128 protein-coding genes, 5 tRNA genes, 2 riboswitches and 2 other annotated features (2 of these 137 only partly in view) are annotated in these 114,464 nt (G+C 44.5%); of the genes, 122 read left to right on the top strand and 11 right to left on the bottom strand.

The features are described 5' to 3' along the window. From radA to SporoP37_RS08000, 93 genes are all read left to right on the top strand, one after another. Positions 1–703 carry the 3' portion of a DNA repair protein RadA gene (gene radA / locus SporoP37_RS08465; protein ID WP_081243234.1) on the top strand. It extends 668 nt beyond the left edge of the window, so only the last 703 of its 1,371 coding nucleotides appear in the window; its start codon lies off the left edge, out of view; its stop codon occupies positions 701–703. 167 nt (positions 704–870) lie between these two features. Next, positions 871–1,959 carry a PIN/TRAM domain-containing protein gene (locus tag SporoP37_RS08460; RefSeq protein WP_081243233.1) on the top strand — a complete coding sequence of 363 codons (1,089 nt, stop codon included), beginning with the start codon at positions 871–873 and terminating at the stop codon, positions 1,957–1,959. A gap of 21 nt (positions 1,960–1,980) precedes the next feature. Next, the gene (ispD, locus tag SporoP37_RS08455) at positions 1,981–2,661 is read left to right on the top strand and encodes a 2-C-methyl-D-erythritol 4-phosphate cytidylyltransferase (protein WP_081243232.1); all 681 of its coding nucleotides are present in this window, start codon (positions 1,981–1,983) and stop codon (positions 2,659–2,661) included. 13 nt (positions 2,662–2,674) lie between these two features. Then, a complete protein-coding gene (gene ispF, locus SporoP37_RS08450) occupies positions 2,675–3,154 on the top strand; it encodes a 2-C-methyl-D-erythritol 2,4-cyclodiphosphate synthase (RefSeq protein ID WP_081243231.1) in 480 nt (159 codons plus the stop codon). An 83-nt stretch (positions 3,155–3,237) separates the two neighbouring features. Next, complete coding sequence (gene gltX / locus SporoP37_RS08445) at positions 3,238–4,698, top strand: glutamate--tRNA ligase (protein WP_085430720.1); 1,461 nt, start codon at positions 3,238–3,240, stop codon at positions 4,696–4,698. A 56-nt stretch (positions 4,699–4,754) separates the two neighbouring features. Beyond that, positions 4,755–4,970 (top strand) — a binding site (T-box leader). A 59-nt stretch (positions 4,971–5,029) separates the two neighbouring features. Then, positions 5,030–5,704: a serine O-acetyltransferase gene (gene cysE, locus SporoP37_RS08440; protein ID WP_081243229.1), complete on the top strand. Its 675-nt coding sequence runs from the start codon at positions 5,030–5,032 to the stop codon at positions 5,702–5,704. After that, complete coding sequence (cysS, locus tag SporoP37_RS08435; RefSeq protein WP_081243228.1) at positions 5,685–7,085, top strand: cysteine--tRNA ligase; 1,401 nt, start codon at positions 5,685–5,687, stop codon at positions 7,083–7,085. The genes cysE and cysS overlap by 20 nt, the downstream gene beginning before the upstream one ends. Before the next feature lie 4 nt (positions 7,086–7,089). Further along, on the top strand, positions 7,090–7,509 hold the full coding sequence (locus SporoP37_RS08430; protein ID WP_269466704.1) for a Mini-ribonuclease 3: 420 nt from the start codon (positions 7,090–7,092) through the stop codon (positions 7,507–7,509). After that, a complete protein-coding gene (rlmB, locus tag SporoP37_RS08425) occupies positions 7,506–8,264 on the top strand; it encodes a 23S rRNA (guanosine(2251)-2'-O)-methyltransferase RlmB (protein WP_081243227.1) in 759 nt (252 codons plus the stop codon). Before SporoP37_RS08430 ends, rlmB begins: the two co-directional genes overlap by 4 nt. After that, positions 8,261–8,776, top strand: coding sequence for an NYN domain-containing protein (locus SporoP37_RS08420; protein WP_081243226.1), 516 nt, complete (start codon positions 8,261–8,263; stop codon positions 8,774–8,776). The genes rlmB and SporoP37_RS08420 overlap by 4 nt, the downstream gene beginning before the upstream one ends. An 82-nt stretch (positions 8,777–8,858) precedes the next feature. Then, entirely contained in the window at positions 8,859–9,497 is a 639-nt protein-coding gene (gene sigH, locus SporoP37_RS08415; protein WP_081243225.1) for an RNA polymerase sporulation sigma factor SigH, read from the top strand. A 79-nt stretch (positions 9,498–9,576) separates the two neighbouring features. Next, a complete protein-coding gene (gene rpmG, locus SporoP37_RS08410) occupies positions 9,577–9,726 on the top strand; it encodes a 50S ribosomal protein L33 (protein ID WP_081243224.1) in 150 nt (49 codons plus the stop codon). 56 nt (positions 9,727–9,782) lie between these two features. After that, positions 9,783–9,968: a preprotein translocase subunit SecE gene (gene secE, locus SporoP37_RS08405; protein WP_081243223.1), complete on the top strand. Its 186-nt coding sequence runs from the start codon at positions 9,783–9,785 to the stop codon at positions 9,966–9,968. 107 nt (positions 9,969–10,075) lie between these two features. Next, positions 10,076–10,612, top strand: coding sequence for a transcription termination/antitermination protein NusG (gene nusG, locus SporoP37_RS08400; RefSeq protein WP_081244801.1), 537 nt, complete (start codon positions 10,076–10,078; stop codon positions 10,610–10,612). Between the two features lie 168 nt (positions 10,613–10,780). Then, positions 10,781–11,206, top strand: coding sequence for a 50S ribosomal protein L11 (rplK, locus tag SporoP37_RS08395; protein ID WP_029053289.1), 426 nt, complete (start codon positions 10,781–10,783; stop codon positions 11,204–11,206). A gap of 121 nt (positions 11,207–11,327) precedes the next feature. Beyond that, positions 11,328–12,026 carry a 50S ribosomal protein L1 gene (gene rplA, locus SporoP37_RS08390; protein ID WP_081243222.1) on the top strand — a complete coding sequence of 233 codons (699 nt, stop codon included), beginning with the start codon at positions 11,328–11,330 and terminating at the stop codon, positions 12,024–12,026. Between the two features lie 44 nt (positions 12,027–12,070). Next, positions 12,071–12,210, top strand: a sequence feature (ribosomal protein L10 leader region). Between the two features lie 30 nt (positions 12,211–12,240). Continuing rightward, the gene (gene rplJ, locus SporoP37_RS08385; protein WP_085430719.1) at positions 12,241–12,741 is read left to right on the top strand and encodes a 50S ribosomal protein L10; all 501 of its coding nucleotides are present in this window, start codon (positions 12,241–12,243) and stop codon (positions 12,739–12,741) included. 67 nt (positions 12,742–12,808) lie between these two features. Then, entirely contained in the window at positions 12,809–13,168 is a 360-nt protein-coding gene (rplL, locus tag SporoP37_RS08380) for a 50S ribosomal protein L7/L12 (RefSeq protein WP_085430718.1), read from the top strand. Positions 13,169–13,255: 87 nt separating this feature from the next. Then, positions 13,256–13,858, top strand: a complete 603-nt coding sequence (locus SporoP37_RS08375; protein WP_085430717.1) for a class I SAM-dependent methyltransferase — start codon at positions 13,256–13,258, stop codon at positions 13,856–13,858. Between the two features lie 220 nt (positions 13,859–14,078). Beyond that, positions 14,079–17,624: a DNA-directed RNA polymerase subunit beta gene (rpoB, locus tag SporoP37_RS08370; RefSeq protein ID WP_196796895.1), complete on the top strand. Its 3,546-nt coding sequence runs from the start codon at positions 14,079–14,081 to the stop codon at positions 17,622–17,624. Between the two features lie 312 nt (positions 17,625–17,936). Further along, positions 17,937–21,533, top strand: coding sequence for a DNA-directed RNA polymerase subunit beta' (gene rpoC, locus SporoP37_RS08365; RefSeq protein ID WP_081243217.1), 3,597 nt, complete (start codon positions 17,937–17,939; stop codon positions 21,531–21,533). Positions 21,534–21,830: 297 nt separating this feature from the next. Next, positions 21,831–22,250, top strand: a complete 420-nt coding sequence (gene rpsL / locus SporoP37_RS08360) for a 30S ribosomal protein S12 (RefSeq protein ID WP_081243216.1) — start codon at positions 21,831–21,833, stop codon at positions 22,248–22,250. Between the two features lie 34 nt (positions 22,251–22,284). Continuing rightward, positions 22,285–22,755 (top strand): 30S ribosomal protein S7, encoded by a 471-nt coding sequence (gene rpsG / locus SporoP37_RS08355; protein WP_081243215.1) that lies wholly within the window; start codon positions 22,285–22,287, stop codon positions 22,753–22,755. Positions 22,756–22,802: 47 nt separating this feature from the next. Continuing rightward, positions 22,803–24,881, top strand: coding sequence for an elongation factor G (fusA, locus tag SporoP37_RS08350; protein WP_081243214.1), 2,079 nt, complete (start codon positions 22,803–22,805; stop codon positions 24,879–24,881). 124 nt (positions 24,882–25,005) lie between these two features. Further along, the gene (gene tuf, locus SporoP37_RS08345; RefSeq protein WP_081243213.1) at positions 25,006–26,193 is read left to right on the top strand and encodes an elongation factor Tu; all 1,188 of its coding nucleotides are present in this window, start codon (positions 25,006–25,008) and stop codon (positions 26,191–26,193) included. A 350-nt stretch (positions 26,194–26,543) separates the two neighbouring features. Further along, the gene (gene rpsJ, locus SporoP37_RS08335) at positions 26,544–26,852 is read left to right on the top strand and encodes a 30S ribosomal protein S10 (RefSeq protein ID WP_029053278.1); all 309 of its coding nucleotides are present in this window, start codon (positions 26,544–26,546) and stop codon (positions 26,850–26,852) included. 36 nt (positions 26,853–26,888) lie between these two features. Further along, a complete protein-coding gene (rplC, locus tag SporoP37_RS08330; RefSeq protein WP_081243212.1) occupies positions 26,889–27,518 on the top strand; it encodes a 50S ribosomal protein L3 in 630 nt (209 codons plus the stop codon). A gap of 25 nt (positions 27,519–27,543) precedes the next feature. Continuing rightward, complete coding sequence (gene rplD, locus SporoP37_RS08325) at positions 27,544–28,167, top strand: 50S ribosomal protein L4 (RefSeq protein ID WP_081243211.1); 624 nt, start codon at positions 27,544–27,546, stop codon at positions 28,165–28,167. Continuing rightward, on the top strand, positions 28,167–28,454 hold the full coding sequence (rplW, locus tag SporoP37_RS08320) for a 50S ribosomal protein L23 (protein WP_081243210.1): 288 nt from the start codon (positions 28,167–28,169) through the stop codon (positions 28,452–28,454). The genes rplD and rplW overlap by 1 nt, the downstream gene beginning before the upstream one ends. A gap of 33 nt (positions 28,455–28,487) precedes the next feature. Beyond that, positions 28,488–29,318: a 50S ribosomal protein L2 gene (gene rplB, locus SporoP37_RS08315; RefSeq protein ID WP_085430716.1), complete on the top strand. Its 831-nt coding sequence runs from the start codon at positions 28,488–28,490 to the stop codon at positions 29,316–29,318. A gap of 60 nt (positions 29,319–29,378) precedes the next feature. Next, on the top strand, positions 29,379–29,657 hold the full coding sequence (gene rpsS / locus SporoP37_RS08310; RefSeq protein WP_081243208.1) for a 30S ribosomal protein S19: 279 nt from the start codon (positions 29,379–29,381) through the stop codon (positions 29,655–29,657). Between the two features lie 20 nt (positions 29,658–29,677). Further along, positions 29,678–30,022, top strand: a complete 345-nt coding sequence (gene rplV / locus SporoP37_RS08305) for a 50S ribosomal protein L22 (RefSeq protein ID WP_081243207.1) — start codon at positions 29,678–29,680, stop codon at positions 30,020–30,022. A gap of 3 nt (positions 30,023–30,025) precedes the next feature. Beyond that, complete coding sequence (gene rpsC, locus SporoP37_RS08300) at positions 30,026–30,682, top strand: 30S ribosomal protein S3 (RefSeq protein ID WP_081243206.1); 657 nt, start codon at positions 30,026–30,028, stop codon at positions 30,680–30,682. 1 nt (position 30,683) lies between these two features. Next, positions 30,684–31,118 carry a 50S ribosomal protein L16 gene (gene rplP / locus SporoP37_RS08295; RefSeq protein ID WP_081243205.1) on the top strand — a complete coding sequence of 145 codons (435 nt, stop codon included), beginning with the start codon at positions 30,684–30,686 and terminating at the stop codon, positions 31,116–31,118. Further along, on the top strand, positions 31,108–31,308 hold the full coding sequence (gene rpmC, locus SporoP37_RS08290) for a 50S ribosomal protein L29 (RefSeq protein ID WP_009499049.1): 201 nt from the start codon (positions 31,108–31,110) through the stop codon (positions 31,306–31,308). Before rplP ends, rpmC begins: the two co-directional genes overlap by 11 nt. Before the next feature lie 17 nt (positions 31,309–31,325). Continuing rightward, a complete protein-coding gene (gene rpsQ, locus SporoP37_RS08285) occupies positions 31,326–31,589 on the top strand; it encodes a 30S ribosomal protein S17 (protein WP_081243204.1) in 264 nt (87 codons plus the stop codon). Between the two features lie 38 nt (positions 31,590–31,627). Continuing rightward, the gene (gene rplN, locus SporoP37_RS08280; RefSeq protein WP_081243203.1) at positions 31,628–31,996 is read left to right on the top strand and encodes a 50S ribosomal protein L14; all 369 of its coding nucleotides are present in this window, start codon (positions 31,628–31,630) and stop codon (positions 31,994–31,996) included. Positions 31,997–32,032: 36 nt separating this feature from the next. Continuing rightward, complete coding sequence (rplX, locus tag SporoP37_RS08275; RefSeq protein ID WP_081243202.1) at positions 32,033–32,344, top strand: 50S ribosomal protein L24; 312 nt, start codon at positions 32,033–32,035, stop codon at positions 32,342–32,344. Between the two features lie 26 nt (positions 32,345–32,370). Further along, positions 32,371–32,910 carry a 50S ribosomal protein L5 gene (gene rplE / locus SporoP37_RS08270; protein ID WP_081243201.1) on the top strand — a complete coding sequence of 180 codons (540 nt, stop codon included), beginning with the start codon at positions 32,371–32,373 and terminating at the stop codon, positions 32,908–32,910. A gap of 20 nt (positions 32,911–32,930) precedes the next feature. Continuing rightward, a complete protein-coding gene (locus SporoP37_RS08265) occupies positions 32,931–33,116 on the top strand; it encodes a type Z 30S ribosomal protein S14 (protein WP_008298870.1) in 186 nt (61 codons plus the stop codon). Positions 33,117–33,146: 30 nt separating this feature from the next. After that, positions 33,147–33,545 (top strand): 30S ribosomal protein S8, encoded by a 399-nt coding sequence (gene rpsH, locus SporoP37_RS08260; RefSeq protein WP_029053265.1) that lies wholly within the window; start codon positions 33,147–33,149, stop codon positions 33,543–33,545. A gap of 30 nt (positions 33,546–33,575) precedes the next feature. Beyond that, positions 33,576–34,115: a 50S ribosomal protein L6 gene (rplF, locus tag SporoP37_RS08255; RefSeq protein WP_085430715.1), complete on the top strand. Its 540-nt coding sequence runs from the start codon at positions 33,576–33,578 to the stop codon at positions 34,113–34,115. Between the two features lie 33 nt (positions 34,116–34,148). Next, positions 34,149–34,511, top strand: a complete 363-nt coding sequence (gene rplR / locus SporoP37_RS08250; RefSeq protein ID WP_081243199.1) for a 50S ribosomal protein L18 — start codon at positions 34,149–34,151, stop codon at positions 34,509–34,511. Positions 34,512–34,533: 22 nt separating this feature from the next. After that, positions 34,534–35,034 (top strand): 30S ribosomal protein S5, encoded by a 501-nt coding sequence (gene rpsE, locus SporoP37_RS08245; protein WP_081243198.1) that lies wholly within the window; start codon positions 34,534–34,536, stop codon positions 35,032–35,034. Between the two features lie 13 nt (positions 35,035–35,047). Beyond that, entirely contained in the window at positions 35,048–35,230 is a 183-nt protein-coding gene (gene rpmD / locus SporoP37_RS08240) for a 50S ribosomal protein L30 (protein ID WP_029053261.1), read from the top strand. A gap of 32 nt (positions 35,231–35,262) precedes the next feature. Further along, positions 35,263–35,703: a 50S ribosomal protein L15 gene (gene rplO / locus SporoP37_RS08235; RefSeq protein ID WP_081243197.1), complete on the top strand. Its 441-nt coding sequence runs from the start codon at positions 35,263–35,265 to the stop codon at positions 35,701–35,703. Further along, a complete protein-coding gene (gene secY, locus SporoP37_RS08230; protein ID WP_081243196.1) occupies positions 35,703–36,995 on the top strand; it encodes a preprotein translocase subunit SecY in 1,293 nt (430 codons plus the stop codon). Before rplO ends, secY begins: the two co-directional genes overlap by 1 nt. Positions 36,996–37,043: 48 nt before the next feature. After that, positions 37,044–37,697 (top strand): adenylate kinase, encoded by a 654-nt coding sequence (locus tag SporoP37_RS08225; protein WP_081243195.1) that lies wholly within the window; start codon positions 37,044–37,046, stop codon positions 37,695–37,697. A 342-nt stretch (positions 37,698–38,039) separates the two neighbouring features. Continuing rightward, a complete protein-coding gene (infA, locus tag SporoP37_RS08220; RefSeq protein ID WP_040759924.1) occupies positions 38,040–38,258 on the top strand; it encodes a translation initiation factor IF-1 in 219 nt (72 codons plus the stop codon). 38 nt (positions 38,259–38,296) lie between these two features. Continuing rightward, positions 38,297–38,410, top strand: coding sequence for a 50S ribosomal protein L36 (gene rpmJ, locus SporoP37_RS08215; protein WP_076758849.1), 114 nt, complete (start codon positions 38,297–38,299; stop codon positions 38,408–38,410). Positions 38,411–38,434: 24 nt separating this feature from the next. Then, on the top strand, positions 38,435–38,800 hold the full coding sequence (gene rpsM, locus SporoP37_RS08210; RefSeq protein WP_081243194.1) for a 30S ribosomal protein S13: 366 nt from the start codon (positions 38,435–38,437) through the stop codon (positions 38,798–38,800). A gap of 25 nt (positions 38,801–38,825) precedes the next feature. After that, positions 38,826–39,215 (top strand): 30S ribosomal protein S11, encoded by a 390-nt coding sequence (rpsK, locus tag SporoP37_RS08205; RefSeq protein ID WP_009499031.1) that lies wholly within the window; start codon positions 38,826–38,828, stop codon positions 39,213–39,215. A 123-nt stretch (positions 39,216–39,338) separates the two neighbouring features. Beyond that, positions 39,339–40,283, top strand: coding sequence for a DNA-directed RNA polymerase subunit alpha (locus SporoP37_RS08200; RefSeq protein ID WP_009499030.1), 945 nt, complete (start codon positions 39,339–39,341; stop codon positions 40,281–40,283). A gap of 31 nt (positions 40,284–40,314) precedes the next feature. Then, entirely contained in the window at positions 40,315–40,695 is a 381-nt protein-coding gene (gene rplQ / locus SporoP37_RS08195; RefSeq protein WP_081243193.1) for a 50S ribosomal protein L17, read from the top strand. Positions 40,696–40,968: 273 nt separating this feature from the next. Next, a complete protein-coding gene (locus tag SporoP37_RS08190; RefSeq protein WP_081243192.1) occupies positions 40,969–41,826 on the top strand; it encodes an energy-coupling factor ABC transporter ATP-binding protein in 858 nt (285 codons plus the stop codon). Beyond that, positions 41,802–42,677, top strand: a complete 876-nt coding sequence (locus SporoP37_RS08185; protein WP_085430714.1) for an energy-coupling factor ABC transporter ATP-binding protein — start codon at positions 41,802–41,804, stop codon at positions 42,675–42,677. Before SporoP37_RS08190 ends, SporoP37_RS08185 begins: the two co-directional genes overlap by 25 nt. Then, entirely contained in the window at positions 42,671–43,468 is a 798-nt protein-coding gene (locus SporoP37_RS08180; RefSeq protein ID WP_085430713.1) for an energy-coupling factor transporter transmembrane component T family protein, read from the top strand. Before SporoP37_RS08185 ends, SporoP37_RS08180 begins: the two co-directional genes overlap by 7 nt. A gap of 5 nt (positions 43,469–43,473) precedes the next feature. Next, positions 43,474–44,211, top strand: a complete 738-nt coding sequence (gene truA / locus SporoP37_RS08175; RefSeq protein ID WP_081244800.1) for a tRNA pseudouridine(38-40) synthase TruA — start codon at positions 43,474–43,476, stop codon at positions 44,209–44,211. A gap of 173 nt (positions 44,212–44,384) precedes the next feature. After that, positions 44,385–44,822, top strand: a complete 438-nt coding sequence (gene rplM / locus SporoP37_RS08170) for a 50S ribosomal protein L13 (RefSeq protein WP_081243189.1) — start codon at positions 44,385–44,387, stop codon at positions 44,820–44,822. A gap of 19 nt (positions 44,823–44,841) precedes the next feature. Then, complete coding sequence (gene rpsI / locus SporoP37_RS08165) at positions 44,842–45,234, top strand: 30S ribosomal protein S9 (protein WP_081243188.1); 393 nt, start codon at positions 44,842–44,844, stop codon at positions 45,232–45,234. A gap of 286 nt (positions 45,235–45,520) precedes the next feature. After that, a riboswitch (cobalamin riboswitch) is annotated at positions 45,521–45,697 on the top strand. A gap of 131 nt (positions 45,698–45,828) precedes the next feature. Next, on the top strand, positions 45,829–47,505 hold the full coding sequence (cobJ, locus tag SporoP37_RS08160; RefSeq protein ID WP_081243187.1) for a precorrin-3B C(17)-methyltransferase: 1,677 nt from the start codon (positions 45,829–45,831) through the stop codon (positions 47,503–47,505). 9 nt (positions 47,506–47,514) lie between these two features. Beyond that, positions 47,515–48,297, top strand: a complete 783-nt coding sequence (gene cobK, locus SporoP37_RS08155; RefSeq protein WP_081243186.1) for a precorrin-6A reductase — start codon at positions 47,515–47,517, stop codon at positions 48,295–48,297. Next, the gene (locus tag SporoP37_RS08150) at positions 48,287–48,952 is read left to right on the top strand and encodes a precorrin-8X methylmutase (protein ID WP_081244799.1); all 666 of its coding nucleotides are present in this window, start codon (positions 48,287–48,289) and stop codon (positions 48,950–48,952) included. The genes cobK and SporoP37_RS08150 overlap by 11 nt, the downstream gene beginning before the upstream one ends. Positions 48,953–48,968: 16 nt before the next feature. Beyond that, complete coding sequence (locus SporoP37_RS08145) at positions 48,969–50,063, top strand: cobalt-precorrin-5B (C(1))-methyltransferase (RefSeq protein ID WP_369821972.1); 1,095 nt, start codon at positions 48,969–48,971, stop codon at positions 50,061–50,063. After that, positions 50,038–51,231, top strand: coding sequence for a precorrin-6y C5,15-methyltransferase (decarboxylating) subunit CbiE (cbiE, locus tag SporoP37_RS08140; protein ID WP_085431733.1), 1,194 nt, complete (start codon positions 50,038–50,040; stop codon positions 51,229–51,231). The genes SporoP37_RS08145 and cbiE overlap by 26 nt, the downstream gene beginning before the upstream one ends. Continuing rightward, entirely contained in the window at positions 51,231–51,935 is a 705-nt protein-coding gene (gene cobI, locus SporoP37_RS08135) for a precorrin-2 C(20)-methyltransferase (protein WP_085431730.1), read from the top strand. Before cbiE ends, cobI begins: the two co-directional genes overlap by 1 nt. Next, positions 51,935–52,717: a precorrin-4 C(11)-methyltransferase gene (gene cobM / locus SporoP37_RS08130; protein WP_085431732.1), complete on the top strand. Its 783-nt coding sequence runs from the start codon at positions 51,935–51,937 to the stop codon at positions 52,715–52,717. Before cobI ends, cobM begins: the two co-directional genes overlap by 1 nt. Beyond that, a complete protein-coding gene (locus tag SporoP37_RS08125; protein WP_081243184.1) occupies positions 52,710–53,846 on the top strand; it encodes a cobalt-precorrin 5A hydrolase in 1,137 nt (378 codons plus the stop codon). Before cobM ends, SporoP37_RS08125 begins: the two co-directional genes overlap by 8 nt. Then, positions 53,843–55,201: a cobyrinic acid a,c-diamide synthase CobB gene (locus SporoP37_RS08120; protein ID WP_081243183.1), complete on the top strand. Its 1,359-nt coding sequence runs from the start codon at positions 53,843–53,845 to the stop codon at positions 55,199–55,201. The genes SporoP37_RS08125 and SporoP37_RS08120 overlap by 4 nt, the downstream gene beginning before the upstream one ends. Next, positions 55,198–55,827 carry a precorrin-2 dehydrogenase/sirohydrochlorin ferrochelatase family protein gene (locus SporoP37_RS08115; RefSeq protein ID WP_081243182.1) on the top strand — a complete coding sequence of 210 codons (630 nt, stop codon included), beginning with the start codon at positions 55,198–55,200 and terminating at the stop codon, positions 55,825–55,827. The genes SporoP37_RS08120 and SporoP37_RS08115 overlap by 4 nt, the downstream gene beginning before the upstream one ends. Next, positions 55,794–56,621, top strand: a complete 828-nt coding sequence (cobA, locus tag SporoP37_RS08110) for a uroporphyrinogen-III C-methyltransferase (RefSeq protein WP_196796894.1) — start codon at positions 55,794–55,796, stop codon at positions 56,619–56,621. The genes SporoP37_RS08115 and cobA overlap by 34 nt, the downstream gene beginning before the upstream one ends. Further along, complete coding sequence (locus tag SporoP37_RS08105; RefSeq protein WP_081243180.1) at positions 56,578–57,132, top strand: nitroreductase family protein; 555 nt, start codon at positions 56,578–56,580, stop codon at positions 57,130–57,132. Before cobA ends, SporoP37_RS08105 begins: the two co-directional genes overlap by 44 nt. Before the next feature lie 13 nt (positions 57,133–57,145). Next, positions 57,146–57,685, top strand: a complete 540-nt coding sequence (locus SporoP37_RS08100) for a cob(I)yrinic acid a,c-diamide adenosyltransferase (protein WP_085430712.1) — start codon at positions 57,146–57,148, stop codon at positions 57,683–57,685. Next, a complete protein-coding gene (locus SporoP37_RS08095; RefSeq protein WP_085430711.1) occupies positions 57,685–59,190 on the top strand; it encodes a cobyric acid synthase in 1,506 nt (501 codons plus the stop codon). Before SporoP37_RS08100 ends, SporoP37_RS08095 begins: the two co-directional genes overlap by 1 nt. 15 nt (positions 59,191–59,205) lie before the next feature. Beyond that, positions 59,206–60,042 carry a class I SAM-dependent methyltransferase gene (locus tag SporoP37_RS08090; RefSeq protein ID WP_232329831.1) on the top strand — a complete coding sequence of 279 codons (837 nt, stop codon included), beginning with the start codon at positions 59,206–59,208 and terminating at the stop codon, positions 60,040–60,042. Further along, the gene (locus SporoP37_RS08085; RefSeq protein WP_085430709.1) at positions 60,035–61,075 is read left to right on the top strand and encodes a FecCD family ABC transporter permease; all 1,041 of its coding nucleotides are present in this window, start codon (positions 60,035–60,037) and stop codon (positions 61,073–61,075) included. The genes SporoP37_RS08090 and SporoP37_RS08085 overlap by 8 nt, the downstream gene beginning before the upstream one ends. Positions 61,076–61,077: 2 nt before the next feature. Beyond that, entirely contained in the window at positions 61,078–61,842 is a 765-nt protein-coding gene (locus SporoP37_RS08080) for an ABC transporter ATP-binding protein (RefSeq protein WP_085430708.1), read from the top strand. 15 nt (positions 61,843–61,857) lie between these two features. Continuing rightward, on the top strand, positions 61,858–62,850 hold the full coding sequence (locus tag SporoP37_RS08075; RefSeq protein WP_085430707.1) for an ABC transporter substrate-binding protein: 993 nt from the start codon (positions 61,858–61,860) through the stop codon (positions 62,848–62,850). A gap of 21 nt (positions 62,851–62,871) precedes the next feature. Then, positions 62,872–64,053, top strand: coding sequence for a CbiX/SirB N-terminal domain-containing protein (locus tag SporoP37_RS08070; RefSeq protein WP_085430706.1), 1,182 nt, complete (start codon positions 62,872–62,874; stop codon positions 64,051–64,053). A 724-nt stretch (positions 64,054–64,777) separates the two neighbouring features. After that, positions 64,778–65,080, top strand: coding sequence for an urease subunit gamma (locus SporoP37_RS08065; RefSeq protein WP_081243172.1), 303 nt, complete (start codon positions 64,778–64,780; stop codon positions 65,078–65,080). Between the two features lie 27 nt (positions 65,081–65,107). Then, the gene (locus SporoP37_RS08060) at positions 65,108–65,431 is read left to right on the top strand and encodes an urease subunit beta (protein WP_085430705.1); all 324 of its coding nucleotides are present in this window, start codon (positions 65,108–65,110) and stop codon (positions 65,429–65,431) included. Next, on the top strand, positions 65,428–67,146 hold the full coding sequence (ureC, locus tag SporoP37_RS08055; RefSeq protein ID WP_085430704.1) for an urease subunit alpha: 1,719 nt from the start codon (positions 65,428–65,430) through the stop codon (positions 67,144–67,146). The genes SporoP37_RS08060 and ureC overlap by 4 nt, the downstream gene beginning before the upstream one ends. Positions 67,147–67,156: 10 nt before the next feature. Continuing rightward, positions 67,157–67,612 (top strand): urease accessory protein UreE, encoded by a 456-nt coding sequence (gene ureE, locus SporoP37_RS08050; RefSeq protein WP_081243169.1) that lies wholly within the window; start codon positions 67,157–67,159, stop codon positions 67,610–67,612. Next, positions 67,605–68,291: an urease accessory protein UreF gene (locus tag SporoP37_RS08045; protein ID WP_085430703.1), complete on the top strand. Its 687-nt coding sequence runs from the start codon at positions 67,605–67,607 to the stop codon at positions 68,289–68,291. The genes ureE and SporoP37_RS08045 overlap by 8 nt, the downstream gene beginning before the upstream one ends. Positions 68,292–68,328: 37 nt before the next feature. Beyond that, positions 68,329–68,949: an urease accessory protein UreG gene (gene ureG / locus SporoP37_RS08040; protein WP_081243167.1), complete on the top strand. Its 621-nt coding sequence runs from the start codon at positions 68,329–68,331 to the stop codon at positions 68,947–68,949. After that, positions 68,942–69,766: an urease accessory protein UreD gene (locus tag SporoP37_RS08035; protein WP_085430702.1), complete on the top strand. Its 825-nt coding sequence runs from the start codon at positions 68,942–68,944 to the stop codon at positions 69,764–69,766. The genes ureG and SporoP37_RS08035 overlap by 8 nt, the downstream gene beginning before the upstream one ends. 93 nt (positions 69,767–69,859) lie before the next feature. Further along, complete coding sequence (locus SporoP37_RS08030; protein ID WP_085430701.1) at positions 69,860–71,452, top strand: ABC transporter substrate-binding protein; 1,593 nt, start codon at positions 69,860–69,862, stop codon at positions 71,450–71,452. 62 nt (positions 71,453–71,514) lie between these two features. After that, complete coding sequence (locus tag SporoP37_RS08025) at positions 71,515–72,504, top strand: ABC transporter permease (protein ID WP_085430700.1); 990 nt, start codon at positions 71,515–71,517, stop codon at positions 72,502–72,504. Between the two features lies 1 nt (position 72,505). Continuing rightward, a complete protein-coding gene (locus tag SporoP37_RS08020; protein WP_231293322.1) occupies positions 72,506–73,324 on the top strand; it encodes an ABC transporter permease in 819 nt (272 codons plus the stop codon). A gap of 88 nt (positions 73,325–73,412) precedes the next feature. Beyond that, on the top strand, positions 73,413–74,912 hold the full coding sequence (locus SporoP37_RS17430) for an ABC transporter ATP-binding protein (RefSeq protein WP_085430699.1): 1,500 nt from the start codon (positions 73,413–73,415) through the stop codon (positions 74,910–74,912). A 185-nt stretch (positions 74,913–75,097) separates the two neighbouring features. Then, positions 75,098–75,535 (top strand): HicA family toxin-antitoxin system, encoded by a 438-nt coding sequence (locus SporoP37_RS08010; protein ID WP_231293321.1) that lies wholly within the window; start codon positions 75,098–75,100, stop codon positions 75,533–75,535. Between the two features lie 159 nt (positions 75,536–75,694). Then, positions 75,695–75,797: riboswitch (TPP riboswitch) on the top strand. Between the two features lie 92 nt (positions 75,798–75,889). Beyond that, on the top strand, positions 75,890–76,585 hold the full coding sequence (gene tenA, locus SporoP37_RS08005; RefSeq protein WP_085430698.1) for a thiaminase II: 696 nt from the start codon (positions 75,890–75,892) through the stop codon (positions 76,583–76,585). 110 nt (positions 76,586–76,695) lie between these two features. Beyond that, the gene (locus SporoP37_RS08000; RefSeq protein ID WP_232329830.1) at positions 76,696–77,013 is read left to right on the top strand and encodes a DUF3889 domain-containing protein; all 318 of its coding nucleotides are present in this window, start codon (positions 76,696–76,698) and stop codon (positions 77,011–77,013) included. A 91-nt stretch (positions 77,014–77,104) separates the two neighbouring features. Here SporoP37_RS08000 and hpaB read toward each other — a convergent pair whose 3' ends face one another. Then, the gene (hpaB, locus tag SporoP37_RS07995; RefSeq protein WP_085430696.1) at positions 77,105–78,550 is read right to left on the bottom strand and encodes a 4-hydroxyphenylacetate 3-monooxygenase, oxygenase component; all 1,446 of its coding nucleotides are present in this window, start codon (positions 78,548–78,550) and stop codon (positions 77,105–77,107) included. Between the two features lie 165 nt (positions 78,551–78,715). Between hpaB and SporoP37_RS07990 the strand changes: the two genes are divergently transcribed. The 4 genes from SporoP37_RS07990 to SporoP37_RS07975 all read left to right on the top strand — a co-directional run bounded on the left by SporoP37_RS07990 (position 78,716) and on the right by SporoP37_RS07975 (position 81,819). Then, entirely contained in the window at positions 78,716–79,303 is a 588-nt protein-coding gene (locus tag SporoP37_RS07990; protein WP_085430695.1) for a hypothetical protein, read from the top strand. 81 nt (positions 79,304–79,384) lie between these two features. After that, positions 79,385–79,687, top strand: coding sequence for a rhodanese-like domain-containing protein (locus SporoP37_RS07985; protein WP_081243157.1), 303 nt, complete (start codon positions 79,385–79,387; stop codon positions 79,685–79,687). 283 nt (positions 79,688–79,970) lie between these two features. After that, positions 79,971–80,684 (top strand): N-acetylmuramoyl-L-alanine amidase, encoded by a 714-nt coding sequence (locus SporoP37_RS07980; protein WP_081243156.1) that lies wholly within the window; start codon positions 79,971–79,973, stop codon positions 80,682–80,684. A 76-nt stretch (positions 80,685–80,760) separates the two neighbouring features. Continuing rightward, positions 80,761–81,819 (top strand): Mrp/NBP35 family ATP-binding protein, encoded by a 1,059-nt coding sequence (locus tag SporoP37_RS07975; RefSeq protein WP_081243155.1) that lies wholly within the window; start codon positions 80,761–80,763, stop codon positions 81,817–81,819. A gap of 20 nt (positions 81,820–81,839) precedes the next feature. Here the strand turns inward: SporoP37_RS07975 and gerD are convergent, their stop codons facing one another. Further along, complete coding sequence (gene gerD / locus SporoP37_RS07970; RefSeq protein WP_081243154.1) at positions 81,840–82,427, bottom strand: spore germination lipoprotein GerD; 588 nt, start codon at positions 82,425–82,427, stop codon at positions 81,840–81,842. Between the two features lie 138 nt (positions 82,428–82,565). Here gerD and SporoP37_RS07965 point away from each other — a divergent pair, with 138 nt between their 5' ends. Next, entirely contained in the window at positions 82,566–83,255 is a 690-nt protein-coding gene (locus SporoP37_RS07965; RefSeq protein ID WP_085430694.1) for a KinB-signaling pathway activation protein, read from the top strand. Positions 83,256–83,281: 26 nt separating this feature from the next. Here SporoP37_RS07965 and SporoP37_RS07960 read toward each other — a convergent pair whose 3' ends face one another. Further along, on the bottom strand, positions 83,282–83,947 hold the full coding sequence (locus SporoP37_RS07960) for a polysaccharide deacetylase family protein (RefSeq protein WP_085430693.1): 666 nt from the start codon (positions 83,945–83,947) through the stop codon (positions 83,282–83,284). Positions 83,948–84,125: 178 nt separating this feature from the next. Between SporoP37_RS07960 and SporoP37_RS07955 the strand changes: the two genes are divergently transcribed. From SporoP37_RS07955 to SporoP37_RS07890, 14 genes are all read left to right on the top strand, one after another. Continuing rightward, positions 84,126–84,200: transfer RNA gene (locus SporoP37_RS07955), tRNA-Asn, on the top strand. An 8-nt stretch (positions 84,201–84,208) separates the two neighbouring features. Then, a tRNA-Thr gene (locus tag SporoP37_RS07950) sits at positions 84,209–84,284 on the top strand. A gap of 14 nt (positions 84,285–84,298) precedes the next feature. Further along, a tRNA-Glu gene (locus tag SporoP37_RS07945) sits at positions 84,299–84,373 on the top strand. 174 nt (positions 84,374–84,547) lie between these two features. Then, positions 84,548–84,632, top strand: a tRNA-Tyr gene (locus SporoP37_RS07940). Between the two features lie 40 nt (positions 84,633–84,672). Further along, positions 84,673–84,747, top strand: a tRNA-Gln gene (locus tag SporoP37_RS07935). A gap of 222 nt (positions 84,748–84,969) precedes the next feature. Beyond that, positions 84,970–87,063, top strand: a complete 2,094-nt coding sequence (locus SporoP37_RS07930) for a sensor domain-containing protein (RefSeq protein ID WP_158233553.1) — start codon at positions 84,970–84,972, stop codon at positions 87,061–87,063. Between the two features lie 24 nt (positions 87,064–87,087). Next, positions 87,088–87,993, top strand: a complete 906-nt coding sequence (gene rocF / locus SporoP37_RS07925; RefSeq protein ID WP_085430691.1) for an arginase — start codon at positions 87,088–87,090, stop codon at positions 87,991–87,993. Positions 87,994–88,173: 180 nt separating this feature from the next. Then, complete coding sequence (gene sigW / locus SporoP37_RS07920; RefSeq protein WP_081243149.1) at positions 88,174–88,737, top strand: RNA polymerase sigma factor SigW; 564 nt, start codon at positions 88,174–88,176, stop codon at positions 88,735–88,737. 12 nt (positions 88,738–88,749) lie between these two features. Continuing rightward, positions 88,750–89,385 (top strand): zf-HC2 domain-containing protein, encoded by a 636-nt coding sequence (locus tag SporoP37_RS07915; RefSeq protein WP_085430690.1) that lies wholly within the window; start codon positions 88,750–88,752, stop codon positions 89,383–89,385. A 150-nt stretch (positions 89,386–89,535) separates the two neighbouring features. Next, entirely contained in the window at positions 89,536–90,372 is an 837-nt protein-coding gene (gene cdaA / locus SporoP37_RS07910) for a diadenylate cyclase CdaA (RefSeq protein ID WP_081243147.1), read from the top strand. Next, positions 90,365–91,345, top strand: a complete 981-nt coding sequence (locus tag SporoP37_RS07905) for a CdaR family protein (protein ID WP_085430689.1) — start codon at positions 90,365–90,367, stop codon at positions 91,343–91,345. Before cdaA ends, SporoP37_RS07905 begins: the two co-directional genes overlap by 8 nt. A gap of 54 nt (positions 91,346–91,399) precedes the next feature. Next, on the top strand, positions 91,400–92,749 hold the full coding sequence (gene glmM / locus SporoP37_RS07900; RefSeq protein WP_085430688.1) for a phosphoglucosamine mutase: 1,350 nt from the start codon (positions 91,400–91,402) through the stop codon (positions 92,747–92,749). Positions 92,750–92,873: 124 nt separating this feature from the next. Beyond that, on the top strand, positions 92,874–94,493 hold the full coding sequence (locus tag SporoP37_RS07895; RefSeq protein ID WP_158233552.1) for a diguanylate cyclase: 1,620 nt from the start codon (positions 92,874–92,876) through the stop codon (positions 94,491–94,493). Between the two features lie 15 nt (positions 94,494–94,508). Next, positions 94,509–94,880, top strand: coding sequence for a response regulator transcription factor (locus SporoP37_RS07890; protein ID WP_335698078.1), 372 nt, complete (start codon positions 94,509–94,511; stop codon positions 94,878–94,880). 66 nt (positions 94,881–94,946) lie between these two features. Here SporoP37_RS07890 and SporoP37_RS07885 read toward each other — a convergent pair whose 3' ends face one another. Together SporoP37_RS07885 and SporoP37_RS07880 are read right to left on the bottom strand one after the other, a co-directional pair. After that, a complete protein-coding gene (locus SporoP37_RS07885; RefSeq protein ID WP_085430686.1) occupies positions 94,947–97,778 on the bottom strand; it encodes an ATP-binding protein in 2,832 nt (943 codons plus the stop codon). A gap of 247 nt (positions 97,779–98,025) precedes the next feature. Beyond that, positions 98,026–98,466 (bottom strand): YtoQ family protein, encoded by a 441-nt coding sequence (locus SporoP37_RS07880; RefSeq protein ID WP_081243142.1) that lies wholly within the window; start codon positions 98,464–98,466, stop codon positions 98,026–98,028. A gap of 98 nt (positions 98,467–98,564) precedes the next feature. Between SporoP37_RS07880 and SporoP37_RS07875 the strand changes: the two genes are divergently transcribed. Further along, entirely contained in the window at positions 98,565–98,759 is a 195-nt protein-coding gene (locus SporoP37_RS07875; protein ID WP_081243141.1) for a YwbE family protein, read from the top strand. Between the two features lie 42 nt (positions 98,760–98,801). On the opposite strand, the gene SporoP37_RS07870 is transcribed toward SporoP37_RS07875, so the two are convergent. Beyond that, the gene (locus tag SporoP37_RS07870) at positions 98,802–99,125 is read right to left on the bottom strand and encodes a YbjQ family protein (RefSeq protein ID WP_081243140.1); all 324 of its coding nucleotides are present in this window, start codon (positions 99,123–99,125) and stop codon (positions 98,802–98,804) included. A 255-nt stretch (positions 99,126–99,380) separates the two neighbouring features. On the opposite strand from SporoP37_RS07870, the gene putP reads away from it, so the two are divergent. Next, positions 99,381–100,862 carry a sodium/proline symporter PutP gene (gene putP / locus SporoP37_RS07865; protein ID WP_081243139.1) on the top strand — a complete coding sequence of 494 codons (1,482 nt, stop codon included), beginning with the start codon at positions 99,381–99,383 and terminating at the stop codon, positions 100,860–100,862. A 54-nt stretch (positions 100,863–100,916) separates the two neighbouring features. Here the strand turns inward: putP and SporoP37_RS07860 are convergent, their stop codons facing one another. Both SporoP37_RS07860 and SporoP37_RS07855 read right to left on the bottom strand, forming a co-directional pair. Continuing rightward, complete coding sequence (locus SporoP37_RS07860) at positions 100,917–101,912, bottom strand: NADPH:quinone oxidoreductase family protein (RefSeq protein ID WP_085430685.1); 996 nt, start codon at positions 101,910–101,912, stop codon at positions 100,917–100,919. An 89-nt stretch (positions 101,913–102,001) separates the two neighbouring features. Next, positions 102,002–104,230 carry an S-layer homology domain-containing protein gene (locus tag SporoP37_RS07855; RefSeq protein ID WP_158233551.1) on the bottom strand — a complete coding sequence of 743 codons (2,229 nt, stop codon included), beginning with the start codon at positions 104,228–104,230 and terminating at the stop codon, positions 102,002–102,004. 148 nt (positions 104,231–104,378) lie between these two features. Between SporoP37_RS07855 and SporoP37_RS07850 the strand changes: the two genes are divergently transcribed. Then, complete coding sequence (locus tag SporoP37_RS07850) at positions 104,379–105,563, top strand: MalY/PatB family protein (protein WP_085430683.1); 1,185 nt, start codon at positions 104,379–104,381, stop codon at positions 105,561–105,563. A gap of 61 nt (positions 105,564–105,624) precedes the next feature. Here the strand turns inward: SporoP37_RS07850 and SporoP37_RS07845 are convergent, their stop codons facing one another. The 3 genes from SporoP37_RS07845 to SporoP37_RS07835 all read right to left on the bottom strand — a co-directional run bounded on the left by SporoP37_RS07845 (position 105,625) and on the right by SporoP37_RS07835 (position 108,131). Continuing rightward, complete coding sequence (locus tag SporoP37_RS07845) at positions 105,625–106,815, bottom strand: class I SAM-dependent methyltransferase (protein ID WP_085430682.1); 1,191 nt, start codon at positions 106,813–106,815, stop codon at positions 105,625–105,627. 22 nt (positions 106,816–106,837) lie between these two features. Continuing rightward, positions 106,838–107,569, bottom strand: coding sequence for an oxygen-insensitive NADPH nitroreductase (gene nfsA / locus SporoP37_RS07840; protein WP_081243134.1), 732 nt, complete (start codon positions 107,567–107,569; stop codon positions 106,838–106,840). 94 nt (positions 107,570–107,663) lie between these two features. Beyond that, positions 107,664–108,131 (bottom strand): nucleoside deaminase, encoded by a 468-nt coding sequence (locus SporoP37_RS07835; protein ID WP_099662694.1) that lies wholly within the window; start codon positions 108,129–108,131, stop codon positions 107,664–107,666. Positions 108,132–108,314: 183 nt separating this feature from the next. On the opposite strand from SporoP37_RS07835, the gene SporoP37_RS07830 reads away from it, so the two are divergent. The 7 genes from SporoP37_RS07830 to SporoP37_RS07800 form a co-directional block, all read left to right on the top strand. Continuing rightward, positions 108,315–109,016 (top strand): VOC family protein, encoded by a 702-nt coding sequence (locus SporoP37_RS07830; RefSeq protein ID WP_158233550.1) that lies wholly within the window; start codon positions 108,315–108,317, stop codon positions 109,014–109,016. 54 nt (positions 109,017–109,070) lie between these two features. Next, on the top strand, positions 109,071–110,339 hold the full coding sequence (hflX, locus tag SporoP37_RS07825; protein WP_081243131.1) for a GTPase HflX: 1,269 nt from the start codon (positions 109,071–109,073) through the stop codon (positions 110,337–110,339). Between the two features lie 268 nt (positions 110,340–110,607). Then, on the top strand, positions 110,608–111,468 hold the full coding sequence (locus SporoP37_RS07820) for a DUF6612 family protein (protein ID WP_085430680.1): 861 nt from the start codon (positions 110,608–110,610) through the stop codon (positions 111,466–111,468). Positions 111,469–111,765: 297 nt separating this feature from the next. Beyond that, positions 111,766–112,716 (top strand): ABC transporter permease, encoded by a 951-nt coding sequence (locus SporoP37_RS07815; protein ID WP_081243129.1) that lies wholly within the window; start codon positions 111,766–111,768, stop codon positions 112,714–112,716. Further along, on the top strand, positions 112,709–113,659 hold the full coding sequence (locus SporoP37_RS07810) for an iron chelate uptake ABC transporter family permease subunit (RefSeq protein ID WP_085430679.1): 951 nt from the start codon (positions 112,709–112,711) through the stop codon (positions 113,657–113,659). Before SporoP37_RS07815 ends, SporoP37_RS07810 begins: the two co-directional genes overlap by 8 nt. After that, positions 113,656–114,417, top strand: coding sequence for an iron ABC transporter ATP-binding protein (locus SporoP37_RS07805; RefSeq protein WP_085430678.1), 762 nt, complete (start codon positions 113,656–113,658; stop codon positions 114,415–114,417). Before SporoP37_RS07810 ends, SporoP37_RS07805 begins: the two co-directional genes overlap by 4 nt. A gap of 22 nt (positions 114,418–114,439) precedes the next feature. Continuing rightward, positions 114,440–114,464 carry the beginning of a siderophore ABC transporter substrate-binding protein gene (locus SporoP37_RS07800; RefSeq protein WP_085430677.1) on the top strand. It continues 938 nt past the right edge of the window, so 25 of the gene's 963 nt are visible here — the first part of the coding sequence; it begins with the start codon at positions 114,440–114,442; the stop codon falls past the right edge of the window.

Genomic DNA, 114,464 nt, shown 5'->3' with positions numbered 1-114,464 from the left:
TGCGGGACCGCGGCTGCTCGAGCATATGGTAGACACCGTGCTGTATTTTGAAGGAGAACGCCACCATACTTACCGTATTTTAAGAAGTGTGAAAAACCGTTTTGGATCGACCAATGAAATCGCCATATTCGAGATGCTGCAATCGGGGCTGAAAGAAGTCCTGAATCCGTCCGAGCTGTTCTTGCGGGAACGCTCGCAGGGGGGAGCGGGTTCGACCATTGTAGCGTCGATGGAAGGAACGAGGCCAATATTGGTGGAAATTCAGGCGCTGATGACTCCTTCGAGCTTCAATTACCCGAAACGGATGGCAACGGGGCTGGATCAAAACCGCGTATCTTTATTGATGGCAGTTCTCGAAAAACGTGCCGGGATGCTACTGCAGACCCAAGATGCGTATATTAAGGTGGCCGGCGGCGTAAAACTGGATGAGCCGGCTATTGATTTAGCGGTGTTATTAAGCATTGTATCCAGCTATAAAGATACGGCTGTCGGCGCGAGGGATTGTTTTGTCGGAGAAGTGGGACTGACGGGTGAGGTCAGAAGGGTATCCAGAATAGAGCAGCGCGTGACAGAAGCAGCGAAGCTGGGCTTTGACCGGATAATCATTCCGTCTTCCAATCTTGGCGGCTGGGATATTCCATCCGGTATTGAAGTGGTGGGGGTAGAGACAATTATGGAAGCTTTAGGAGTGGCGTTCAGATAAACCTGACCTTCAGACTGCCGATAAATACCGCTGAAAAGCCCATGAAACTTTACCAGTGTTTATAAGGTCCTAGTAGGCACAGTGAGGAATTTTTAGAAATTCCTCACTAAACCTAAGCGGGCGACGATGATTCGTTGTATACTATTAAGAAAAGGAGGTGGAAGAATATGTTGAAAAGCGTAGTTCAAGTTTCATTCCTGTTAATCGGAGGAACTCTCGGTGTATTATTTTTACCGTACTTATTTGTTATGTTCGAGTTTACGTCTCGCCCTATTATAGAAAATCCCTATGTAGAGGCTATTATAGGTGCTATCATTCTATTTTTATTGAGCATATTTTTAACAGAACCGATTGTGAATTTCGTTAAATGGATTGAAGAACGGCTTCTTAAAGCGCCGATCATGGATTTGTTATTCGGAACAGTGGGGCTGGTCGTCGGGTTAAGTGTTGCATTTTTATTCAGTTTTGGATTAAATGCAATTGACTTTCCGGTCATTTCATCTGTTTTGCCGGTCTTACTGTCCATCCTGCTCGGTTATTTAGGGTTCCAGGTAGGTTTTAAAAAATGGGAAGAGTTCATCAATGCCTTTTCCGCTCTGCGTAATACGTCGGTAAAAAAGAAGGATTCAGCAGAGCCTGTTGCCGCACCGCCGAAAAAAGACGTCTATAAATTGCTGGATACGAGTGTTATTATCGACGGGCGTATTGCCGATATTGTCGCCACGGGATTCCTTCAGGGAATATTGGTGGTGCCGCAGTTTGTGCTGACAGAATTACAGCACATAGCCGATTCTTCTGACACATTGAAACGGACGAAGGGCAGACGCGGGCTGGATATTTTGAAACGTCTGCAAAATGATGAAGGTCCTCAAGTGCTTATTACAGATGAGGACATCCCGAATGTAGCGGAAGTGGATCTGAAGCTGGTGAAGCTGGCGAAGAAAATGGACGGACTTGTAGTGACGAATGATTTTAACTTGAATAAAGTATCCGATTTGCACGGTGTTGCCGTATTGAACATCAATGACCTTGCGAATGCGGTAAAACCGGTCGTCATCCCCGGTGAAGAAATGCACGTTGTCGTAATTAAGGATGGAAAAGAACATAATCAGGGTGTCGCATACTTAGATGACGGTACGATGATTGTAATAGAAGATGGCCGATCCCATATTGGGGATGCGATTGACGTAGTGGTGACAAGTGTCCTTCAGACATCTGCCGGACGAATGATTTTCGCGAAACCAAAAGGGCGGTAAACAGAAAGCAGAGTGACGAATGTGAAGTATACAGTGATGATTCCTGCTGCGGGAAGCGGCAAACGTATGGGTGCCGGACAAAACAAGCTCTTCCTGAAAATCGGAGAGCATCCCATTTTGTATCATACAGCAGGAATATTTCAGGAAGACCCCAATTGTGAAGAAGTGATAATGGCTGTAAAACCGGAAGAGCAGGATACGATTCAAAAAATACTTGGACAGCGGAAACACGCGAAGCCCGTTACGTTTGTGGAAGGCGGCGGTGAACGGCAAAACAGTGTAGCGGCCTGCATTGACGCGTATAAAGGAAATGGCATTGTACTCGTTCATGACGCGGCGAGACCGTTCCTGAATTCATCCGTCATCAGCGAGCTGGTACGCACGGCGAGCGAAAAAGGTGCGGCGATTGCTGCGGTTAAAGCGAAAGACACAATCAAGTATGCAGAAGACGGCACTGTGCGGGAGACGCTGGAACGTGAAAAGCTGTGGCTCGTACAGACGCCGCAGGCTTTTCGCTATGAATTACTGAAAGAGGCCTCTGAGTCTGCTGTTCGTGACGGCTTTCTCGGGACGGATGAATCGATGCTGGTTGAACGGCTGGGCCACAGCGTACAAGTGGTGGAAAGTTCATATGATAATGTCAAGATGACCACCCGGGAAGACCTTGCAATTGGTGAGATCTTGCTGGCTAGAAGAAAATAGGAGGAATTGTTTCATGTTTCGAATTGGACAGGGTTTTGACGTACATGCATTTGCTGAAGACCGGCCGCTGATTATCGGCGGTATTACGATCCCGCATACTAAAGGATTGATTGGCCACTCAGATGCTGATGTATTATTGCATACAGTTACGGATGCTGCGCTTGGCGCAATCGGCAAAGTAGATATCGGCACGCATTTTCCAGACACGGATGAAGCGTTCAAAGACGCGGACTCCGCGGTTTTGTTGGAGAAGGTGTGGGCAATGGTGAAAGAAGAGGGGTATCGCTTAGGCAATATCGATTGTACGATTATTGCACAGCGTCCGAAGATGGCACCGTATATCGGCGATATTCGTGAACGTGTAGCGGAGCTGCTTGAAGCGGATCTCTCACAAGTGAATGTAAAGGCAACGACGACTGAACGGCTTGGTTTTCCGGGACGTGAAGAAGGAATTGCCGCTATGGCAACTATTTTATTGATGAAAAACGGCTGACTGTTAAAATATCCGGTTCAATGATAAAATGAATAGGAAATTATATAAGAACGTAATCGACTCAGAACGGAGAGGTATTCATTATGACACAAGAAGTACGTGTGCGCTACGCACCGAGTCCAACGGGCCAACTGCATATCGGCGGGGCGCGGACTGCATTATTCAACTATTTATTCGCCCGTCATTATAACGGGAAATTCATTATTCGAATTGAAGACACTGATACGGAACGAAATATCGAGAGCGGTGAGCTGTCACAGCTTGAAAATCTTACATGGCTTGGTATCCATCACGACGAATCCATTGACGTAGGCGGGGAGTACGGACCGTATCGTCAAACGGAACGACTGGATCTGTACAAAGACTATGCGGATCAGATGCTGGAAAAAGGGCATGCATACAAATGTTTCTGTACACCTGAAGAATTGGAAGCGAAACGGGACGCACAAAAAGAATCGGGAATCGCTGCGCCGATGTACGACGGGACATGCCGTCATTTGACGGCGGAACAAGTGGCGGAAAAAGAGGCGGCCGGTCAGCCTTATACTATCCGTATGCGTGTGCCTGAAGACACAACCTATACAATCGAAGACCTTGTGCGCGGCACGGTCACCTTCGAATCAAAAGACATCGGTGACTGGGTCATGGTCAAGACTAACGGCATTCCAACGTATAACTTTGCAGTAGTAGTGGATGATCATTTAATGAAAATCACCCACGTTTTCCGCGGAGAAGAGCACTTGACAAACACACCGAAACAGTTGATGGTATTCGACGTATTCGGCTGGGACCACCCGCGTTTTGGTCATATGACGCTCATTGTTAACGAAGAGCGTAAAAAACTGTCCAAACGCGATGAGTCAATCATTCAATTCATCACACAATATAAAGATTTGGGTTATTTGCCGGAAGCGATGTTCAATTTCTTTGCTTTGCTGGGATGGTCGCCGGTTGGAGAAGAAGAGATTTTCTCCCACGACGAACTCGTTCAGCAATTTGATGAATCCCGGCTGTCCAAATCCCCTTCTATGTTCGATACGAATAAATTAACGTGGATGAATAACCAATACATTAAGAAGCTGTCACTTGAAGAAGTTATTGAATTAACATTGCCTCATCTGCAAGCAGCGGAATTAGTTTCTGAAAACATGTCGGCTGAAGAACAGGCGTGGGTGCATGACCTGATCGCGTTATATCATGGGCAGTTAAGCTTTGGCGCTGAAATTGTCGAGCTGTCCGCCCAGTTCTTCCACGATACGGTTGAATATGATGAAGCAGCATCGGAAATTTTGGCAGGTGAACAAGTGCCGGAAGTGATGACTTCACTTAAAAAGCACCTGGAAGAATTAGAAACATTCGACGCACCTTCCATCAAAGCGGCGATTAAAGCAGTTCAAAAAGAAACAGGCCATAAAGGCAAGAACTTATTTATGCCTATACGCGTAGTAGCGACCGGTGAAACTTCCGGACCTGAACTTCCAGACGCAATTGCCTTGATCGGCAAGGAGAAAATTATTAAGCGTGTCGAAAGATTTGCAAAATAATCAATATTGACATTTCGGTGATTTTGTGTAAAATGAACCTAATATGAAGCGTCATATAAAAAGCGTTGAGAAGGAAAGTACGTAGTGGAGACTCTCTAGAGAAGGTCATCTTGGCTGGAAATGACCCGAGCTGTTCACTATCGAAATGCACCTTTGAGCGATGAGCCGAAACTGTTAGTAGGCCATACGTATCGTCTGCGTTAAAGACATTAAGCGGGGAGATTCCATATCTCCCAAGCGGAGTGGAACCACGCAAATCATGCGTCTCTGTCATCATCGGTGACGGGGGCGCTTTTTTTATCTTTATAAAAAGAAAAAAGGGGGAAGTTCATTGTTCAAACGTATGAAAGAAGATATCCGCTGTATTTTTGATCAGGATCCGGCAGCCCGCAGCACAATGGAAGTGGTCTTAACATATTCGGGATTGCATGCTATCTGGATGCACCGTATCGCGCATGTATTTTATAAAAGGAATCTTCGCTTTCTTGCTCGTGTTGTTTCGCAGATCAGCAGGTTTTTTACAGGTATTGAAATTCATCCGGGAGCAGTGATAGGCAGACGTCTTTTTATTGACCACGGAATGGGTGTAGTGATAGGGGAAACTTGTGAAATTGGAGATGACGTAACGTTGTACCAAGGAGTAACGCTTGGCGGAACGGGTAAAGAAGGCGGTAAGCGGCATCCGACACTGCATGATAATGTTCTGGTGGCATCTGGAGCAAAAGTGCTTGGCTCGATTACAATCGGGGAAAATAGTAAAGTCGGTGCCGGTTCAGTTGTCTTGAAAGAAGTCCCGCCGAATTCAACGGTAGTAGGCATACCAGGGAAAATTGTTATATCTAACGGCGTTCGCGTAAATGATAAGCTGGAGCACTCCACATCCGATCCAATTGCGGATGAAATCAAACGTCTGGAACAGCAAATTCAAGAGTTGAACGTGCGGACGCAGCAGTTGGAAACTATGAATGGAGAAAAAGGAGATTTACATGAGCATTCAACTTTATAATACATTAACACGTAAAAAAGAGGCATTCGTTCCGATAGAAGAAGGTAAGGTCAAAATGTATGTCTGCGGCCCTACTGTTTATAATTATATTCATATAGGAAATGCGCGTCCCGTTATTGTATTTGATACAATTCGACGGTACTTGGAATACCGCGGCTATGAGGTGAATTACGTATCGAATTTCACGGACGTGGACGATAAAATTATTAAAGCGGCCAATGAACTGAATGAAGAGGTGGGAGAATTAACCGAGCGTTTTATCGCTGCGTTTCACGAAGATGTCAGTGCACTCGGCTGCGAAGAAGCGACAGCCCATCCGCGGGTGACCGAGCATATTGATGACATTGTGGAGTTCATCCAACTTCTGATGGATAAAGGATTCGCCTATGAATCCGAGGGAGATGTCTATTTCCATACACGTAAATTTGACGGTTACGGGAAACTGTCTCACCAGTCGATTGATGAATTGAAAGTAGGGGCGCGTGTGGAAGAAAACGCGATCAAAACCGATCCGCTTGATTTCGCGCTATGGAAAGCGGCGAAAGAAGGAGAAATTGCGTGGGACAGTCCGTGGGGGAAAGGCCGTCCGGGCTGGCATATTGAATGTTCGGTTATGGCGAAAGAGCTTCTCGGCGACACGATAGATATTCATGCTGGCGGACAGGATCTGACGTTCCCGCACCATGAGAATGAAATCGCCCAATCCGAAGCGGCTACCGGCAAGACATTCGCTAACTACTGGATGCATAACGGTTATATTAATATCGATAACGAGAAGATGTCCAAATCACTCGGAAACTTTATTTTGGTCCATGATATCCGAAAGCAAATCGATCCGAAAGTACTTCGTTTTTTCATGCTATCTGTCCACTATCGACATCCGGTCAACTTTGCACAGGATTTGGTAGAAAGCGCGGCAAACGGATTGGAACGGATCCGAACTGCTTACAGCAATCTGCAGCACCGTCTGACGATTTCAGCGGACTTGGCGGAGGATTCACAGCCGTGGCTTGACCGAATCAGCGAGCAGATTACTTCATTTGAAACGGCAATGGATGACGATTTCAACACTGCAAACGCAATTGCATCTATTTTCGAGCTGTCGAAGCAGGCGAATGTTTATTTACTTGAGAAGAACACGGACCGTCTTGTACTTCAGCAATTCATCGATGCGTTTGATCAGCTGATGGGAGTTCTCGGCCTGCCGTTTGATCGCGCAGAGGAATTAGTGGATGACGAAGTGGATGCATTGATACAGGAACGTCTGGATGCACGAAAAAATTGTGATTTCGCAAGAGCGGATGAAATACGTGATGAATTAAAGGCGAAGGGCATCGTATTGGAAGATACAGCGCAGGGCACGCGCTGGAAAAGAGGGTAACGGCGTGGAGAATTTACGCGATATAGATGTCAAACAGCTTAATGCACTGGCGCTCGCCTATATGGGAGACGCCGTGTATGAACAAGCTGTCAGAGAACACCTGCTGCGGTGTGGCCGTGTGAAACCGCAAGTTTTGCACAAAGAAGCCACGCGTTTTGTTTCGGCGAAAGCGCAGGCCAGAATTATACTGACAATGAAAGAACAGCAATTATTAACGGATGAAGAGCAAGCGGTCATGCGGCGCGGCCGCAATGCAAAAGCCGGCTCTGTCCCTAAAAATACAGATGTCACAACGTACAACTACAGCTCTGCATTCGAAGCAGTCCTCGGGTATGTGTATTTATTGGATCGGCAGGAGCGTCTGGCTGAACTGATAAAGACGGCGATTCGTTTAGTGGAGCAACCTGAGGAGGAAAAGGCATGACAGAGCAAGAAGTTGAACTGATTGGCGGACGGAATCCGGTAGCGGAAGCGCTGCGTTCAGGCCGGCAGCTGAATAAAATTTGGGTGGCAGAAGGCGTTAACAAGAAAAGTATCGGTGAAATTATGAAATTGGCAAAAGAGGCAGGGATTGTCGTACAGACAGCGCCGAAGCAGAAGCTTGACGGCATGACAGATCTAAGTCATCAGGGGATTTTAGCTTCAGTTGCTGCGTATGATTATGCCGAGCTGGAAGATTTATTTGCCGTTGCAAAAAATCGGCAGGAAGATCCTTTCTTCATCATACTGGATGAATTGGAAGACCCGCATAATTTAGGATCTATCTTACGGACTGCGGACGCATCGGGTGTTCACGGTATCATCATTCCGAAAAGGCGTTCAGTCGGGCTTACCGGTGTAGTCGCGAAAGCTTCGACTGGGGCCATTGAGCATATCCCTGTGGTACGGGTGAATAATCTTTCGCAAACGGTGGATGAACTGAAAAAGAATGGTGTTTGGATCGCAGGAACGGATGCATCGAACTCTACAGATTATCGTCATATGGATGCCACGCTGCCGCTTGCTGTTATTATCGGCAGTGAAGGAAAGGGAATGTCCCGAATACTTCGCGAGCGATGCGATTTCCTTTACAGCCTGCCTATGGTAGGTAAAGTTACTTCTCTGAATGCTTCAGTGGCAGCGGCGCTGTTAATGTATGAAGTTTTACGAAAGCGTCAATCCGCCCAGGCTACATCATGAAAAAAGATGTGCTGCTCGTTGATGGATATAATATCATCGGTGCGTGGCCTGAATTACAGCAACTGAAACGGGAAGACTTTCCGCAAGCCCGTGATCGCCTGATTGAACGGATGGCTGAATTTCAGGCGAACAAAGGATGGAAAGTGATTATAGTGTTTGATGCCCATCTGGTGCCAGGCATTGAAAAACGAAAAAAGAAATACCGCGTGGAAGTGGTCTTTACACGAGAGAATGAGACGGCTGATGAGCGGATTGAAAAACTTGTATCTGAACTGAGTAATCGGCTGACGCAGATACATGTGGCCACTTCGGATCTCGTGGAGCAGTGGGTCGTCTTCGCACAAGGGGCGCTTCGGATATCTGCGCGTGAGCTGGAAATCGCGATGAATGAAGTAGATCAGATGATTGCCAAAAAGGTGAAAGACACTCAGGAGCAGCGGCCGCTGTCGAAAATCCCTCTGACGGATGAAGTGGCTGCGGAATTTGAGAAAATGCGGCGCGGTGAAAAATGAGCAGTTGACGTAAAAAAACACCACGTCTATACTGGCTTATAATACCAATTAGAACTCTGGGGTGGAGAGGTTGGTGCGGACCATGGAGAATGTGAAGAACAAAAAAGAGTTTACCGGACTTTCCGATGAAGAGATGATTGAACTGATTCATCTCGGAAACTCAGATGTATTAGAGTATGTTATTACTAAATTCCAGCCGATTGTCAGAATGAAGGCGCGGACATACTTCATTATTGGCGGTGATCGTGAAGATATCGTACAAGAAGGGATGATCGGTCTCTATAAAGCAATCCGCGATTACCGGCCGGATCGCTTGAGCTCGTTTAAGGTATTTGCCGAACTGTGTATAACGCGGCAAATTATTACGGCGATTAAAACGGCTACGCGCCAAAAGCATATTCCGCTTAACACATCGGTATCATTGGACAAGCCGATGTATGACGAGGATCAGGAACGCACGCTGCTTGATATCATCGCCAGTTCCACGCTGGATGATCCTGAAGATTTAATAATCCATAAAGAAAACTTTTCGTTCATGGAAAAAGAAATGAATAAAGTGCTGAGCGGATTGGAAAAAGAAGTGCTGACGCTTTATCTGGAAGGACAATCCTACCGTGAAATTTCAGAAGTTCTGAACCGTCAGGTGAAGTCAATCGATAATGCCCTGCAGCGAATTAAACGCAAATTGGAGCACTCCATGGCGATGGATCTGGTGCGCTGAACATACTAAAGGAAATTGACATGTTGCTGCTAAGGTGGTACTCTTTAGCAAGACTATTGTCTTGAATAGGTGAATCCAAATGGTGAAGAAAATAACTTTAAGCTGTGAGAAATGTGGTTCGCGAAACTATTCTGTACCGGCCGGCAACAGCAGTCAGGCGGGGAGAATGAATATAAAAAAGTTTTGCAGTCATTGCAACGCACATACGTTGCATAAGCAAACCATTTGACCAGTTACATAGAGTTCTGGGCAGAACGCTGTGTCATTCGGAAGGGTTGGAGAAGAATGGGCAAGATTAGCGATTTTTTTAAAAAAGTCGTTTCGGAAATGCGGAAAGTCAGCTGGCCGAAGCGTAAAGAATTGACGAAGTATACTGTAGTTGTTATTTCGACTGTCATTTTTATGGCTGTCTATTTTGGATTAGTAGATTTAGGTATTTCAGGAGTTATGAAATGGTATACTGGTCTATGATAAAGTAAGTATAAATAGCGTGAGAATATCCCGTTTTGATGAATAAACGGGTTTTTTCAGCTTTAATTTAAAGGAGGGACGGACGCGCAGTCCTCAAAGTGATGGAAATGGATAAAAATTGGTATGTGGTTCATACGTACTCAGGATATGAGAACAAAGTAAAAGCCAACCTTGAAAAACGTGTCGAGACAATGGGCATGTCAGATAAAATCTTCCGAGTCGTCATTCCGGAAGAAGAAGAGACGGATATTAAAGACGGCAAAAAGAAAACCGTTATGCGTAAAACGTTCCCGGGGTATGTCTTAGTTGAATTGATCATGACGGATGACTCTTGGTACGTTGTCCGGAATACACCGGGCGTTACAGGATTTATCGGTTCGTCCGGGGGCGGGGCAAAACCTACTCCGCTGCTGCCTGAAGAAGTTGAGTTTATCCTGAAACAGATGGGCATGAAAGAACAGCGCGTAGATATTGACTTCGGCGTCGGTGAAAGTGTAACGGTTCTGGAAGGTCCGTTTGCTCACTTTGAAGGTAAAGTAGAAGAGATTGAAATGGACAAAGGGAAGGTCATCGTTACCGTCGACATGTTTGGACGGGAAACAAAGATGGAGCTTTCATTTGATCAAGTTGAAAAAATGGATTGATGGGTGATGGTTTTTCTTCTTGCAAAATCTGTGTAATGGTGGTATCATTTCAAAGGTCAGACTTAGTCTGGACGGATTAACCAATTCTACCGACATTGTCGGCAGGCACATATTTGAGTGGGAGGGGCAACCCAATTACCACATCACGGACTTAAGGAGGTGTGTCTCGTGGCTAAAAAAGTTACTAAAGTAGTGAAGTTGCAAATTCCAGCTGGTAAAGCAAATCCAGCACCACCGGTAGGACCGGCATTAGGTCAAGCAGGTGTGAACATTATGGGATTCTGTAAAGAATTTAACGCTCGTACAGCTGATCAGGCTGGTTTGATTATTCCGGTTGAAATCTCTGTATTCGAGGACCGTTCATTTACATTCATCACAAAAACTCCGCCGGCAGCAGTATTGCTGAAGGTTGCAGCAAACGTTCAAAAAGGTTCAGGCGAGCCTAATAAGAACAAAGTTGCTACAGTTAAGCGTGATAAAGTTAGAGAAATCGCAGAACAAAAGATGCCGGACTTAAACGCGGCGTCAGTTGAAGCGGCGATGGCAATGGTCGAAGGTACTGCTCGCAGTATGGGATTCAAAATCGAAGACTGATTTTGAGTATTCGCAATTAAGCAATGGTTTGAAGGTGAAGGCTGCGGTCGAAATTGATTCGCAGCCTTCATTAAGTGGGAGGTTTAATCCGTTAAAACCACAAATGAGGAGGAAAATTCTGATGGCTAAAAGAGGTAAAAAATTCGTAGAAGCAGCGAAGCTAGTAGATCGTACAGCTACGTACTCTGCGAAAGAAGCAATTGAACTTGCTAAAAAAACAAGCACAACAAATTTCGATGCAACTGTTGAAGTAGCTTTCCGTCTTGGTATTGATACTCGTAAAAACGACCAGCAAATCCGTGGAGCGGTAGTGCTTCCAAATGGTACTGGTAAAACTCAGCGTGTATTAGTATTTGCAAAAGGCGACAAGCTGAAAGAAGCAGAAGCTGCGGGCGCGGACTACGCTGGCGACGCAGAATACATTGCTAAAATTCAGCAGGGCTGGTTCGATTTCGATGTAATCGTTGCAACACCTGACATGATGGGTGAAGTTGGTAAGATCGGCCGCGTTCTAGGGCCAAAAGGTCTTATGCCAAACCCGAAAACAGGAACAGTAACATTCGACGTGGCAAAAGCTGTTGAAGAAATCAAAGCAGGTAAAGTAGAGTACCGTGCGGACAAAGCGGGAATCATCCACGCGCCAATCGGAAAAGCATCTTTTGATAACGAGAAGCTTGAAGAAAACTTCTTGACAATCTTTGATACAATTCAAAAAGCTAAACCAGCTGCAGCAAAAGGAACATTCATGAAATCAGTAAACGTTACGACAACTATGGGTCCTGCAATTAAAGTAGATCCGTCAAGCGTTTCTGTAAAATAATATATTGACAAGCATATAGTGATCTGTTAAGATTACGCTTGTTAAGATGATAACCATTTGTACCGAAGACAGCAGGTGTGGCTTGCCACTTAATGCTCCTGCCGAGGACAAGACGTTCTTTTTTTAAAGATGACGACTTTTCTGCCCTCATGTCTTAGACATTGAGGGCTTTTTATATCGGTATAAGTGACCCTAATTTTCAGGAGGTGTCAACATGAGCAAAATTTTAGAAGCTAAACAAGCGGTTGTAACAGAAGTCGCTGACAAGTTGAAAGACGCAGCTTCTGTAGTTGTTGTGGATTACCGCGGTCTGACGGTTGCACAAGTTACAGAATTACGTAAACAACTTCGCGATGCGGGCGTAGAGTTCAAGGTTTATAAAAACTCTATGGTACGTCGTGCGACAGTAACAGCAGGTCTGGAAGGATTGAACGAACACCTTACAGGTCCGAACGCTATTGCCTTCTCAACTGAAGACGTAGTGGCGCCGGCGAAAATCTTGAACGATTTCGCTAAAAAGAACGAACAGCTTGAAATTAAAGCGGGTGTGATCGAAGGAAACGTCGCATCAGCTGAAGATGTGAAAGCATTGGCTACTCTACCTTCACGCGAAGGTCTACTATCTATGCTACTCAGCGTTCTTCAAGCACCAGTACGAAACTTTGCACTTGCTACAAAAGCAGTTGCAGAACAAAAAGAAGAGCAAGGTGCTTAATTTCGCATCTTAAACACGACCGGAACCAACGAACCGGTTAAATACAATATTCCAGGAGGAACATAAAATGACTAAAGAGCAAATCCTAGACGCAATCAAAGAAATGACAGTTCTAGAACTAAACGAACTTGTTACAGCAATCGAAGACGAATTTGGCGTAACAGCAGCAGCACCAGTTGCAGCAGCTGGAGCAGTTGCAGAAGCAGCTGAAGAGCAATCAGAATTCGACGTAATCCTTGCAGCAGCAGGCGCAGAAAAGATCAAAGTTATCAAAGCTGTTCGTGAAATCACAGGCCTAGGCTTGAAAGAAGCGAAAGCACTTGTAGACGAAGCTCCTAAAGCTGTTAAAGAAGGCGTAGCTAAAGAAGAAGCTGAAGAATTGAAAGCGAAACTTGAAGAAGTTGGCGCATCTGTAGAAGTTAAGTAATTTCTACTTCCCTGAGAAAAGCCCGTCTATTTGACGGGCTTTTTTCTTCATATACAGATATCGTTACTCTAAGCAGGAGGTGTCTATGTGGGAGAGCATTATTACTCTAAAAATCCTCAAGTTTCAAGCGCGCCGAAGCAATGGAAGGCGGAAATACGAAACAGGGTTCTTTCGTTTACGACGGATGCGGGTGTATTTAGTAAAGGCAGTATAGATGAAGGATCAAAATTGCTTGCTGAAACGTTTAAAGAACCGTCCATTGGGGGAGACTTCTTGGAAATTGGCTGCGGTTATGGCCCTATCGCGCTATCAATCGCGATGGATTTTTCAGATAGAACGGTCCACATGGTAGACGTTAACGAGCGGGCGTTATCTCTTTCTGAGAAAAATGCGCAGCATAACGGCATCCGTAATGTACGGATTTACGAAAGCAGCGGCGTGGACAGCGTGGAGCAAGAGGGTTTTGCTGCGATCATAACGAATCCGCCTATACGAGCGGGAAAGCAGACAGTCTTTTCGTTTTATAAAGGGGCGTACGAAAAACTTGCGCCGGGCGGGGAGTTATGGGTAGTTATTCAAAAGAAACAAGGTGCTCCTTCTACGATGGAATACCTGAAGAAGTTGTTTGGTAATGTAGAAACGGTCGCCAAGAAAAAAGGCTACTTTATTTTGCGGGCCAAAAAAGATTGACAGGAACATCGGGTTGTAGTAGCATTATTAAATGCATAAATATTTATATTGCAGCCGTATGCCCTTTTGCGTGAATTAGAAGAGGAAATGGCATATTAATGTTTGAGTAAAGATTGTGGAATCGAAAATGAGCTCTTGTCGGAACTCGTTTTCTTTTTGTTTTTTCGAAGTCACAGCTGAATTTCTGATTTTGCAAAAACTAATATTGTCTTAATGAGGGGTGAATGAGTTGACAGGTCATTTAGTTCAGTATGGTCAACATCGTCAGCGTAGAAGTTTCGCGCGAATCAACGAAGTGCTCGATCTGCCGAATTTGATTGAAATTCAAACGGCGTCGTACGAGTGGTTCTTGGAAGAAGGATTACGTGAAATGTTCCGGGATATTTCTCCTATCCAGGATTTCACAGGCAACTTATCCTTGGAATTTATCGATTATAAACTGGGTGAACCGAAATATCCAGTAGACGAATCAAAAGAGCGCGATGTGACTTATGCCGCACCACTTCGTGTAAAAGTACGTCTTCATAATCAAGAAACAGGCGATGTGAAGGAACAAGACGTTTTCATGGGAGATTTCCCGCTCATGACAGAAAACGGAACATTCATTATCAATGGAGCGGAGCGTGTTATTGTTTCACAGCTCGTTCGTTCGCCGAGTGTTTACTACAATGATAAGACGGACAAAAACGGTAAACGTGGCTTTGGTGCTACCGTTATTCCGAACCGTGGAGCATGGCTTGAGTATGAAACAGATGCGAAAGATGTAGTACATGTCCGTATCGACCGTACTCGTAAATTGCCAATCACTGTTTTATTGCGTGCATTAGGCTTCTCTACTGATCAAGAAATCATCGATTTAATCGGTGATAATGAATATTTGCGGAATTCATTAGAAAAAGATAATACCGAAACTTCGGAAAAGGCAATGCTTGAAATCTATGAGCGTCTTCGTCCGGGTGAACCACCGACACTTGATAGCGCGAGAAGTCTTTTATATTCACGTTTCTTCGATCCAAAACGCTATGACTTAGCGAATGTTGGACGTTATAAAATGAACAAGAAACTTCATTTGCAAAATCGTCTGTTCAATCAGACGGCTGCCGAAACACTGGTCGATCCTGAAACAGGAGAGATTCTGGTGGAAAAGGATCAGCTGATTGATCGCCGCACTTTAGATAAATTATTGCCGTTTTTATCTCAGGGCATCAACACGGAGTCGATTGAACATGTAGGGTCTGTACTGGATGAGCCAATGGTTATCCAGACGCTGAAGATTTATGCGCCGAAAAGTGAAGAGAAGCAAGTGCTCAATGTCATTTCGAATGCTGAAGTAGACGAGTCTGTTAAACATATTACCCCATCAGATATTGTAGCTTCTATCAGTTATTTCTTTAACTTATTACACGGTGTAGGTCATACAGATGACATTGACCATCTTGGAAATCGCCGTTTGCGCTCTGTTGGTGAATTGCTTCAAAACCAATTCCGTATCGGTCTTTCCCGTATGGAGCGTGTCGTTAAAGAAAGAATGTCGATCAATGACACGCAATCCATTGTGCCGCAGCAATTGATCAATATCCGTCCGGTTATTGCATCGATTAAAGAGTTCTTCGGCAGTTCGCAGCTTTCTCAGTTCATGGACCAAACAAATCCGTTGGCCGAATTGACGCACAAGCGCCGTCTGTCTGCACTGGGGCCTGGTGGTTTGACTCGTGAGCGTGCGGGAATGGAAGTTCGTGACGTTCACTACTCCCACTACGGCCGTATGTGTCCGATTGAAACACCGGAGGGTCCAAACATTGGACTGATCAACTCATTGTCTACGTTTGCGAAAGTGAACCGATTCGGCTTCATTGAAACGCCTTATCGTAAAGTGGATCCGGAAACGGGCCGCGTCACTGAACAAATCGATTATCTGACTGCAGATATTGAGGATAACTACGTAGTGGCACAGGCAAACGCATTGCTGAATGAAGACGGATCCTTTACCAATGAAGGGGTAGTAGGACGTTTCCAAGGGGATAACACGGTATTCCGCCGTGAACAAATGGATTATATGGACGTTTCTCCTAAGCAAGTTGTATCAGCAGCGACTGCATGTATTCCGTTCCTGGAAAACGATGACTCCAACCGTGCATTGATGGGAGCGAACATGCAACGTCAAGCGGTTCCGTTGCTGAATCCTGAAGCACCGTTTGTCGGAACTGGCATGGAACACATTTCTGCGCGTGACTCAGGAGCGGCAGTTGTTTCCAAGGTCCACGGCATCGTTGAACATGTAGAAGCAAAAGAAGTCCGCGTTCGCCGTATCGAAGAAGTGGGCGGTAAAGAAGTCAAGGGCGACCTTGCAATTTATCGTTTATCTAAATTCATCCGGTCAAACCAAGGGACTTGCTATAACCAGCGTCCAATCGTAAAAGTCGGTGACCGTGTGAAGCCGAATGATATTCTTGCGGACGGCCCGTCAATGGAACAGGGAGAACTTGCGCTTGGACGCAACGTTCTGACTGCCTTCATGACATGGGACGGTTATAACTACGAGGATGCGATTATCATGAGTGAGCGTCTCGTAAAAGACGACGTCTTCACATCTGTCCATATTGAAGAATATGAATCAGAAGCCCGTGATACGAAACTCGGGCCGGAAGAGATTACACGTGATATTCCAAACGTCGGAGAAGATGCGCTTCGCAACTTGGACGACAGAGGAATTATCCGTATCGGTGCAGAAGTTCGCGATGGTGATATCCTGGTCGGAAAAGTAACGCCTAAGGGAGTTACAGAATTAACTGCAGAAGAACGTCTATTGCATGCGATCTTCGGAGAAAAAGCACGTGAAGTCCGCGATACTTCGCTTCGTGTTCCTCACGGGGCAGGCGGAATCGTTCTGGACGTTAAAGTCTTCAACCGTGAAGATGGCGACGAGCTGTCTCCAGGAGTTAACCAGCTGGTTCGCGTGTATATCGTGCAAAAGCGTAAAATCTCTGTAGGGGATAAAATGGCAGGGCGCCACGGTAACAAGGGTGTTATCTCCCGAATCTTGCCTGAATCGGAAATGCCGTACCTTCCGGATGGTACGCCAATCGATGTCATGTTGAATCCGCTGGGTGTTCCATCACGTATGAACATCGGACAGGTTCTTGAAATGCACCTTGGGATGGCAGCGCGCAGCCTGGGTCTGCATATGGCCTCACCGGTATTTGACGGAGCGAATGAAGAAGATGTCTGGTCTACTATGGAAGAAGCGGGAATGAACCGCGACGGTAAAACGGTACTGTATGATGGCCGTTCTGGTGAACCATTTGATAACCGAGTATCAGTTGGTGTCATGTACCTGATTAAACTTGCGCACATGGTAGATGATAAACTGCACGCACGTTCTACTGGACCATACTCACTCGTTACACAGCAGCCACTCGGCGGTAAAGCCCAGTTCGGCGGACAGCGTTTCGGGGAAATGGAAGTATGGGCATTGGAAGCATACGGTGCCGCTTATACATTGCAGGAAATCTTAACAGTCAAATCCGATGACGTCGTGGGCCGTGTGAAAACATACGAAGCGATCGTCAAAGGTGACAGCGTTCCACAGCCGGGTGTGCCGGAATCATTTAAAGTATTGATCAAAGAACTTCAAAGTCTTGGGTTAGACGTAAAAATGCTTACGGAAGACCTGGAAGAAATCGAACTTCGCGATCTGGACGATGAAGAAGATCTGCAGCCTACTGACGCACTGAACCTGATGAAAGAAGATCAGCCGATCGGCTAAAGCGAAAAGCGCCGTTTAGCCCCGGCAGGCGTTGGAAGACTGGCAGCGAAAGGCGGTTTTTTCCTTTTGAAGTCAGTCTGAAACGACCCGAGGGGCTGGCGCTTGCAGCTGGATGACGGCTAAAGCGAAAAGCGCCGTTTAGCCCCGGCCGATCTGAAATATAAATAAAACAAACAAAACTGAATAGAAGAGGGCTTCGAGCACCCTCTTCTATTCTATTCAGTAAGAAGAACATCTTACATGAATGCACTACTACAAGTTAAGTTGCCTGATAAGCCATTACGGCGATTAGACTAAAGGGAGGTTGGCTCCTTGATCGATGTTAATAATTTTGAGTATATGAAAATTGGCCTGGCTTCACCGGACAAGATTCGTTCTTGGTCATATGGAGAAGTAAAAAAACCTGAAACTATCAACTACCGTACATTAAAACCGGAGAAAGACGGATTGTTCTGTGAAAGAATATTTGGTCCGACGAAGGACTGGGAGTGTCACTGCGGCAAGTATAAGCGGGTTCGTTACAAAGGCGTCGTCTGTGATCGATGCGGTGTAGAAGTAACGCGTCAAAAAGTGCGCCGTGAACGAATGGGCCACATTGAGCTTGCAGCACCTGTCACACATATTTGGTATTTCAAAGGCATTCCTAGCCGGATGGGATTAATTCTCGACATGACACCGCGTGCGCTGGAAGAGATTATTTACTTCGCATCCTACGTGGTAGTCGAACCGGCAGATACACCGCTTGAGCGGAAGCAGCTGCTTTCTGAAAAAGAGTACCGCCTCTACCGTGAAAAGTACGGTTCTAAGTTCCAGGCTGCAATGGGAGCGGAAGCAATTGAGCAACTGCTTCGCGCGATTGACTTGGATAAAGAAACAGATTCATTGAAAGAAGAGCTGAAAACCGTACAGGGTCAGCGCCGTACACGCGCTATCCGCCGTCTGGAAGTTGTGGAATCATTCCGTAACTCTGGAAACCGTCCGGAGTGGATGGTGCTGGAAGTGCTTCCTGTCATCCCGCCTGAATTGCGCCCTATGGTTCAGCTTGACGGCGGACGATTTGCGACATCCGACTTAAATGATCTGTACCGCCGGGTCATTAACCGGAACAACCGTCTGAAGCGTCTGCTGGATCTTGGTGCACCTGGAATTATCGTGCAAAACGAGAAACGTATGCTTCAAGAAGCAGTAGATGCGCTTGTAGACAACGGCCGCCGCGGACGACCGGTTACCGGTCCTGGTAACCGTCCATTAAAATCTCTTTCTCATATGCTGAAAGGGAAGCAAGGCCGTTTCCGTCAAAACTTACTCGGTAAACGTGTAGACTACTCTGGCCGTTCGGTTATCGTAGTTGGACCGAGTTTGAAAATGTATCAGTGCGGTCTGCCGAAGGAAATGGCAATCGAGCTGTTTAAGCCGTTCGTCATGAAAGAATTGGTGGAGCGTAACCTGGCGCATAATATTAAGAGTGCAAAACGTAAAATTGAACGTCTGCATTCTGAAGTATGGGATGTTTTAGAAGACGTTATCAAGGAGCATCCGGTACTGCTTAACCGTGCACCGACTCTTCACCGTCTTGGAATCCAGGCGTTTGAACCAATGCTGGTTGAAGGACGCGCAATCACGCTGCACCCGCTCGTATGTACAGCTTATAACGCTGACTTCGACGGTGACCAAATGGCTGTTCACGTTCCTCTTTCTGCTGAAGCGCAGGCTGAAGCGCGTTTGCTGATGCTGGCTGCTCAAAACATTTTGAACCCGAAAGACGGAAAGCCAGTTGTTACTCCTTCACAGGATATGGTTCTTGGAAACTACTACCTGACAGTCGAGCGTAAAAACGCAGCTGGAGAAGGTTCTGTGTTCAGTGATCCGAATGAAGCGCTAATTGCGTATCAGACAGGACATGTTCATTTACACTCCCGCATTGCGATTCAAGCCGGCAGTCTTAATAACCCGACGTTTACGGAAGAACAAAACCGCCAGCTGTTGTTAACGACAGTCGGTAAAATTATTTTCAATGAAATTCTGCCGGAGTCGTTCCCTTACATCAACGAACCGACGAATCATAACTTGCAAGTGGAAACACCTGCGAAGTATTTCATCGATGGAACAGTGAATGTAAAAGAACACTTAGAGCAAGCAGAACTGATTACACCGTTTAAGAAAGCAATCCTTGGGGAAATCATCGCGGAAATCTTCCGCCGCTTCCACATTACGGAAACATCCAGAATGCTGGACAGAATGAAAAATCTTGGATTTAAATATTCCACTCGTGCGGGCATCACGATCGGTATTTCCGACATTGTGGTCTTGCCGAATAAAGCGGAAATCCTTCATGATGCACAGGAGAAAGTGGATAAGGTCACTCAGCAGTTCCGACGAGGTCTGATTACCGAAGAAGAGCGTTATGACCGGGTCATCTCCTATTGGAGCCATGCGAAAGATGTTATTCAGGATAAGCTGATGGATTCATTAGATATTGAAAACCCGATATTTATGATGAGTGACTCAGGAGCCCGTGGTAACGCATCGAACTTTACGCAGCTTGCAGGTATGCGCGGACTGATGGCCAACCCGGCTGGGCGGATTATCGAACTTCCGATCAAATCTTCTTTCCGTGAAGGTCTGACTGTACTCGAGTACTTTATTTCTACACACGGTGCGCGTAAAGGTCTTGCCGATACAGCACTGAAGACTGCCGATTCAGGTTATCTGACTCGCCGCCTCGTAGACGTGGCGCAAGACGTTATTGTCCGTGAAGATGATTGCGGAACAGACAGAGGTCTGGCAATCACTGCATTGACAGAAGGAAACGAAATGATTGAAACATTGTTTGAGCGTATCGAAGGCCGCCATACGAAGAAGACCATCAAACATCCGGAAACGGGTGAAGTGATTCTTGAAAAGAACGGCTTAATTACTGCAGATATTGCAAATGCAGTAATTTCAGCAGGTATTGAAGAAGTGACGATCCGTTCTGCGTTCACATGTAATACAAAGCACGGCGTATGTAAAAAATGTTACGGAATCAACCTTGCGACAGGTGAAGCGGTGGAAGTTGGAGAAGCGGTGGGAATCATTGCTGCTCAATCCATCGGTGAGCCGGGAACACAGTTGACGATGCGTACATTCCATACAGGCGGAGTAGCCGGAGACGATATTACACAGGGTCTTCCGCGTATCCAGGAGATTTTCGAATCGCGTAATCCGAAAGGGCAGGCGGTCATCTCTGAAATTACGGGTACTGTCGTCGAAATTGATGAAATCCGAGAAGGGCAAAAAGAAATTACGATTGAAGGCGAAGTAGAAACACGGAAATACCTCGCGCCGTACAATGCGCGCCTGAAAGTTGAAGAAGGCGATGTAATTGAACGCGGTGAAAGTATTACAGAAGGTTCTATCGACCCGAAAGAATTAATCGTAGTCAAAGACGTTTCAACGGTACAGGAGTATCTGTTGAAAGAAGTTCAAAAAGTCTACCGTATGCAAGGGGTAGAAATTGGCGATAAGCACGTTGAGGTAATGGTTCGTCAAATGTTGCGTAAAGTCCGTGTCATTGAAGCAGGAGATACAGATCTTCTGCCAGGTTCTTTACTGGATATCCATCAGTTCTCTGAAGCGAATGGAAAAGTGTTGCTGGCAGGTAAAGTACCGGCAACTTCACGTCCGGTGATTCTCGGTATTACAAAAGCATCCCTTGAAACTGAATCATTCTTATCAGCAGCTTCATTCCAGGAAACAACGAGAGTTCTTACAGATGCGGCCATCAAAGGTAAAACAGATGAGTTGCTGGGTCTGAAAGAAAACGTCATTATCGGGAAATTGGTCCCTGCAGGTACTGGAATGCAGAGATACCGCCAGATTAAAATGCAGCATGAAGAATTAGAAGAAGAAACAATTACAGCAGAATAAAAATAAACGGGACTGAGCTCCCGTTTATTTTCTCAAATTTGTTGACAAGTTATTGCGCAGATGATAATATACAAAAGGTTGATAGTTGTTGGCCGTTACTTATCAGAAAGAACAACCATTCTTTTGTTTAAGTGTTAGGCGAGATGCAATCATCATTATAAAATAACAGTAAGCAGAGATCCCTGGAGTTACTGTCACCCGTTTTTGTGTGTGCACGCACAAGAACTTTGTTTTTACTTAAAAATGAACCACCTGGGTGTGTGGTATTACAAAAAGTTCGGAAGGAGGAACAACCTGATGCCTACAATTAACCAATTAGTCCGTAAGCCTCGTAAATCGAAGTCGGAGAATTCTAAATCACCGGCTCTAGGAAAAAGCTATAACAGCTTTAAAAAGTCAATGACAAACGTGAACTCACCACAAAAAAGAGGTGTTTGTACACGTGTTGGTACTATGACTCCTAAGAAACCGAACTCGGCGCTTCGTAAGTATGCTCGTGTTCGTTTAACTAATACATTGGAAGTAAACGCGTATATTCCAGGTGAAGGCCATAACTTGCAAGAGCACAGTGTGGTACTGATCCGCGGAGGACGTGTAAAAGACTTACCGGGTGTTCGTTACCATATCGTACGTGGAGCGCTTGATACAGCTGGAGTTACTGGCCGTATGCAAAGCCGTTCACAGTATGGTGCTAAAAAGCCTAAAGAAAAGAAGTAATATAAACTAACGATATTGAAAGGAGGAACTAATTATGCCTCGTAAAGGTCCTGTTGCAAAACGCGATGTATTGCCTGATCCGATTTATAATTCCAAGCTTGTAAGCCGCCTTATCAACAAAATGATGGTAGACGGTAAAAAAGGTACTTCCCAAAAGATTCTTTATGGAGCGTTCGAGATTATCAAAGAACGTTCTGGACAAGAGCCGATTGAAGTATTTGAAGCAGCTCTAAATAATGTAATGCCAGTTCTTGAAGTGCGTGCGCGCCGTGTTGGTGGAGCGAACTATCAAGTGCCGGTTGAAGTGCGTCCTGAACGCCGTACAACACTAGGTCTTCGTTACCTTGTCAACTATTCACGTACACGTGGAGAGAAAACAATGGAAGAACGTCTTGCGAACGAAATTCTTGATGCATCAAACAACACAGGTGCTTCTGTTAAACGCCGTGAAGAAATGCATAAAATGGCTGAAGCCAACAGAGCATTCGCTCACTATCGTTGGTAATGCCGGTTAAACAACAGCAGTAATCCGAAACGGAAGGAGATTACAAAATGGCTAGAGAGTTCTCCTTAGAGAATACTCGTAACATTGGTATCATGGCTCACATTGACGCTGGTAAAACAACGACAACTGAGCGGATCCTTTTTTACACAGGTAAAATCCACAAACTTGGTGAAACGCACGAAGGTGCTTCACAAATGGACTGGATGGAGCAAGAACAAGAACGTGGAATCACGATCACTTCAGCTGCTACAACAGCAGCTTGGAAAGGTCACCGCGTAAATATCATCGATACACCAGGACACGTAGACTTCACTGTTGAGGTTGAACGTTCATTGCGCGTATTGGATGGTGCTGTAGCGGTACTTGATGCTCAATCAGGTGTTGAACCACAAACAGAAACAGTTTGGCGCCAGGCGACAAACTACAAAGTACCACGTCTTGTATTCGTAAACAAAATGGATAAAACGGGTGCCGACTTCCTTTATTCAGTAGGAACACTGCGTGAACGCCTGCAAGCGAACGCACATCCAATCCAATTGCCGATCGGTTCTGAAGATACATTCTCCGGAATTATTGACTTAATCGAAATGAAGGCAACAATGTATCCAAACGATCTGGGAACAGATACAACAGTGGAAGAAATTCCTGCTGAGTATCTTGAACAGGCGAATGAATACCGTGAGAAGCTAATCGAAGCTATTGTAGACTTTGATGAAGATCTTATGGAAAAGTATCTCGGCGGTGAGGAACTTTCAATCGAAGAAATCAAAACAGCTATTCGTAAAGCGACACTAGCAGTAGAATTCTATCCGGTTGTATGCGGTACTGCTTTCAAAAACAAAGGTGTCCAGCTAGTGTTGGATGCAGTAGTAGATTACCTTCCATCACCACTTGATGTACCGCCAATGATGGGCTTCAACCCGAATACAGAAGAAGAGGAAGAGCGTCCGTCTACTGATGAAGCTCCATTCTCAGCACTTGCATTTAAAGTTATGACGGATCCTTATGTAGGTAAGCTTACATTCTTCCGAATTTACTCAGGTGTTCTTCAAGCAGGTTCTTATGTAACAAACTCTACTAAAGGCAAGCGCGAGCGCGTAGGACGTATCCTGCAAATGCACGCAAACAGCCGTGAAGAGATTTCTGAAGTGCATGCGGGTGAAATCGCTGCCGCTGTTGGTTTGAAAGATACGACAACTGGTGACACACTTTGTGATGAGAAGGCATTGATCATTCTTGAATCAATGGTATTCCCAGAGCCGGTTATCTCTGTAGCAATCGAACCTAAAACAAAAGCGGACCAGGATAAAATGGGTCAGGCTCTTGGTAAGTTACAAGAAGAGGATCCGACATTCCGTGCGCATACAGATCAAGAGACAGGCGAAGTAATCATCGCGGGTATGGGTGAACTTCACTTGGATATTATCGTCGACCGTCTGCGTCGTGAATTCAAAGTGGAAGCAAACGTGGGCGCGCCACAAGTTTCTTACCGCGAGACATTCCGTCAGTCAGCTGAAGTCGAAGGTAAGTTCGTACGCCAATCAGGCGGACGCGGACAGTTTGGTCACGTATGGATCGAATTTGGTCCAAACGAAGAAGGAAAAGGATTCGAGTTCGTTAATAATATTGTCGGTGGTTCTGTTCCGCGTGAATACATCCCGGCAGTTGAAGCAGGACTTCGCGATTCATTAGATAACGGTATTTTGGCTGGTTATCCATTAATTGATGTTAAAGCACGTCTCTTTGACGGATCTTACCATGACGTTGACTCCAACGAAATGGCGTTTAAGGTTGCTGCGTCAATGGCTCTGAAAAATGCTGCATCAAAATGTAATCCAGTAATTCTTGAACCGACAATGAGAGTAGAAGTTATCATTCCGGAAGAATACATGGGCGATATCATGGGTGATATTACATCACGCCGTGGCCGTGTAGAAGGTATGGAAGCACGCGGTAACGCACAGGTAGTCCGTGCAATGGTGCCGCTGGCTGAAATGTTCGGATATGCAACATCTCTACGTTCAAACACTCAAGGCCGCGGAGTATTCTCCATGGTGTTCGATCACTATGAGGAAGTTCCTAAGTCTATTGCTGAAGAAGTTATCAAGAAAAACAAAGGTGAATAATAAAGCTCATCCTTGTTTCCTATAACAAATAATTGTAAGATGTGGATAGTCGGGAGGACGCTTTCGGCTTCCATACTATAAAAACAAAAAACTAATTTTTTTCAATTAAGGGAGGACCTCTAAAATGGGTAAAGAAAAATTCGACCGCTCCAAGGAGCACGCAAACGTAGGAACAATTGGTCACGTTGACCATGGTAAAACAACTTTGACTGCTGCTATCGCGACAGTTTTGTCTAAAGCTCAAGGTGGAGAAGCAAAGTCATACGCTGACGTTGATAACGCACCTGAAGAAAAAGAGCGTGGAATTACAATCAGTACTTCACACGTTGAGTACGAAACAGATAAGCGTCACTACGCACACGTTGACTGCCCAGGTCACGCTGACTATGTTAAGAACATGATCACTGGTGCTGCACAAATGGACGGCGGAATCCTAGTAGTATCTGCTGCTGACGGCCCAATGCCACAAACACGTGAGCACATCCTTCTTTCTCGTCAAGTAGGTGTTCCTTACCTAGTTGTATTCATGAACAAATGTGACATGGTAGACGACGAAGAACTACTTGAACTAGTAGAAATGGAAATCCGTGAACTTCTTTCTGAGTATGACTTCCCTGGCGATGACATTCCAGTAATCCGCGGATCAGCTCTTAAAGCTCTTGAAGGAGAGCCAGAGTGGGAAGAAAAAATCATCGAACTAATGCAAGCTGTAGATGACTATATCCCAACACCAGCTCGTGATACTGAAAAGCCATTCATGATGCCTGTTGAGGACGTATTCTCAATTACAGGCCGCGGTACAGTAGCAACTGGCCGTGTTGAGCGTGGAGTAGTTAAAGTCGGAGATGTTGTTGACATCATCGGTCTTGCTGACGAACCAAAATCTACTACTGTAACAGGTGTAGAAATGTTCCGTAAGCTTCTTGATTATGCAGAAGCTGGAGACAACATTGGTGCTCTTCTTCGTGGTGTAGCTCGTGAAGATATCGAGCGTGGACAAGTTCTTGCTAAGCCGGGAACAATCACACCACACACTCAGTTCAAATCTGAAGTTTATGTTCTATCAAAAGAAGAAGGCGGACGTCACACTCCATTCTTCTCAAACTACCGCCCACAGTTCTACTTCCGTACAACTGACGTAACTGGCATCATTCAACTTCCTGAAGGCGTAGAAATGGTTATGCCTGGAGATAACGTTGAAATGACAGTTGAACTTATTTCTCCGATCGCGATTGAAGAAGGTACTAAATTCTCAATCCGTGAAGGTGGACGTACAGTTGGAGCTGGCGTTGTAGCAACAATCACAAAATAATTATTTTGAATCCCGCCCTTGTGGCGGGATTTTTTTTGAGTGAAACTAGATTTTTTATAGTCGATTGGCGAAGCAGGGTAACGTATTGCAGATTGAAAAAATTAAAAGCTGTTTGTAAATACGTGCAAATAAGACTCAAACCTGTTAATATAATAAACGGATTAAAAATAAAACTAATTTCCCCAAAAGGGTTGCACAATCCTTTTAAATTATGTATAATGTTGAATGTTGGTCTTTGACTGCGATGAAGCGAGAGGTTGCCGATACACCCGGCCGCTTTGCCATGGCGCGTGTGTGGGAAATTTTCGTGGAGAATTGTCTAGAAAATAGGCGAAAAGGGAGGGAAAGTAATGGCAAAACAAAAGATTCGTATTCGATTGAAAGCTTATGATCACAGAATGATCGATCAGTCAGCTGAGAAGATTGTTGAAACGGCTAAACGTTCTGGAGCCAGCGTTTCAGGTCCAATTCCGTTGCCAACTGAAAGATCAGTTTACACGGTATTGCGTTCAGTTCACGTATACAAAGATTCACGTGAGCAGTTTGAAATGCGTACACACAAACGTTTAATCGACATCGTGAATCCAACGCCACAAACGGTGGATGCACTTATGAAGCTTGATTTACCGTCAGGCGTCGATATCGAAATTAAACTCTAAAAAATAAAACAAACAATATTACAGGAGGTGTGACTAATGACCAAAGGAATCTTAGGAAGAAAAGTCGGAATGACGCAAGTATTTGCTGAAAACGGCGATCTAATCCCAGTGACAGTGATTGAAGCTGCTCCAAACGTTGTTCTTCAAAAGAAGACTGTTGAAACGGACGGCTACGAGTCAATCCAGCTTGGATTTGATGATAAACGTGAAAAGCTTTCAAACAAGCCTGAACAAGGCCACGTGGCAAAAGCTAACACGGCACCTAAGCGCTTCATTCGCGAAGTTCGCGGAGCTGACGTTAGTGCATACGAAGTTGGTCAGGAAGTCAAAGTCGATACATTCGCAGAAGGCGATGTAGTTGATATTACAGGAGTATCAAAAGGTAAAGGGTTCCAAGGTGTTATTAAGCGCCATGGTTACTCACGCGGACCAATGTCTCACGGGTCTCGTTTCCACCGCGCACCAGGTTCACTTGGAGCTGTTGATGGACAACGCGTATTTAAAGGAAAAAAACTGCCTGGACGTACTGGCGGCAAAACAGTAACGATCCAAAACGTTGAAATTGTGCGAGTTGACGCTGAGCGCAACTTGTTGCTTGTAAAAGGTAATGTTCCTGGAGCACGTAAATCACTTGTACAAGTGAGAAGTGCTATCAAAGGGAACTGAGTAAAACAGGAAGGAGGAAACAGGAATGCCTAAAGTATCTGTAGTAAGTCAAACAGGTTCTGCTGTCGGCGACATCGAACTAAACGATGCGATTTTCGGAATCGAGCCGAATGAAGCAGTATTATTCGAAGCAATCGTTCAACAACAAGCTTCTTTACGCCAAGGTAACCACAAGGTTAAATCTCGCGCGGAAGTAGCAGGCGGCGGTCGTAAACCATGGCGCCAAAAGGGTACAGGTCGTGCTCGCCAAGGTTCAATCAGATCACCACAATGGCGCGGAGGCGGTATCGTATTCGGTCCTACACCGCGTAGTTACAGCTATAAAATGCCTAAGAAAGTTCGTCGTTTAGCACTTCTATCCGCTCTTTCTACGAAAGTAGCAGCTGAAGAACTAATCGTTCTGGATAACTTAGCATTTGACGCACCAAAAACAAAAGGCTTTGTAAAAGTGCTTGAAGATCTTTCAATCACTAAGAAAGCATTGTTTGTTACAGCTGACCTAGAAGAATCAGTAGCATTGTCTGCTCGAAACATTCCAGGAATCAGCGTTATTTCAGCAAACGGCATCAATGTTCTAGACTTAGTCGGACATGATCAGCTCGTTATGACGAAAGCAGCAGTAGAAAAAGTTGAGGAGGTGCTTGGTTAATGGAAGCACGTGATATTTTGAAACGTCCGGTCATTACCGAGCGTTCTTCTGAACAAATGGAAGACTTAAGAAAATTCACATTCGAAGTTGATACACGCGCAAACAAAACGCACGTTAAACAAGCTGTCGAAGAAATCTTCGGTGTGAAAGTAGAAAAAGTAAACGTGATGAACTACAAAGGTAAGTTCAAGCGTATGGGGAAACATGCTGGTTATACAAACAAGCGCCGTAAAGCAATTGTTACACTAACAGCTGACTCCAAAGACATCGAACTTTTTGAAATGTAAGCAGTGCACAATAAATGAAGGAGGGAACACAAAATGGCGATTAAGAAGTATAAAGCTACCTCCAACGGACGTCGTAACATGACTTCTTCTGACTTTGCTGAGATTACAACAGACAAGCCGGAAAAATCATTGCTTGCACCAGTCAAGCGTAAAGGCGGACGTAACAACCAAGGTAGAATGACAGTTCGTCACCATGGTGGAGGACACAAGCGCCAATACCGAGTCATCGATTTCCAACGTCGGAAAGATGGCATTCCAGGACGCGTTGCTACGATCGAATACGATCCAAACCGTTCTGCAAACATCGCATTGATTAACTATGCAGATGGAGAAAAGAAATACATCCTTGCTCCAAAAGGATTACAAGTAGGAGCTACAATTATTTCAGGACCAGATGCGGATATCCGCGTAGGTAACGCTCTTCCATTAGAGAACATCCCTATGGGTTCTACAATTCACAACATTGAAATGAAGCCGGGCAAAGGCGGACAGTTAGTTCGTTCAGCAGGAACTTCAGCTCAATTACTCGGACGTGAAGGCAAATATGTCATCATCCGTCTACAATCAGGAGAAGTTCGTATGATTCTTGCTACTTGCCGTGCTACAATCGGTCAAGTTGGTAATGAACAGCACGAATTGATCAACATTGGTAAAGCAGGTCGTTCACGCTGGTTAGGCAAGCGCCCAACAGTTCGTGGATCTGTAATGAACCCTAACGATCACCCGCACGGTGGTGGTGAAGGACGTACGCCAATCGGCCGTCCAAGTCCTGTTACTCCATGGGGTAAACCAACCCTTGGATTCAAGACTCGTACAAAGAACAATAAATCAGATAAACTTATCGTTCGCCGTCGTAAAAAATAATGTGATTGCACTGCGGTTCAGTAGATGGACCGTAGTACAAACTCGGAAGGAGGTTCCAGAATGGGCCGCAGCTTGAAAAAAGGACCTTTTGCAGATGACCACTTATTAAAAAAGGTTGATGCACAAAAAGATTCAGAAAAGAAACAGGTTATTAAAACATGGTCACGCCGTTCAACAATCTTCCCGACTTTCATCGGATTGACGATCGCAGTATATGACGGGCGCAAACATGTTCCTGTTTATGTAACAGAAGATATGGTAGGTCACAAACTAGGTGAATTCGTACCAACGCGCACATATAAAGGCCATGGTGCCGACGATAAGAAAACAAAACGCTAATTTGAGAGGAGGTTATCCTGATGCAACAAGCTAAAGCATCTGTACGCACAGTCCGTATTGCTTCTCGCAAAGTTCGTTTGGTCGTTGATCTTATTCGCGGCAAGAATATAGGTGAAGCTATGGCTATCCTACGACTTACGCCTAAAGCGGCATCTCCGGTCGTAGAAAAACTTTTGAAATCAGCGATTGCAAATGCTGAACACAACTACGAAATGAACACTGAGAACTTAATCGTCAGCGAAGTATTCGTAGATGAAGGACCGACAATGAAACGTTTCCGTCCACGTGCACAAGGTCGTGCAAGTGCGATCAACAAACGTACAAGCCACATCACATTAGTGGTATCTGAAAAGAAGGAGGGGTAATTAGTGGGCCAAAAAGTACATCCTAATGGACTGCGTGTAGGCGTCATCCGTGACTGGGACTCAAAATGGTACGCGGAAAAAGATTATGCGTCCTTACTACATGAAGACTTAAAGATCCGTGAATACATCGAAAAGCGTCTTGTAGATGCATCAGTTTCAAAAGTTGAAATTGAGCGTGCTGCTAAACGTGTTAATATTACAATCCACACTGCTAAGCCAGGTATGGTTATCGGTAAAGGTGGTTCTGAAGTTGAAACACTTCGTAAACAGCTTAACGAAATCACAGGCAAGCGTGTACACATCAATATCGTAGAAATCAAACGTGCTGATTTGGATGCAAGACTTGTTGCTGAATCAATCGCTCGTCAATTAGAAAGCCGTGTATCATTCCGCCGCGCTCAGAAACAAGCGATTCAACGTACAATTCGCTCTGGTGCAAAAGGAATTAAAACACAAGTGTCTGGTCGTCTTGGCGGTGCTGACATCGCTCGTGCTGAACACTATAGTGAAGGAACTGTCCCTCTTCATACATTACGTGCAGATATAGACTATGCACATGCTGAAGCTGATACTACTTATGGTAAGCTTGGCGTAAAGGTATGGATTTATCGTGGTGAAGTCCTTCCAGTAAAGAAGAACTCTGGGGAAGGAGGCAAATAATATGTTAATGCCTAAACGTGTTAAACATCGTCGTGTATTCCGTGGGAAAATGCGTGGTGAAACAAAAGGCGGCGCTACTGTCCAGTTTGGTGAGTTTGGTCTTCAAGCTCTAGACTCAGGTTGGATCACTAACCGTCAGATTGAATCTGCTCGTATTGCCATGACTCGTTATATGAAACGTGGCGGTAAAGTATGGATCAATATTTTCCCGCACAAACCATATACTAAAAAGCCTCTTGAAGTCCGGATGGGTTCCGGTAAAGGAGCTGTAGAAGGCTGGGTTGCAGTTGTGAAACCTGGCAGAGTAATGTTCGAAATTGCAGGTGTTTCAGAAGAGGTTGCTCGTGAGGCGCTTAGACTCGCATCACACAAACTTCCTGTGACAAGCAAGTTTGTAAAACGTGAAGAAATTGGTGGTGAGTCTAATGAAAGCTAAAGAAATTCGTGACTTAACAACTGCAGAGATCGAGCAAAAAGTGAAATCACTTAAAGAAGAGCTTTTCAACCTTCGCTTCCAGTTAGCGACAGGTCAATTAGAAAACACTGCACGCATCCGTGAAGTACGCAAATCGATTGCGCGCATGAAAACTGTAATACGTCAAAGAGAAATCAGTGCAAATAACTGATGAAGGAGGTTGCAGCCATGACTGAGCGTAATCAGCGCAAAGTATACACAGGCCGTGTCGTTTCCGACAAAATGGATAAAACCGTTACGGTAATGGTAGAAACATACAAAAAACATTCTTTATACGGTAAACGTGTAAAGTACTCTAAGAAATTCAAGGCCCATGATGAGCTGAACGAAGCGAAGATCGGCGATGTTGTTCGTATTATGGAAACTCGTCCATTATCAGCAACTAAGCGTTTCCGTCTTCTGGAAGTCGTCGAAAAAGCGGTCATCATCTAATAGGTTTTTAACTCAGATTTTGGAAGGAGGTAACCTCGATGATTCAACAGGAAAGTCGAATGAAAGTTGCTGACAACTCTGGTGCACGTGAAGTACTGACAATTAAAGTGCTAGGCGGATCAGGTCGTAAAGTAGCTAATATCGGTGACGTAGTTGTTGTAACGGTTAAGAAAGCAACACCAGGTGGCGTTGTTAAGAAGGGTGACGTTGTTAAAGCGGTCATCGTTCGTACGAAAAGTGGAGTTCGTCGTAAAGACGGTTCATACATTACATTTGATGAGAATGCTTGCGTTATTATCCGTGATGATAAAGGACCACGTGGAACACGTATTTTCGGACCGGTTGCTCGCGAACTTCGCGATAACAACTTCATGAAGATCATTTCACTTGCTCCAGAAGTTCTTTAATTCTAATGACAGAGCCAGTCAAGGAGGTGCGATAGAATGCACGTTAAAAAAGGCGACAAAGTAATGGTGATCTCTGGGAAAGACAAAGGCAAAACAGGTGTGATCCTAACTGCTTATCCAAAGAAAGACCGTGTGCTAGTTGAAGGTATTAATATCGTCAAGAAACACACAAAGCCGAACCAAGAAAACCCTCAAGGCGGAATTGTAAGCCAGGAAGCTACAATCCATGTCTCAAACGTGATGGTCATCGATCCTAAAACAGGCGAGCCGACTCGTGTAGGTTACAAATTGGAAGACGGTAAAAAGGTACGTATTGCAAAAAAATCCGGTGAAGCACTGGATAAGTAAGAATTGCATGAAAGGAGGTCCGACTGATGAGTCGTTTGAAAGAGAAATTTACTAAAGAAATCACACCTGCTCTAATGAGCAAGTTTGAATATACATCTGTTATGCAGGTTCCTAAAGTAGATAAAATCGTTATCAACATGGGTGTTGGTGATGCAGTTCAAAATACAAAAGCACTTGATGCAGCTGTAGAGGATCTTGCAACTATTTCAGGTCAAAAACCAGTCATTACAAAAGCGAAAAAATCTATCGCAGGTTTCCGTTTGCGTGAAGGTATGCCGATCGGAGCTAAAGTAACGCTTCGCGGTGAGCGCATGTACGAGTTTCTCGATAAATTAGTTTCTATCTCATTACCACGTGTACGTGACTTCCGTGGCGTTTCTAAAAAAGCGTTCGATGGTCGCGGGAACTACACTCTAGGTGTGAAAGAGCAACTTATTTTCCCTGAAATTGACTACGATAAAGTATCAAAAGTACGTGGGATGGACATCGTCATCGTGACGACTGCAAACACTGATGAAGAAGCACGTGAGTTGCTTGCACAGTGTGGCATGCCGTTCCAAAAGTAAAATAATAGGGAGGCGAAAACGTGGCTAAGAAATCTATGATCGCTAAACAGAAACGTACGCCAAAGTACAAAGTACAAGAATATACACGCTGCGAACGTTGTGGGCGTCCACATTCAGTATACCGCAAATTTAAACTTTGCCGTATTTGTTTCCGCGAACTTGCATACAAGGGACAACTTCCTGGCGTCAAAAAAGCCAGCTGGTAAACCCCTAATTAGGGAAGGAGGTTAATTCAAATGACAATGAGTGATCCGATTGCAGATATGCTTACACGCATCCGTAATGCGAACATGGTTCGCCACGAGAAGCTTGAGGTACCTGCTTCAAACGTAAAGAAAGAAATCGCCGAAATCTTAAAACGAGAAGGTTTCGTTCGTGATGTGGAGTACGTGGAAGATAACAAACAAGGCATCATCCGCATTTTCCTAAAATACGGACAGGATAACGAACGCGTTATCAATGGCTTGAAACGTATTTCAAAACCAGGACTTCGTGTGTATGCGAAATCAAATGAAGTTCCTAAAGTGCTTAACGGCTTAGGAGTTGCACTAGTTTCTACATCAAACGGTGTATTAACAGACAAAGAAGCCCGCGCTAAACAAGTCGGCGGAGAAGTCGTCGCGTACGTTTGGTAATTAGCAACAATTGAATGGAGGTGCAATAGAATGTCCCGTATTGGTAATCGTCAGATCGAAGTTCCTGAAAACGTTACTGTAACAATTTCAGCAGACAACTTCGCAACTGTTAAAGGTCCGAAAGGTGAACTTTCGAGACAATTAGATAAAGATATCACGATCAATCAGGAAGGTAACGTTATTACATTGACTCGTCCTTCTGAATCAAAAGATCACCGTTCAATCCACGGTACTACACGCTCTGTACTTAACAACATGGTAGTGGGAGTATCTGCAGGATTTGAACGCACACTTGAATTGGTTGGGGTTGGATACCGTGCTTCTATGCAAGGAAAGAAACTTGTATTGAACGTAGGTTATTCACATCCAGTTGAATTCACACCAGAAGAAGGTGTAGAAGTTGAAGTCCCGGCGAACACAAAAGTTATTGTCCGCGGCTACAACAAAGAACACGTTGGTGCTCTTGCTTCTAACATCCGTCAAGTACGTCCGCCAGAGCCGTATAAAGGCAAAGGTATCCGTTATGAAGGCGAAATCGTTCGTCGTAAAGAAGGTAAAACAGGTAAATAATACCGCCTGAGGTATTTGGAAGGAGTGACCCCGATGATCACGAAACAAGATAAAAACGCTGTCCGTAAAAAGCGTCACGCACGTGTGCGTACGAAAATCAGCGGAACTGCAGAGCGTCCACGTCTAAACGTTTACCGTTCTAACAAGCACATCTATGCGCAATTGATCGATGACTTGAATGGCGTAACAATCGTAAGTGCTTCTACAAGAGATAATGAAGTTGAGGCTGGATCTACTGGAAACACTGAATCAGCAGCTAAAGTCGGCGAGCTTATTGCAAAGAGAGCTGTAGAAAAAGACGTTAAAACGGTTGTATTTGACCGTGGCGGATATCTTTTCCATGGCCGTGTTAAAGCACTTGCTGACGCAGCACGCGAAAATGGACTTGAATTTTAATTAAGAAGGAGGGACATATTTCATGCGTCGTAATGATCAGAACAAAAGTGAGTTCGAAGAACGCGTAGTAACGATCAACCGCGTTGCGAAAGTTGTAAAAGGTGGACGTCGTTTCCGCTTTACTGCACTTGTCGTTGTCGGAGATAAAAACGGTCGTGTCGGTTTTGGTACTGGAAAAGCACAAGAAGTTCCAGATGCAATCCGTAAAGCAATTGAAGATGCGAAGAAAAACTTGATTGAAGTGCCAATGGTTAAAGGTACAACTCCACATGAAGTAATCGGACGTTTTGGTGCAGGACAAATCCTTATCAAACCAGCTGCTCCGGGTACTGGTGTAATTGCAGGTGGACCTGTCCGTGCGGTACTTGAACTTGCAGGCATCACGGATATTCTTTCAAAATCTCTTGGTTCAAGCACACCGATCAACATGGTACGTGCAACAATCGAAGGATTACAGAATTTGAAACGCGCAGAAGAGATCGCTAAATTGCGTGGTAAATCCGTAGAAGAACTGTTAGGTTAAGGGGGGAAATACAATGACGAACAAACTTGAAGTCACCCTTACGAAAAGTGTTATTGGTTCAAAGCCGACACAGCGTAAAACAATTGAAGCATTAGGCCTTCGAAAGTTGAATCAAACAGTTGAGCATCAAAGCAACGATGCTATCCGTGGTATGATTACAAAGGTCAGCCACTTGGTAACAGTTAAAGAAATTTAAGTATTATTCTACAATAAGGAGGTGCCGATAAGATGAAATTACATGAGCTAAAACCAGCTGAGGGATCTCGCCGAAACCGTAAACGTGTTGGACGTGGGATTGGATCTGGAAGTGGTAAAACTTCCGGCAGAGGTCATGACGGACAAAACGCACGTTCAGGCGGCGGTGTACGTCTTGGTTTTGAAGGTGGACAAATTCCTCTTTTCCAACGACTTCCTAAGCGCGGATTCACGAACATCAATCGTAAAGATTATGCCATCGTTAATCTGGACACATTGAATCGTTTTGAAGAAGGCACGGAAGTAACGCCGGAACTGCTAATCGAAACTGGTGTTGTAAGTAACGCAAAATCAGGTATCAAGATTCTTGGAAATGGAACTCTTGAGAAAAAGATTACAGTTAAAGCCAACAAATTTTCCGCTTCTGCAAAAGAAGCTATTGAAAAAGCAGGCGGGCAAACAGAGGTGGTATAATGTTTCAGACAATCTCTAACTTCATGCGTGTGAAAGAGATCCGGTCTAAAATAATTTTCACCCTCCTAGTGCTCATCGTTTTCAGACTAGGAACGTTTGTTCCGGTTCCCAACGTTGATGCAACTGCTTTACAACAATCAGATAACCAGTTTATCGGATTTTTGAACACATTCGGCGGAGGAGCATTATCCAACTTTTCAATCTTTGCAATGGGGATTATGCCGTACATTACGGCGTCCATCATTGTGCAGCTCTTGCAAATGGATGTGGTTCCAAAGTTTACTGAGTGGTCAAAACAAGGAGATGTCGGAAGACGGAAACTTGCACAGTTTACACGATATTTCACAATTGTTCTTGCCTTTATTCAAGCACTTGCCATGTCATTTGGTTTCAACCAGACGTTTGGCGGCACGCTGATTAAAGACAACAGCATTTCTACATATATCGTAATTGCAATTGTGTTGACTGCAGGGACAGCTTTCTTACTGTGGCTAGGTGAACAAATCACTGCAAAAGGTGTTGGAAATGGTATTTCCATCATTATCTTTGCGGGGATTGTTGCCGGCATTCCGAATGCTGTTAATCAGTTGTATGTAACGCAAATCCAAGACGCTGGAGATGCACTATTTATCCGAATTGCAACAATGATTTTACTGCTGATTGTCATTGTAGCTATTGTAGTTGGAGTTATTTACTTCCAAGAAGCACTGCGGAAAATTCCTATTCAATATGCGAAACGAGTTTCAGGAAGAAATCAATCTGTTGCAAGTCAACAAACGCACTTACCTTTGAAGTTAAATGCCGCGGGTGTTATTCCAGTAATCTTTGCGGTGGCATTCTTCATTACGCCACAGCAAATCGCTCCGTTTTTCGGTGAGAACAGTGTAACCAAAACCATTATCCGGATCTTCGATTATACGAATCCAGTTGGTATGATTTTGTATGTCGCACTGATTATCGCGTTTACGTATTTCTATGCATTCATTCAAGTGAATCCAGAGAATATGGCAGACAATCTGAAAAAACAAGGCGCGTATATTCCAGGAATTCGTCCGGGTGCAAACACTCAAAAGTATTTGACAAGCACTCTGTACAGACTGACGTTTGTCGGCTCGATCTTTCTTGCTGTCGTAGCGGTTATGCCTATTTTCTTCATCAATCTGGCGAACCTTCCTCAATCCGCGCAAATCGGCGGAACGAGCTTGCTCATCGTAGTAGGGGTTGCCCTCGAATCAATGAAGCAGTTGGAATCCCAGTTAGTGAAGAGACATTACAGAGGCTTTATGAAATAAAAAGCAATAGCCTGACCTATTGTATAATCAAATGGAGGGCAAGGACGTATGAATATCGTATTAATGGGTCTGCCGGGTGCCGGTAAAGGTACGCAGGCAGATAAAATTGTCGAGAAGTACGGAATCCCTCATATTTCTACAGGCGATATGTTCCGTGCTGCCATCAAAGATGGCACGGAACTTGGAGTTAAAGCTAAATCATTCATGGATCAGGGAGCATTAGTTCCTGATGAAGTTACCATTGGTATCGTACGTGAACGCTTAAGCAAGCCGGACTGCGACAAAGGATTCCTGCTTGATGGTTTTCCTAGAACTGTGCCTCAAGCACAAGCACTTGATGCTTTGCTGAAGGATATGGGGAAGAGCATTGAGTACGTATTAGACATTGAAGTCGATACGGATGAATTGGTTGCAAGATTATCTGGCCGTCGTATTTGTAAAGTGTGCGGCACATCATATCACTTGATCTTCAACCCGCCAAAGGTGGAAGACGTTTGTGATAAAGATGGCGGCGAACTTTACCAGCGCGCAGATGATAATCCGGAAACTGTCATGAATCGTCTGGAAGTAAATATGACTCAGACAGCTCCTTTACTCGACTTTTATGGCGAAAAAGGTGTGCTGACTAAAATTAATGGTCAACAGGACATTAACCTAGTATTTGAGGACCTGGATGCAATTTTGCAACAAGATAAAAAGTAATCAATCCTTTTCGGGCACAGTTACATCACTGTTCGGAAAGTAATGGATGAAAACGAGCTGCAAAAGCTAGAGTGCCCGGTATAGGACAAATGAGAATTGATCATTGATTCTTCAGTAGCTCCGGCATGCATTATATTGCGATTCGCAGTATAATATATATTTGGAAACTGCTGCGGGAACAATAAAGGTCTCATCGCATCCATGCGAAACAGCGAAATGTGGCAGACGTCTTTCGAACATCACTCATGCTAACTGGACATATGTTGAAGGAAGCCTTTTGAAGGCGACTGATGCCGCTCGATGGTGAAAGCCTTTATTGGATATAGAAGGGAGACAGGATTGATGGCGAAGGACGACGTAATTGAGGTAGAAGGAACTGTTCTTGAAACGTTGCCGAATGCGATGTTTAAAGTGGAGTTAGAAAACGGACATACTGTGCTTGCACACGTGTCAGGTAAAATTCGTATGCACTTTATTCGTATTCTGCCAGGCGACAAGGTGACAATGGAACTTTCACCTTATGATTTGACACGTGGTCGTATCACATACCGTTTCAAATAAACTTTTGCACTCCGGAATATTGAAGGAGGTTGGGTAGGATGAAAGTAAGACCATCTGTAAAACCGATCTGCGAAAAATGTAAAGTTATTCGTAGACGCGGCCGAGTAATGGTAATCTGTGAAAATCCAAAACATAAACAAAGACAAGGCTAAAACACAAGGAGGTGCACAACTTATATGGCACGTATTGCTGGTGTAGACGTTCCGCGCGATAAGCGCGTTGTCATTTCATTGACATATATATTCGGTATTGGTAAAACAACTGCAAAGTCTATTTTGAATGCAGCTGATATTTCTGAAGAGACTCGCGTTCGTGATTTAACTGACGCTGAGCTTGATAAGATTCGTGAACAAATTGACGGCTTGAAAGTAGAAGGGGATCTTCGTCGTGAAACTTCTCTTAACATCAAGCGTTTGATGGAAATCGGTAGTAACCGTGGTATCCGTCACCGTCGTGGATTGCCTGTTCGTGGACAGAACACGAAAAACAATGCACGTACGCGTAAAGGTCCTAAACGTACAATGGCAAACAAGAAAAAATAATAGGTAAAGGAGGGCTCTTTCCAACATGGCACGTAAACAACAAACTCGTAAACGTCGTGTAAAAAAGAATATTGAAACCGGTATTGCACATATCCGTTCGACGTTCAATAATACTATCGTAACTATTACTGATAGCCACGGTAATGCACTTTCATGGTCTAGCGCTGGTGCACTTGGCTTTAGAGGTTCCCGTAAATCCACTCCGTTTGCTGCACAAATGGCTGCTGAAACTGCAGCAAAAACAGCAATGGAACATGGTTTGAAATCATTGGAAGTAACAGTTAAAGGTCCTGGTGCTGGTCGTGAAGCGGCTATCCGTTCACTGCAGGCTGCTGGTCTTGAAGTTACTGCAATCAGAGACGTAACTCCGGTTCCGCACAATGGTTGCCGCCCGCCAAAACGTCGTCGCGTATAATCGGTTTGAATCTATTGGATTAAGAAAGACAATTTTTGTTAATACTGTTGAAATAGGTTAACTATTATCAGTGAATTCAATAAGGTTAAACCAATATAGAGACGTTTTGAGGAGGGTAAATAAATGATCGAGATTGAGAAACCAAAGATTGAAACAGTAACGATCGGTGAAGACTCACAGTTTGGTAAATTTATTATCGAACCGTTGGAGCGTGGATATGGAAATACCTTAGGTAATTCTTTGCGCCGCATTCTCTTGTCTTCATTACCAGGAGCTGCTGTGACATCTATTCAAATCGATGGAGTACTTCATGAATTCTCAACAATTGAAGGTGTCGTTGAAGACGTATCGACAGTTATTTTGAATGTGAAGAAACTTGCTCTCAAAATTTACTCAGATGATGAGAAAGTTATTGAGATCGATGTGAAAGGTGAAGGCGTCGTGACGGCTGCAGATATCACGCATGACAGTGATGTCGAAGTATTGAATCCAGATCTCCCGATTGCTACTCTCGGTAAAAACGGACATTTACGTATGCGTATGTATGCTGTACGCGGACGCGGATATGTTCCTTCCGATCAAAACAAACGTGAGGATCTAGCGATTGGCGTAATTCCAATCGACTCGATTTACACTCCCGTATCACGCGTTAACTTCCAAGTTGAGAACACCCGCGTCGGTCAAAGCACCAACTTTGATAAGTTGACACTTGATGTGTGGACAGATGGCAGCATCGGTCCTAAAGAAGCAGTATCACTTGGAGCTAAAATTTTAACTGAGCACTTAAATATATTCGTCGGAATGACGGACGAAGCACAAACTGCAGAAATCATGGTAGAAAAAGAAGAAGACCAAAAAGAAAAGGTTCTTGAGATGACTATTGAAGAACTTGACCTTTCTGTCCGTTCTTATAACTGCCTGAAGCGTGCAGGCATCAATACGGTTTTGGAACTTGCAAACAAGTCTGAAGACGAAATGATGAAAGTGCGAAACTTAGGCCGTAAATCACTTGAAGAAGTGAAGGCTAAATTAGACGAGCTAAACCTTGAGTTACGCTCTGAAGAATAACTGACATATACTTGAAGGAGGGTAACTTCAAATGGGATACAGAAAACTTGGACGCACAAGTTCACAACGTAAAGCAATGCTGCGCGACCTAACGACAGATCTTATCATTCATGAGAGCATCCAGACAACTGAAGCACGTGCAAAAGAATTACGTTCAGTAGTTGAAAAGATGATCACTCTTGGAAAACGCGGAGATCTTCATGCACGTCGTCAAGCGGCTGAATATATTCGTCGTGAAAAGGTAACTGTTGAAAACGGAGAAGGCGAAGAAGCAACAGTGTTTGCACTTCAAAAACTTTTCGATACAGTGGCACCACGTTATGCAGATCGCCAAGGCGGTTATACACGTATAATGAAAATGGGACCTCGCCGCGGCGATGGAGCACCAGTAGTTATTATTGAATTGGTGTAATTCCATACACTTCGAGGGTGTGTCTGTCACGCACAGCACACCCTTTTATTACAGATACAAGATTTATACGACATAAAAGCTGAGTGTTATGATCCGCGAGCAATCGACTGGTCTAGCTCTACGTACCTCATCTGAGATGTCGGCATGAGCACCCGGCATTTTCGTTTTACAGGCGCATTCCTTGGATGAGGTACGCGCTTTTTTTTATACATAAGAATAATTTATTACATAGAAGCAAACTAATTTTTGCAATACATAAGAGGAGGGGTCCGGATGAAGGAAATAGCGTCGATGCATCATGTAACGTTTTCTTATGATACGGAAGAAAATGAATCTTCGCACGTACCGGTGAAAGCGCTGAATGATGTGTCCTTCACTTTGTATGAAGGGGAGTGGCTGGCAGTTGTAGGACATAACGGGTCAGGCAAGTCGACGCTGGCAAAACTTCTGATCGGCTTGCTGTTTCCTTCGTCAGGTGAAATCAATCTCTTTTTGGAACCATTGTCTGAAGAGAACTTGTGGGAAACGCGTTCGCGTATGGGGATAGTTTTTCAAAATCCAGATAACCAATTTGTAGGGTCGACTGTGCAAGATGACGTAGCTTTTGCCCTGGAAAACAACGGTGTTCCCTATGACATGATGGTAAAGCGTGTCCAGGAGGCGCTGGAGCAAGTGAAGATGAGTGACTACATCAATCATGAACCTCATCACTTGTCAGGCGGCCAGAAGCAGCGTGTGGCCATTGCCGGTGCATTGGCTCTGCATCCTGAGCTGTTAATTTTAGATGAAGCGACTTCCATGCTTGATCCGCAGGGGCGGGAGGAAGTGATTGAAATCGTCAAAAAGCTTCGGTCAGAAATTGGATTGACCGTATTGTCGATCACTCATGACTTGGAAGAAGTTTTATTAGCGGACCGTATTCTCGTAATGAATGAAGGACAAGTTCTTATGACGGGAACACCGCAAGAAATATTCCGGCAAGGTGCAGAGCTGGAAACGATCGGACTTGATCTGCCGTTTGCGCTGCGTGTTTCCGAACTATTGAGATCTGCCGGTGTAGAGCTTCAGGGAAATCATATGACAGAAGAAGAGTTGGTGAATGAATTGTGGACATTTCACTTCAGCAAGTAGGCTATTTATATGCAAAAGATTCACCGTTTGAGAAACGGGCGCTGCAGGACGTGTCAGCTACGATTCCTTCAGGCTCTTATACATCAATCATCGGTCATACAGGATCCGGCAAATCTACTTTATTGCTTCATTTGAATGGTCTGTTAAAGCCTTCTGAAGGGGTTGTAAAGATTGGTGATACTGTGATAACAGCTCAGACGAAGGGCAGGGAGATGAAAGAAGTCCGCCATCAGGTCGGTATCGTTTTTCAGTTTCCTGAGCATCAGCTGTTTGAGGAGACTGTGGAAAAAGATATTATGTTTGGCCCGCTGAATTTTGGAGTTCCGAAAGAGATTGCGAAAGAGCGGGCGCATGAACTGGTGAAGCTTCTTGGATTGCCTGAGGACGTATTGCAAAAGTCTCCGTTTGAGCTCTCAGGAGGCCAGATGAGGCGTGTGGCTATTGCAGGCGTACTTGCATTCAAGCCGTCTGTCTTAGTGCTGGATGAACCGACAGCGGGCCTGGACCCGAAAGGCCGTAAGGAGATTATGGACTTGTTTCACCATCTGCATAAAACTGAGAATCTGACAACGATTTTAGTGACGCACAGTATGGAAGACGCGGCACGTTACAGCGATAGGATCGTTGTGATGCATGAAGGCACGTCTGTCATGGAAGGAACACCTGAAGAAATATTCAATCAAGAAGAACGGCTGCATTCATTTCGGCTTAGTGTACCGCGTTCTGTTCGTTTTCAGCGTAAAATGGAATCGATGACCGGGGATACGTTTGACAGAATCGCGCTGACGGAAGCGATGCTGGCGCAAGAGCTTTCCAGGGTCATTGCGAGAAGAGGGGAACGGCCATGTTAGAAAAAATGATTATCGGCCGATTTATTCCCGGCACTTCAGTTGTGCACCGCATGGATCCGCGTTCCAAACTGCTGTTCGTCTTTTTATTCGTAGCGGCAGTGTTTCTTGCGAATAATGCATGGTCTTACGCGGTATTGCTTAGCTTTACCGCATTTGTCATCGCGCTGGCACGCATCAGACCTTACTTTTTGATCAACGGTTTAAAACCGGTTATCTTTTTGATTATCTTTACACTTCTATTACATATTTTCTTCACGCGTGAAGGCCCTATTGTGTTTGAATGGAAGTTTATCAAAATATACGAAGAAGGATTACGCATGGGGATCTTTATTTCCATTCGATTCCTCGTGCTCGTTCTCGTAACTACTGTATTGACGCTGACGACTTCTCCCATCTCCATTACAGACGGTTTGGAGACATTGCTGAATCCGTTTAAGAAGTTTAAATTGCCTGTGCATGAATTGGCGCTGATGATGTCGATTTCTTTGCGGTTCATTCCGACGCTGATGGATGAAACGGATAAGATTTTAAAGGCGCAGCTTGCAAGAGGTTCTGATTTGAGCACCGGCTCGATCAAAGAACGGGTGCAGGCGGTCATTCCGCTGCTCGTTCCGCTGTTTGTCAGTGCATTCAAACGTGCCGAAGATCTGGCCGTCGCAATGGAAGTGCGGGGCTATCGGGGCGGAGAGGGCCGCACAAGATTCCGCCAGCTTTCTTGGCAAATGAGAGATACAGCGGTGCTGATAGCATTTGTGATGTTAGTAGGTGTATTGCTGTGGGTGAGGAAGTGAAGAAATTGAAACGAATGAAAGCCGTTGTTGCGTATGACGGAACGGATTTTGCGGGCTATCAGTCGCAGCCGGGCATGCGCACGGTTCAGTCTGAAATTGATAAAGCACTTGTTAAACTGCATAAAGATCCGACATCTCATGCGGTGGCGAGCGGCCGGACTGATGCCGGTGTACATGCCCTCGGTCAGGTCATTCATTTTGATACACCGCTTGATTTGGGAGACCGCTGGCTGATGGCATTGAACGTGCTGCTGCCGAAAGATGTGCGCATTACAGCCGTTGAACGAGCGGCCGACGATTTTCATGCGCGCTACGGAGCAAAGGGCAAGACATATCGTTATAAATGGTCATATGGTGAACTGCAGAGTCCGTTTGAGCGCAACTTTGCTGTTCACTTAGGCAGATGGAATCCCGATGTGGAACGGATGAAAGAAGGTGCCGCGTATTTAATCGGCACACATGATTTCACCAGTTTCTGTTCCGCGAAAACCGCCACTTCCAATAAAGTTCGGACAATCCGCAAACTGACCCTTGAGCGGCAGCAGGATGAACTGGTGCTTGAAGTGGAAGGAGATGGGTTTCTTTACAACATGGTGCGCACGATTGCAGGTGTTTTGCTGGCGGTGGGAATTGGCTGGGACGAGCCTGAAGATGTCGGTAAAATTCTTGAAGCAAAAGATCGTCAAAGAGCCGGGAAGACTGCGCCGCCGCACGGTTTGTACCTGCTCGAAGTGACCTACTGAGGCCATGGCAACTAATCCTGGCGTATTCATAAAAACGCTTGACTTTATTGGAAATAAAGGTTAACATGATAAATGGTATTTCAATAACCCCACAATAAGCCCCGGAAGTTTATTTGTGTTTAGGGATAGAGAAAACAACGGAACAGATTGATATTTTTAGGAGGATATACAATATGCGCACAACATTCATGGCTAAAGGTCACGAAGTAGAACGTAACTGGCTTGTTGTCGACGCTGAAGGACAGACTCTTGGACGTCTTGCTTCAGAAGTTGCAACACTATTACGCGGTAAACATAAACCAACGTTTACACCACACGTTGACACAGGTGATCACGTAATCATCATCAACGCTGAAAAGATCCAATTAACAGGAAACAAATTGAAAGATAAGATGTATCACCGTCACTCTGGCTACACAGGAAGCCTTAAGTCACGCACTGCGCTTGAAATGCGTACAAACTACCCTGTGAAAATGCTTGAACTTGCGATCAAGGGAATGCTGCCAAACGGTCCTCTAGGTCGTCAGACAATCAAGAAATTACACGTATATGCAGGACCAGAGCACCAGCACGCAGCACAAAAACCAGAAGCATATGAGCTTCGTGGATAATTAAGAGGAGGAAACACACTTGGCACAAGTACAATATATCGGCACTGGCCGTCGTAAAAGTTCAGTAGCTCGTGTACGTCTAGTTCCTGGCGAAGGTAAAATTGTCGTCAACAACCGCGACGTAGAGGACTACGTACCATTCGAAACACTTCGTGAAGTCATCAAACAACCACTGGTTACAACAGAAACACTTGGAAGCTACGATATCCATGTTAACGTAAAAGGTGGAGGTTACACAGGTCAAGCAGGCGCAATCCGTCACGGTGTTGCACGTGCATTACTGACTGTGGACCCTGATTTCCGTGCAGCACTTAAATCAGCAGGATTCCTGACACGTGATCCACGTATGAAGGAACGTAAAAAGTACGGTCTTCGCGGCGCTCGTCGTGCACCACAATTCTCAAAACGTTAATAGTGGTTTATACCAAACATTACAGCCTCTTTCCGATTTTTCGGGAAGGGGTTTTTGGCATGTCAAATTCCTCTCTCAGTGAAATAATAAATAAAACCGAAAAATAGTTCGGGCTGTACTAAGAACTGTTTAATTAATACATAGCGGCCATGAGAAATACTTTTGGCTCTAGAAATATAAATCGCCAGTATCGTTGGTAAAGTAGTGTTCTGCCATAAAGGTTACTGAAATAAATTCAATGTAAGTTTGTAGATTAGAAGATTGTGTGTTATATTTATGAAAATTAAATAAACTAATTTGAATAAGTGCTCACACTGTGAGTTAAAAGGGAAACCAGTGAAAATCTGGTACAGCCCCCGCTACTGTAAAAGCTGATGAAATTACAAAACCACTGAGAAATCGGGAAGGTGTAAGAGTAAAATGAAGCTTGAGTCAGGAAACCTGCTTATTTAAACGACACTTACTTTTCGGTGGGAGAAGTATAGGCGGGACAATGATAATAATTGTTTTTGTTTCAGTATGGTTTCTATCGTACTTTCACGTGCCTACACTCCCCTGAAAAGGAGTGTAGGCATTTTTATTTGGAGGGAAACCATGAAAAAGGGAAAAATTTATGTCGTCGGCTTCGGTCCCGGTGCTACTGAACATATTACGGGGCGGGCGTTGGATGCACTGCAGGCAAGTGATTATATTATTGGCTATAAAACGTATGTAGAGCTGATTAAGCATTTGGTGACGGCGAAGTCCATTGTCAGCACAGGAATGACTGAAGAAGTGTCGCGTGCACAAGATGCGGTTAAGAAAGCGGAGGCAGGCGGTATTGTTTCGGTAATATCCAGCGGTGACTCAGGAGCGTACGGGATGGCCGGATTAGTGTATGAGGTGCTGATTGAAAAGGGCTGGACTGAAGCAGAAGGAATTGATGTAGAAATTGTTCCGGGTATTTCAGCTATTAATTCATGTGCGAGCTTACTTGGAGCACCTGTCATGCATGACTCTTGTACGATCAGTTTAAGTGATCATCTGACACCGTGGACTGTTATCGAAAAACGTATTGAAGCTGCAGGGATGGCGGATTTTGTAATTGCTTTATACAATCCGAAAAGCGGACGCCGGACGCGCCAAATTGTAGAAGCGCAAAATATTTTACTGAAATATCGCGCCCCTGATACCCCTGTAGGGCTGGTGAAAAGTGCGTATCGGGAAAATCAGCATATTGTTCTGACGACATTATCAGAAATGCTTGAGCATGATATCGGGATGCTGACAACTGTCATTATCGGTAACTCTTCCACTTTCTTTTACGATGATAAGATCATTACACCGCGGGGCTATCAGCGTAAATATACATTGGGAGAAGGAAAACAAAGTTTAAAACCGCATCAGCGTTTGAAAAAGGAAGCAGAACCATGGGCGCTTGATCAGGAAACCGGGGAAGCGCAGTCAGGGTATGAGGAACTCATAAGTACGGTAACCGAGCAGGCGCCAGTACAAGAACAAAAGCCAAAGCAAGCGCCGGAACAACAGCAAAAAGTTCAGTCAATCGATATGGCTTTAAAGGCTTTGTCTATGGTGTCGAAAGAAGAAGCAGAAAATCCGTTTTTAGTGAGACAGCCGATCGAGAATATCTTTGAGTTTTCTGTTTCGCCGGGTGTTGTTAATAAAATGATCACAGCAGAGCAGATGCTTGTATTAGCCGAAGTCGTTGGTGAGAAAGGTACTTTGGAATATACTCCAGATCATCGTTTTTTAGTAAAGGTTACAACAGATAATCCTGAATTGATTGTCGAAAAGCTTGAGAAAGAACACCTCACAGTCATGCCGGCGGGAGAAGTCTTAAAAGTAAAAGCGTGCGATTTTTGTTACGGAGAAAAGGCTGATTCTATCCCGTACGCAGAAGAAATCGCTGCAAAGTTTGAAGGCATGAAGCTTCCGAAGCAGCTGCATGTTGGATTTAATGGATGCGGAATGGCATGTTACCGCCCTGTGTTTGACGACATCGGGATTGTGTACCGAAAGAAAAAATTCGATTTATTTATTGGAGCGAAGCCGGTTGGCAGGACTGCTCATGCTGCCCAGCCAATCGCTGAGGGGATTGAGCCGGATGATTTAATCCCATTAGTCACAAAAATTATAGAAGAATACGAACAAAATGCACATCCTAATGAACGTTTCTTCAAGTATTTTAAACGAGTGAAAAAAGTATTGAACTATGACTATTACGACATGAGCTGCAAGATTGAAGTAGAGCCGGCACCTTGCGGGGATTAGGAGGAACACATGATTTTATTTTTAGCAGGGACTAGCGACGCAAGAGCGTTAGCCATTCATCTGCAGAGTCTTGGCTACTCTTTGATAGCCACCGTAGTAACGGAATCTGCTGCTGAAAGTTTACAAGCTAACGATATTCCGTATCAGGTGGGCAGATTAACAGTGGATGATATGGCGGCGCTGATCCGGAAGAATGAAATGACTTGTGTAGTGGATGCCAGTCATCCCTATGCGGAAGAAGCTTCGAAAACGGCTATGGAAGCGGCTAAGCTATGCGGTATTCCTTATGTCCGCTATGAACGGCCGAAGGAGAATTTTGTTTCTTCGCTGATTACGGAAGTTGAAAGTTACGAAGACGCTGCAAGGCTGGCTCAAACGCATAAAGGAACGATTATGCTGACGACGGGAAGTAAGACGCTGGAAGTATTTGCGGATTACTTATTGCGTGATGGAATTCGCCTGATCTGCAGAATGCTGCCAAACGCAGGGAATATGGAAAAATGCGATAAATTAGGGATCAAACAAAAAGATATTATCGCAATACAAGGACCATTTTCTGAATCACTGAATAAGTCGTTATGCGAGCAATATGATGTGACGCTAATGATTACCAAGGAAAGCGGAAAAGTAGGGTCTGTGGATGAGAAAATTACAGCCGCCTTGGAACTGGATATACCAGTTATTTTGATTAAACGCCCGAAGGTTCAATATGAAAACTTTTGTACGTCTTTTGAAAAAGTTACCCAACTACTAGGAGGTTTTACACTTGAAAAATCCAAACATGAACTTTAATACGAAATTCACACCGCTAACTGTAGATCCGGATAAAATTTATGATCACAGTTTCTCCATCATCAAAGAAGAGATGGGGGAACACCCATTTACAGATGAGCAGTGGATGGTAGTTCGGCGCGTGATTCATGCTTCCGCAGATTTTGAGTTAGGACGCAGCATGATTTTTACACCCGATGCACTCGAAGCAGGAATCCAATCAATTTTAGCAGGCCGTCATGTCGTAGTGGATGTACAAATGATAGAGAGTGGTTCAGGCCGCAAACGATTCCAAAAACATGGCAGCGATTTACATTGCTACATAGCGGATGAGGATGTTGCAAAAGAAGCAAAGGCCCAAGGTACAACACGTGCGATCATATCCATGCAAAAAGCAACACGTTTGCACGAAGGCGGAATTTACGCGATCGGAAATGCGCCGACTGCGTTGTTGGAGTTAATCCGTTTAATTAAAGAGGGAATCGCCAAACCGGATTTAATCATTGGAATGCCGGTAGGATTTGTTTCGGCAGCCGAATCAAAAGAAGAACTGGCAGTACTCGAGGGTATTCCATTTATCACTAATGTAGGGAGAAAGGGTGGCAGTACAGTGACGGTAGCCGCACTGAATGCCATTTCGATCATGGCAGATGAGCGTGCAAAGCAAACAAACTAAAAAAGACCCATCAAAAATGCGTCATGGTTATACTACGGGATCTTGTGCAACGGCAATGACAAAGGCAGCACTGCAAGGATTAGTGACGGGGAAAGTACCGGAAGAAGTCACTATCTATTTACCGGTCGGCAAATACGCCACATTCAAAGTATCGGCATTTGAAATAGTCGATGGCGGCGTAATGTGCGAAACCATCAAAGATGCCGGCGATGATCCTGATGCTACACACAAAGCCCGGATCCAAAGTACTGTTTACTATTCAAAAGAAGATGGCATTCATTTGGACGGAGGGATTGGTGTAGGACGGGTTACAAAACCGGGGCTGCCCGTCCCTGTCGGACAGGCGGCGATTAACCCGGTGCCGCGTAAAATGATACTCGGAGTTGCACAGGAAGGTTACGATTATTATCAATTGAAACGCGGAATCGATGTAGTGATTTCCGTGCCTGACGGAGAAGAAATTGCCAAGAAAACATTGAATGGGCGCCTTGGCATTATTGGAGGAATTTCCATTCTGGGAACCCGCGGAACAGTTGTGCCATTTTCGAGTTCTGCCTTCATGGCAAGCATTGCGCAAGCGATCAGTGTGGCAAAAGAAGCAGGCTGTGATCATGTGGTGATCACGACAGGCGGCCGCAGTGAAAAGTTTGCGTTAAAACAATATGCTCATTTGCCGGAAGAAGCCTTTATAGAAATGGGCGACTTTATTGGTTTTACTCTTAAGAATATCGCACGTAAGAAAATACCCAAAGTGTCTCTCGTAGGAATGATGGGGAAGTTTTCAAAGCTGGCACAGGGCGTAATGATGGTTCACTCAAAAAGTGCACCGATCAACTTCGGATTTTTGGCGGAAATGGCGAATAGAGTAGGTGTCGATGAACAAACACAGCAAGAAATTTTGCAGGCTAACACTGCATCACAAGTCGGCGAGATACTCCAAGGAAACGATGCGTTCTTTGAGGCGCTGAGTAAAAACTGCTGCTATTATGCACTGAATCACATGAATGCCGAAATTGAAGTATCAACATCATTGTATGCCATGAATGGAGACTGTTTAGGAAAGGCTGAGAACATTGACAAATTGGATGAAAATGATTGGTATAGGGGATAATGGCGCGGCAGGATTGCTCCCTCAATATATAGAGTGGATCAATGAATGTGATGTGCTCGTAGGCGGAGAACGCCATCTTCAATTCTTCCCTTTATTCGAAAAAGAAAAGAGAGTAATCAAGGGAGGTTTGTCAGCATTAACAGCGGAATTACAGGAAGAAACACGTAATGTTGTTATTTTAGTGTCGGGCGATCCATTGTTTTATGGACTGGGAGGCGTACTTGCGAAAAAACTGCCCCTGGAGATCTATCCGTATACCAGCTCGGTTCAGCTGGCTTTTTCTAAAATGCAGGAAAGTTGGCAAGATGCGCACATAGTCAGCCTGCATGGCCGTTCTATAAGAGGTTTTGCACAGAAAATAGACGGGCGTAAAAAAATAGCTGTATTAACCGATGAAACGAACTCTCCGCAATCCATTGCGGCGTATGTAAAACGCTTTAATATGACGGAGTACGATGCCTTCGTCGCTGAAAATCTGGAAGGGGAAGATGAACGCTGCCGCTTTCTCTCATTGGATGAAATGGAACAGGGTTCATTTTCTCCTTTAAATGTGGTGATTTTAAAGCAGCGCCATCTAGTGGAACGTGCTTCTCTTGGCATTCCGGATGATGCATTTCTGCAGCGAAAACCGGATAAAGGCTTAATTACGAAAAGAGAAATTCGGACACTTTGTCTGCAGGAGCTAAAGCTTAAAGAAAACAGCATAGTTTGGGACATAGGAACTTGTACAGGTTCTGTTGCGATTGAGGCAGCAAAAATAGCGCGCGAAGGGGCAGTCTATGCCATTGAGAAAAACGAGGGAGACCTTGAAAACTGCTTGGAAAATCAGCTGAGACATCGTACAGATTTTGTGGCGGTGCTGGGTAAAGCACCGGACCGACTGGAAGAATTCCCAGACCCTCATGCAATTTTTATTGGCGGTAACGGCGGGAATATGGAGCAGTTATTGCAAACCTGTATTTCGCGCTTACAGCCAAATGGCCGACTGGTTATGAATATCGCCACGATAGAAAATCTGGCTGAAGCAATGGGCCATTTAAAAGCGTTAGGCTGTGAAGTATCCATATTGCAGGCTCAGCTCTCAAAGAGTAAACCAATTTTACATTTAACGCGTTTTGAACCGTTAAACCCGATTTATATAGTGACAGCACAGAAAGGACAAGAATGATGACAATAGGAAAATTATACGGATTAGGCGTTGGACCAGGAGATCCTGAATTAATTACTGTAAAAGCATTTCGTAAACTGCAAGAATGCCCGGTCATTGCGTATCCCAAAAAATTAAGAGGCAGTAAATCTTATGCCCATCGGATCGTGGATGTGTATATTAACCCTGCTGAAAAAAAGATGCTCGGTTTAGTATTCCCTATGACCAAAGACGAAGAGGTATTGCGTGCTGCATGGGAAAAAGCAGCAGAAGAAATCTACAGCTTCTTGGCAGAAGGAAAAGATGTAGCATTTGTGACTGAAGGGGATCCGATGCTGTTCAGTACATTTATCCATCTGCTGGGCTTAATGAAAACAAAGCATCCCGACGTGCCAATCGAAACAGTGGCAGGGATTTCATCATTTAATGGTTCAGCCAATCGTTTAGGGATTGCATTAGCCGAAGGTGATGACCATGTGGCTATGATTCCGGCTACGGATAATATGGAACAGATGCGCCAGGTCATTGAACATCACGACGCCATCGTTTTTATTAAGGTAGCTAAAGTTATAGATGAGATGTTGGATTTATTAGAAGAATTGGATCTGCTGGAAAAAACACATGTAGTGACTAAAGTTACGTCTGACGAAGAAGTGATTTGGAAAACAGATGAACTTAGGGGCGCTGATTTAAATTACTTGTCATGTATGGTGGTGCGCAAATGATGAAAAAAATTTGGATTATCGGTGCTGGCCCAGGAGATCCTGACTTAATCACGGTAAAAGGTTTGAAGCTGTTGCAGCAGGCAGACGTTGTCATGTATACCGATTCACTTGTAAGCGAAACGCTGGTGGAGGAAGCAAAGGAATCGGCGGAAGTTATCCGTACGGCAGGTATGCATCTGCAGGAAATGGTGGATTGTATTGTCGAGCGGGTCAATGCCGGGAAAACAGTTGTACGATTACATACCGGGGATCCAGCGATGTATGGCGCAACAATGGAACAGGTGGCATTACTGAAGCAACATGATATTGGGTATGAAGTCGTGCCCGGTGTGAGTTCCGTTTTTGCTGCTGCAGCGGCAGTTGGTGCAGAGCTGACGGTCCCTGATTTAACACAAACACTTATTTTAACCAGAGCCGAAGGGCGGACGCCTGTGCCTGAGCGCGAAAAGTTACAGATACTTGCAAGTCATCATTGTACAATTGCAATGTTTTTAAGTGCGACATTAACAAAGAAAATTGTGAAAGAATTACAGGCTGCCGGCTGGGCAGATGATACGCCGGTCGCTGTCGTGCAGCGCGCTACATGGCCTGATGAAAAAATTGTTCAGACAACATTGGTTGAATTAGATGAAGCGATGCGTGTCAATGGCATTCGTAAGCACGCAATGATTTTGGCGGGCTGGGCATTGGATCCCGCTATTCATGAGAAAGAATATCGTTCAAAGCTGTATGATAAAACATTTACCCACGGTTTCCGAAAAGGTGTGAAGGCAGATGATTAATTTACGTGAAGGTGAAATTCCTGTCATTGAAAAGCGCAAACCGTATGCTTTGGTCGCCATTACAAAACACGGGGTTGCCAATGCAAGAAGCTACACGGAAACATTTCCGTACGCGGACCTTTACTATATGAAGAAGTTTGCCAGAGGAGACGAAGAAGCGCGACACATTCAACTGTTTGACGGAACAGTGCGATTGCTGTTACCCGCTTTGTTCCAGCAATACAAAGGAGTTATTTGTATCATATCGCTCGGTGCTGTCGTTCGGATGATTGCACCGATCATGGTTGATAAAATGACAGACCCTGCTGTATTGGTTGTCGATGACTTAGGCCAATACGTTATAAGCGTGTTATCAGGACATATTGGCGGTGCCAATGCGCTGACTTATGAATTTGCACAAGCAATCGGTGCTATGCCTGTAGTTACGACTGCTTCGGATGTTCAAAAAACCATCCCTGTCGATTTATTCGGCGCCCAATTTGGATGGATGTGGGATAGCGAAGAAAAACTGCTGCCGGTCAGTGCATCGGTTGTGAACGAAGAGCACGTCGCGATTGTGCAGGAAACAGGCGAGAAAAACTGGTGGATGCATGACCGTGCTATGCCGCCCAATTTGAAAATCTATGCTTCTGCAGCAGAAGCGATTCAGGCAAAGCCGCAAGCAACCTTACTCATAACCGACCGATTGATCGATCGGCATGAGGAAGTGCTGCTGGAAAACGGAGTGATCTACCGTCCCAAATCCATTGTGCTCGGCATTGGCTGTAATCGCGGAACGGCGCTGGAAGAAATCGAGCAAGTCATAGACGAAACATTAGAAGAACTGTCTCTAAGTAAAAAAAGTGTGAAAGCAGTAGCAACGATAGATTTGAAGAAAGACGAGGCTGGCCTGCTCGAATTAACTGCCAAACATAATTGGCCGTTTGTCACCTACACGCCTGAACAGCTCAATGAAATGCCGCTTCTTAATCCGTCCGAAACTGTATTTAAGTATACAGGCGCATACGGTGTGAGCGAACCGGCAGCGCTGCGCTGTGCAAATGCAAGAGAACTGGTATTAGAGAAAAAGAAAAGTGGCAATGTGACAATTTCCATTGCACGCGTCAATTTCGAGGAGAGAGAACAATGAATCGATTTGTACTGGCAGGTACAGGGAGCGGTGTCGGGAAAACAACGTTCACCATTGGGATTATGCGCGCGCTTATGAAGCGTGGTTTAACCGTACAAGGCTTTAAATGCGGCCCGGATTATATCGATACTGCCTATCATACAGCTGTCACCAAACGGCCGTCACGAAATATTGATAGTTATATGATGGCTCCTGATACGATTCTTGCGATTGTTGCAAGGGCCAGCCGAGACGCAGATGCGGCCATTATCGAAGGCGTGATGGGCTTTTACGACGGCAGATCCCCCTTGTCAAATGAAGGGTCGGCTGCACATATAAGCGAAATTACAAAAAGCCCCGTCATTTTAATTGTTAATGCAGCTAGTATGGCGAGAAGTGCAGCGGCCATCGTTAAAGGATTTCAGTCACTGGATGACAACTCCAATATTGTCGGTGTGATCGCGAATCAATTAGGCAGTAAGAGTCATTTCGGCATTATCAAAACGGCAATAGAAAAAGAATGCGGCATTCCAGTTATCGGCTATTTGCCAAAAGAAGCTGTGCCCGCGATGCCGAGCCGTCATCTGGGCTTGGTGCCGGCTATCGAACGAGGTGACCTGGATGCTTATTTTGACAGTCTTGCAGCGGCTATTGAAGAAACAGTCAATATTGATCAGCTGATGGACATTACAAAAGCGCAAATCATTGAAGAATCCACATCAATTTTCGATGCCCAGCCGAACAGCCAAGAAGTTCATATTGCGGTAGCTAAGGATGCCGCGTTTAACTTCTATTATGAAGAAAACCTGGATTTATTGCGTGCACATGGCGCAACTCTGCATTTTTTCTCTCCGTTACAGGATGAAGAAGTTCCAAATGAAGCGCAGGGAGTATACATCGGCGGCGGCTTCCCGGAAGAGTTTGCAGAACAATTAGCCGCAAACGAGAAAGTGAAAGAATCTTTAAGAAACGCAATCAGCCGCGGATTACCGACAGTAGCCGAATGCGGCGGCTTTATGTATCTGACAGAAGAAATCATCGATCGCCAGAAGCGAAAGTTTCCCATGCTTGGTGTGATTCCTGGCCGTGTGATTATGCAAGATAAGCGGGCAGCACTTGGCTACAGGGAAATTACAGGAGTTGCAGGCAATTTCTTAATTGATGAAGAGACAGAGGCAAAAGGGCATGAGTTTCATTATTCGAAATATGAGGGGGAGCATACTAGCCCGGCGTATTTCAGTAAAAGCCGCTTTCGCGTTCAGCAGGAAGGTTATTTACATAAAAACCTCGCAGCGGGCTTTACGCAATTCCATTTTGCCTCAAATCCTCAGCTTGTGCGAAATTGGCTGAAAGCATGTTTGGAGGGAGAACAATGAACTATTTTCCGCTGTTAATGGATATGGATTATAAAAAGGTTGTCATTATTGGAGGCGGACATGTAGCTCGTCAAAAAATAGAAGCCTTGCTTCCCACCAAAGCAATGATAACTGTAGTTAGCCCATCGGTGACAGAGAAGGTGCAGCAGTATGCAGCTGAAGGGCTCGTGACATGGAAAGAAAAAGCATTTGAATCAGCCGATTTAGATGACGCTGCCTTGGTTTTTGCTGTGACCAATGATGAAGAAGTAAACAATGCGGTGGAAGAAGCGACACAGCATTGGCAATTACTCAGTCGTGCGGATGCAATAGGGCGGGTTGACTTTATCAATCCGGCAGTCGTTCGCCGCGGAGAATTTGTTGTGACGGTATCAACGTCTGGAGCCAGTCCGGGTTTAACGCGCAAGGTAAAGGCGGATGTAGAGGAGCAATTTGGGGACCATTATGCATCGTATGTGTCTTTCTTAAGGAAAGCCCGCCAGCAAGTCTTGCAAGTGTTTCACGGTGAGGCGAAAAAACAAGTTCTGGCTGAACTCCTGGATCCGAAACTTTTGGATTGGATGGAGCAAGGTAAAAGTCAAAAATGTGAAGAATGGCTACAACAACGGATAGGAGAACAACATTGAGCGGATTTGTATATATTGTAGGGGCTGGCCCCGGTGACCCGAAACTATTGACAATCAGAGGATTAGAATGTATTCAGCAGGCGGACGTGATTTTATATGACCGACTGGTAAATATTGAATTACTGCAACATGCGAAAGCGGATGCTGAGCTCATATATTGCGGCAAAGAGCCGGGTAAGCATGAAATGATCCAAGATGAAATCCATCGTGCACTGGTTCAGCATGCGAGTCTTGGCAAGCAAGTGCTGCGCTTAAAAGGCGGTGACCCGTTCGTCTTTGGGCGCGGTGCTGAAGAAGCTGCAGTTTTACGGCAAGCCTGTATACCTTTTGAAATTGTTCCCGGGATCACCGCAGGAATTGCGGCGCCTGCTTATGCAGGGATTCCGGTTACACACCGCGATCATGCTGCAAGCTTTGCTATTGTTCCAGGTCATGGCCGCGCGGAAAAAGGACAGGATTTCTTACAATGGGCGGCGCTTGCTCAGATTGATACGGTGGCTTTTTATATGAGCGTCGGAAACATCGGACATATTACGAAAAGCTTAATAGAAAACGGTAAAAGCAAAACAACCCCTGTTGCGGTTATTGAATGGGGAACTACTAAAGAGCAGCGTACGATTACGGGGAATCTTACAACGATTTCAGAGGAAATTCAAAAGCATCATATCTCAAATCCGTCCATGATTTTAGTAGGTGATGTAGTAGGAGTGCGTGAAGAAATTCATTGGTTTGAAGAAAGGAGCACTAACGATGTTGAAAGCATTAAAAGAACGCCGTGCGATTCGACAATTTGAAACGCGTGAAGTGGAGCGGGAAAAGATCGAGACGCTTCTGGAGGCAGCAACATATGCACCAAACGACCGGATGCGTGAACCTTGGCATTTCTATATATTGCAAGGTGACAGCCTGAAACAGTATGAACAAGTGGCACTTGATTACTTACAAAAACGATTCCCGACAAAACCGCATTTAGTGGAAAGTTCAATGAAAGCAATTACGCAAACACCGCTTATTATCGTGGTAACTTCCGCCATCGTGGATGGAGACGAAGGGGCTACGAAAGACAATACTTTTGCAGTAAGCGGCGCCATTATGTCGATGTGGTTAATGGCGGAACAGCTCGGCTTAGGTATGGTGTGGCGTACGCGCGGCGTGGGATTAGTGCATGATACAGCATTGCATTCATTCATCGGCGCATCAGAACAGGAGCAATTGGTAGGAACGCTGTGTATCGGGTACCCGGCAGAAGAAATAACTTCTGTCAAAAAACGTACGCCATATACGGAAAAAACAACTTGGTTATAAGGGGGAATTGCAAATGGCGCGACAAGGGATGTTGTTAGTATATACAGGTGATGGCAAAGGAAAAACCACTGCTTCACTCGGTGTTGCTTTACGTGCAATCGGCCGCGGTATGAAGGTGAAATATTTTCAATTTATTAAATCACCCGAACGCACATATGGTGAGCAAATTGCTTTGCGGAAGCTGGGCGTTGAAACCGTGCAATTAGGTATCGGATTTACATGGACGAAAACACCGGAAGAGCACCGGGAAGCACTTGCAAAAGCGTGGCAAATGGTGAAAGAAGAGCTGAAGGATGAAACGACAGATGTTCTGGTGCTGGACGAGCTGAATAATGCATTATCCATCACACGTTTTCCTGTCGATGATGTATTGCCGCTGGAAGAAGTAATAGAGGCAATAGTGAACCGTCCAAAGTCCATGCACTTAGTTATTACAGGACGTTCCGCGCATCCGTCTATTCTGGAATTGGCGGATCTAGTGTCAACCATTGATGCAACAAAGCATTATTATACTGACCAAGATGTCCAAGCCATGAAAGGTCTGGAGTTTTAATGAAAGCCATTATGATCCAAGGCACCGCGTCGGATGTGGGGAAAAGTGTTTTATGCACTGCGCTCTGCCGTATTTTAGCTAACGACGGGTACCGGATTGCGCCATTTAAATCGCAGAATATGGCGCTGAACTCCTATGTCACCCAAGATGGCGGAGAAATCGGGCGGGCGCAGGGCGTTCAGGCGGAAGCCGCAAAAATAAGCGCCACTACCGATATGAATCCTATTTTATTGAAACCAACGGGGAATATGGTGTCGGAAGTCATTTTACATGGCAAACCATTTGCTCATATGGACGCAGTTTCGTACCGCGAAAATTTTGTTGAGCAAGTAATGCCGGAAGTGCGGAAGTCGCTGCGGCGTTTAGAAGCACAATATGATGTGCTGATACTGGAGGGTGCGGGAAGCCCGGCTGAAATTAATTTGAAAAGCCGGGATATTGCCAATATGCGAATGGCTCATGAGACAGATGCGGCCGTTATTTTAGTGGCGGATATTGAACGTGGGGGAGTATTCGCGTCAATTGTCGGTACTTTGATGCTGCTTGATGATGAAGAGCGTGCGCGTGTAAAAGGGATTGTCATTAATAAATTCCGCGGCATGAAGGAACTGCTCGACAGCGGCATCGATTGGCTGGAAGAGTATACAGGCATTCAAGTGCTCGGTGTCATCCCGTATTTCGATGTGCAAATAGAAGCCGAGGATTCGATGGCGCTGTCGAGCCTTCGCTTAAAGAAACCTCAGCATCAGGAATTTGATATTGACGTTGCTGTCATTCGTTTCCCTTTGATTTCTAATTTCACAGATTTGGATCCATTATTTGAAGAGCCTGGCGTAGGTGTGCGCTTTGTTTCTTCCGCAAAAGATTTGAAGAATCCAGATGTCATCATTCTGCCCGGAACGAAGAATACCATTGAAGATTATAGATGGCTGCAGGAATCAGGCTTGGCCCAAGCGATCTTACAGCAGTCACAAAAAGGAAAGAAAATAGTCGGGATTTGCGGCGGCTACCAAATGCTTGGCGGATCAATAATAGACAAGCGGATGCCTGAAAACAAAAGCGCGGTGTATTCCGCACTGGACATCCTGCCGATTGAAACCGTGCTGGCCAATGAGAATGAAATAACACAAATTAAAGGAACGAACTATGCGGGTCAGGAGATGAACGGATTTGTATTACATCTGGGTCGCAGTACGCCCTTCCAACCGGTCCGCAGCTTTATCTGCATGGAAGACGGCAGCCAAGATGGCGTGTATACAGAGCAAGTGATAGGTACATATTTACACGGAGTTTTTCAAAATCGTCCGTTTACCCGAATGTATTTCAATCAAATTCGCGCGGCCAAAGGCTTGGCAGAAGTCACAGGCGACATTCATTCAGACGATGAACGGCGAGAGCAGGCGTATGAAATGCTGGATTATCACGTGCGCAAACATCTGGATATGAATAAAATCTATGAGTTACTGGGCGCATCAAAGCAGCAAAATGATGATAGAAAGCATTGAGGAGAAGGTTCAATCATGAAAGAATCCCCTTTAAAAATCGATTTCGAGAAACTCTGGAAAGAAGGCATGCTGGACTGGCACGGTAATATGCCCGAGCGTATGGTGGACGATGAGCTCGAAGAAGCTTTTTGGGCGCAGTCCATGAAGAAAAAAACGTATAAACAAACAGACGACTATGCAGAAAAAATCTATGAAAAAATGAAGCCGTATATGCCGGAGGATGCAAGCTGCCTGGAAATCGGACCGGGATGGGGAAATTATACATTCCCATTGAGTGAAGACGTAAAAAGTCTGACACTTGTAGACGGTTCCGAAAGTGTGCTTGCTTATTTAAGACAATACTATGAGAGTGATGCGCCGGTTCAGTTTGTTAACAGTAAATGGGAAGAAGTGCAGGTTGAGCCGCATGATATCGTTGTCGGAGTAAACTGCTTTTACCGTATGTATGAACTGAAGACGGCACTGAAGAAAATGAACGCACTTGCGCAAAAACGTGCCATCATCGGCTTAACGACGGGCCCAATCCAACCGCATTATGTTGTCTTAGATAAGCAGTATGGCTATGAAATAAAATACCCGCGCCGCGATTATATTGCCATTCTCAATATACTGTACCAATTAGGCATTTACGCAAATTGTGAAATGGTCAAGCTGGAGCGTACATACCGTTACAATACATTGGAACAACTTTATGAAACACAGAGCAAAAAAATCTTGTCACCACAGTTTGAAATGGCACATGTGAAAAGCTCACTTGAACCTTTTATTGCGATGGAAGATGGCCAATACGTGTACCGTCATCCATTTTATGCGGCGATCATTACTTGGGAGCCTTCGAATTCACATGACTAAGCTGCGATTTACATTATTAGCAAGTGTATTGCTGGCAGTGTTGCTGGCTTCTATGACGTTTGGAGTGATGGTGGGCTCCGTTGATATTACGCCGAGTATTATTTGGGAAGTCCTTTTTACGAAAATGGGTTTATCTGCAGAAGTTGCGGCTTCAAAAGCACAGAGCATTATTATATGGGAAATTCGTTTGCCGCGGATTATACTTGCCGCGATAGTCGGAGCAGCCTTAGCGATCAGCGGAGCGGCAATTCAGGCACTGGTAAGGAACCCTATTGCGGATCCGTATATTTTAGGGGTGTCGTCCGGCGCATCAGTTGGTGCGACTTTGGTCATTTTGCTTGGTGCCTTCAGCTTTTTAGGTACCTATGCGCTGTCTGTTGCCGCTTTTTTCGGCGCTATTCTGGCAGTTGTTATCGTGTTTTTATTGGCACGTGTCAACGGACGAACATCTGTTATTCGTCTTCTTCTGGCGGGAATTGCAATTTCAATGGTATTTTCGGCCATCACCAATTTTATGCTGATGACATCAAAACAGCAAGGCGGTATTCAAGCTGTCATACATTGGACGCTCGGCAGTCTGGCAGGCGCGAAGTGGTCAACCATTGGTTTGCCGTTCTTTACATTTCTGCTGATTTTTATACTGCTGCTATTCAATTACAGGCAGCTTAATGCGCTCCTTCTCGGTGAAGAACTGGCTACGACACTTGGCATAAATTTAGACCGTTTTCGGATTTTTATTATCCTGGCCGTTTCATTATTGACGGGTGTTGTAGTTGCCAGCAGCGGCAGCATTGGCTTTGTTGGGTTAATAGTACCGCATGTTGTGCGAATGATGGTCGGGTCTAACTATAAATTGGTGCTGCCGATCAGTGCATTAATGGGTGCAGTTTTCCTGGTATGGGCAGATATGGCGGCGCGTGTTGCAATAGCGCCTGAAGAAATGCCTATTGGAATTGTAACTGCTGTGTGCGGAGGCCCCTTCTTTATTTGGATGCTTAGACGCCGTCGATACTCTTTTGGGGATGGTGAATAAAAATGTTGCAAATAAAAAATATTTCATTTTCAGTATTTGAAAAGAAAATATTGCATGACATTTCCTTTTCGTTAGATCAAGGCAAGTTTATTGGCGTTATTGGCCCTAATGGCAGTGGAAAATCAACGATGTTAAAAATCATCTACCGCTATTTACAGCAAACAAGCGGAGTTGTGACGTTATACGAAAAAGACATGGACCAAATGACTCAAAAAAAGATCGCAAGAGAAATGGCTGTGGTGAGTCAGGAAACTCCTGTGCTCTTTGACTTTACCGTAAAAGATTTGGTCATGATGGGACGGACACCCTATAAACAATGGCTGGCAAAAGACAGTAAAGAAGACTTTGCTATTGTTGAGGAAAGCATGAAGCTCGCCGATGTGCTGTATTTAAAAGATCGAACACTCGGACAATTATCCGGCGGGGAAAAGAAGCGGGTGATGCTGGCACGCGCGCTCGCTCAGCAGGCGAAAATATTGATTTTAGATGAGCCGACTAATCATTTGGATATCGAACATCAGCTTCAGTTGCTGGATTTGGTGAAAGAACTGCCCATTACGATTATAGCGGCATTGCATGATTTGAATTTAGCGTCCAGCTATTGTGATGAATTACTCTTAATAAAAAAAGGGGTTCTGCATATGAAAGGAACTCCAGAACAGGTGCTGACAGAGGAAAACATACAGCAAGTTTTTCGTGTACAGGCCGACATTTCGAAGAATCCATTTACACAAAAACTGCATTTATTTTTCACACAGAAAATCTAAGGAGAATACGGGCATATGTACAAGAAATTAATCGTAGCATGTATGTTTTTCAGTACATTACTTTTACTGGCGGCATGCTCAAACAAAGCGACAGGAAATGAAACAGAGAAGGACGCTGCGAAAAGCGGACAAACAGAACAGGATGAAAAAATTATTATTGATAACAATGACTTTGTCATTGAATACGATAAGGCGCCCAGTCGTGCAATTTCATTAAACCAGCACGTAACAGAAATCATGCTTGCGCTCGGTTTGGAAGATTCAATGGTTGGTACAGCTTATTTGGACGACAAGATCTACAAACCATTACAGGAAGCATATGAGAAAGTTCCCGTATTGGCGGAACAATATCCATCCAAAGAGCAAGTGATTGAAGCGGAAGCAGACTTTCTGTATGCCGGCTGGTCAAGTGCATTTACTGAAAAATCCATTGCCGCACGTGAAGAGCTAAAAGAGCTGGGCATCGACAGCTATTTACAGATGTCATCTACTAAAGTAGCGCCAACTCTGGAAGATATCTATACAGATATACGAAATATCGCAAAGATTTTCCGGATAGAAGATCGCGGGGAAGAGCTAGTAAGCCAAATGAATCAGGACATTGAAGAGATTACAGCCAAACTGCCTGAAGTAAAAGAGCCGCTGGAAGTTTTAGTATTTGATAGTGGTGATACGGAAGTCTTCACGGCGACACAGAACTTCATGAATACACTGGTTTCGATGGCGGGAGGCCGCAATGTGTTTGGAGATGTGGAGGGGAACTGGGCTACCGTTTCAAAAGAAGATGCAGTGGAGCGACAGCCCGAAGTAATTGTTGTAATTGATTACGGTTCAACTACAGTAGAGCAGAAAATAAACTTCCTCAAATCAGATCCGGCATTAAGTGAAACACCTGCCGTGCAAAATGAAAAGTTTGTCACTTTGCCATTATCGGCGGCTTCTGAAGGTATTCGTGCAGCAGAAGCAGTTGAAATACTAGCAAAAGGCTTCTACCCGGACGCTTATTAACAGAATCGGAGGTTATCAATCATGACTACTTGGAATTTAACGCCAATGCAGCGCCATGTGCTCATCTGCAATGGGTCTACTTGTATGGGAGCTGGAGCTGAAGAAGTCACACAACAGATCCGTGATGAAATCCGTATAAATCGTTTGGACGAAAAGATTCATACATCGCGTACACGCTGTAACGGCCGCTGTAAAGATAAATGTGTCGTCATTGATTATCCAAAAGGGACATGGTACTCCGTGCAGCAAGAAGAAACAGCACGTGCGATTGTCCATGAATCAGTGAAAGAAGATTCAATTATTTATTCAATGGAACACGGTGAATCACGTGTTAATGGAATCAATAAATATCGGAAAAAAAGAGGGCCGAAGAAAAAAGCGGTATTATTTGTCGGACACGGGAGCCGGCTGGAGGCGGGAAACGAAGAAGTCCGCAAATTTATCGACGAGATGAAAGGGCATGTTGACCCGGCTTTACTGGTAGAAACTTGCTTTCTCGAATTCGCATCGCCAAATATCGAAGACGGCATTCAATTATGCATTGAAAAAGGTGCAGATGAAGTTCATGTAATTCCCATTATCCTATTGCATGCAGGCCACTCAAAACTCCATATACCAGCAGAAATAGAACATGCTAAAGAGCATTTTCCGGATATTCACTTTACTTATGGCCAAACGATAGGTATTCATGAAGAAGTGATTGATATCTTACTGACAAGACTTGCTGAAGTAGGATTTGATGTGAATCAGAAGCATGAAGGTACAGCTATTCTCTTTATTGGACGAGGCAGCAGTGATATGGACGCCAAGGCAGATTTTTATAAGATCAGCAGTTTGTTGTGGGAAAAACTGCAGGTGCCTATTGTTGAAAATGCCTTTATGGGAGTGGCGACACCGACCGTGCAAGAAGGAATGGAGCGCTGTATAGAATTAGGTGCGAAGAAAGTTATTATGCTGCCATACTTTTTATTCACGGGAATTTTAATGGAGCGAATGAAAAAATTTGCGGGACAGTTCAGAGAGAGGCATCCGCAAACGCAGATTGAAATTGCAGAGTACTTTGGCTATCATCCAAATTTGCGGAATGTCTTGCTGGAACGCATGAATCAAGCATTAGACGGCACTTCGACCGGTATGCAAGATTTAGAGAATTTTCGTATATACGCAGAAGAACATGGATATGAGCACCACCATCATCATTAAACAGCAGTACAGAATTCGGTAACATGTAGGAAAGAATTGACCGCACAGCCCGGCTGCACCGCCTGACGGGCTGTCGGGCTGATGTAAGTAACATTGAATTTACGTGGACATACGGACTGAGTACATACATTACAGTCTATTTTTTTTGCCTGCTAATAGCAGCATTACGGTTGGGATGAAGTGTTTTTTCGTATTATCTTCTCCGTAAGCGGGAACACTTGAATCCTGACCGAGAAACTGTACAATAAATTAGTGGCAGTAACTCCAAACTACTTTCTCTAACTTTTCAGTAAAGAAAGTAGACTATCCTTCCTTTCCAGTTGTTTGAAGTATGTAAAATCTCACCGATCACCCCCTGACGGCATGAGTCATTAACGAATCAACTGCGAGTAAACCATTTATATTACCTTGTTGTATAAGCAGAACCCATAGTCGGCAGGACAAACGATTCTTGCTGCATTCGACAGTTTTTTATGGCGAAAAGTAACACAGGACAACGTTTGTGCTGACTTGCATTAGGGTAAACTGTGTGAAGCTGTATTTTTTATATGATCTGAAATTAGGTCGAATGTATTATATGGAGGAAAAAGTGGTCAGTTATGGAAGGCTATAGCAGGCCGGTTAGAGTTTTCTCATTTTAATGAAAATTGAGCGGGTTATATTGAACGTAGTTGGAGAAAAGAGCAGTGCTGCAACGTATTATTACATTTTAGGAGGTTGAACAATGCAATTACTACCGCGTGAAATTGACAAATTAATGATTGTTGTGGCTGCTGATGTAGCCAGAAGACGTAAAGAGCGGGGTCTTAAATTAAATCACCCGGAAGCAATGGCGCTAATTACATACGAAGTGATGGAAGGTGCCAGAGACGGCAAGACAGTTGCAGAACTTATGGCGTACGGAGCAACGATCCTATCTCGTGAAGACGTAATGGATGGTATTCCCGAAATGATTGATGATATTCAAGTAGAAGCAACGTTCCCTGATGGGACAAAGTTAGTCACAGTGCATAAACCGATACGATAGTTTTATGTAAAGAAAGGGGACGTAACGATGATACCAGGCGAATATATTTTGAAAGATGAGCCGATTATTTGTAATGAAGGTGCAGAAAGTATGCATGTGCAAGTTGTTAATCATGGCGACAGACCTATCCAGGTCGGTTCTCATTATCACTTTTATGAAGTAAATCTAGCATTAAAGTTTAATCGGGAAGTGACATACGGCAAACGTTTAAATATACCTGCAGGTGCTGCTGTCCGTTTCGAACCGGGTGATGAGAAAGAAGTGCAGCTGATTGATTATGCCGGAAAAAGAGAAGTGTACGGATTTCATAATAAAGTAGACGGAGCATTGGAAGGCAGGGATGCGAAATGAGTTTTAAAATGGATAGAGAACAATATGCTCAAATGTACGGGCCGACAACCGGGGACTCCGTCAGACTGGCAGACACCGATTTGTTTATTCAAATTGAAAAAGATTATACAAAGTATGGAGAAGAAGTAGTTTTCGGCGGCGGGAAAGTGATTCGTGACGGTATGGGTCAGCATCCGTTTATAACGCGCGAAGAAGACGAACGGGTCCCTGATACGGTTATTACAAATGTGGTAGTGCTTGACTATACAGGTATTTATAAAGCGGACTTGGCAATCCGGGACGGTAAAATTTCGGGCATCGGAAAAGCAGGTAACCCGCTTGTACAAGACAAAGTAGACATTATTATAGGAGCATCCACAGAAGTGATCTCGGGCGAAGGTAAAATCATTACCGCGGGCGCGATTGATACACACGTGCACTTCATTAATCCGGCGCAAGTGGATGTCGCACTTACAGCGGGAACGACGACACTGATTGGCGGCGGCGCGGGACCGGGTGACGGCTCCAGAGCAACGACTGCCACACCGGGTGCCTGGCATCTTCATTCCATGCTGAAAGCTTTGGAAGGGCAGCCGATTAATATCGGTTTGACAGGGAAAGGACATGCAGCAGCGAGCGGTCCTTTAGCGGAACAAATACTTGCCGGTGCTATTGGTTTGAAAGTCCATGAAGATTGGGGCGCAACGCCGTCAGTTCTCGATCATGCACTGCGGGTTGCTGATGAATACGATGTGCAGATTGCGCTTCACGCGGATACGTTAAACGAAGCCGGATTTTTTGAAGATACGATGAAGGCAATTGATGGCCGCGTTATCCATATGTACCATACGGAAGGCGCAGGCGGCGGGCACGCGCCGGATCTGATTAAATCCGCAGGCATGATGAATGTGCTGCCAGCCTCCACCAATCCGACATTACCTTATACAATCAACACTATCGATGAGCATTTGGATATGGTGATGGTTGCCCATAACTTAAATCCATCTGTGCCGGAAGATATCGCATTTGCGGATTCACGCATCCGCAACGAAACGATAGCAGCGGAAGACATTCTGCAGGACCTGGGCATCTTCAGTATGACAAGCTCAGATTCACAGGCAATGGGCCGTATAGGTGAAGTGGCACTTCGTACATGGCAAGTAGCCCATAAAATGAAAAAACAGCTTGGGATTATGGAAGGTGACAGTGAGTATTCGGATAATAACCGGGTGAAGCGCTATATCGCCAAATATACGATTAACCCTGCCATTACTCACGGAATATCCGAGTATATCGGTTCAATTGAAGTCGGAAAAATGGCGGACCTTGTTCTTTGGGATCCGAAATTCTTTGGTGTCAAACCGGAAATGATTTTGAAAAATGGAATGGCTGTCTTTAGCTTAATGGGGGATGCCAATGCGACGATTCCGACACCGCAGCCGATGATTTACCGTCCGATGTACGCAGCACTCGGAAAGGCACTGTCGCAGAGTTCCATTACATTCGTTTCTCAGATTGCATACGACCAAGGAATAAAAGAAAAGCTTGGACTTGAAAAAATAGTGCTTCCTGTGCGCAATATACGCGGTCTTACGAAGAAAGACATGAAATTAAATACAGCCACTCCCGATATTGATGTGGATCCGCAGACGTATGAAGTGAGAATCGACGGAAAGCTCATCACATGTGATCCGATTGATGAAGTGCCAATGGGGCAACGCTATTTCTTATTTTGAGGTGAAAAACATGATAGTAGAAGAAGTCTTACTGAACGTAAAAGATTTAGAACCAGGTGAATATGAAAAGCGCCATAAAGAGAAAGTGTACCTGGAAAGTGCGCATTTAATGAAAAGAATTCAGCGCGTGGAAACAGATCATGGACGTGAAATCGGCATCCGTTTAAAAAATCCGCGTGATTTGGAAGCTGGCGACGTTCTTTTTATGGATGATAAAAATATCATCTTCATTGACGTGCTATCTGATGATTTACTAATCATCAGCCCTCGCTCGATGCTTGAAATGGGAACGATTGCACATCAGCTTGGAAACCGGCATTTGCCTGCGCAGTTTGAGGATCAGGACATGCTCGTACAGTATGATTATTTAGTGGAGGAATTGCTGCAGGAAATGGGCATTCCATTCAAACGGGAAGAACGAAAAGTTGCAAAGGCTTTCCGCCATATCGGGCATAGCCATGACTAATCACGCACTGTCATTGTTCCAATTATGCGATTCCAATTTTCCGGTAGGATCATTCAGCCAATCATTCGGTCTGGAAACATATATTCAAAAAGACATAGTCACAGACGCTGATACGTTTTCCGACTGGCTGAATGTCTATGTGCATGAGCAGCTCGCCTACGCGGATGGATTGGCTGTAAGAATCGCTTATGATGCTCTTGATATGGATGAATTTGATGAGATTTGGGAATTGGATCGTCTATTGACTGTGCAGAATCTGGCCCGTGAATCACGTGACGGCACACAGCGTATGGGTGACAGGATGCTGGACATTGCGCAATCTATTTACAAAATACCGATGCTGTCTGTCTACACGCAGAAAATACGTGATAAAGAAGCTTTTGGCCATCCCGCTATAGTTTTTACGATGGTGGGACATCATCTGCAAGCAGAAAAGAGAACGACGATTTTATATTATTTGTATTCGACTGTCGTCAGTCTCGTACAAAATGCCGTGCGGGCCATTCCTCTTGGACAAACGGCAGGACAAAAAATTATTTATTCATTTCAGCAGCAGCTCCAGCAAGCGACAGACAAAATTATGGAGCTGGATGAAGAAGAGTTCGGTGTCGTATCGCCAGGACTTGAACTTTCACAAATGCAGCACGAACGTGTTGGCATACGTATTTTCAGTTCGTGATGAATGAAAGAAAATTAACAGTTAGGATGTGCGTAATATGGGACCAATTAAAATAGGTGTCGGCGGACCAGTCGGCGCAGGTAAAACAATGCTTGTCGAAAAGATTACCCGTGCTTTAGAGGGTGAAGTCAGTATGGCAGTTATCACCAACGACATTTATACGAAAGAAGATGCCAAGTTTTTAGTTGCGAACGGTATTCTTCCTGAAGACCGCATCGTCGGGGTGGAGACAGGGGGCTGTCCGCATACAGCTATTCGTGAAGATGCATCAATGAACTTTGCAGCGATCAATGAATTAAAAGAAAAGCATCCCGATCTTGAGCTGATTTTTGTAGAAAGCGGCGGCGACAATCTGGCAGCTACGTTCAGTCCGGAACTCGTAGACTTTTCCATTTATATAATCGACGTGGCACAGGGAGAGAAAATCCCGCGTAAGGGCGGACAAGGGATGATTAAATCTGACCTGTTCATTATTAATAAAACTGATTTGGCGCCATATGTCGGGGCAAGCCTTGAGGTAATGGAATCTGACACGAAAGTATTCAGAGGCAATAAACCATTCTTTTTCACCAATTTAAAAGACGATGACGGACTGGATGAAGTGGTGGAATGGATCAGGAAACATGCTTTATTAAAAGGGCTGGGACAAGATGTCTGAATGGACAGGCGTTCTTGATCTGGTCATGGAAAATCGGCAGGGACGTTCCGTAGCGAAAAGCGTCTACTTTCAAGGTGCTTTTAAAGTGATGCGCCCCGTCTATTTTAATAAGAATAGTTACCCGTGCTATTACTTATTGAATCCGGGCGGCGGTTATTTAGACGGAGACCGGTATCGCATGAAAGTTACGCTTGGTGAACAGGCGAAGCTGACATTGACGACCCAGTCGGCTACGAAAGTATACAGAACGCCCACTGAGCAAGTGTATCAGGAAACTGTGTTCCATATGGGAAAAGACAGTTATCTGGAGTACTTGCCCGATGCACTCATTGCATACAAAGATGCCAGATGCTATCAGAAAAACAGTATATACATGGAAAAAGGGGCCACATTGCTGTATGCCGAGATACTGACTCCGGGCTGGTCGCCGGAAGGGGAAAAATTCAGCTATGATATGCTTCGTCTAAAAACGGAGATTTATATGGAGAATCAGCTGGCGGTCTTTGACCATATTAAACTACATCCGGCATCTCAAAATATGAACGAGTTAGGATTTATGGAAGGATATACTCATTTAGGTTCATTTATTGTGGTTGGAGAAAAAACGAGTGATGAGTTATTGGATCGTTTGTATGAAAGAATTCAGCAGGAGGACGGGGACTTTGCATTTGGAATATCCAGGCTTGCTGTTCCCGGGTTCACTATCCGGATCATGGCGAATTTTACACAGCTTATAGAGCGGATAATCTCAGCATGCCACCACGTAATCAGTGATGAATGGCATCAGACGAAACCAAGCTTTCTGCGGAAGTACTAGAAAATGCCCGGCAATTTATAAGAGCTGCCGGGTAATTTACTGTGAACTTTGTCGTATTTTCATAAACCAATAGATATAACTAGGGGGATAACAATGAGAAAGCTTTGGCTATCTGGTCTATTGCTTTTCATCAGTGTTTTGGGGGCTTGTTCAAACAATCAGGACAGCAGCCGGCCGGATGAAAAAACGGACAGGAAAGATGAGTTAATACTGGCAATTGGCGGTGAAACAGACGAAGGTTTTGATCCGACTACCGGGTGGGGCATGTATGGGTCTCCTCTGTTTCAAAGTACATTGCTTACATATGATAAAGATTTCTCTATTCAGAACGACTTAGCAGCAAACCTTGAAGTCAGCAGTGACGGATTACAATATACAGTGGAGATCCGCGATGATGTGAAGTTTTCGGACGGAGAGCCTTTAACATCAGAGGATGTCGCTTTTACATTTGAAACAGCAAAAAACAGCGGTTCTGTAATTGATTTAAGCAATCTTAACGAAGTGGAGACCTCGGGCGATTATGCAGTGAAGTTTACGCTAAAACAGCCGGATTCAACATTTAGCACACGGCTTGCAACAATAGGAATTGTTCCGAAGCATGCTTATGATGACAACTACAATGAGAACCCTATTGGATCCGGCCCTTATCAAATGGTGCAATGGAGCAGAGGACAGCAGCTGATTGTGGAAAGTAACCCTCATTATTACGGAACGCCGCCCAAATTTAAAAAGCTGACGTTTCTTTTCTTAGAGGAGGATGCAACGCTGGCTGCGGCTAAAGCCGGTGAAGTCGATGTAGCTGCGATTACTCCAAGTTTTGCAAAGCAGGACGTGGCAGGCATGCGTCTGGAGCGAATGGATACGGTGGATAACAGAGGCATTGTATTTCCTTACGTGAAGACAGGCGGACATACAAAAGATGGAGCACCTGTCGGGAATGATGTGACGGCCGATCCAACCATCCGCAAAGCAATTGATATCGGCATTGACCGGAAGGCATTGGTAGATGGAATTTTAGATGGCTTTGGTACACCAGCTTATTCTGTCGCGGATAATTTACCGTGGTGGAATCCTGAAACGGCTGTAACAGACAACCAATTGGAGAAAGCCCAAAAAATGCTGACTGACGCTGGCTGGATAGAAAACGAAGATGGCGTACGGGAGAAAGATCATTTGAAAGCCGCTTTCACACTGCTTTATCCTGCCGGTGATGAGATACGCCAATCGCTGTCCATCGCGGTGGCCGAACAAATAAAAGAGCTTGGTATTAAAGTGAAGACAGAGGGGAAAAGCTGGAGTGATCTGGGAAACCTCATGTATTCCAATCCTGTCATGATGGGCTGGGGAAGCCATGATCCGCTTGAAATGTATAATATACACAGCAGCCAAACGAGGGGTGAAGGCTTTTACAATGTAAATTATTACTCTAACCCGGCAGCTGATGACTATATGGAAAAAGCGATGCGTTCAACGACACAGGAAGAAGCAAATATGTACTGGCAGAAGGCCCAGTGGGACGGTAAAACAGGCTTCTCTTCTAAAGGGGATACTCCGTGGGTGTGGCTCGTTAATCTGCAGCATATCTACTTAGTAAATGATGATTTGGATATCGGCGATCAAAAGCTTCAGCCGCACGGTCACGGCTGGCCGATTACAGATTTCATTGAACAATGGCACTGGAAGTAAGGAAACAGAATGGAAGATGTGAATATATTGGTAATCAATTGATAATGAAAAGAGAGATAGCAATGCGGTTGAAAAAAATAGCTTTATTTTTTATCAGGAAAGCCGTGAAGCTGGCAACTTTGCTTATTGCCGTAAGCATTCTCTCCTTTACACTCGTAAGCCTTTCGCCGATCGACCCGGTTCAGTCGTATATTGGGGCAGATATGACCCGGGTCAGCGCGGAACAATATGAAAATATTGCGGAGTATTGGGGAATAAATGAGCCGAAAATCCAACAATTCATGCATTGGGGAAAAGCCGTTTTGCAAGGGGAGTTAGGTGTGTCCCTATTGTACAGGAGCGAAGTGGCGGATGTAATCAGTGAGCGTTTTCAGGCTTCATTGGCCTTGATGGTTGTCGCTTGGACACTATCGGGTGCCGGTGGTTTTTTGCTGGGTGTTATTGCCGGGATGAAGGAAGGCACATGGATTGACCGTCTGATCAAAGGCTATTCTTTCAGTCTCGCCTCGACACCGGCGTTTTGGATCGGCATTTTACTGCTTATGTTTTTCTCAGTCAGTCTTGGCTGGTTTCCGGTTGGCCTTGGCTCTCCGGCTGGTGTTCTGTCAGCAGACGTTTCATTGGTTGAACGTGCGCGGCATCTGTTTTTACCCGCATTGATGCTGAGCATCACGGGAGTGGCCAATGTTGCCCTGCATACGCGCCAGAAACTTATTGAAGTGCTCAACAGCGAGTATATTCGGTTCGCAAAGGCCAAAGGTGAGCGCGGCTTCACATTATTGTGGCGTCATGGATTGAGAAATATTTCACTTCCGGCAATATCTTTACATTTCGCTTCGTTTGGAGAATTATTTGGCGGAGCAATATTGGCGGAACAAGTATTTTCTTATCCCGGACTTGGCCAAGCAGTTGTACAGGCGGGACTTGGCAGCGATGTCCCTTTGCTGCTGGGTATTGTTTTATTTAGTACGCTATTTGTATTTACGGGGAATTTGCTGGCGGATCTATTATATCAAGTGATTGACCCCCGGATGAGAAGGGGGGGCGCATGAAATGAGTAGCCAGATCATGAATAGCAGGCTGCGAACGATCACAGTAATTAGCAGCGCCTCGATTTTCCTTTTAGTCATCATTGGAACGGGATTTTTTCTACATACGGATAATTCAGGCATCAATTTGGAAATGAAAAACGAAGCACCTTCTCTTGCGCATTTATTCGGTACAGATTGGCTTGGCAGGGATATGTTGCTGCGAACAATAAAAGGATTGTCATTAAGCTTTAGCGTGGGCGTAATTGCTGCTTTATCAAGCACATTGATTGCGCTGATGCTGAGCCTGCTTTCTTATTGGAATAACATAACGGATTCGATTGTCACTTGGTTAACCGACCTCTTTTTAAGTGTGCCGCATATGATTACGTTATTGTTAATTTCATTTGCGTTCGGCGGCGGATTTAAAGGAGTCATCATTGGTCTTGCGCTGACGCATTGGCCGAGCCTCACCCGCTTGCTTAGGGCGGAAGTGCTGCAAATAAAACAGGCGGAATATGTAAGTGTCTCCCGCCAACTGGGAAAATCGCGTGTATGGGCTGCCCGCCACCATATTCTTCCCCACTTGCTTCCTCAGCTCATGATCGGCTTTATTTTGATGTTCCCGCATGCCATATTGCATGAAGCGGCTATTACGTTTCTGGGATTTGGTTTATCGACGGAAACGCCTGCAATAGGGAACATCTTATCAGAAGCGATGCGTTATTTGTCGATGGGATACTGGTGGCTTGCATTCTTCCCGGGACTGGCACTGCTTGCCGTCGTCGGTGTTTTTGATTTGCTTGGGCGGAGCGTGCGGAAACTGATTAATCCAATTCATTGAAAATAGTCTATGGGTATCCATGAGTGAACATGTCCGGGGCGGGAATCCTATTCCTATATTCGGCCAAAAAAGATGAGGGGAAACGAATATGACTTCAATTCAACCAGTCCATCAAAAAGCGTATATCCCCTTGCTGGAAGTGAAAGACTTTAACTTAACCTTTCGGCGATTAGGGAAGGGGTTACGCGAAACAAAGATAGAAGCAATCCGCAATGTAAATTTAACGATTCATCAAGGAGAAATCGTTGCCATCGTAGGGGCGAGCGGATCGGGGAAAAGCCTGCTGGCGAATGCGATTATAGGTATTCTTCCGAAAAATGCAGTGGTCGAAGGTGAAATGATTTACAAAGGTCAGGCATTGACAAAGAAAAGGCAAGAGGAATTACGCGGCAAAGAAATTTCGCTTATTCCGCAATCGGTGAATGCCTTGGATCCTTTAATGAAGACAGGCAAGCAAGTTCAAGACGCAGTGAAAGGGAAAGAAAAGCGAGAAGTTCAGCGCGCTATATTTAAAGAAGTGGGACTGTCCGAAACAGCTGGCGGTTTGTACCCATTTGAACTCTCCGGCGGCATGGCGAGAAGAGTTCTTGCCGCGACGGCAATGATCAGCGGGGCGGAACTGATCGTCGCAGATGAACCGACGCCTGGTCTGGACCCGAAGGCATTGCAGGAAACGGTCGCTCAGTTAAAACAATTGGCTGACGGCGGCAAAAGTATGGTATTCATTACACATGATATTGAAGTGGCGTTACAAATTGCCGACAAAATTGCTGTTTTCCGTGAAGGACGAACAGTAGAAATTGCTGATGTCACGGATTTTTCCGGTAAAGGAGAAAAACTTAAGCATCCATATACGAGAGCACTATGGAATGCATTACCGCAAAATGAGTTTACGTCTTCTTTTTCTGAAGAAAAAAACAAAGTGCCGAATTTCGTTCCAACCAGTCAAAATGAAATCGTGCAAACTCAAATGCTTGAAATACAGAATATAGGGTATCATTATACGTATGGGGCATGGCTCTTTAAGGACGCAAACCTGACGATCAAGCCAGGAGAAGTAGTAGGTCTTTTCGGTTATAGCGGATCCGGCAAGTCAACGCTGGCACAAATTATCAGCGGCTATAAGAAGCCGCTGCATGGCCAAGTGCTGCTTGGCGGAAAGCCGATCCCGCCGGCATCTGTCAATCCCGTTCAACTGGTTTGGCAGCATCCAGAACAAGCGATTAATCCGCGTTGGCGTATGGACAAGATGTTCAAAGAGGCGGAAGGGCTGGACAGCGGGCTTCTGGAGGTGCTTGGCATTAAAGAAGAATGGTTACACCGCTGGCCGTTTGAACTTTCAGGCGGGGAATTACAGCGTTTTTGTCTGGCCCGCGCACTTGCGAGTAAAAATATCCGCTATTTAATTGCCGATGAAATGACAACAATGCTGGATGCTGTTACACAGGCGCAAATTTGGCACTCCGTTTTAATATGGGCAAAAGCGAAAAAAATCGGATTGCTCGTAGTCAGCCATGATCATCATCTGCTTAATCAAATTGCCGATCGGGTCATCAATTTTTCCGATTTACATCAGAACATCGATTGATTTGACAACTACTTATAGCTGATATATATTGGAATTTAATTTTTTACTGTCAAGAGAGATTTGCCGGTTAATTGGCATGACAGGGAAATTAATCTTCAGGCGAGAAGTCTTTGTCTGAAGGAGGGTCTTGAAGCAGAAAAATTCACTATTTACAAGGTATGAACATTATTCGGGAGGTGTTTCTTGTGGTAGACGACTTTGAAGTGGAAAAAGTTTTTGAAGACAGGCATTATGAGCGAAATCAGTTTAAGCTTATTATAGACGGCCGGAAGTATAAAGGTGACTATCATGAAGGTGAAATCCAGTGGCTTCATCCGCATCCTAAGCAAGATGTCGGCGAAGAAGAAGTAAACGCCATAGAAGCTAAAGTTTTGGAACTGTTATCCGAGCACGGGATCAGAGATGAAGCAGAAGACATTGAGATTGAACGCTCCATCAGCAGAAATCAAACTCGGCCGCTTCAAGTGTTTAAATTAAAGGTGCAGGGCGAGGAGTTTAAAGGAACTTTTATTAATGGAGAAATCGAATGGTTTCATCCTAAGCCAAGACGCAAACTAAAAGATGAGCGTGTACAAAAGATAGAAGAAGACGTGCAGAAAAAGCTGAAAGAACATCTGGAATAGAGAATCGCGCCGGATGAAAGCCAGTATGCATAAGGTTATCAGTGCAGCCCGATGTCAGCAGAATCATCCAGACTTCGCACACATTCATCAGTGCATCATTTGAAACAATTTGACCTTTCTGACAACCTATGCCTAAAATGGACGTATAAATGAAATAATTGTTACCGCTAGGGGTGCTCTTTGGAGCTGAGAGAAGCGTATCGCTTTAACCCTTTAACTTGATCCGGTTCATACCGGCGTAAGGAAGTGGTGCAGACACTGCTAGGCTTATTACTTATGCTCAGTGATGTCTCTCCGCCACTTCTGGTCAAGAAGTGGTTTTTTCATTTACTAAGAAAAAAGGGGAGAGTCTGAATGAAGTTTACTGAGCGATTGTTAGAGAAAACATTGCCAATCTGGAGACAGAATCATAGCCATCCATTTGTTCAAGAGATTGGAAACGGCACACTGGATCAGGAGAAGTTCCGCTTCTATATGGTGCAGGATTATTTATATTTAATCGATTATGCAAAAGTATTTGCGGTAGGCGCGATGAAGGCTGCAGATGTGGAAATGATGGGGAAATTTGCTGCGCTGCTTAATGGTACGCTAACTACCGAAATGGATCTTCATCGCAAATATGCAGCCCGTTTTGGTATTACGGAAGAAGAGCTGGAAAATGCCAAGCCTTCGCCCATTGTTCTTGCATACACACACTATATGCTGCACGTCAGTCAAAATGGATCTTTGGCTGAAGTAGTGGCCGCATTATTGCCGTGTGCGTGGAGCTATCGAGAAATCGGCAAAGAGCTCGCTGAATTGCCGGGGGCTGTAGAACACCCGCTGTACGGTGACTGGGTACGCATGTATTCGTCAGAGGAATTCGGCGAGCTTGCGGACTGGTGCCTCGACCTGATGAATGAAACAGCGGCAGGCAAACCGGAGGAAGAATTAGCAAGGCTGGAAGAAATCTTCCTTAATACAACGCGTTATGAGTATATGTTTTGGGATATGGCGTACACGAAGCAGATGTGGCCTGGTGTGCAGGAAGAACAAACCGTTACCAAGTAAATACGGACAGCATCCGGGATTTGACGAAGCTCTTTTACATGGAATCAAATGGTCTGAAAAAGCGCATGCTACTTCTGAGGGAGGTGTGCGCTATCATTCGGAAACTGAGCATGGCGCTTGGGATTTTTATGGCAGGCGGGTCGGCATATATCGATGTACCTGTTGCGGCAGCCAGTGCCGTCGAGACGCCCGCATATGCGAAATGGTCACGACTGGCAGTCAAGCAAACGATGCATAAGTATCCTCTGGCAGAGGTCACGGACTATCTGCACATAGCAACCAATACACACGGAGTAACGGGTGTCGAGAAATTTCGGCTATGGTTAAGAGAAGATGATCGCGAGTTTGCAGTGCTGGTGACAGTCACCTATTCAGCTGAAACAGGGAAATTCATCAAAATTGATTTTCAAGAACTGCCTGCCGAATAAAACAGCGCCCCTGTACCTGATAATATGGCACAGGGGCGTTGTTTCATTCAGGATCCTGCCGTGAAAACAGGCTGACTCACCGATTTATTGACTATTCATATCTTGAAAGTAAGCGGTCAATCATATCTTGCCCCTGATCTTTTGGATATGATTTGGATAAGTTCCCGGCCAGCCTGACAGGATCGCCAAAGAAATATCGTTCATACTGTGTTTGCCTAGTACCGAATGCGCTCATTGTTAAATCCCATGCAAGCCGGAACAGCTGCACGCGGTCTTCTGCGGTTTTCGCAGCCCCTTGCAAATACTTTGCGAGATCAGGCTGAATAGGTGATTGAAAGTCGTTAACTGTAGGCAGCGCGACCATGCCGCTTGCACCGATCAGCTGGATGATCTCGCTGAAGCGCGGATAGATCTTCGGAAAGATATTGCTGGCTACTTTAAGGGGGACCGGGCTTGGGCACATGTAGCCCCATTGATCGATTGCGGCGTCTGCCTCTGATTTATCGCGTAATGCCTTCAACGTTTCTAGCCCAATAATGATTTCAGACAGCTTCTCCTGTATATGCAGATATTCGCCTGCATTGATCGTCTGGATGAGCTGTTCTGCCAGACTCAACAAGAACTCTGTCTTCACGATTTGCCTGGTGATTACTTGGTGGGTGGCGAACGGATGAAATGAACTCATAGAAAAAAAGTTCGCCGCAACTTCCGAATTATGATGGAAAAAGACACGCTCCCATGGCACAATAACTTCATCAAAAACTACAATTGCATCCAATTCCTCAAACCGGGAACTGAGCGGATAATTGAATGCCGATTCTCCGCCCACAAATGATTCCCGGCAAATGAAACGCAGACCTTTCGTGTCGGAAGGTATGGAGAATGCAAATGCTTCATCAGGATCACCGAGGAAAGAAGGCGTACTGAATACAAAAACCTCATCTGTAACACCGCCCTGTGTCGCAAGCAGCTTGGCTCCTTTAATAATCAGGCCTTCTGAAGTGCTGCCGATAATTTTCGCGGAAATTGGTTCGTCAGAAGTATTAAAAGCACTCATGGAGCGATTGACCTGTGGGGTAACAAAGGTATGGGTGAAAGATAAATCATTTTCTCTTGCACGCTCATACAGCGCTTGAATATGCTCGGGAAAACAATTGTCCTTGCCGAGCAAAAAAGGAGAGGAACAGGCGAAACTCATAATGACTGTATTGAGGTAATCGGGGCTTCTCCCAAGCAGTCCGCAGGTAAGACGCGCCCACTGTTCTGTCATCACTCTGCGCTTCAGTAAATCAGCCTTCGTTTTGGGCTGTAAGTAAGAGATGCCGATTTGCTCGTTTGAGACAGGCGAGGCATAGGTCATAATCGGACTATGTGATGGAGCCATCTGTAAATCATACAATGAAGCTTTCGTTTTAAGGAGTCCTTTAAATGCAGGGTGTTCCGAAATCGGTCCCTTTACTTGCTGTCCATCGAGCCAAATTTCTGTATTCTGCTGATTAATTCGATGTAAAAACTCATTACCCGTAATGGCACCCATACAATACCTCCTGGTTTTCTAGTTGATATAGTATATTACAGTGCGGGCATAAGTGATCAATGGAATCCTTTTTACCGGCTGTCATGCATCGGCGAAATAGTTTTGTTACAATACATTGAGAAAGTGTACATAAAATAGCAGTGAAAATATAGGGTGGCGAATTGAATGAATGAAAAATTAGTAATGGAGTATATTATTGCGTGTACGAATTTATATGGCGTCGTACCGATTGATCAAGTAGCCGGGATCTTTAATGAACAAAATGAAGACATGATTACACCGGACGAACTGAACAGTCTGCTGCAGTCCGGACAGGTCAGGGGGAAACTGGAAGAGTATTTTGTCTATGCTGATTTGGATAAATTTATCGCGGAGGCGGCAAGTGAAGGCGATGAAAAAGAGGAGCTGGAGCAAGCGGCGGCTGGAAAACCATATTATGTACCAGCTAAAGAAGAGCTGCTGCGGTTTATTGACGAAGAATACATACAAGAGACACAGGAACAACTAAAATTAAAAAGCATGTTAATAGAAGATTTCGGTGATGAGCTCCATGCAGAGGAAGAAGTAAGGGAACTGGTATTCAATCTGCAGGTGAGCGGCGGAGACTTCATGGGTGAGATGTCTATGTTCATTGCGGGGCTGGAACTGCCTGTTGAAAAAGCGGAGCGCTATATACCTGTAATCGTTGATGTTGCAAATACGACAAGATTATGGGAAAACAGGGGGCATACAACGAAAGAATTGCTGCCGTAACTGTCAGTTCATTTCAATAGACAATCCCCGAGCGTGCGGGATAGAATAAGGATATATTATACACTTTGGAGGATACCACTCATGACGTTAAAAGAATTGACTGCAAAAGAAGTGCAGGAACAGCTGGAAAGCGGTAAAGAGCTGAACATTATCGATGTACGCGAAGATGACGAAGTAGCACAAGGCATCATCCCGGGAGCAGCACATATTGCTCTGGGCAACCTGCCGATCGAAATGCACGACCTGGATACAGAAACGCCATACATCCTCGTATGCCGTTCGGGCGGCAGAAGCGGACGTGCACAGGAGATTATGGCAGACGAAGGGTTTGACGTAACCAACATGACCGGCGGTATGCTGGCATGGGAAGGCGAAACAATATAATAAGTAAATATAAACTGCCCAGGAAGCGTCCAACTTCCTGGGCAGTTTTTGATGACATATATTCCAGTTAAAAATGTGTAGAGCTGTAAAGTCGGATACAAGACCATCTTTCATGTGAAATAATCCGATGCATCTGTTCGCAAAGACTGTAAATGTCCGCGACGCGTCTACATCAGAATCGTAAATTCATAGTAAGAAAAGATCCCGCTGCTTCGTTTAGCGCACTGCTGAGACATAACCGCAAAAGTCCAAGCGTATAGTGAAAGAAAAAGGCGGTGTCTAGATGAAAAAGTGGCTTGTAGCAGGGTTGCTGGTTTTTTTCTCGTTGGGCGGTGTATGGTATGGCGTTAAAGCATCGGATCGCGGATTCTTTCTGCCTGCAGAACTTGGCGGTGTAAACATCTTGATCGATCCGGGGCATGGCGGTGAGGATGGCGGAGCATCCGCAGGCGAAATCATTGAAAAAGACATTACATTAAATATTTCCCATGAAGTACGTAAACTGCTTGAGAAAAAAGGGGCAACTGTACAGATGACGAGAGAGAAAGAAGGAGATGCGGTAGCGGAGCACGCGCCGTCAGAAAGTTTTGGTTCTTTGCGGAGCAGAAAGTTTGCAGATTTAAAACTGCGTGAAAGCATGGCGATAGAATCAAAGCCGGACATGTTCATCAGTGTGCATGTCAATGCGATCCCAGAAGAGCGCTGGAGAGGTGCCCAAGTATTTTATCATCCAGGCGGTCATCCTGACGGCAAACAGCTGGCAACGTCAATCCAGGATGAATTACGGGATCAGCTGAAAAACACGGAGCGGGAAGCGATGAAAATCACCGGTGTTTATTTACTGAAAAAAGTACCGGTACCGGCAGTACTAGTGGAAACGGGCTTTCTGTCAAATCCGGAAGAACGAAAATTATTGTCTAGTAAGTCCTATCAGAAAAAAGTGGCGGCAGCAATTGTAGATGGAATTGTGAAATACCAGCATGCCGAAGAACAATAAAGCATATGTCGTTTTAGAGGATAGTGAATATGATATACTGGAGGGGAGTGAAAGAATTCAGTAAGGAGTGTTGAATGTGATAAATGAACAACAAGTCCGTGAACTGATTGGCGCATTGAAAGATCCGTTTTTACATAAAACATTGGCAGAAACGAATGGTATTGTAGATGTAACTATCAAACCTGAGAAACAGCATGTCAGTGTTAAAGTCGCGATTGCGAAAGTGAATACCGGTGAACAATTGACGCTTCAATCGAAAGTAGTGGAAGTTTTAAAAGAGGCAGGGGCCGACTCGGTAGGCATCCGTTTTGAGGAACTGCCAAAAGAAGTATTGGAGCAATTCCGCGGCACAGCTACGGAATCAGAAACACAAGATATTTTATCTCCTTTATCTTCTATTGAATTTATCTCGATTGCATCCGGTAAAGGCGGCGTCGGGAAATCGACGGTCTCGGTCAATTTGGCAGTCGCTTTAGCACGACGCGGCAAGAAAGTCGGTTTGATTGACGCCGATATTTATGGGTTCAGTGTGCCGGATATGATGGGCATCACGTCCATGCCGGAAGTGCGGGAAAATCGTATAATGCCGGTTGAGCGTTTTGGCGTCAAAGTCATTTCAATGGGTTTCTTTGTTGAAGACAATGCACCTGTAGTATGGCGCGGGCCTATGCTCGGCAAAGTGCTCGATCAATTTTTCCGTGATGTGGAATGGGGCGAACTCGACTATTTATTGCTTGATTTGCCGCCAGGAACAGGGGACGTAGCGCTGGATATCCATCAAATGATTCCGGCTTCCAAAGAAATCGTTGTCACGACTCCGCATCCAACCGCAGCATTCGTTGCAGCCCGTGCTGGAGCTATGGCGCTTCAGACGGATCACGAATTACTCGGTGTAGTTGAAAACATGTCCTGGTTCGAATCTAAAACAACCGGAGAGAAAGAATATGTCTTCGGGCAAGGCGGAGGCGTACGTCTTTCTGAAGAACTCCGTACAGAATTATTAGGACAAATCCCTCTTGGTCAGCCGGACTGGAATGATACAGATTTTGCACCTTCCGTTTACGCGGAAAACCATCCGATTGGCCAAATCTACTTGCAGGTTGCCGATACGGTTATTGAAAAAACTGAAAAGTAAGTTAGGACAGACGAAGAAAGTCATTGACTTTCTCCGTCTGTTTTTTGATCTTTACTGCCGCTTTTTCCGCCTTCTTCAGCAGCCCCTTTTCCTGACTTCATGATGAGCTCCTGCCATTTTGCCTGCATGAGCGGGCTATTGATGGTGTCCTCCACCGCCTTCTCCATTTCTTTCTTTAGCGTGGCGGAGTTCACGATCTTTTCCATTTGCTTCATCATATCGGGCTGGCCGAAAAACTTTTCCAAATCTTTCTGGAATGAAGCATCCCCCATCAGATCCTTCATAATATCAGCTTGCTGCTTCTTCATGCTTTTAGCAATTGCTTCCGTGAATTTAGGGTCTTCAAAAGCGGTTTTCCAGAAACGCTCTCCCTCCTTGGAAAGTAATACGTTCTCAATACTTTGTTTGACTTCTGGCTGTTCAAGTACCAGCAACTCCCGAAACTCAGGGTCGGTCATCAATTTACGAAGTGCTTTTTTTCCGTCTTCCGTTTGGATCGCATCTGTCATCATTTTTTTCATCTCATCATAGCTTGGTGCTGCCTGATGTCCTCCGCTGCAACCCGTAAGGAATAGAAGGAATAGAAAAAGACCGGCTAATTTTTTCATTCCACTCAACCTTCCACTTGTATTTTCATTTATTGTTCACAATATAAGAAGGAATATGCATGATTCGTTCAATGAAATAGATTTTTTTGTCGAACGTTGATACACTAGAAGGGATATGAAAAAAAGGGGAACAGTGCAGTGACAATACGAAATTGGGTTAAATTTTTCTTGCGCGCAATGGCAATTGGCGGAGCGATTACAGCAGTTGTCGGGCTGATTGTACGTTGGGACTTTTTTTACGGATATTTACAGGCAGGCGAGATCTGGCAGTTTCTTGGTGCCTTTTTATGGATGGTTTTCTTAGGATTCACGATGAGCGTGGTCGCGCAGATGGGTTTCTTCGCCTATCTGACCGTGCATCAATTCGGCGTCAATATGTTCAGAACACTGACCTTATGGAACTGGGTGCAGATGTTAATAATAGTGGTCGTCCTCTTTGATCTGGTCTTTTTCCGTTTCCAATTAACGAAAGACGATACAGGGCGTACTGTTCTATACATTTTCTTACTTGCCACTCTGATTGCTGTGTCAGCGGTAACGGCATACTTTAAAGCGCAATGGACAAAAAAACATGCGTTGATTTCTGCATTATTTTTCATGATTGTCATTACAACGCTTGAATGGCTGCCTGCGCTGATGGTCACTTCAGGAAATAAAGATGAGTGGGTAACGATTCTGTTATTCCCGCTGCTTGCTGTGAATGCGTATCAGTTATTAGTATTGCCTAAATACAATAAACAATCCGATGTGGATAAAGAAAAGCTGGATAAACGCCGTGAAGAGAGAAAAAAGGCAAAAAAACAAACAGCTAAATTTAAAAAGAACTGACGGGGAGGCTTCTCCGTCAGTTCTTTTCATTGTGGAATTTTTTTGGTTTTCACAGTCGGCCTAAATAGCAGGTCTTCTACGGATTGATACGTGCGGCTTTCCATAAGACGTTTGACATCAGAAATCTGTGGCCGTCCACCGCTGTGATAAGAAACAGAAATGATTTCTCCTTTGGAGGCTTTAGGCAATTTGCCTTCTTTCCACTGAACAGTGGAACCTAAAGCATTGATTTCTGCTTTCTGTAATTGTTGAAGCAATGACGAGGGAAATTCTTCATCCGCCGTACGGAACCATAGAGGGCGGGCGGCAAATATCTTTTCAAATTGGCTAAGCTGCTCAGCGAAAAGGTTTGGATCCGTTTCGTATGATTGGCCCTGTACGCCAAGTAATGCAACAGGTACTGAACGTTTTTTTATTTCTTCGGCGAGATGTGGAAACCGGGAAGCCCAGTCACTGTCTACAAATAACAGCGGGTAAGGCTTGGTCAGCTGTCCGAGCAGTTCCTCAACTTCTTTCTCTCCAAATGAAATATTTACGGTCAGGGCAGAACCTTGTGCACCCTTTACAATAACTGCCGGGTTTTCAGTTAATTTAAAAACAGTCACCAAGGTAGAAGAAGGCTTGGTCAATTGGGGAATAAACGTCAAACATAAAACAGCAAGTACAAATAAAAAGAGGAGTTTTTTCAGCATACCAATCTCCTTACGCGATGGAAGTCTAAACTATTGTATGAAAAAGCCTTGACGTATATGAATATGCCGCTTATAATAAAAAAGGCTTGAGAGATGAGAAATTAATTGTTGCACATACTTGTTGGACGTGTTATAATGATTTTTGTCGCAAGAGATTGTTATTATTATTTTACATTATTCCGCAGTAGCTCAGTGGTAGAGCAATCGGCTGTTAACCGATCGGTCGTAAGTTCGAGTCTTACCTGCGGAGCCATTTTTTATGCTTCCATAGCTCAGCAGGTAGAGTGCTTCCATGGTAAGGAAGAGGTCGCCGGTTCGAGCCCGGCTGGAAGCTCCATGAGAATCTTTAATGGCCCCTTGGTCAAGCGGTTAAGACACCGCCCTTTCACGGCGGTAACACGGGTTCGAATCCCGTAGGGGTCACCATTTAATTTAAAAAACTCCGCAGCAATGCGAAGCTTATCGCCATCCCGTTAAAATTGGGAGAAGCGAGCAGTGCAAGGAAGCAAGTGAGAGAAAGAAGGAGCGTACATAGGTACGTGACTGATTGAGCGAATGAAGCCTGACGCAGCAATGCGAAGCTTATCGCAATTTTAACACGGTGGGGTAGCGAAGTGGCTAAACGCGGCGGACTGTAAATCCGCTCCCTCCGGGTTCGGCGGTTCGAATCCGTCCCCCACCACCATGTTTGTATTACCTTTAAAGAAGTATAACCAGCTGCACGTTGGGGTATAGCCAAGCGGTAAGGCAACGGACTTTGACTCCGTCACTCGTTGGTTCGAATCCAGCTACCCCAGCCATTTTACCTTACAGCAAAAAAATAATATGAAATATGTCAAATCCTTATTATTTTATATAATATAGGATTTTTTTGTGTAAACAATTAGCAGTTCATATAGAAGAATTTGAATAATCATGTATAATAATCTATAACAGTTTATAGGTAGTTACGCTCCTGTGATCAGTGAAAAATAACCATACATAGGGATTGTGATACAGCTATGCAAGAATTTTTGAATAATATGGATAAATTTGTCCGTTCGAGTAGTGAAAAAGAATTACAAAAAGTTCTTGGCGACATAGCTTACACATTGGAACAAGCAGCAATTGTCGCAATTACTGACTCACATGGAACGATTCGGTATGCCAACGATCATTTCGAAAAAGTTTCAAAGTACCCCGTTGAAGAGTTAATTGGCGCGAATCAGCGTATTGTGAATTCGGGCTACCACGATGCTTCGTTTTTTAAAGAGATGTGGGCTACCATTGGAAACGGCCGCACTTGGCGCGGCGATATTTGCAACCGTGCAAAAGATGGTTCGACGTATTGGGTAGATACTACGATCGTTCCATTCCTGAATGAAAAAGGAAAGCCTTATCAATATATTGCAATACGTTATGACATCACGGAAAGAAAGAAAATGGAAGAGGAAATACGGAAACAATCTGATCTATATGAAATCATTACGGCAAATGCATCTGATTTTATTGCGATCATTGACCGGCAAGGGAAATTTTATTATGCCTCGCCTTCGTTTGAAAAGCTTCTCGGTCATTCGGCATCTGCTTTATACGCCAGCTCATTCTATTCTTATATTTATAAAAAGAACCGCCAGCAGGCAGAAAAGAAAATTTCGCAATTTTTCGGCTATCAGCGTCAAGCGATGAATTTGGAATATTCTTTTCTGGACAGCAAAAATGGTCTGCATATTATGGAGGCGAAGATTGATATAGTAAAAGAATCGATAGAGTATGGAGAGAAACTGTTAGTTGTCATGCGTGATATTACAGAGCGTGTGAAATCAGATGAGAAAATTAAATACCTTGTGTATAACGACCAGTTAACTTCTCTGATGAATCGAAACTCCTTCCGTGAGCAGCTGGCACTTGCATTTGAAAGAGCCCGCACCCGGAATCAGGTGTTTGCTCTTGTCCATATTAATATCGACCGTTTGCGGTATGCGAACGATTTACTCGGTCACGAAGCGGGCGACTACTTATTAGCCATGGTAGGCGAACGTCTGAAAAAAAGAACCGGTCCGGAAAGCCTGCTGGCCCGAATCGCAGGTGATGAATTTGCGTTCATCATCACAGGTTTCAAAAATCAGGATGATTTCTTTCAGCATGCGGAAGATATTCGTCAATATTTACAGCAGCCTATTCAAGTTGGACAGCAAAACTATACATTATCGGTCAGCTGCGGGATTTCTATTTATCCGGAACATGCCAATCAGCCTTCAGACTTAGTCACTAAAGCCACGCTGGCATTAGGTAAAGTAAAGATGCGCGGCGGAGCAGACAGTGAAATGTATCAGCCGGGCACATCGAAACTGTCGCTTGAGCGCACTTTGTTAGAAAATGAAATGCGCAAAAGTGTCCAACAGCAGCACTTTTACCTTGAGTACCAGCCGAAGGTGCTGTTAGATACTGGCGAACTGACAGGTGTCGAAGCGCTTGTACGCTGGAAACATCCGGATTTGGGAATTATTTCGCCGGTGAAATTCATACCGCTTGCGGAAGAAACTAAAATTATCGTACCGCTTGGTGAGTGGATTCTGCGTGAAGTATGCAAACGTGCGGCTTTGGAAGTGCAGGCGGGCAAGTTTTGCAGATTTGCAGTAAATGTGTCCACTGTCCAAATGAAAGAAGAGGGCTTTGCGGATTCGGTATTGGCTATTATAAGAGAATACAACGTGCCATCAGATATGATCGAACTGGAATTAACGGAGAGTTCATTTATAGATACGGAAGGCATGAAGAAATCTCTTCAGAAACTCCGAAGTGAAGGAGTTACGGTAGCGATTGATGACTTTGGCACAGGCTACAGCACATTCAGTTATATTAAAGAATTGCCTGCCGATACACTGAAAATTGATATGGCATTTGTCCGTGACATTTTGGAGAATGAAAACAGCCAGGCTATCGTCAAAGCGATCGTGACACTTGCGGATACGGCTGGATTGAACGTGGTCGCTGAAGGGATTGAAATGCCTGAACAGGCAAAGATGCTATATGATTTAGGCTGCCGTGAAGGCCAAGGATATTACTATGGCCGGCCTATGGAATTCAAAGCGGTAAAAAAGATGGAAGAATGCCGTTTTGGATACAAAGGATAAACAGAAATCGAAGGAGGGAGTGCTATGCGTAATCTGGATATTTCCTTAATTGGCGTGCCTGTTGATCTCGGACAAAGCCGGCGGGGTGTGGATATGGGGCCTAGTGCTATTCGATATGCAGGTGCAATAGAGCGGCTGCTAGCATTAGGACATCGTGTGACGGATGAAGGGAATATTGCTGTCTCCCCTGTCCATAACGATAGGAGTACCACAGCCGGTCTGAGGAATCTGCAGGAGGTGACAGAGGCGGCCGAACAGCTCGCTCAATCTGTTTCCGGTATAGTGAGAAAAAAGAGATTCCCCCTCATTCTGGGCGGCGATCACAGTATTGCTATAGGCACACTGGCAGGTCTTGCAGATCACTATCATAACCTTGGAGTCATCTGGTATGACGCGCATGCAGACATGAATACAGTTGAGACCTCGCCGTCCGGCAATATACATGGAATGCCGCTGGCTGTCAGCATGGGACTCGGCCATGAAAAACTGGTGAACGTACACCATGACGGGGCGAAGATTATTCCACAAAACGTCGTGATCATAGGGGCACGTTCAGTGGATCCCGGTGAACGTGCGCTGATTAAAGAAAAAGGTATAAAAGTGTTTACGATGCATGAAATCGACAGGTTCGGCATGTCGGCGGTAATCAGGCAAACCCTGGAACATTTTGCTTCCAGACAAGTTGACGGTGTTCATTTATCACTGGATTTAGATGGTTTGGATCCGCTCTATACCCCAGGCGTCGGAACGCCGATGCCGGGTGGAATCACATACCGGGAAAGCCATCTGGCTATGGAACTGCTTCAGGATGCAGATGTCATTACATCTGCTGAATTCGTTGAAGTGAACCCAATGTTGGATGAATACAATAAAACAGCTGATGTGGCGGTTGGCCTTCTCGGGTCGTTATTTGGTGAAAAGTTATTATAGTTCCGAAAAAGTGATTGAACCCATGGGGATTCATTCACTTTTTATTTATATAAACTCTATGTCTATGCTTGGAAATAATGGTAAAGTAAAGATGGTTGTGAATTGTTGAGAAAAATGAAACCAAATGAGGTTTCCAACGTATATAAAGGGACAGCCGCATAGAGCGGAGGGTGGAGTCTATTGGACGAATTAATAACTAAACGTGTAAAAGAAGTATTAAATGGAAATCAGGAAGCTTTTGAGGAAATTGTCATCCATTTTCAGCACCGTCTGTATCAAGTGTGCTACAGGATGCTGAATAATGCGGCAGAAGCGGAGGATATTGCACAGGAGGCATTTGTACGGGCTTACGTAAACTTGGAAACCTATGACCAAAAGCGGAAATTTTCTACCTGGCTGTACCGTATTGCGACTAATCTGTGCATTGACCGCATTCGAAAGAAAAAGCCCGATTATTATTTGGATGCGACGGTACCAGGAACGGAAGGCTTAGATATGTATTCTCAAATTGCAAAAGAGCAGCAATTACCGGAAGAAGAAGTAGAGAAGATGGAAACAAAAGAACGTGTTCAGTATGAAGTGAACAGGCTGCCTGAAAAATATCGCACAATTATTATATTACGTTATATGGAAGACCTGCAGTTGCAGGAAATCGCCGACATTTTGGAGATGCCTCTCGGAACAGTGAAAACACGGGTACATCGCGGAAGAGAAGCGCTCCGGCAACAAATGGGGAGTATGTAGGAGGTTAGATTCGTGGAAAAATGTCCTAAACATGTTGTCCATTATATACATGCATTTTTTGATGGTGAGCTTACCAATGAAGAAGAACAGATTATGAAAGAGCACTTGGATGAATGTGAAGAGTGCAGGAAAATGTTTGAGGAACTCGATGAGACGGTCACGTTACTCGGAAGTTTCGATGTGCTGGAAGCGCCTGCCGGATTTGTCAGTGGCGTAACAGCCAGATTACCGAGGCAGACGGTAAAAAAAGGCCCGGCAAAATGGTTCCGTCAGCATCCGTTCATGGCGGCAGCAGCATTATTTTTACTTTTAATGAGCTCATCGTTTTTCGCCAGCTTTGAAAACGAACAGCAATTTTCATTTACCAAGCAGCCTAATGTGATCGTTGAAGGGGAAACGGTAATTGTTCCTGCCGGTGAGACGGTGACAGGTGATCTGGTAGTGAAAAATGGAAATTTACGAGTGGAAGGCCGAGTTGACGGAAACGTCACCGTCATCCGCGGTTCTAAGTATATGGCATCTACTGCAGTGATTACAGGATCCAGTGAAGAGATCAATGAAATATTCGATTGGCTCTGGTATAAGATTAAAACTACCGCAAAAGAAGTGCTGCCTGGGTCAAGCGGAGAAAATTCTGAAACGGATTAATATGATGTAAAAGTGATGCCGGCCGGGGTGCTTCGGCATCACTTTTTTGATGCGGTTTTTCGTCCGCGGCTTACCGTTTAGTTAGGCATGTCAGCCGGGAATTATGCTATACTGGATAAATAAGAACTTTTTTAAAGGTAGGGGAAGCACATGCCGGGTTTGGAGCAAGTAACAACATTAGCACCAATAGAAATACTGAAAAACATTGTGGATGTGCTTCTGGTTTGGTTCGTACTCTATAAATTAATCACCATTATTAAAGGAACAAAAGCCGTCCAATTACTGAAAGGGATTTTTGTTATCCTAATCGGCCGTTACATCACGGAATGGCTTGGTTTGAAAACTCTCCAGTGGATGATGGAAGAAGTTCTCAGATTCGGTTTCCTCGCTGCTATTATCATATTCCAGCCAGAACTGCGCAGAGCATTGGAGCAGCTGGGCAGAGGGAGATTATTTGCAAGAACCGCCATGCAGGAAGAGGAAGAACGGGATCGGTTAATTGAGGCATTTGTCAAATCTGTCAGCTATATGGCAAAACGGCGGATTGGTGCCTTAATCACGATTGAGAAAGAAACAGGTCTTAGCGAATATATTGAAACAGGTATTCCTTTGAACTCACATATTACATCTGAATTACTTATTAACATATTTATACCAAACACTCCACTGCATGACGGTGCCGTCATTGTGACGAAAAACCGTATCGCTGCTGCGGGCTGTTACTTGCCATTATCGGAAAGTCCATTTATTTCCAAAGAACTGGGGACACGGCATCGTGCAGCTCTCGGCATTAGTGAAGTTACGGATTCTGTGACGATCATTGTCTCTGAAGAAACAGGTGCCATCAGTATAGCGACAGATGGAGAAATCAATCGTAAACTGGATATTGAAGAATTCGAGAAAATATTGCGTATTTCATGGTTCGGTAACACGACAGGCCAAGCTGATACTTCTCTATGGAAGTGGGGGAAGAGAAAAAATGGATAAATTTATGGACAGTCCTTGGTTTCTGCGTCTGACTGCACTTTTTCTGGCAATTATGCTGTTTCTTTCAGTAAAATCAGAAGATCCTTCCAACCGCAACAGTACGAGCGATGTATTTGAACTTATACAGGACGTTCCTGTAGAGGTGTACTACGATACAGAAAACCTGGTAGTAACGGGTGTTCCTGATATGGTTAATATGACAATCGAAGGCCCTACAAATATTGTGCAGACTACAAAGTTACTGAAAGACTTTACATTAAAGCTAGATTTACAAAACTTGACGCTGGGCGAACATAATGTTCGGATCCAAGCGGAGAATATATCAGATAAGCTGGACGTGCGCCTTGAACCGGGCACAGTCAGTATTAATATAGAAGAGAAAGTCACTCAGACATTCCGTGTTGATCCAGAAATGAATACGAGATTACTTGCTGAAGGCTATGAAGTGAAGAGCATGGACGTCCAGCCAGCTGTGATCAATGTAACAGGGGCGAAAAGTGTTGTGGATGCAATCAGCTTTGTGAAAGTATCCGTAACAGGTGAAGGCAGTTTGAATAAGCCGTTCGAGCAAAAGTCACGTGTGCGTGTACTGGACCGGGATTTAAATAAGCTTTCCGTTACATTGAACCCTGAAGAAGTAACGGTCAAAGTAGACATTCAGGAGTACAGCCGCGAAGCGCGTGTGAAGCTGAAAGAAAAGGGACAGTCAACAGGAAATATAGAAATTGAAAGTGCCGTACTGGAAGATAAATTTGTGCGAATTTCGGGACCGAAAAGTACAGTGGATGCAATTAAAGAAATTCCGGTAGAGCTTGATTTGAGCAAGATCAGTAAATCGGGAAAAATTGAACTGGATGTTAAGAAACCGGAAGGAATCACAAAAGTGACACCTGCTAAAGTAAAAGCGCAAGTGAAAGTCTCCGGGGAAATATCCGATGAATCGAAGAAAGCGGACGCTGAAACAGAATCATAAAGCGTCAAGCAAATGCAGTCTACTAAGACAAGATTGAAAGGAAGTATACAAAACATGACACAGTATTTTGGAACAGATGGCGTCAGAGGTGTGGCCAACACGGAACTAACCCCTGAACTTGCATTTAAATTGGGCAGAATCGGCGGTTATTTATTCACTAAAGAAGCAGCTGAAAAGGCAGAAGTGCTGGTGGGAAGAGATACTCGCATTTCTGGCTACATGCTTGAAAATGCATTGATTGCGGGGTTATTATCTGTCGGCGTAGAAGTAATGAGGCTCGGCGTCATCAGTACACCTGGCGTGGCGTATTTAACACGTGTTATGAACGCGCAGGCAGGCGTCATGATTTCCGCATCGCATAATCCCGTGGAAGATAACGGGATCAAGTTCTTTGGAGAGAATGGTTTTAAATTGACCGATGCACAGGAAGAAGAGTTTGAACAGCTTCTTAACGCAGAGGAAGATACATTACCGCGCCCGGTTGGCGGTGAAGTCGGAACGATTACAGAATACTTTGAAGGCGGTCAGAAATATATTCAATATCTAAAACAGATAGTGGATGAAGATTTCGAAAATATACATGTGGCTCTAGATTGCGCGCACGGGGCGACTTCTGTTTTGGCGACGCATCTATTTGCTGACCTGGATGCAGATCTTACTACAATGGGCGCATCACCTAACGGACTGAACATTAATGACGGAGTTGGATCTACTCATCCGGAAGCACTTGCGGCACTTGTCGTTGAAAAGAATGCCGACATCGGACTTGCTTTTGACGGGGACGGGGACCGTCTGATTGCAGTGGACGAAAAAGGTAATATCGTAGACGGAGACCAAATCATGTTTATCGTGGCACGATATTTACATAGTAAAGGCAGATTAAAATCTGATACCATTGTTTCTACCGTAATGAGTAATCTGGGCTTTTACAAAGCGCTGGAAAAGTTCGGGATGAAGAGTGTGCAAACTGCCGTAGGTGACCGGTATGTCGTAGAAGAAATGCGTAAAAATGAGTATAATCTGGGCGGCGAGCAATCCGGCCATATTATCTTCATGGATTATAATACAACCGGGGACGGCTTGCTGACGGCCTTGCAATTGGTTAATATCATGCAGCAGACAGGCAAGAAACTGTCTGAGCTGGCGAGTGAAATGACGGTTTATCCTCAGAAATTAGTAAATATCCGAGTGGCTGATAAATATGCGGTGATGGATAATGCGCGAATTGTCAGTGTCATCAATGAAGTAGAAAAGGAAATGGACGGGCAAGGAAGAGTTCTTGTGCGCCCTTCCGGTACAGAACCGCTTGTACGTGTAATGGTCGAATCCGAGACAGAAGCACAATGTATCGAATATGCAGAGCGGATTTCACAAGCAGTGAAAGAAGAGATGGGTCTGGAATAACCAATTATGTTAGCCGGTAGAGATATATTCTATCTTGCCGGCTTTCTTTGTATACAGAGAGAATACTGGGGATATGAAGTAGAGGCCGAATGGAAGATGCTTCCGCTGAACGGGGGGAATGAGAATGAGTCAAAAAAAGTATCAAGATATGCTCGCGCAGCGAACAGAGAATATCTTTGACGAATGGGAGAAACGCGGCAGTTTAACGGAGAGAGAGTTATATTATTTCCTTCATAAATTAAAAGGAACGTCCGGAACGATAGGGTTACAGCAGTTATCTCTATTTTGTGCTTCACAATTGGAAATTCTGTCGTCATCCAATGATCAGAAACTGCCCGTCTCTTCACTGGAAAACTTGAAAAATCGTATTCGAGCGTATTTCGATAATACGATCGCTGTGAAAAAAGATGAATTCCAATTGCCGGATCGCTATGTAAACCGTCTGGATCAGGAAACCTTCATTTTGATTATTGATGATGACCTGGAGTTTGTCTCTTATTTAAAAGAATTACTGGAGAAACTGGGAGCACAGGTCATTATTTCATTGAACGGCAAACGCGGAATTGAGCAATTTTATTCGATGAGACCCGGTATTGTAATTATCAATGCGAAGCTGCCTGATATGACGGGCTTTGAAGTGCTGGATCAGATTGCAGAACCGGCCAGACAAAAGAATACGACACTGGCTATTTCCAGCGAAGATGCGACGAAGGAAGTTCAAATCGAGACATATCGCCGCGGCGCAATGGATTTGATTCCGAAACCCTTTGATATGGATGTCTTTTTCCCTTATTTGTTCAATCGGCAACAGCGGCAGCACGCGATCAGCAGCAGTATGATTACAGACAGTCTGACGGGTGTCGGTAACCGAAGACATTTTGATGATATTATCAATAACTTGGCGAAAAATGCAGATCAATCGGAATCAGCTTTTTCTCTTGTAATGGTGGATCTGGATCACTTTAAACAAGTAAATGATTTATATGGACATCCGGCGGGCGATGAAGTACTCCGGAAGTTTGGCGAGATCATTCGGGAAGAGAAGCGTGAAGGTGATTATGTATTCCGTTATGGCGGAGAAGAATTCGCTATGCTGTTTTCTGGCATCCGTGCAGAAGAGACTGTGCATGCAATAGACCGCATTCGAAATAGATTTAATGAGCAAATATTCACATCGGATGAGCAGAAGTTTCAAGTAACGTTTTCAGCAGGGAGTGCCACGTACGAAGGCGATACCGCAGAATTGATATCAGCTTCGGACCAGGCGCTTTATGAAGCGAAACGCTCTGGACGGAATCAGACAATAATTTATGATCAGCGAAAAATTGCAGTGAAGCGCAAATTAATCGTTATCATTGTCGACGACGACTCATTTATCAGACAGATTCTCCAGCAGACGCTGCTTGGGTTGAAGTCTGCCGATATTGATATTACCGTCAAGACGTATGCGGATGGTCCTGCATTTCTTGAAGATGACTGGTATAGTCCTGATGCGTATTTTATCATTCTGCTGGATGGAGTTATGCCGAAAATGGATGGTCTCGAAGTCTTAAGCCGTTTAAAGAGTGACCATGCCAAAACGAACGTTACTGTTTCCATGATGACAGCCAGAAAAAGTGCCAATGATATTAAAGCTGCACTCTGGCTTGGCGCAGATGATTATATCATTAAGCCTTTCCAGCCGTCAGAAGTTTTAGGGCGCATAGATAAATTAGCAGCCCGTTTGTTTGATAAGAGGGAATAGAGAGGAGGCCCCCTGTTGACGTATGAAATGAAAAAAGTGTTAGTTGTAGATGATGAAGAAATCTTGCGAATGCTGCTGACTGATACATTGGAGTTTGAAGGATTTCAGGTGGAAGAAGCGGAGGATGGTCTGGAAGCCTTTGAAAAGATACAAAGCAATCGGTATGATGCCATTCTTTTGGATTATATGATGCCGCGTATGACCGGTTTGGAGTTATTGGAGCGACTGCAGCCGATGGAGCTCGATGTTCCTGTAATTATGCTGACAGCGAAAGCACAGCAAACTGATCAAGATACAGTTATGGCTATGGGGGCTTCTCATTTCGTCCCTAAACCGTTCAGCCCGAATGAACTGACTGAATTAGTGAAGTCGCTACTCAAAGACTGAAATTATGATATGAAAATTTGCTTGAACAATAAAAAGAACGTCCCTCCAAAGCGGGGGACGTTCTTTTTAGTTATTTTCAGGATATAGTATTCTACCATCCGGACGCTCTAAAGTTTGCAGGACAGTTGCAGACAAGTTACCAAGCGGATAAGGTTTTGTAAAATAATCATTAATATCAAATTGCTCCATTAACTGAGGTTCTTTTTCGAGTGCAGAGGAAATAATGATAGGGATCGTTTTCGTTTCCTCGCGTTCTTTCATTTGACGGATCAGATCCCAGCCGTCTTCACCATTTTCAAGCAACAAATCAACAACGACTGCAGCAGGACGCATCTGCTGTATGCATGTAAATGCTTTGTCCACTGAAGAATGATGTATGATCGAAAATCCATTGCTTGATAACTCTTCGCCGAGCAGTAACGCGATATTTACATCGTCTTCCACTACAGCTATCAGCGGTTTATCAGATTGGATATGTTCCTCAGGCAACATTTGTATAAGGGGAAGTGAGAAGAAAATAGTTGTTCCTGAATTTTCTTCTGAATCCACCCATATTTGTCCGTTATGATCTTGAATGATTTCTTTGCAAATAGACAAGCCGAGACCTGTACCGCCTATTTTCCTGCTATAGCTGTTATCAAAACGGTAAAACTTCTCGAATAAATGGCCGATAGTTTCTGCTGGAATTCCGATTCCTTGATCTTTTATAGAGACGACGACTGAGTCTTGCTGATTAAAAAGGGTAATATTGATCTCGCCGCCATCTGGAGAAAATTTAATTGCATTCCCAATCAGGTTCAAAAATACTTGAAGAATACGGTCGTGATCTCCTTTGATGCTGGATGAACAAGTTACGTCTTGAAGGATAATCTTGTGCAGCTGTGATTGAATCGGCAGCTTATTTACTGCTTCTATTGAAATATCACCAACGGAAATTTCCTCCATCTGATACGTTTGGCGTCCTGATTCCATACGCTGAATGTCCAAGAAGTCATTAATTAATGCGGTTAGCCGGTTTGCTTCACCGTGAATGGTCTCCAAATAGCGTTTTTTACGCTTTTCATCCATATCTTTATATAGTAATAATTCTGAGAAGCCGAGAATACTGGACAAAGGTGTACGTAATTCATGGCTGACCGTTGAAACCAGCTCGGTTTTCATTTTATTAACTTCATGTTCATGTGTAATATCACGATGCACGAAAATTGTGCCCACTTTTCTGCCTTGAATAATAATTGGCACACTATAGACGTTCATGACACGAGATTCTTTAGACTGCAGTGTAAGTATATAGGTGTTGTTCGTATGGCCAGCTGATTCCGTATCAAGTGTTGTATCCAGGAACTGTCGGTACTGAACAGGATCATCAATTTGCTGTAAGAAATACTCAGTCCACTCTTCACGCGGCCACGCTTTGTCTTCTGATTCGGGTTCCATATCCAACAGCTCAAATAAAGCGGCATTATATTTATCCTCTTCGTCTGTATTGGAAACAAAACGGATTCCTTCATTGATATTGTCCAAAATACTTTGATTCAGCTGCCGTTCGTGGATAATTAACTCGTATTGATCGACTCTGTCTACAGAGAGGGCAATGCGCTTAAGCAAACTGTATAGATCTTTTTGGTCATCTTCTGTAAAAGGCTTGCCAATCCGGGATTGAATGGTGATCACACTGAGTTCGTTTTCTGCATTGAATATACCGGACACGAAGTCATAAACATATGTGATCTGTTCAGAGATTCCCTTTTCATAATCTGCTTCTCTTTTGATCACAAAATAAGGTTCCGTATTCAGCCGTTCCTTAAAATAGTTTAAACGCTCTTCTTTTATCTCGCTGAAAAATGTATCAGAGATTCCTTTTAATGAATAGATGTCTCCTTTTACAAACAGCAGGAGACTCAGGTCAGGCTGGAAAATATGATTTAAATAATCAGCTGTTTTCATGCATATTTCCCGCTTATCCAATGAAAATGAAAGAAGGTGACCCAGGCCGTTATAACGTTCAAGGCGAACGCGCGAAAAACGTGCTTCCGACAAGGCGAATTCCATTTTCGTCTGCCGGTTGAACAATTCGGCCTGCTGTGTAATCAACTCTTCATTTTGAGACAGAACTTCCTGTTCGTTCATTTGGATACGCTGCATCATCTTGTAAATAGATTGTGAAAGTGCGCCGATTTCATTGTCCCTGGCGATAGGCTGAAATAAAATTTGTCCTTCCGTTTCATACTGGTCGACTGCACTTGTTATTTTTTCTACCGGCCGTACTACTCGTTTGATGACATTCCATACCGTGTAAATGGGAATGAGCAAGAATGCAAGGCCGAGAATGGTAATAAGTAAAAAGTATATTTCTGATTGCTTTTTGGTTCGTTCATAGGCTTGCAGCAGTTCTTCTTTTGCGATGATATCGTATTCATTGGCATAGTGAATAAAGCTGTTTACCGATTGATTCGTTCCGCCCTGGGCTAAGTTGCGCAGTCCCTCATAATCGTTATCTTTAATGAATTGAATAGCTTTTGGAAGTGTGGTCTCTTCGTAATCTATCATAAAGCTGTCAATTTCCTGGATAAGTTCCTTTTCTTTAACGTTAAGAGGAAGGGATTTAAATTGTCTTGAATAAGTATGTACATCTTGAATTGAAAGATAAGCCCCATTCAGTTCTTCTTCTATTTGAAATGCATAATAGCCACGGATTCTGAAAAATACATCTTGGATAGAGTCGGAAAGCAGTTCGACTAATCGGGCTTTCTCAAGTGAATCTTGCTGCTCTTCTTCCAAGTCATTCCATGAATTATTCACATATGCATACATGCCGCCCATTCCGATTACTGCAATGACTAACGAAACGATAAATATTCGTATGTATTGCTGCCGGATGCCTCTTTTTGACGCCATTCGATTGCCCCTTCCTGACTGCTTTTATACTTCTATTCTACCACTTGACAAGTATATATGGTGACAGAATTTTATTGAAAAGGAACGTTTGAACCATATTATTTAATTCAAAGGGATAAGAAAGGTTGAAACAAGCAGTGATTATTTCGGCGCAGCATTGTATAGGGAATTTTGAAATAAAAAAGGAAGACATCCTAAATTCCAGGATGCCTTCTGTGTAATGAAATAACATGGATGTTTGTATGGATTATTCAAAGATATATTTAAGTGCACAAACTGCCTGATCTACCGATTCGACGGTGACATGGGCTTTTCGGGAAAGTTCTTTTAACGGGTGATGATGTTTTTCCTGACGGATCAGAATCAGCGGTTTGCCGAATGCGACTGCGGCGCTTGCATCCATTGCGGTATTCCATTGTTTATACTCTTCCCCGAACAATGCAATGACGACATCTGACTTTTTCATCAGGATTTCAGTTCGCAGGTTGTTTAGGCTGGAAGCTGCCGCATCTTTGAAAATATTATCCGGCTGTTCTCCCAGAATTTCTTCTCCGATATTGTCTGAACGGTCATGATCTTCCATAGGTCCGACAAAATCAACAGGTAATTGAAGATTTTTGGCTTGCTCTTTGACTTCATCCCGCCAAGACGTGTGAATCTCCCCAGCCAGGTATACTGTTAATCGCATAATAACCCCTCCTAGTTTGATAGCCTTTATTGTATCATGCTTGTCCGTTTCGTACAGCAGTGTGCTACACTGGATAAAAAAGAGGAGCGAATGAACTTATGAATGGACAGAATCGGGCAGATATCAAGCCGGGATTGCATGTGGCAATTATCTTGAAAAAAGATCAGCGCAGCGGCGTGAAGACGGAAGGTATTGTTAAAGACTTATTGACGAAATCCAGTTTTCATCCGCATGGCATTAAAGTTCGTTTAGAGGATGGGCAGGTTGGCCGGGTGGCAGAAATATTAGAATGATACAAGAAGAGAGGTGAATATCGCCTCTCTTTTTGTATGGAGTTATTCGCCTTCGCGGTAGGTGACAGCAGTTCCTGTAGCAATGCACATCATCATGCCTTCACGCACCATTTCAAAGTCCAAGTCCACACCAATTACTGCATTTGCTCCCATAGCAGACGCTTTTTGGGACATTTCATCCAGAGCAGTCTGACGCGCTTCGGTCAATTTGCTTTCGTAAGCTGCACTGCGTCCTCCTACGATATCCGTAACAGATGCAAAGATGTCACGGACAATATTTGCCCCCATAATGGTTTCTCCTGATACGATGCCGTGATACGTTTCAATAGTTCGGCCTTGCAGTGTATTCGTTGTCGTGTGTAACATGCAAATTCCTCCTTTGGTTTGTATGTATACGTCATGGCGGATAGAAAAGTTTCATAATAGTTTGCAATAAACTGACTGCCGGGCCGGCAGGAAAGGACTTTTGCTGGCACTGTTCTTTTACTTTGTCAGTTCAGGTCATTTCCCGGGCAATTGTATCAGATCATGTAGTTCATTCATACGTTTCTTTTTATTTTTGTTCAAAGAGTGCTATCCATCAGGTAGAATAGGTATATTGATAGTAAAGGAGGGGATTGTATGACGGAACAAACATATCAGCTCATTGCGATTATTATGTATATGGCCGCTATGCTGTTCATCGGCTGGTATGCCTTCAGACGCACATCCAATCTGACGGACTACATGCTCGGCGGAAGGTCGCTGGGTCCGGCAGTCACTGCGTTAAGTGCCGGTGCTTCCGATATGTCGGGATGGCTGCTGATGGGTCTTCCGGGAGCAATTTATTTGAGCGGGCTCGGAGAAGCATGGATTGCCGTCGGGCTGACAATTGGGGCTTATTTAAACTGGCTGTTTGTGGCACCGCGTTTGCGCGCCTACACGCAAGTTTCGAATAACTCCATTACGATTCCGAGTTTTTTGGAGAACAGATTAAAAGATACCTCCCGTTTACTGCGAGTGGCTTCTGGCATTATTATCTTAGTGTTCTTTACATTTTATGTATCATCCGGGATGGTGGCAGGCGGGAAGTTCTTTCAAAGTTCATTCGGGCTGGAGTATCATACGGGCTTGATTATTGTGTCGGCGGTCGTTCTGGCGTATACATTATTCGGTGGTTTCCTGGCAGTAAGTTATACAGATTTTGTGCAAGGTCTGATTATGTTTTTAGCTTTGGTGCTGGTGCCTTCAGCAGGCATTATTATTACCGGGGGCTTTGCAGAAACAGCGGCCAGCATTCGGGAGGCAGATCCCGCATTATTTAATTTTGTATCCGGTGTGAGTGTGGCAGGAATTATCTCTTCTCTTGCCTGGGGGTTAGGATATTTCGGACAGCCTCATATCATCGTCCGTTTCATGGCGATTAAATCGGTGAAAGAGACTAAAAGTGCAAGACGAATCGGAATCGGATGGATGTTGCTGAGTCTGATGGGCGCGATTGCGACTGCATTAGTCGGTATCGCATATTTCCAGCAAAACAGCACAGAGTTAGCCGACGCAGAAACGGTCTTTATCGTTCTGGGGCAAATCATCTTTCATCCGCTGATTGCGGGAATCATGCTGGCTGCTGTACTGGCCGCTATTATGAGTACTATCTCGTCTCAATTGATCGTGACATCTTCCGCATTGATCGAGGACTTGTATAAAGCGGTGTTCAAATCCAATGCATCGGATCGGCAGTATGTATTCCTGGGCCGTGCGGCAGTGCTGTTCGTGACAATTATTGCGATGGTTCTGGCATGGCCGAATAAAGAATCCGTGTTAAAACTGGTTTCATTCGCATGGGCTGGTTTTGGCGGAGCATTTGGCCCGATCATCCTGTTATCTCTGTATTGGAGAAAACTGACTGCCAAAGGCGCTTTATTCGGAATGGTTGCGGGTGCGATTACAGTCGGTGTTTGGGGGAATATTAAATTCCTTTCCGGTGCGTTGTATGAAATCGTTCCGGGGTTCATCATTTGTCTGTTAGTTGCATACGCAGTCAGTCTGGCGACCTATAGACGCCATGAAGTAATTGAAGGCGAGTACGATGAAACAATGAAATTGCTTGAGAAAGAAAGATAAATGTAAAGAGCCATCCATGCCGCAATCATATGTGCATGGATGGCTCGTTTGCTTTTACACTAATTTGACAATGGTTCTGCCGCGTGCCTGACCTTTTAATAAAGTCGGAAGGGCAGCGGGCAGTTGTTCCAATGAAATTTCCTCCTGGACGAGCTGTTCTAAATCTGCAAGTTTTAAGTCCGTCGCTAAACGTTCCCAAACTTTCAGGCGAGTTTCCATTGGACAGTAAACAGAATCGATGCCGAGCAAGTTCACGGCACGCAGGATGAACGGAAATACGGCTGTCGGGACTTTCGTGCCGGCCGTTAAACCGCTGACTGCCACAGAGCCGCCATACTCGATTTGGCTCAGCAATGATGCAAGCGGTTCGCCGCCGACCGGATCAACCGCGGCGGCCCATTTTTGCTTTCCAAGTGCGCGGATTTTCCCGTCATATACTTCTTCGCGGGGGATGATGGAAGCAGCGCCGAGCGATTTCAAATACTCATGTGCCTCTTCTTTTCCTGTACTCGCTTCCACTTCATAGCCAAGCTTCGCTAAAAAGGAAACCGCAAAACTGCCGACTCCGCCTGTTGCACCGGTTACCAGCACTTTCCCTTTGTCAGGGGACAGACGATTTTCCTCTAAACGCTGAACGGACAAAGCAGCCGTGAAGCCTGCTGTTCCAATAATCATCGCTTCTTTTAATGAAATTCCAGCGGGAAGGGGAACGACCCACTCCGACTTTACCCTGGCATATTCGCTGTATCCCCCGAAATGTGATACGCCGATTTCATAGCTGGTTGCGATAACTTCATCACCTTTTTTGAATCGCTCATCCGTTGAAGATTCGACAACACCAGCCAAGTCAATGCCGGGTACCATCGGATAAGTTTGTACGATGTTGCCGTCAGGAATCGCAGCTAAACTGTCTTTGTAGTTGATGCCCGAATAGTGGACGCGAATCACTACGTCTCCTTCAGGCAAATCATCCAATGAAAGCTGCTGAACCTGTACTGAAAAATCTTCGTTTTGCTTGTCTGCAATAAGTGCGTTAAATGTAAGAGTCATATAAATCTCCTTCCGTGTATAAATTTCATCTTGCTGTATATATCGTAACGCAGTTATTTGACGGCTTCAAAGTGAAAGGCTTATCGCACTCACAATGCGTCAGTTACTTCTTTCCCTTTTGGAAGGTACTCGGATAACCCGATATCCTTCAGACCGTTTTTAATCTTTGTCGTGTAGCCTAGTTCTTCATTCGACAGGAACGTGGCTTTGGAAATGATCAGCTGCTTCAGTGTCGGCAGGTAGCTCCGATCAATTTGCTGCCAAAGCTGATAGGAGTCTATCAAATCTTCGAGTGTCAAATGCTTATAGTCTTCGCCTTTAAATGAGAGATCCGGTGAGATGCGATACCAAATATCTCCATTGTCCCGAATCCACTTATCTTTTTGCAGGACAATTGCCTGCTGAATACTGCGGGCTGTTTGAAGATAGCGCCAGTCTCCAAATTCCTGATAAGACATAAGTAAAATATTCATGCCGCCGAGCGCATGGTTCATTGAAGTATGTGTCGTAACCTGTTGCTTGATCGGGAAATAGTCTGCAATGTAATAGGCATTGCGCGCAACATTGATCGTATTGCCTCTTCGTTTCTGTGATACGAGTAAGTCTGCATAATGACGAAGAGGTTCCTTTGCATCAGGAATCCGAAATTCGCTGCCGATATTATAATAAAACAAGGCAATCTGTTCATTGAATCTTGTGTCGATGAATGGCGCGTGTATGTCATACAGGTTTTTGAGATACGTGCTCGTCACTTCTGTTTCCCAATAGGCTGTATCTTTCTTGAAATTTTTCAAATTGACGAATGCATTATAGACGAGGTCTTCAAAATAACGCCCTTTATTTTCGTGATAAAGAGTTAATGCCCGGTCTTCTTTTAACATCAGTAACGTCCTGCCATAGTTTTGACCGGAAGCAGGCGTAGGTTCTGTTGAATCTGCCAGTTTGTTGTACGGGCCGTCCGCAGTGTACCAATTATTGCGCTTTTTATGATTCTGACTGGTTTCCCTCATCCATTTGAAAATAGAGTCCTTGGAATGGAACAGTTTTTGATCGGAATCAACATACCAATGATCGGCTATTTCATCGGGATCTGCCTGTAATGTATAGGAAGACAATAAAGTTTTACCCGCCAGTGCGTAAGTAAAGTTCTCCTGTTCATCAAGCAATTCACGCGAGACGCTTTGTTCACCGTTGTCATACCGAAGAGATAATGGTTTGGAGCGATAAGCCTGGCCTATCATCCGTTCTTCGACTGTCCCGTCTGATTTAATGAAGCGAAGCACTCCTGTCGGATATGTCGTCATGTCCGCATCAGTCAGATCGGTATTCTTTCGCATTAGCGGATAACGGTCGTACCGGTATAAATCAAAATGTGTAACATCGGATTCTTTTTGCAGAATCTCTATGGAAATCGGAATCTCTGACTGATTGGTCAGCTTTGAAAAGACGAAGACATCATTGTTGTGCAGCTGACGGACAGTCAGTTCAATTTCTGCGTCATTCTCACCTATAGTGTAGGTATATACCGTATCGCGTGCAAAGCCGTAATCGGTTTGTGAATAATCTTTAAATGTAAAAGTTTTTTCAGAACGCAAATAAAGAGGATGAGAAGTGAACGGGACACTTCCCAAGTTCATTTCTGGATCACTTTTTATATAGTCTGCAGACTCTTTCGCCTTTGACAGATTGTAGTGCTTCGGTTGTTTAATGCGATTAGTTTGCACCAATATCCTGTGCAGGGCTTTCGCGAAATACGCCCTGGAAACGACGGAATCCCCATGATGAAGAAAGTCATCCATATGAAGAAATGTAAATACGGGAATGTTCTCCAGCGTGGACCGATCTGACCGGGACGGCCATATTTCGGACAGGAGATCACCGCCGTTACTCTTCAATTCAAAAGCCGCGATGAATGAATCCCTCAGCTGGGTGTTTGTAATCGGTTCATCAAAGCCGAAAACGCCGGGGCTGCTAGGCTGGATCCATCCATTTTCAACAGCCGTCCATGCAAAGAGTTCTTTGTCGGATCCCCGTTTGATGTCGGAGAAGCCGAAAGAATTATCTGAAGACTGTAATCCAAAAATTTTAGACAGTGAAACTGCGGCTTGTCCTTTTGTCAGCGGGGATTCAGGATGGAATTGCATATCGAAATCCCCTGTGATGATTTTCATTTCATCCAGTTGCATAATCTCATTTTTAGCCCAGTGATGATCAGGCACATCTATATATTTAACATCCGCCGCTGCCGCGCTGACAGACAGAGCGGAACCAATGAACAATAGTACGGAAAGCATAAAGATAGAATTCCATTTTCTCACCAACATTACCTCCAGCTGAATTTCATTGCGATAGTATAGTATACCCCAAATAAAATCTTAACGGCAACGGAGGAAGCGAAAGAGCACATATGTTACAATCGGAGTAGAATGACAGATGGGAAGATTGAGAACATTGGGGGGTATCAGAATGAACAAAGAAGAATTTTTAGAGCGTTATGCGATTGAACGAAGAGGTACGAACTCACTGAAGTGGGACAAGCTGGAGGAACGGTTCGGGGATGCGGACTTGCTTGCGGCTTGGGTCGCAGACATGGAATTCAAAGTGCCTGAGCAGGTAGTGGAAGCGCTGAAAGAGAAAGTAGATTTTGGAGTGTTTGGCTATACATACGCACCGGATTCTTATTATGAAGCATTTATTAATTGGGAGAAGGAACGTCACGGCTATGAAGTGAAAAAAGAATGGATGCGTTTTTCAACAGGCGTCGTGACCGCATTGTACTGGTTCGTCAATGCATTTACGAAACCTGAAGATGCTGTCATCATTCTGTCTCCTGTGTACTACCCGTTCAGTAATGCAGTAAAAGATACAGGCCGCACGCTTGTGAACAGTGAGCTCGTCAATACAGACGGTGTCTATACAATTGACTTTGAAGATTTCGAAAGGAAGATCATCGATAATGATGTGAAGTTATTCATTCACTGTTCACCGCATAATCCTGTAGGCCGTGTCTGGACGGCGGAAGAAGCGGAGAGGCTATTGTCGATTTGCGATAAGCATGACGTACTGATCGTATCCGATGAGATCCATCATGACATGACATTCGGTGATCATACACATATTCCATCCGCGATCGTGGCGGACGGGAAGTATTCAGAGCGTATGGTGACAGTGACGGCTGCCTCCAAAACATTTAATCTGGCAGGCTTGCTGACATCACAAATCATTATTGAAAATGAATCATTGCGTCAGCAGTTTGATGCGTTTGTGAAGTCTGTGAATCAGACAGAAGTGAATTTACTAGGTATGACAGCTTCCGAAGCAGCTTACCGGCACGGCGCAGACTGGCTTGACGGATTGCGTGCGGTCATCAAGTCGAATGAACGTTACGCAGTGGAACAATTCGCTGCCCATGCTCCGGAAATAGTCATCACACCGCTTGAAGGGACCTACCTATTATGGATTGATTTGCGTGCCTATATCCAGCCCGACGGCGTAAAAGAATTTGTTCAGGATACATGTAAACTTGCTATCGATTACGGCGAGTGGTTCGGAGAGAAATCTAAAGGATTCATTCGCTTAAACTTAGGAACAGAGCCCCGTCATATTAAGCAGGCGGTCGACAGCATCATCGGGCATCTGCCGCGGCCATAACAAAAACGGATCGCCGGAGCGTCAATTTATGACGCTTCGGCGATCCGTTTCTTTCTATCTATTATACAATGCTGTCATCTGCCGGGAGGAACCCGAGCAGCGGCTTGAGTTCTTTCTCCAAGAACGGCTTGGCCTGCAGCATCGTACGAAATGCCGTATAACGGGCAATTTGCTCTGCATTTGGCTGTTTATCGTTTCGGTATGCGCGAATCAATATATTTTTCGGCGTATGCTCCATATCAATGAATTCAACAAGCTGTGCCTCGTAGCCGACCAAAGTCAGCAACTCTGCACGAATCGAATCGGTTGCCAATGCGGCAAAGCGCTCTTTTACTAACCCGTGCTGCAGCATGACATCAAGCGCAGGGGACTGCAGTTGTGAAAACAACTCGTGCTGACAGCAGGGGACAGATAAAATAACCGAAGCGCCCCAGTTGACTGCTTTGGCGAGCGCCATATCAGTTGCCACGTCGCAGGCATGCAGCGTAACGACCATATCAACCGCCGTATCCCCGTCATATTCATTAATATCGCCCACTAGAAACTCCAGCTGATCGTATTGCAGATCACGTGCAATTTCCTGACATTCTTCAATGACTTCTTTTTTTAGATCCAATCCTGTGACGCGGATATCCAATCCTTTTTCAATCCGCAAGTAGTGATACAGTGCAAATGTTAAGTAGGATTTACCCGAACCGAAATCCAGGATGCGGATTGGACGGTCTTTCGGCAAGTGGGAAAGAGTATCATTGATTAATTCAACGAAACGGTTAATTTGACGGAACTTGTCGTGCTTTTGATTTTTGACTTTGCCTTCCGGGGTCTGGACACCCAGTCTGACAAGAAACGGGTAGGGCGTTCCTTCATGCAGTGCATAATTTTTTACGCGGTTATGTGCATAATCCACAGTCTTTTCTGTATCCAGAAAAATCCGCTTGATGGAAACTTTCATCTTCTTTGAAATCTGAATCTGCATCGTTTCATTCGTCAGATCAATATGGAATTGTTTATAGTTTTCCAAAGCTTGCTGCAAAGGCTGCGCCACATCTTCAAGCATAATATTTTCATGTTTCAGTATCCGTTCATGCTGATATTCAAATTGAACATGATAGGAACCTTTTAGATCAAGCGGCTTTAACTTAATTCGTTTTACTTCATTGGATTTCAATCGCGGCCGGCTAATCGTCGCCCGGATGAATGATCCGTCTGTCATGCGTCGCTGGAGCAATTCCAGTACGTCATCTACTGACATGATGTGACACTCCTGTCTGTCTTCAGTTCAATAAGAAACCTTGTTTTTGCAGGAAAGCCTGAATTTCTGTGCGTTTTGGCGCCTCGAGAAAATCGGCCATCTCTTTTGTCCAAGTAGCTTCGCGCTGATTAGAATCGCGGCTCGCGTAATATTCTTTCATAATCTCGTCGTATGCCGGCAATAAATCATTGTACTTTTCTTCGTTATACGTATTTTCATGCAGGACGGCCTCTATCGGCAGACGTGGTTTTACGCCATTGGCTTCGTTCGGTACGCCGATGGAAAGTCCGAATAACGGAACTACGCCTTTTGGCAATTCCAGTACTTCCGAAATTTCCTCCATAGCATTACGGACACCGCCGATATAGCAAATGCCGTAGCCTTTTGACTCGGCTGCGATGACTACATTCTGCGCGAATAAACCTACATCAATTGCGCCGACCAATACATTTTCCGCTACTGTGTAGTTAATTTCCTGGCCATTCAGCCGGGCGGCATGAGACAGCCGGTTATAGTCCATACAGAAAACGAGTACAGCACCTGCAGTATAGAACTGACGGCGGTTTTTCGATAGTTCCGCCAGCTGTCCCCGCTTGTCTGTATCCGTGACATACAGTACCGAGCAGGCCTGCACGAAGTGTGAACTTGCTGCGTGCTGTCCTGCTTTAACTAGTTCCATCACCGTTTCTCTTGTAATCGGTTCATCTTTATAGCGCCGAACCGACGAGTGCGATGTTAATAAATCGATAACCATACAATCCCTCCGCATTCATTCTGCCCGGGAAGTATACATTCCCGAAACTCTTCTTTTATCCTACACTATTCTGACCTTTCAGGAAACACAAAGCTCACTCGGGCTGCTGCAGATTCCACTCGATAAAAGGTTTCTCCGCACCTGGGATCCTTTTTTGGATGAACGGAACAGAACGTTTTTCGGGCGGCAGCTGCTGATCAGGAAAGAATTCTTTCACTGGATTCGTAAAACCTGCTTCTTCAAATGCTTGCTGTTTGCTGCAAGCATAGTAAATTGCCCCAAGCTTCGCCCAGTACGATGCGCCAAGACACATCGGACAAGGTTCTCCGCTTGCGTACAATACGCAGTCAGACAAATCAAGTGTCTGCAATGCAGCACATGCTTCTTTTATCGCCAATAACTCGGCATGCGCAGATGGATCACATGTAGAGTTCACCAAATTAGTGCCAGAACCGATAATTTCCCCATCTTTCACTATAATGGAAGCGAACGGCCCGCCGCCATCCGCCGCATTTTTAACTGCCATCTCCACCGTATGCGCAAGCCATTTCTCATGATTCATATTGTTTCCTCCTGTCGAATAGGCAAATTCCCCGGGAAATATTGTCCGGAAACCTGTATTCATCATACAAAAAAATCGTATAGGAGACAAAATATTCACGGACAGTAAAGGCGGGGGATGACCGGCAGGCTTGCGAGGTTTGGTATGATAGGGGGACGATCAATGAGAAAGGAGAGCCTTACTATGAAACTGGATCACATCGTGTATTTTACTAATGATGAAATAAATGAGGTAGTGAACGAACAGCATGCAAAAGGGAACTGTGCCGCAGCGGGCGGACGGCATGAGAATTGGGGAACAGCGAATGCTTTATTGTATACGGATAATGCGTATATTGAGTGGCTGACTGTAGAGGAAGAAGGCAAAGCCAGGGCCGCCGCTGCCGATCAGCCGCTTATCGCACAATATTTTCATGACCGGCAATACGGAGACGGCTGGGCGACGGTATGCTTTTCCGTGCCGGATATAGAGCAATGGAAAGAGGAGCTTGACAACAAAGGCTTTACAACCACTGATGTTCTTCCTGCCGCAAGAAGAACAGCTGACGGAAAGGTGCTGCGGTGGAAGATGCTGTTTATCGAACAGAGCGTATCGGTTGAATTACCGTATCCGTTTTTTATTGAATGGGAGGAATCAGAAGCAGAGCGGATGGAACGTCTTGAAAAAAACGGAGCCCGCACTGCCGTTCACCGGCAGCGCCGGATTTCAGAATGTGTATTTCACGTAGAAGACCCGTTGCGCGAAACAGGCGAGTGGGCAGTGTTATTATCGCAGAAAGCCGGAGACGATCATGATATCCGCATAGGCGACGTCGTGTTTCGTTTTATCGAGAAGCAAGCTGCTGCACAGCGCCTGGCGGAGATTCATTTCTCGTCAAACGGTTAGGCGGCGGCACGAAGGGTAAACTATGTATAAAGATATGTCAGGGAGGATGCCAGCATGGATGTGTTAATTGAAAAAGCCGTAATTGTCGGCGTGCACGAACAGAAGGATCTGCACTTTGAATATGGAATGGAAGAATTGAAGAACTTGGCAGAAGCGATTGAAGTGGAAGTTATAGGAGAAGTGACGCAAAATCTTGAGAGGCGCAATCCGTCCCATTATATCGGGAAAGGGAAGATCGATGAAATTCGTGACGTATATGAGGAGACAGGTGCGAACTTATTGATATTCAATGATGAATTATCACCTTCCCAATTGCGCAATCTCGAGAGGGAGCTTGAATGTAAAATTATTGATCGCACAATGCTAATATTGGATATTTTCGCAAGACGTGCACGCAACCGAGAAGCCCAGATGCAAGTTGAATTAGCGCAACTGCAATACACGCTGCCGCGGCTTGTCGGCTTGCGTGCGTCGCTCAGCAGACAAGGCGGCGGCACGGGCGGCGGTTTACAAAACAAAGGTGCCGGTGAAACCAAGCTTGAGCTCGACCGCCGGAAGATTGAAGACCAGATTGCCAAACTGCGCCGTGAACTGGAACATGTGCGTGATCAGCGTGAAACACAGAGGAAACAGCGGGTGCGCAGCGGGATTCCTGTCGTATCCATTGTCGGTTATACGAATGCAGGGAAATCCACACTCATGAACCGTCTGCTGCAATACGCCAATGCAGATGAATCCAAAGAAGTAAGCGAAAAAGATATGCTGTTTGCTACGCTTGAGACTGCTGTACGGAAAATCCAGCTCCCGGATAAAAAAGAATTTATTCTGACAGACACTGTAGGGTTCGTCTCCAAACTGCCGCACCATCTCGTTCAGGCATTCCGCTCGACACTCGAAGAAGCGAAAAATGCAGACTTGCTGCTGCATGTGGTTGACGTTTCGGATGAAGAGCATGGACATATGATGGATGTGACCAATGAAACACTTGAAGATATTGGCGTAGAGAGTGTGCCGACGGTCAACATCTATAATAAAGCAGACTTGGCGGAAATTCCGTATCCGCGGGTGAAAGATCAGAGCATCTGGATGTCTGCAGGCGAAAACAAAGGAATTCCTGAGTTGCTGACATTGATCCAGCAAAATTTATTCCGACAGTATGTCACATGTAAATTACTGATTCCGTATGACCGGGGTGAAATCGTTTCACATCTCAATGAAACTGCCTCAATCAAAGACACTGCCTACGAAGAAGAGGGAACGTTAATGACCGTGGAAATGCCGGAAAGCGAATGTGATCGGCTGCAGGAATTCGTATTGAAGTAATTATAAGTAAAGACAAAAAAAGGGCTGCACGCGCAATGCGTGCAGCCAAATCCTTTTATCTTTATAAGAAGAGAAAGGGGGTGGGATGCTTTTAGTTTGCCCGTTTACAACAAATCTAAACCTGTTTGAAAAAAAATAAAAAGAAATCTACCGATTACTCATTTCACTTACTTGTAAAAGAGGATTGCCGGAAGGGTTCAATCATCACCTTTTCTTGTGGTTTCTGCACCGGGCAGTGAGATGAATTTATGAAAGGAGAGACATGAACATGACCAAGTGGACAGCGATGTTAACTGCAGGAATGTTGGCGCTTGTCTTGAGCGCCTGTGGACAAACCGCAGAGCCGAAGGAAGATCCGATTTCAGGAGAAACAGAGGAAGTCGTCGTAAAGAGTGACTTGACTGCCGGTGAAATCTTGGAAAAAGCGAATGCGGCTGGAGAAACGCAGCAAAGTATGCATTCTGATATGGAAATCAGTCAGACTATTCAAATGGGTGAAGAAACACAGGACATCCGCTCAATGATCGATATGGATATGATGGTGGAACCTCTTGCTATCCGTCAAACAATTAACACACAGGCTGGCGGTGAAGAAATGGCAGTCGAACTATACATGACAGAAGAAGGATTCTTCATGAAAGATCCGCAATCGGGCCAATGGTTGAAACTGCCGGATGAAATGTACGAAGAGGTAACGGGTCAAATAGCCAGTGCTGCTGAATCACCTGTGGACATCTCAATGTTTAAAGAATATGCAGAGGACTTCTCATTTGAACAGACAAACGATGAATATGTACTGACGCTAAAAGGATCGGATGAAGAGTTCAGCGCGCTCATGAATGATATTCTAAAGCAGAATACACCGGAAGGAGCCCAAGTTGCGGGAGCTGACGAAGCGGACATACACGTTGAAAAATTGGATGTCCAGCTGACAATTGATAAAAAGACCTTCTACACAAAAGAATTTGACATAGATATGATTATGACGATAGGACAGCAAGGTCAGGCTGTAGAAGTGAAACAAAACATCAAAGGCATGATGACGAAAATCAATGAGATCGATGAAATTAAAGTACCGAAAGAAATCCTCGACAGCGCGAAAAATATGGACGAGGCAATGAAGCGGTAATGGCATCGCTGAAGCTGACCACTCAAAATGAAGTGTTTGGCTTCAGCTTTTTCTATGGATGTTGTATGAAGTGCCAGCACAGGAAAAAACTGCGGATTGATTGTGAACTGCTGAACAGCAAGCAGTTTCAATGAAAGGATCCCAATTGGGAGTATCAAACCTCATTAAAAAGTGTTGATAATGATTTTCAGTTAGGTATTGACACGAGTTAGCAAACACGGTAATGTAGTTCATGAGCGAATGATAATCATTTTCATTTAAGTGAAAAAGCTCAAATATTCGATATCGGAGTTCTTCATGAAGAAACGTTATTTAATTCCAACCGTTATTCTGCTCTCCCTCCTGTCGCTGTTTGTCGGTGCAAGCCGAATCACACCAGCAGACTTATTGGATTGGCGTTCAGAAGAAACAGAGATTTTCTTAATTAGTCGGGTTCCCCGATTAGTCGCAATATTGCTTGCTGGTGCAGGAATGAGTATTGCCGGGTTGATTATGCAGCAACTTAGCCGCAATAAATTTGTCTCCCCGACTACAGCAGGTACATTAGACGCGACAAAGCTGGGAATTTTAGTGTCTATGTTAATTTTCACCAACGCAACATTATTGGAAAAAATGGCCGTGTCATTTACATTTGCCTTGATCAGTACGTTTTTATTCATGCAAATCCTGGATCGTATTAAATTCAAAGATGCCATTTTTATTCCGCTTGTTGGCTTAATGTTCGGGAATATTTTATCTTCCATATCTACGTTTTTTGCATATAAAGCAAACGTGATACAGAATATGTCGGCTTGGCTTCAAGGTGACTTTTCCATGATCATGAAAGGGCGGTATGAGCTTTTGTATATCAGTATACCGGTACTGATTATTACATATTTATATGCAAATCGTTTTACTGTGGCGGGAATGGGCGAAGATTTCTCCAAGAACCTCGGACTCGCGTATAAGCGTATCGTCAATACCGGATTGATTTTAGTCGCATTGATAACGACAACCGTAGTGCTGACGGTAGGTCTGATTCCTTTCTTAGGATTAATCATCCCGAACATCGTATCGATCTTTAAAGGAGACCATTTGCAAAAGACGCTGCCGCATACCGCATTACTTGGCGCTATTTTCCTTCTCATCTGTGACATTCTGGGCAGGGTTATTATTTTCCCATACGAGATCTCGATCAGTTTAATGGTCGGCGTAATCGGAAGCGGAATCTTCCTGTACCTGTTGTTTAGGAGGAAAGCCTATGCGTAACTCAACAAAACTATTGATCTTGCTGGCATTTTCTTTAGTGTTTTGCGGATTGTATTTATTTCAGGGATTGAACGGCAGCTATGATTATGCACTTCCTCGCAGAGCCATCAAAGTAATGGCGATGGTGTTGACCGGGGTAGCAGTAGCATACTCTACAGTCATTTTCCAGACGATCACACATAACCGTATTTTGACGCCGAGCATCATGGGGCTGGATTCACTTTATATCCTGCTGCAAACGGTTCTCGTATTCTTTTTCGGTTCAACTTCTTTTGTGCTGATCAATCAGCAATTCAATTTTATGCTGTCTGTCGGGGCAATGGTATTGTTTGCCTTGCTGCTCTATCACTTTTTATTCGGTAAAGGGAATCGGCCGATTTACTTCCTGTTGCTGGTCGGTATTATCGTCGGTACATTTTTCGGAAGCATTTCGACATTCCTGCAAGTGATGATTGACCCGAATGAATTTCTGCGTGTGCAAGATAAGATGTTTGCAAGTTTCAATAATATCAACGGGGATCTCGTCTGGTGGGCGTTTGCGATATTGGTGCTCACACTCATTATCGGCTGGCGCTATATCAATGAACTTGACGTCCTGTCACTGGGAAGGGATACAGCGGTCAATCTGGGTGTACCGTACCAGTCAGTCGTAAAGCTTATGCTGATTTTATCGGCAGTACTTATAGCGGTTTCTACTGCATTAGTCGGGCCGATTACATTCTTCGGTTTGATTGTTGCTAACCTGAGCTATCAGTTCTTCAAAACATTCAAGCATTCGATTTTAATTACGGGTGCTGCATTGATGAGTATCATCGCATTAGTCGGCGGTCAGTGGATCGTTGAGCGCGTCTTCTCTTTCTCGACTACACTCAGTGTAATCATTAACTTTGTCGGTGGCATTTACTTTATCTATTTACTATTAAAGGAGAGTCGATCCTCATGATCCAAGTTCGTGAGCTAACGAAATTTTATGGGAAAAAGGCAGTCGTCGAAAAGGTCAGTGTAAATATTCATCGTGGGAAAATCACGTCATTCATTGGACCGAACGGGGCTGGTAAATCTACTCTTCTTTCGATGGTAAGTCGATTAATGGATGCAGATACAGGTGAAGTATTTCTCGATAAAAACAAAGTGAAAGAAATGAAGTCGAATGATTTCGCCAAGCGTGTTGCGATATTAAAACAATCCAACTTTATGAATGTCAAATTGACTATCCGTGAACTTGTTGGATTCGGCCGTTTCCCGCACTGTAAGGGCCGTCTCCAAGAGGAGGATGAGCGGATGGTGAATCAGGCGTTGGAGTATATGGGCCTGACAGACATGCAAGAAGCGTATTTGGATGAATTATCCGGCGGCCAGCGACAGCGTGCATTCATTGCGATGACGATCGCGCAGGACACCGATTATATACTACTCGATGAGCCGCTTAACAACCTTGATATGAAGCATTCTGTACAGATTATGAAAATTTTGCGGCAGCTTGTTGATGATCTGGGAAAAACAGTTGTCATCGTATTGCACGATATCAACTTTGCCTCTGTTTATTCGGATCGAATTGTTGCACTGAAAAATGGTAAAGTCGTTAAAGACGGATTAACAAATGAAATTATTACATCAGAATCATTACGGGATATCTATGATATGGACATTCCGATTCAACAAATGAAAAATTGCCGTATTTGTGTTTATTTTAACTCTTAAAAAAGTGAGGAATTATACTAAAATGAAAAAACTTACACTATCCCTGT

Source organism: Sporosarcina sp. P37 (genome assembly GCF_002109365.1).
Taxonomy (GTDB): domain Bacteria; phylum Bacillota; class Bacilli; order Bacillales_A; family Planococcaceae; genus Sporosarcina.
The sequence above is the reverse complement of the archived record's forward strand: the minus strand, read 5'-3'. Positions and strand labels throughout refer to the sequence as shown.

Excerpts from the sequence above, each read along its gene's own strand:
- SporoP37_RS08460 (WP_081243233.1), top strand. The coding sequence starts at position 871 with ATGTTGAAAAGCGTAGTTCAAGTTTCATTCCTGTTAATCGGAGGAACT.
- ispF (WP_081243231.1), top strand. The coding sequence starts at position 2,675 with ATGTTTCGAATTGGACAGGGTTTTGACGTACATGCATTTGCTGAAGAC.
- gltX (WP_085430720.1), top strand. The coding sequence starts at position 3,238 with ATGACACAAGAAGTACGTGTGCGCTACGCACCGAGTCCAACGGGCCAA.
- cysS (WP_081243228.1), top strand. The coding sequence starts at position 5,685 with ATGAGCATTCAACTTTATAATACATTAACACGTAAAAAAGAGGCATTC.
- rlmB (WP_081243227.1), top strand. The coding sequence starts at position 7,506 with ATGACAGAGCAAGAAGTTGAACTGATTGGCGGACGGAATCCGGTAGCG.
- SporoP37_RS08420 (WP_081243226.1), top strand. The coding sequence starts at position 8,261 with ATGAAAAAAGATGTGCTGCTCGTTGATGGATATAATATCATCGGTGCG.
- sigH (WP_081243225.1), top strand. The coding sequence starts at position 8,859 with ATGGAGAATGTGAAGAACAAAAAAGAGTTTACCGGACTTTCCGATGAA.
- rpmG (WP_081243224.1), top strand. The coding sequence starts at position 9,577 with ATGGTGAAGAAAATAACTTTAAGCTGTGAGAAATGTGGTTCGCGAAAC.
- secE (WP_081243223.1), top strand. The coding sequence starts at position 9,783 with ATGGGCAAGATTAGCGATTTTTTTAAAAAAGTCGTTTCGGAAATGCGG.
- nusG (WP_081244801.1), top strand. The coding sequence starts at position 10,076 with ATGGATAAAAATTGGTATGTGGTTCATACGTACTCAGGATATGAGAAC.
- rplA (WP_081243222.1), top strand. The coding sequence starts at position 11,328 with ATGGCTAAAAGAGGTAAAAAATTCGTAGAAGCAGCGAAGCTAGTAGAT.
- rplJ (WP_085430719.1), top strand. The coding sequence starts at position 12,241 with ATGAGCAAAATTTTAGAAGCTAAACAAGCGGTTGTAACAGAAGTCGCT.
- rplL (WP_085430718.1), top strand. The coding sequence starts at position 12,809 with ATGACTAAAGAGCAAATCCTAGACGCAATCAAAGAAATGACAGTTCTA.
- rpsL (WP_081243216.1), top strand. The coding sequence starts at position 21,831 with ATGCCTACAATTAACCAATTAGTCCGTAAGCCTCGTAAATCGAAGTCG.
- rpsG (WP_081243215.1), top strand. The coding sequence starts at position 22,285 with ATGCCTCGTAAAGGTCCTGTTGCAAAACGCGATGTATTGCCTGATCCG.
- fusA (WP_081243214.1), top strand. The coding sequence starts at position 22,803 with ATGGCTAGAGAGTTCTCCTTAGAGAATACTCGTAACATTGGTATCATG.
- tuf (WP_081243213.1), top strand. The coding sequence starts at position 25,006 with ATGGGTAAAGAAAAATTCGACCGCTCCAAGGAGCACGCAAACGTAGGA.
- rpsJ (WP_029053278.1), top strand. The coding sequence starts at position 26,544 with ATGGCAAAACAAAAGATTCGTATTCGATTGAAAGCTTATGATCACAGA.
- rplC (WP_081243212.1), top strand. The coding sequence starts at position 26,889 with ATGACCAAAGGAATCTTAGGAAGAAAAGTCGGAATGACGCAAGTATTT.
- rplD (WP_081243211.1), top strand. The coding sequence starts at position 27,544 with ATGCCTAAAGTATCTGTAGTAAGTCAAACAGGTTCTGCTGTCGGCGAC.
- rplW (WP_081243210.1), top strand. The coding sequence starts at position 28,167 with ATGGAAGCACGTGATATTTTGAAACGTCCGGTCATTACCGAGCGTTCT.
- rplB (WP_085430716.1), top strand. The coding sequence starts at position 28,488 with ATGGCGATTAAGAAGTATAAAGCTACCTCCAACGGACGTCGTAACATG.
- rpsS (WP_081243208.1), top strand. The coding sequence starts at position 29,379 with ATGGGCCGCAGCTTGAAAAAAGGACCTTTTGCAGATGACCACTTATTA.
- rplV (WP_081243207.1), top strand. The coding sequence starts at position 29,678 with ATGCAACAAGCTAAAGCATCTGTACGCACAGTCCGTATTGCTTCTCGC.
- rplP (WP_081243205.1), top strand. The coding sequence starts at position 30,684 with ATGTTAATGCCTAAACGTGTTAAACATCGTCGTGTATTCCGTGGGAAA.
- rpmC (WP_009499049.1), top strand. The coding sequence starts at position 31,108 with ATGAAAGCTAAAGAAATTCGTGACTTAACAACTGCAGAGATCGAGCAA.
- rpsQ (WP_081243204.1), top strand. The coding sequence starts at position 31,326 with ATGACTGAGCGTAATCAGCGCAAAGTATACACAGGCCGTGTCGTTTCC.
- rplN (WP_081243203.1), top strand. The coding sequence starts at position 31,628 with ATGATTCAACAGGAAAGTCGAATGAAAGTTGCTGACAACTCTGGTGCA.
- rplX (WP_081243202.1), top strand. The coding sequence starts at position 32,033 with ATGCACGTTAAAAAAGGCGACAAAGTAATGGTGATCTCTGGGAAAGAC.
- rplE (WP_081243201.1), top strand. The coding sequence starts at position 32,371 with ATGAGTCGTTTGAAAGAGAAATTTACTAAAGAAATCACACCTGCTCTA.
- rpsH (WP_029053265.1), top strand. The coding sequence starts at position 33,147 with ATGACAATGAGTGATCCGATTGCAGATATGCTTACACGCATCCGTAAT.
- rplF (WP_085430715.1), top strand. The coding sequence starts at position 33,576 with ATGTCCCGTATTGGTAATCGTCAGATCGAAGTTCCTGAAAACGTTACT.
- rplR (WP_081243199.1), top strand. The coding sequence starts at position 34,149 with ATGATCACGAAACAAGATAAAAACGCTGTCCGTAAAAAGCGTCACGCA.
- rpsE (WP_081243198.1), top strand. The coding sequence starts at position 34,534 with ATGCGTCGTAATGATCAGAACAAAAGTGAGTTCGAAGAACGCGTAGTA.
- rpmD (WP_029053261.1), top strand. The coding sequence starts at position 35,048 with ATGACGAACAAACTTGAAGTCACCCTTACGAAAAGTGTTATTGGTTCA.
- rplO (WP_081243197.1), top strand. The coding sequence starts at position 35,263 with ATGAAATTACATGAGCTAAAACCAGCTGAGGGATCTCGCCGAAACCGT.
- secY (WP_081243196.1), top strand. The coding sequence starts at position 35,703 with ATGTTTCAGACAATCTCTAACTTCATGCGTGTGAAAGAGATCCGGTCT.
- SporoP37_RS08225 (WP_081243195.1), top strand. The coding sequence starts at position 37,044 with ATGAATATCGTATTAATGGGTCTGCCGGGTGCCGGTAAAGGTACGCAG.
- infA (WP_040759924.1), top strand. The coding sequence starts at position 38,040 with ATGGCGAAGGACGACGTAATTGAGGTAGAAGGAACTGTTCTTGAAACG.
- rpmJ (WP_076758849.1), top strand. The coding sequence starts at position 38,297 with ATGAAAGTAAGACCATCTGTAAAACCGATCTGCGAAAAATGTAAAGTT.
- rpsM (WP_081243194.1), top strand. The coding sequence starts at position 38,435 with ATGGCACGTATTGCTGGTGTAGACGTTCCGCGCGATAAGCGCGTTGTC.
- rpsK (WP_009499031.1), top strand. The coding sequence starts at position 38,826 with ATGGCACGTAAACAACAAACTCGTAAACGTCGTGTAAAAAAGAATATT.
- SporoP37_RS08200 (WP_009499030.1), top strand. The coding sequence starts at position 39,339 with ATGATCGAGATTGAGAAACCAAAGATTGAAACAGTAACGATCGGTGAA.
- rplQ (WP_081243193.1), top strand. The coding sequence starts at position 40,315 with ATGGGATACAGAAAACTTGGACGCACAAGTTCACAACGTAAAGCAATG.
- SporoP37_RS08190 (WP_081243192.1), top strand. The coding sequence starts at position 40,969 with ATGAAGGAAATAGCGTCGATGCATCATGTAACGTTTTCTTATGATACG.
- SporoP37_RS08180 (WP_085430713.1), top strand. The coding sequence starts at position 42,671 with ATGTTAGAAAAAATGATTATCGGCCGATTTATTCCCGGCACTTCAGTT.
- rplM (WP_081243189.1), top strand. The coding sequence starts at position 44,385 with ATGCGCACAACATTCATGGCTAAAGGTCACGAAGTAGAACGTAACTGG.
- cobJ (WP_081243187.1), top strand. The coding sequence starts at position 45,829 with ATGAAAAAGGGAAAAATTTATGTCGTCGGCTTCGGTCCCGGTGCTACT.
- cobK (WP_081243186.1), top strand. The coding sequence starts at position 47,515 with ATGATTTTATTTTTAGCAGGGACTAGCGACGCAAGAGCGTTAGCCATT.
- SporoP37_RS08150 (WP_081244799.1), top strand. The coding sequence starts at position 48,287 with ATGAACTTTAATACGAAATTCACACCGCTAACTGTAGATCCGGATAAA.
- SporoP37_RS08145 (WP_369821972.1), top strand. The coding sequence starts at position 48,969 with ATGCGTCATGGTTATACTACGGGATCTTGTGCAACGGCAATGACAAAG.
- cbiE (WP_085431733.1), top strand. The coding sequence starts at position 50,038 with ATGAAAATGATTGGTATAGGGGATAATGGCGCGGCAGGATTGCTCCCT.
- cobI (WP_085431730.1), top strand. The coding sequence starts at position 51,231 with ATGACAATAGGAAAATTATACGGATTAGGCGTTGGACCAGGAGATCCT.
- cobM (WP_085431732.1), top strand. The coding sequence starts at position 51,935 with ATGAAAAAAATTTGGATTATCGGTGCTGGCCCAGGAGATCCTGACTTA.
- SporoP37_RS08125 (WP_081243184.1), top strand. The coding sequence starts at position 52,710 with ATGATTAATTTACGTGAAGGTGAAATTCCTGTCATTGAAAAGCGCAAA.
- SporoP37_RS08120 (WP_081243183.1), top strand. The coding sequence starts at position 53,843 with ATGAATCGATTTGTACTGGCAGGTACAGGGAGCGGTGTCGGGAAAACA.
- SporoP37_RS08115 (WP_081243182.1), top strand. The coding sequence starts at position 55,198 with ATGAACTATTTTCCGCTGTTAATGGATATGGATTATAAAAAGGTTGTC.
- cobA (WP_196796894.1), top strand. The coding sequence starts at position 55,794 with ATGGCTACAACAACGGATAGGAGAACAACATTGAGCGGATTTGTATAT.
- SporoP37_RS08105 (WP_081243180.1), top strand. The coding sequence starts at position 56,578 with ATGTTGAAAGCATTAAAAGAACGCCGTGCGATTCGACAATTTGAAACG.
- SporoP37_RS08100 (WP_085430712.1), top strand. The coding sequence starts at position 57,146 with ATGGCGCGACAAGGGATGTTGTTAGTATATACAGGTGATGGCAAAGGA.
- SporoP37_RS08095 (WP_085430711.1), top strand. The coding sequence starts at position 57,685 with ATGAAAGCCATTATGATCCAAGGCACCGCGTCGGATGTGGGGAAAAGT.
- SporoP37_RS08090 (WP_232329831.1), top strand. The coding sequence starts at position 59,206 with ATGAAAGAATCCCCTTTAAAAATCGATTTCGAGAAACTCTGGAAAGAA.
- SporoP37_RS08085 (WP_085430709.1), top strand. The coding sequence starts at position 60,035 with ATGACTAAGCTGCGATTTACATTATTAGCAAGTGTATTGCTGGCAGTG.
- SporoP37_RS08080 (WP_085430708.1), top strand. The coding sequence starts at position 61,078 with ATGTTGCAAATAAAAAATATTTCATTTTCAGTATTTGAAAAGAAAATA.
- SporoP37_RS08075 (WP_085430707.1), top strand. The coding sequence starts at position 61,858 with ATGTACAAGAAATTAATCGTAGCATGTATGTTTTTCAGTACATTACTT.
- SporoP37_RS08070 (WP_085430706.1), top strand. The coding sequence starts at position 62,872 with ATGACTACTTGGAATTTAACGCCAATGCAGCGCCATGTGCTCATCTGC.
- SporoP37_RS08065 (WP_081243172.1), top strand. The coding sequence starts at position 64,778 with ATGCAATTACTACCGCGTGAAATTGACAAATTAATGATTGTTGTGGCT.
- SporoP37_RS08060 (WP_085430705.1), top strand. The coding sequence starts at position 65,108 with ATGATACCAGGCGAATATATTTTGAAAGATGAGCCGATTATTTGTAAT.
- ureC (WP_085430704.1), top strand. The coding sequence starts at position 65,428 with ATGAGTTTTAAAATGGATAGAGAACAATATGCTCAAATGTACGGGCCG.
- ureE (WP_081243169.1), top strand. The coding sequence starts at position 67,157 with ATGATAGTAGAAGAAGTCTTACTGAACGTAAAAGATTTAGAACCAGGT.
- SporoP37_RS08045 (WP_085430703.1), top strand. The coding sequence starts at position 67,605 with ATGACTAATCACGCACTGTCATTGTTCCAATTATGCGATTCCAATTTT.
- ureG (WP_081243167.1), top strand. The coding sequence starts at position 68,329 with ATGGGACCAATTAAAATAGGTGTCGGCGGACCAGTCGGCGCAGGTAAA.
- SporoP37_RS08035 (WP_085430702.1), top strand. The coding sequence starts at position 68,942 with ATGTCTGAATGGACAGGCGTTCTTGATCTGGTCATGGAAAATCGGCAG.
- SporoP37_RS08030 (WP_085430701.1), top strand. The coding sequence starts at position 69,860 with ATGAGAAAGCTTTGGCTATCTGGTCTATTGCTTTTCATCAGTGTTTTG.
- SporoP37_RS08025 (WP_085430700.1), top strand. The coding sequence starts at position 71,515 with ATGCGGTTGAAAAAAATAGCTTTATTTTTTATCAGGAAAGCCGTGAAG.
- SporoP37_RS08020 (WP_231293322.1), top strand. The coding sequence starts at position 72,506 with ATGAGTAGCCAGATCATGAATAGCAGGCTGCGAACGATCACAGTAATT.
- SporoP37_RS17430 (WP_085430699.1), top strand. The coding sequence starts at position 73,413 with ATGACTTCAATTCAACCAGTCCATCAAAAAGCGTATATCCCCTTGCTG.
- tenA (WP_085430698.1), top strand. The coding sequence starts at position 75,890 with ATGAAGTTTACTGAGCGATTGTTAGAGAAAACATTGCCAATCTGGAGA.
- SporoP37_RS08000 (WP_232329830.1), top strand. The coding sequence starts at position 76,696 with ATGGCGCTTGGGATTTTTATGGCAGGCGGGTCGGCATATATCGATGTA.
- hpaB (WP_085430696.1), bottom strand. The coding sequence starts at position 78,550 with ATGGGTGCCATTACGGGTAATGAGTTTTTACATCGAATTAATCAGCAG.
- SporoP37_RS07990 (WP_085430695.1), top strand. The coding sequence starts at position 78,716 with ATGAATGAAAAATTAGTAATGGAGTATATTATTGCGTGTACGAATTTA.
- SporoP37_RS07985 (WP_081243157.1), top strand. The coding sequence starts at position 79,385 with ATGACGTTAAAAGAATTGACTGCAAAAGAAGTGCAGGAACAGCTGGAA.
- SporoP37_RS07980 (WP_081243156.1), top strand. The coding sequence starts at position 79,971 with ATGAAAAAGTGGCTTGTAGCAGGGTTGCTGGTTTTTTTCTCGTTGGGC.
- gerD (WP_081243154.1), bottom strand. The coding sequence starts at position 82,427 with ATGAAAAAATTAGCCGGTCTTTTTCTATTCCTTCTATTCCTTACGGGT.
- SporoP37_RS07960 (WP_085430693.1), bottom strand. The coding sequence starts at position 83,947 with ATGCTGAAAAAACTCCTCTTTTTATTTGTACTTGCTGTTTTATGTTTG.
- SporoP37_RS07930 (WP_158233553.1), top strand. The coding sequence starts at position 84,970 with ATGGATAAATTTGTCCGTTCGAGTAGTGAAAAAGAATTACAAAAAGTT.
- rocF (WP_085430691.1), top strand. The coding sequence starts at position 87,088 with ATGCGTAATCTGGATATTTCCTTAATTGGCGTGCCTGTTGATCTCGGA.
- cdaA (WP_081243147.1), top strand. The coding sequence starts at position 89,536 with ATGCCGGGTTTGGAGCAAGTAACAACATTAGCACCAATAGAAATACTG.
- SporoP37_RS07905 (WP_085430689.1), top strand. The coding sequence starts at position 90,365 with ATGGATAAATTTATGGACAGTCCTTGGTTTCTGCGTCTGACTGCACTT.
- glmM (WP_085430688.1), top strand. The coding sequence starts at position 91,400 with ATGACACAGTATTTTGGAACAGATGGCGTCAGAGGTGTGGCCAACACG.
- SporoP37_RS07895 (WP_158233552.1), top strand. The coding sequence starts at position 92,874 with ATGAGTCAAAAAAAGTATCAAGATATGCTCGCGCAGCGAACAGAGAAT.
- SporoP37_RS07885 (WP_085430686.1), bottom strand. The coding sequence starts at position 97,778 with ATGGCGTCAAAAAGAGGCATCCGGCAGCAATACATACGAATATTTATC.
- SporoP37_RS07880 (WP_081243142.1), bottom strand. The coding sequence starts at position 98,466 with ATGCGATTAACAGTATACCTGGCTGGGGAGATTCACACGTCTTGGCGG.
- SporoP37_RS07875 (WP_081243141.1), top strand. The coding sequence starts at position 98,565 with ATGAATGGACAGAATCGGGCAGATATCAAGCCGGGATTGCATGTGGCA.
- SporoP37_RS07870 (WP_081243140.1), bottom strand. The coding sequence starts at position 99,125 with ATGTTACACACGACAACGAATACACTGCAAGGCCGAACTATTGAAACG.
- putP (WP_081243139.1), top strand. The coding sequence starts at position 99,381 with ATGACGGAACAAACATATCAGCTCATTGCGATTATTATGTATATGGCC.
- SporoP37_RS07860 (WP_085430685.1), bottom strand. The coding sequence starts at position 101,912 with ATGACTCTTACATTTAACGCACTTATTGCAGACAAGCAAAACGAAGAT.
- SporoP37_RS07850 (WP_085430683.1), top strand. The coding sequence starts at position 104,379 with ATGAACAAAGAAGAATTTTTAGAGCGTTATGCGATTGAACGAAGAGGT.
- SporoP37_RS07845 (WP_085430682.1), bottom strand. The coding sequence starts at position 106,815 with ATGTCAGTAGATGACGTACTGGAATTGCTCCAGCGACGCATGACAGAC.
- nfsA (WP_081243134.1), bottom strand. The coding sequence starts at position 107,569 with ATGGTTATCGATTTATTAACATCGCACTCGTCGGTTCGGCGCTATAAA.
- SporoP37_RS07835 (WP_099662694.1), bottom strand. The coding sequence starts at position 108,131 with ATGAATCATGAGAAATGGCTTGCGCATACGGTGGAGATGGCAGTTAAA.
- SporoP37_RS07830 (WP_158233550.1), top strand. The coding sequence starts at position 108,315 with ATGAAACTGGATCACATCGTGTATTTTACTAATGATGAAATAAATGAG.
- hflX (WP_081243131.1), top strand. The coding sequence starts at position 109,071 with ATGGATGTGTTAATTGAAAAAGCCGTAATTGTCGGCGTGCACGAACAG.
- SporoP37_RS07820 (WP_085430680.1), top strand. The coding sequence starts at position 110,608 with ATGACCAAGTGGACAGCGATGTTAACTGCAGGAATGTTGGCGCTTGTC.
- SporoP37_RS07815 (WP_081243129.1), top strand. The coding sequence starts at position 111,766 with ATGAAGAAACGTTATTTAATTCCAACCGTTATTCTGCTCTCCCTCCTG.
- SporoP37_RS07810 (WP_085430679.1), top strand. The coding sequence starts at position 112,709 with ATGCGTAACTCAACAAAACTATTGATCTTGCTGGCATTTTCTTTAGTG.
- SporoP37_RS07805 (WP_085430678.1), top strand. The coding sequence starts at position 113,656 with ATGATCCAAGTTCGTGAGCTAACGAAATTTTATGGGAAAAAGGCAGTC.